This window comes from Ferruginibacter profundus (genome assembly GCF_054783275.1).
Genome location: NZ_BAAGQW010000001.1, coordinates 115343 through 230685, shown reverse-complemented (window position 1 = coordinate 230685; position 115343 = coordinate 115343). Strand labels below are relative to the sequence as shown.

80 protein-coding genes (1 of these 80 cut by a window edge) are annotated in these 115343 nt (G+C 40.5%); 22 read left to right on the top strand and 58 right to left on the bottom strand.

Going from position 1 to position 115343, the window contains the following annotated elements; translation table 11 throughout:
* The first annotated feature begins 1 nt into the window (after position 1).
* Complete coding sequence (locus ACYVM0_RS00870) at positions 2-154, top strand: hypothetical protein (protein WP_460551050.1); 153 nt, start codon at positions 2-4, stop codon at positions 152-154.
* 31 nt (positions 155-185) lie between these two features.
* Here the strand turns inward: ACYVM0_RS00870 and ACYVM0_RS00865 are convergent, their stop codons facing one another.
* Positions 186-1217: an AI-2E family transporter gene (locus tag ACYVM0_RS00865; protein WP_460551047.1), complete on the bottom strand. Its 1032-nt coding sequence runs from the start codon at positions 1215-1217 to the stop codon at positions 186-188.
* A gap of 209 nt (positions 1218-1426) precedes the next feature.
* On the opposite strand from ACYVM0_RS00865, the gene ACYVM0_RS00860 reads away from it, so the two are divergent.
* Complete coding sequence (locus ACYVM0_RS00860) at positions 1427-2266, top strand: universal stress protein (RefSeq protein ID WP_460551044.1); 840 nt, start codon at positions 1427-1429, stop codon at positions 2264-2266.
* Positions 2267-2283: 17 nt separating this feature from the next.
* Positions 2284-3294 carry a metal-dependent hydrolase gene (locus ACYVM0_RS00855; RefSeq protein ID WP_460551041.1) on the top strand — a complete coding sequence of 337 codons (1011 nt, stop codon included), beginning with the start codon at positions 2284-2286 and terminating at the stop codon, positions 3292-3294.
* A gap of 113 nt (positions 3295-3407) precedes the next feature.
* Here the strand turns inward: ACYVM0_RS00855 and ACYVM0_RS00850 are convergent, their stop codons facing one another.
* The 12 genes from ACYVM0_RS00850 to ACYVM0_RS00795 all read right to left on the bottom strand — a co-directional run bounded on the left by ACYVM0_RS00850 (position 3408) and on the right by ACYVM0_RS00795 (position 28038).
* The gene (locus ACYVM0_RS00850) at positions 3408-4082 is read right to left on the bottom strand and encodes a DUF6629 family protein (RefSeq protein ID WP_460551038.1); all 675 of its coding nucleotides are present in this window, start codon (positions 4080-4082) and stop codon (positions 3408-3410) included.
* Positions 4083-4375: 293 nt separating this feature from the next.
* Positions 4376-6529 carry a glycoside hydrolase family protein gene (locus ACYVM0_RS00845; protein ID WP_460551035.1) on the bottom strand — a complete coding sequence of 718 codons (2154 nt, stop codon included), beginning with the start codon at positions 6527-6529 and terminating at the stop codon, positions 4376-4378.
* Positions 6530-6536: 7 nt separating this feature from the next.
* Positions 6537-7397, bottom strand: coding sequence for a glycoside hydrolase family 16 protein (locus ACYVM0_RS00840; protein ID WP_460551032.1), 861 nt, complete (start codon positions 7395-7397; stop codon positions 6537-6539).
* A gap of 2 nt (positions 7398-7399) precedes the next feature.
* On the bottom strand, positions 7400-10537 hold the full coding sequence (lacZ, locus tag ACYVM0_RS00835; RefSeq protein ID WP_460551029.1) for a beta-galactosidase, LacZ type: 3138 nt from the start codon (positions 10535-10537) through the stop codon (positions 7400-7402).
* 22 nt (positions 10538-10559) lie between these two features.
* Positions 10560-11564, bottom strand: a complete 1005-nt coding sequence (locus tag ACYVM0_RS00830; RefSeq protein WP_460551026.1) for a glycoside hydrolase family 43 protein — start codon at positions 11562-11564, stop codon at positions 10560-10562.
* A gap of 116 nt (positions 11565-11680) precedes the next feature.
* Positions 11681-12871, bottom strand: a complete 1191-nt coding sequence (locus ACYVM0_RS00825; RefSeq protein WP_460551023.1) for a galactokinase — start codon at positions 12869-12871, stop codon at positions 11681-11683.
* Between the two features lie 3 nt (positions 12872-12874).
* Positions 12875-14047 carry a glycoside hydrolase family 88/105 protein gene (locus ACYVM0_RS00820; RefSeq protein WP_460551020.1) on the bottom strand — a complete coding sequence of 391 codons (1173 nt, stop codon included), beginning with the start codon at positions 14045-14047 and terminating at the stop codon, positions 12875-12877.
* A gap of 19 nt (positions 14048-14066) precedes the next feature.
* A complete protein-coding gene (locus ACYVM0_RS00815) occupies positions 14067-15854 on the bottom strand; it encodes a RagB/SusD family nutrient uptake outer membrane protein (protein WP_460551017.1) in 1788 nt (595 codons plus the stop codon).
* Positions 15855-15877: 23 nt separating this feature from the next.
* Positions 15878-18997: a SusC/RagA family TonB-linked outer membrane protein gene (locus tag ACYVM0_RS00810; protein WP_460551014.1), complete on the bottom strand. Its 3120-nt coding sequence runs from the start codon at positions 18995-18997 to the stop codon at positions 15878-15880.
* Positions 18998-19028: 31 nt separating this feature from the next.
* Complete coding sequence (locus ACYVM0_RS00805; RefSeq protein WP_460551011.1) at positions 19029-20798, bottom strand: RagB/SusD family nutrient uptake outer membrane protein; 1770 nt, start codon at positions 20796-20798, stop codon at positions 19029-19031.
* A 10-nt stretch (positions 20799-20808) separates the two neighbouring features.
* Positions 20809-23694 carry a SusC/RagA family TonB-linked outer membrane protein gene (locus tag ACYVM0_RS00800; RefSeq protein ID WP_460551008.1) on the bottom strand — a complete coding sequence of 962 codons (2886 nt, stop codon included), beginning with the start codon at positions 23692-23694 and terminating at the stop codon, positions 20809-20811.
* 246 nt (positions 23695-23940) lie between these two features.
* Positions 23941-28038 carry a hybrid sensor histidine kinase/response regulator transcription factor gene (locus tag ACYVM0_RS00795; RefSeq protein ID WP_460551005.1) on the bottom strand — a complete coding sequence of 1366 codons (4098 nt, stop codon included), beginning with the start codon at positions 28036-28038 and terminating at the stop codon, positions 23941-23943.
* A 193-nt stretch (positions 28039-28231) separates the two neighbouring features.
* Between ACYVM0_RS00795 and ACYVM0_RS00790 the strand changes: the two genes are divergently transcribed.
* Positions 28232-28801, top strand: coding sequence for a GNAT family N-acetyltransferase (locus tag ACYVM0_RS00790; protein ID WP_460551002.1), 570 nt, complete (start codon positions 28232-28234; stop codon positions 28799-28801).
* Here ACYVM0_RS00790 and galA read toward each other — a convergent pair.
* From galA to ACYVM0_RS00765, 5 genes are all read right to left on the bottom strand, one after another.
* Positions 28785-32189, bottom strand: a complete 3405-nt coding sequence (galA, locus tag ACYVM0_RS00785; protein ID WP_460550999.1) for a beta-galactosidase GalA — start codon at positions 32187-32189, stop codon at positions 28785-28787. The two genes, ACYVM0_RS00790 and galA, sit on opposite strands and share 17 nt — an antisense overlap.
* Positions 32190-32232: 43 nt before the next feature.
* Positions 32233-33267, bottom strand: coding sequence for a glycoside hydrolase family 53 protein (locus tag ACYVM0_RS00780; protein ID WP_460550996.1), 1035 nt, complete (start codon positions 33265-33267; stop codon positions 32233-32235).
* 3 nt (positions 33268-33270) lie between these two features.
* On the bottom strand, positions 33271-34605 hold the full coding sequence (locus ACYVM0_RS00775) for a glycoside hydrolase family 28 protein (RefSeq protein ID WP_460550993.1): 1335 nt from the start codon (positions 34603-34605) through the stop codon (positions 33271-33273).
* A gap of 164 nt (positions 34606-34769) precedes the next feature.
* Positions 34770-35549 carry an SGNH/GDSL hydrolase family protein gene (locus tag ACYVM0_RS00770; protein WP_460550990.1) on the bottom strand — a complete coding sequence of 260 codons (780 nt, stop codon included), beginning with the start codon at positions 35547-35549 and terminating at the stop codon, positions 34770-34772.
* A gap of 9 nt (positions 35550-35558) precedes the next feature.
* Positions 35559-37334 (bottom strand): glycoside hydrolase family 2 protein, encoded by a 1776-nt coding sequence (locus ACYVM0_RS00765; protein WP_460550987.1) that lies wholly within the window; start codon positions 37332-37334, stop codon positions 35559-35561.
* Between the two features lie 225 nt (positions 37335-37559).
* On the opposite strand from ACYVM0_RS00765, the gene ACYVM0_RS00760 reads away from it, so the two are divergent.
* Positions 37560-37862 carry a hypothetical protein gene (locus ACYVM0_RS00760; RefSeq protein WP_460550984.1) on the top strand — a complete coding sequence of 101 codons (303 nt, stop codon included), beginning with the start codon at positions 37560-37562 and terminating at the stop codon, positions 37860-37862.
* A gap of 113 nt (positions 37863-37975) precedes the next feature.
* Here the strand turns inward: ACYVM0_RS00760 and ACYVM0_RS00755 are convergent, their stop codons facing one another.
* The 9 genes from ACYVM0_RS00755 to ACYVM0_RS00715 form a co-directional block, all read right to left on the bottom strand.
* On the bottom strand, positions 37976-39652 hold the full coding sequence (locus tag ACYVM0_RS00755) for an alpha-amylase family protein (protein ID WP_460550981.1): 1677 nt from the start codon (positions 39650-39652) through the stop codon (positions 37976-37978).
* A 168-nt stretch (positions 39653-39820) separates the two neighbouring features.
* Complete coding sequence (locus ACYVM0_RS00750) at positions 39821-40831, bottom strand: zinc-binding alcohol dehydrogenase family protein (RefSeq protein WP_460550978.1); 1011 nt, start codon at positions 40829-40831, stop codon at positions 39821-39823.
* A gap of 38 nt (positions 40832-40869) precedes the next feature.
* Positions 40870-41697: an amidohydrolase family protein gene (locus tag ACYVM0_RS00745; RefSeq protein ID WP_460550975.1), complete on the bottom strand. Its 828-nt coding sequence runs from the start codon at positions 41695-41697 to the stop codon at positions 40870-40872.
* Complete coding sequence (locus ACYVM0_RS00740) at positions 41684-42541, bottom strand: fumarylacetoacetate hydrolase family protein (RefSeq protein ID WP_460550972.1); 858 nt, start codon at positions 42539-42541, stop codon at positions 41684-41686. Before ACYVM0_RS00740 ends, ACYVM0_RS00745 begins: the two co-directional genes overlap by 14 nt.
* 282 nt (positions 42542-42823) lie before the next feature.
* Positions 42824-43588: an SDR family NAD(P)-dependent oxidoreductase gene (locus ACYVM0_RS00735; RefSeq protein ID WP_460550969.1), complete on the bottom strand. Its 765-nt coding sequence runs from the start codon at positions 43586-43588 to the stop codon at positions 42824-42826.
* 102 nt (positions 43589-43690) lie between these two features.
* The gene (locus ACYVM0_RS00730; RefSeq protein ID WP_460550966.1) at positions 43691-44029 is read right to left on the bottom strand and encodes an L-rhamnose mutarotase; all 339 of its coding nucleotides are present in this window, start codon (positions 44027-44029) and stop codon (positions 43691-43693) included.
* 11 nt (positions 44030-44040) lie between these two features.
* Positions 44041-45327 (bottom strand): sugar MFS transporter, encoded by a 1287-nt coding sequence (gene fucP / locus ACYVM0_RS00725; RefSeq protein ID WP_460550964.1) that lies wholly within the window; start codon positions 45325-45327, stop codon positions 44041-44043.
* A 160-nt stretch (positions 45328-45487) separates the two neighbouring features.
* Positions 45488-46921, bottom strand: coding sequence for a glycoside hydrolase family 28 protein (locus ACYVM0_RS00720; RefSeq protein ID WP_460550961.1), 1434 nt, complete (start codon positions 46919-46921; stop codon positions 45488-45490).
* A gap of 114 nt (positions 46922-47035) precedes the next feature.
* A complete protein-coding gene (locus tag ACYVM0_RS00715) occupies positions 47036-47398 on the bottom strand; it encodes a winged helix-turn-helix transcriptional regulator (protein ID WP_460550958.1) in 363 nt (120 codons plus the stop codon).
* A gap of 126 nt (positions 47399-47524) precedes the next feature.
* Between ACYVM0_RS00715 and ACYVM0_RS00710 the strand changes: the two genes are divergently transcribed.
* The 4 genes from ACYVM0_RS00710 (at position 47525) to ACYVM0_RS00695 (ending at position 50422) form a co-directional block, all read left to right on the top strand.
* A complete protein-coding gene (locus tag ACYVM0_RS00710; protein ID WP_460550955.1) occupies positions 47525-47932 on the top strand; it encodes a DoxX family protein in 408 nt (135 codons plus the stop codon).
* A gap of 18 nt (positions 47933-47950) precedes the next feature.
* A complete protein-coding gene (locus ACYVM0_RS00705; protein WP_460550952.1) occupies positions 47951-48586 on the top strand; it encodes an NAD(P)H-dependent oxidoreductase in 636 nt (211 codons plus the stop codon).
* A 184-nt stretch (positions 48587-48770) separates the two neighbouring features.
* Complete coding sequence (locus ACYVM0_RS00700) at positions 48771-49958, top strand: MFS transporter (RefSeq protein WP_460550949.1); 1188 nt, start codon at positions 48771-48773, stop codon at positions 49956-49958.
* Between the two features lie 41 nt (positions 49959-49999).
* Entirely contained in the window at positions 50000-50422 is a 423-nt protein-coding gene (locus ACYVM0_RS00695; RefSeq protein ID WP_460550946.1) for a DUF1810 domain-containing protein, read from the top strand.
* A 10-nt stretch (positions 50423-50432) separates the two neighbouring features.
* On the opposite strand, the gene ACYVM0_RS00690 is transcribed toward ACYVM0_RS00695, so the two are convergent.
* The 30 genes from ACYVM0_RS00690 to ACYVM0_RS00545 all read right to left on the bottom strand — a co-directional run bounded on the left by ACYVM0_RS00690 (position 50433) and on the right by ACYVM0_RS00545 (position 101982).
* Positions 50433-51371, bottom strand: a complete 939-nt coding sequence (locus tag ACYVM0_RS00690) for a glycoside hydrolase family 43 protein (protein ID WP_460550943.1) — start codon at positions 51369-51371, stop codon at positions 50433-50435.
* Between the two features lie 358 nt (positions 51372-51729).
* On the bottom strand, positions 51730-53577 hold the full coding sequence (locus tag ACYVM0_RS00685) for a glycoside hydrolase family 2 protein (RefSeq protein ID WP_460550940.1): 1848 nt from the start codon (positions 53575-53577) through the stop codon (positions 51730-51732).
* A 62-nt stretch (positions 53578-53639) separates the two neighbouring features.
* Positions 53640-54881 (bottom strand): DUF2264 domain-containing protein, encoded by a 1242-nt coding sequence (locus ACYVM0_RS00680; protein WP_460550937.1) that lies wholly within the window; start codon positions 54879-54881, stop codon positions 53640-53642.
* A gap of 57 nt (positions 54882-54938) precedes the next feature.
* Positions 54939-56774 carry a glycoside hydrolase family 35 protein gene (locus tag ACYVM0_RS00675; protein WP_460550934.1) on the bottom strand — a complete coding sequence of 612 codons (1836 nt, stop codon included), beginning with the start codon at positions 56772-56774 and terminating at the stop codon, positions 54939-54941.
* A 29-nt stretch (positions 56775-56803) separates the two neighbouring features.
* Positions 56804-58009, bottom strand: coding sequence for a glycoside hydrolase family 88 protein (locus tag ACYVM0_RS00670; protein ID WP_460550931.1), 1206 nt, complete (start codon positions 58007-58009; stop codon positions 56804-56806).
* Positions 58010-58949: 940 nt separating this feature from the next.
* Positions 58950-60260, bottom strand: a complete 1311-nt coding sequence (locus ACYVM0_RS00665; protein WP_460550928.1) for a BNR repeat-containing protein — start codon at positions 60258-60260, stop codon at positions 58950-58952.
* A 108-nt stretch (positions 60261-60368) separates the two neighbouring features.
* Entirely contained in the window at positions 60369-61988 is a 1620-nt protein-coding gene (locus ACYVM0_RS00660) for a RagB/SusD family nutrient uptake outer membrane protein (protein WP_460550925.1), read from the bottom strand.
* Positions 61989-62011: 23 nt separating this feature from the next.
* Entirely contained in the window at positions 62012-65332 is a 3321-nt protein-coding gene (locus tag ACYVM0_RS00655) for a TonB-dependent receptor (protein WP_460550922.1), read from the bottom strand.
* Positions 65333-65505: 173 nt separating this feature from the next.
* Positions 65506-66618, bottom strand: coding sequence for a FecR family protein (locus ACYVM0_RS00650; RefSeq protein ID WP_460550919.1), 1113 nt, complete (start codon positions 66616-66618; stop codon positions 65506-65508).
* Between the two features lie 104 nt (positions 66619-66722).
* Positions 66723-67316, bottom strand: coding sequence for a sigma-70 family RNA polymerase sigma factor (locus ACYVM0_RS00645; RefSeq protein ID WP_460550916.1), 594 nt, complete (start codon positions 67314-67316; stop codon positions 66723-66725).
* 49 nt (positions 67317-67365) lie between these two features.
* On the bottom strand, positions 67366-68610 hold the full coding sequence (locus tag ACYVM0_RS00640; protein ID WP_460550913.1) for a glycoside hydrolase family 88/105 protein: 1245 nt from the start codon (positions 68608-68610) through the stop codon (positions 67366-67368).
* 28 nt (positions 68611-68638) lie between these two features.
* Positions 68639-69124, bottom strand: a complete 486-nt coding sequence (locus tag ACYVM0_RS00635; protein WP_460550910.1) for a protein-tyrosine phosphatase family protein — start codon at positions 69122-69124, stop codon at positions 68639-68641.
* 20 nt (positions 69125-69144) lie between these two features.
* Complete coding sequence (locus ACYVM0_RS00630; protein WP_460550907.1) at positions 69145-72000, bottom strand: glycoside hydrolase family 2 protein; 2856 nt, start codon at positions 71998-72000, stop codon at positions 69145-69147.
* Between the two features lie 3 nt (positions 72001-72003).
* Positions 72004-74478, bottom strand: coding sequence for a glycosyl hydrolase 115 family protein (locus ACYVM0_RS00625; RefSeq protein ID WP_460550904.1), 2475 nt, complete (start codon positions 74476-74478; stop codon positions 72004-72006).
* Positions 74479-74574: 96 nt separating this feature from the next.
* On the bottom strand, positions 74575-76101 hold the full coding sequence (locus ACYVM0_RS00620) for a glycosyl hydrolase family 28 protein (protein ID WP_460550901.1): 1527 nt from the start codon (positions 76099-76101) through the stop codon (positions 74575-74577).
* 10 nt (positions 76102-76111) lie between these two features.
* Positions 76112-77572, bottom strand: coding sequence for a glycoside hydrolase family protein (locus tag ACYVM0_RS00615; RefSeq protein WP_460550898.1), 1461 nt, complete (start codon positions 77570-77572; stop codon positions 76112-76114).
* 642 nt (positions 77573-78214) lie between these two features.
* Positions 78215-78364, bottom strand: a complete 150-nt coding sequence (locus tag ACYVM0_RS00610) for a hypothetical protein (RefSeq protein ID WP_460550895.1) — start codon at positions 78362-78364, stop codon at positions 78215-78217.
* A gap of 872 nt (positions 78365-79236) precedes the next feature.
* Complete coding sequence (gene tnpA / locus ACYVM0_RS00605; protein ID WP_460550892.1) at positions 79237-79698, bottom strand: IS200/IS605 family transposase; 462 nt, start codon at positions 79696-79698, stop codon at positions 79237-79239.
* Positions 79699-80584: 886 nt separating this feature from the next.
* A complete protein-coding gene (gene mgrA / locus ACYVM0_RS00600; RefSeq protein WP_460550889.1) occupies positions 80585-81601 on the bottom strand; it encodes an aldo-keto reductase family protein in 1017 nt (338 codons plus the stop codon).
* 53 nt (positions 81602-81654) lie between these two features.
* On the bottom strand, positions 81655-83202 hold the full coding sequence (locus tag ACYVM0_RS00595) for a sialate O-acetylesterase family protein (protein WP_460550886.1): 1548 nt from the start codon (positions 83200-83202) through the stop codon (positions 81655-81657).
* Positions 83203-83375: 173 nt separating this feature from the next.
* On the bottom strand, positions 83376-85337 hold the full coding sequence (locus ACYVM0_RS00590) for a glycoside hydrolase family 97 protein (protein ID WP_460550883.1): 1962 nt from the start codon (positions 85335-85337) through the stop codon (positions 83376-83378).
* Positions 85338-85354: 17 nt separating this feature from the next.
* A complete protein-coding gene (locus ACYVM0_RS00585) occupies positions 85355-86746 on the bottom strand; it encodes a TolB-like translocation protein (RefSeq protein ID WP_460550880.1) in 1392 nt (463 codons plus the stop codon).
* A 52-nt stretch (positions 86747-86798) separates the two neighbouring features.
* Positions 86799-88262 carry a hypothetical protein gene (locus ACYVM0_RS00580; protein ID WP_460550877.1) on the bottom strand — a complete coding sequence of 488 codons (1464 nt, stop codon included), beginning with the start codon at positions 88260-88262 and terminating at the stop codon, positions 86799-86801.
* A 24-nt stretch (positions 88263-88286) separates the two neighbouring features.
* A complete protein-coding gene (locus tag ACYVM0_RS00575) occupies positions 88287-89936 on the bottom strand; it encodes an alpha-L-fucosidase (protein WP_460550874.1) in 1650 nt (549 codons plus the stop codon).
* A gap of 127 nt (positions 89937-90063) precedes the next feature.
* Positions 90064-91077 carry an arabinan endo-1,5-alpha-L-arabinosidase gene (locus ACYVM0_RS00570; RefSeq protein ID WP_460550871.1) on the bottom strand — a complete coding sequence of 338 codons (1014 nt, stop codon included), beginning with the start codon at positions 91075-91077 and terminating at the stop codon, positions 90064-90066.
* Positions 91078-91129: 52 nt separating this feature from the next.
* Positions 91130-93964, bottom strand: a complete 2835-nt coding sequence (locus ACYVM0_RS00565) for a glycosyl hydrolase family 2 protein (protein WP_460550868.1) — start codon at positions 93962-93964, stop codon at positions 91130-91132.
* 156 nt (positions 93965-94120) lie between these two features.
* On the bottom strand, positions 94121-95368 hold the full coding sequence (locus ACYVM0_RS00560) for an oligogalacturonate lyase family protein (protein WP_460550865.1): 1248 nt from the start codon (positions 95366-95368) through the stop codon (positions 94121-94123).
* Between the two features lie 477 nt (positions 95369-95845).
* Positions 95846-97291, bottom strand: a complete 1446-nt coding sequence (locus ACYVM0_RS00555; protein ID WP_460550862.1) for an arylsulfatase — start codon at positions 97289-97291, stop codon at positions 95846-95848.
* A 283-nt stretch (positions 97292-97574) separates the two neighbouring features.
* A complete protein-coding gene (locus tag ACYVM0_RS00550; protein WP_460550859.1) occupies positions 97575-100523 on the bottom strand; it encodes a sugar-binding domain-containing protein in 2949 nt (982 codons plus the stop codon).
* Positions 100524-100839: 316 nt separating this feature from the next.
* Entirely contained in the window at positions 100840-101982 is a 1143-nt protein-coding gene (locus tag ACYVM0_RS00545; protein ID WP_460550856.1) for a glycoside hydrolase family 88/105 protein, read from the bottom strand.
* Between the two features lie 205 nt (positions 101983-102187).
* Here ACYVM0_RS00545 and ACYVM0_RS00540 point away from each other — a divergent pair, with 205 nt between their 5' ends.
* The 11 genes from ACYVM0_RS00540 to ACYVM0_RS00490 all read left to right on the top strand — a co-directional run bounded on the left by ACYVM0_RS00540 (position 102188) and on the right by ACYVM0_RS00490 (position 110335).
* Complete coding sequence (locus tag ACYVM0_RS00540; RefSeq protein WP_460550853.1) at positions 102188-103123, top strand: nucleotidyltransferase domain-containing protein; 936 nt, start codon at positions 102188-102190, stop codon at positions 103121-103123.
* On the top strand, positions 103120-104046 hold the full coding sequence (locus tag ACYVM0_RS00535; RefSeq protein ID WP_460550850.1) for a patatin-like phospholipase family protein: 927 nt from the start codon (positions 103120-103122) through the stop codon (positions 104044-104046). Before ACYVM0_RS00540 ends, ACYVM0_RS00535 begins: the two co-directional genes overlap by 4 nt.
* Positions 104039-105019, top strand: a complete 981-nt coding sequence (locus ACYVM0_RS00530) for a hypothetical protein (RefSeq protein WP_460550848.1) — start codon at positions 104039-104041, stop codon at positions 105017-105019. Before ACYVM0_RS00535 ends, ACYVM0_RS00530 begins: the two co-directional genes overlap by 8 nt.
* A gap of 294 nt (positions 105020-105313) precedes the next feature.
* Entirely contained in the window at positions 105314-105730 is a 417-nt protein-coding gene (locus ACYVM0_RS00525) for an HNH endonuclease (RefSeq protein ID WP_460550845.1), read from the top strand.
* A gap of 52 nt (positions 105731-105782) precedes the next feature.
* On the top strand, positions 105783-106559 hold the full coding sequence (locus tag ACYVM0_RS00520; RefSeq protein ID WP_460550842.1) for a tetratricopeptide repeat protein: 777 nt from the start codon (positions 105783-105785) through the stop codon (positions 106557-106559).
* Between the two features lie 148 nt (positions 106560-106707).
* A complete protein-coding gene (locus ACYVM0_RS00515) occupies positions 106708-107127 on the top strand; it encodes a helix-turn-helix transcriptional regulator (protein ID WP_460550839.1) in 420 nt (139 codons plus the stop codon).
* 134 nt (positions 107128-107261) lie between these two features.
* Positions 107262-107912, top strand: a complete 651-nt coding sequence (locus ACYVM0_RS00510; protein WP_460550836.1) for a DUF4919 domain-containing protein — start codon at positions 107262-107264, stop codon at positions 107910-107912.
* Positions 107913-108049: 137 nt separating this feature from the next.
* The gene (locus tag ACYVM0_RS00505; RefSeq protein ID WP_460550833.1) at positions 108050-108487 is read left to right on the top strand and encodes a GyrI-like domain-containing protein; all 438 of its coding nucleotides are present in this window, start codon (positions 108050-108052) and stop codon (positions 108485-108487) included.
* A 76-nt stretch (positions 108488-108563) separates the two neighbouring features.
* Entirely contained in the window at positions 108564-108980 is a 417-nt protein-coding gene (locus tag ACYVM0_RS00500) for a VOC family protein (protein WP_460550830.1), read from the top strand.
* A gap of 159 nt (positions 108981-109139) precedes the next feature.
* On the top strand, positions 109140-109655 hold the full coding sequence (locus tag ACYVM0_RS00495) for a hypothetical protein (RefSeq protein ID WP_460550827.1): 516 nt from the start codon (positions 109140-109142) through the stop codon (positions 109653-109655).
* Positions 109652-110335, top strand: a complete 684-nt coding sequence (locus ACYVM0_RS00490; RefSeq protein WP_460550824.1) for a hypothetical protein — start codon at positions 109652-109654, stop codon at positions 110333-110335. The genes ACYVM0_RS00495 and ACYVM0_RS00490 overlap by 4 nt, the downstream gene beginning before the upstream one ends.
* Before the next feature lie 28 nt (positions 110336-110363).
* Here ACYVM0_RS00490 and ACYVM0_RS00485 read toward each other — a convergent pair whose 3' ends face one another.
* Entirely contained in the window at positions 110364-111188 is an 825-nt protein-coding gene (locus ACYVM0_RS00485) for an SGNH/GDSL hydrolase family protein (RefSeq protein ID WP_460550821.1), read from the bottom strand.
* Positions 111189-111514: 326 nt separating this feature from the next.
* On the opposite strand from ACYVM0_RS00485, the gene ACYVM0_RS00480 reads away from it, so the two are divergent.
* Both ACYVM0_RS00480 and ACYVM0_RS00475 read left to right on the top strand, forming a co-directional pair.
* Positions 111515-113923 carry a gliding motility-associated C-terminal domain-containing protein gene (locus tag ACYVM0_RS00480; protein ID WP_460550818.1) on the top strand — a complete coding sequence of 803 codons (2409 nt, stop codon included), beginning with the start codon at positions 111515-111517 and terminating at the stop codon, positions 113921-113923.
* Between the two features lie 63 nt (positions 113924-113986).
* Positions 113987-115343, top strand: partial view of an energy transducer TonB gene (locus ACYVM0_RS00475; protein ID WP_460550815.1) — the 5' portion only. Its footprint extends 158 nt past the window's final position; only the first 1357 of its 1515 coding nucleotides appear in the window; its start codon is at positions 113987-113989; the stop codon falls past the right edge of the window.

The following is a 115343-nucleotide window of genomic DNA, read 5'->3' as shown; positions in this document are numbered from 1 at the left end:
TATGACAACAATAGAAAAATCATCTGCAGATATTTTCTTTTACTGGTTAGTAATAGTATTTGCAGGTATCGTGCTGGGCAGGTATGGCAAACAGGCCATGGAATGGTTCCTAATAAAACTATATGAGTTTTTTATAAAGGGGAATACCTGGTAATTGAACAATTGCGGACAATCATTGCCAATTGTTATTTGCGGCTCAGCAGTAAATTAAGTGGTTTCCATTCTTCTATATTATCGCTGATGATTTTAAGAATGGATACAAAGGGAATGAATAACACCATACCGGCAACACCCCAGATAATACCACCGGCAATCATAGCGATAAGCATGGCCATAGTACTTACATGTAATTGTGTACCTACTGCTTTGGGATAAATTACATTGGCTTCAAGATATTGTACAAAACTAAACATTGCAATAAGGCCAAGCGGATACCATATATTGCCGGTCTGCATCCATATCATTGATACCGGCAGCGAAGCACTAACAAAAGTACCGATGTAAGGGAAGATGGTCATAATAGCACAAACCATTCCAAAAAGTACGGGCTGCTTTACCCCAAAAAAAAATAAGCCCAAGCTGTTAAGAGTACCTACAACAAGATATACCGTAATCATACCCTTGATATAATTGAAATAGGTTTTAATTACCTGGTGTAAGATACTATCGAATTTTTGTTTATACTTTTCAGCAATCAGCAATCGCAGGCTTTGAACAAATATTTTGCGGTGATAAAGAAATAGCGCTGTATATACCGGTGTAAGAAAAAGCATAAACACAGTATTCACTGCATTTTGAACCGCAGATTTAATAAAGGGAATTGCAGAGGTGGAAAGATTGTTTTCCAGTATGCTTTGCTCTTTTGTATTGATCCCAAGCCCTTCACTGAGCCATGCCTGCATTTGCAGTACAACAGCATCCAGCTTTTTTAAAATTACCGGGGCATCTTTACTAAACATATTCAGCTGCCATGCCAGTATAAAAAAGAGGCCTGCAAACAATAACCCGACAATTAGTAAGCCGGCTGATATAGAAAATACTTTATGCCATCCATGATCTTCCAGCCATTTACAAACAGGATACATGATCATGGCAATAAGCAATCCTAAAAACAAGGGAACAAGTAATGTTTTTCCAAAGTACAATAGTACCGTTACCAGGATAATCCCCTGCAGGTATTTAAGAACAGGATAAGATGCTGTAGTTTTATCCGTCATATCTTTTACAGGCAAAATGTAAAAATAAAGTCACCTAAAGTATGACGATGATAGCTCCGGCAAATGACAATTATCATTGCAGAAAAAATAATTAATTACAATCAGCATCGCAGCTAATTACAATCATAGTAAAACCACGTTCCGGATCATAGCTTTGAAAACTACCAATACTGCATTTACTGTTTTTTGCAACATTAAAATAAAAAACAATGAAAAAGATAATCGCCGCATTCGACGGCCTTAAATACTCAGAAAGTACTAAAGAATATGCCATACAAATTGCAAAACTTACCGGGGCACACCTGGTAGGTGTATTTATGGATGATTCACTATACACCAGCTATACAATTTACGATCTTATTGTTAAAGACGGCGTGTCTGAAGCCGAATTCAAAAAGGCTGAAATGAAAGATCGCAATACCCGTGCTGCTGCAGCGGCAAATTTTGAAAAAGCCTGTCAGAAAGCAGGTATCGAATACACTGTTCACCATGACAGGAATATTGCCCTGCAGGAATTGAAGCACGAAAGCATATATGCCGACCTGCTGATGATTGATGCCAGCGAAACACTATCGCACTATACAGAAAAATTACCAACACGTTTTATCCGCGACCTTTTAAGCGATGTGCAATGTCCTGTACTGGTTGTTCCCAAAAAATACAAGCCTATTAATAAAGTGGTGATTTTGTATGATGGGGCACCTTCATCTGTGTATGCTGTAAAAATGTTCAGTTATTTATTACCAAGACTACAGGAATTTACTATAGATGTTATTTCAGTTAATCCACCGGATTCTACATTGCATATGCCTGATAATAAATTAATGAAAGAATTCATGAAGAATCATTTCCCCAAAGCGAAATATATAGTAAGAAAAGGCTGGGCCGAAGAAGAAATTGTAAAGTACCTGAAAGAACTGCAAGAGAATGCATTGATCGTACTTGGGGCATACAACAGGGGCGCAATCAGTCGTTGGTTCAGGGAAAGTATGGCCGATACACTACTGAAAAATATTAAGCTGCCTTTATTTATTGCGCACAACAAATAACTACTAAATAAAAGCCCTTGGATTCTCTTACTCATATAGCGCTTGGTGTATGCATGGGAGAAGCCATTTTAGGTAAACCGTTAGGCAAAAAAGCAATGTTGTGGGGTGCGCTGGCACAAAGCATTCCCGATATAGATTTTATAACTTCATTCTGGATGAGTACCTCTTCCGGATTACTGGCACACCGCGGATTTACACATTCTTTTTTGTTTTGTTTTTTAATCACACCTTTGTTTGCATTGCTTGCAGAGCGCCTGCATCGTCCGCATAACATAAAACTATACAAATGGATGTTGTTTTTTGGAGGCGTAATTTTTATTCATATTTTTATTGATGCCTTTAATAACTATGGCGTTGGATGGTTTGAGCCATTCTCTCATTACAGAATATCTTTCAATGCAATTTTTGTTGCCGACCCGTTTTTTTCCCTGTGGCCCGGTATTGCCTGTATTGCGCTGATCTATTTAAGGCGTTGGCATCCTTACCGGAAGCGCTGGTGGCGTACAGGCCTTTGGTTGAGTGGCTTGTATTTAGTGTATTGCCTGGGCAATAAATTTAAAATCGACAACACCGTTCAACACATCTTTCAAAAACAGCAGGTTAATTATTCAAGGTATTTTACCACTCCTGCCCCTTTTCAAAACTGGCTGTGGTACGTAGTAGCCGGTAATGATAGCGGTTACTATGTTGGCTTTATATCTGTTTTTGACAGCAAAAAGCAAATCGACTTTTCCTATTTTCCAAGAAATGATTCTTTACTGAAATCTTTACCACTGCAGGAAGACCTCCAACACCTCATTCGTTTTTCTAAACAGTTTTATACTGTTGAAAAATGGAATGATACACTTGTCTTCAACGATCTCCGTTTCGGACAAATACAAGGCTGGCAATCTCCCCGGGGAAAATTTGTATTCCATTATTTTTTACAGCATCCTGGTGATAATACACTGGTGGTACAACGCGGCCGCTTTGAGGGATGGAATGCAGCGACATTAAAATTTTTATGGCACCGTATCAAAGGTAATTAAGCTACACAATTCATTACAGCAAATAAGCGACTAATTTACAGTTACACAATAATACTGTTTTCTGATATGACTTTGCAGGTCTGACCTGATACAACATAACCCCATACCCGAATTTATGTACTGAGCACAATTTTATTTTTACCCGCAAATGAAACCTGCTGTTTTGTAAGAATATATAAAATTACGATGCTGATAACAGCAGCAAAAAAGCACCATACTGAAATGAGATAACCTGAATAAAATATTTTAGTAAAAAAATATGATATCGTTATCAGCCATCCCAATAAGGGCATTCTTTTAACGCTTGAAATAAAGGCAGGAAAAACGGTAGGTATAAAATAAAAGACCCCGCTGATCCAGCTCAATGCCATTGGAAAACTCAGCGAATAATCAATATGAAAGGAATTGATCTCTGCCTTAACAGTATAGTGCAGCAAACAATAAGCCAGGTAGCCCCCCGTTCCTATTCCCATCCACATGATAGCTGACAATATTTTCTTTCGTGCAGCATTTTTTTCAATTAATATTATCGAAAGCGGAACCCAGACCGGCCAAACCACCTGGGCAAAAATTAAAAACACATGCGAAGAGTAATCAATCCATTGCCGGTAACTACTGTTGGTAAGCGAAAGCCATACAAAACCTTCGGAAAATTGCTGAATAGAAAATAACAGCGGAATAGATGCAAAGGGTATTTGTTTGTAATGTCGTACTTTTTTTAACGAAAGCAAGCCCACAACACAAAGAGCCGTTCCGGCGCCAAAACTGGCAGTTGCAGAAAAACACATACAATACAGTTTAGGTAGTTACAAAAAACTATACTGTAAAGCAAACACTTTTTCCTTCTTAAACCGGTAACGATAATCCTGTCTTTGATGACTATTGTCATCGTTCTTTTATAATTTACTATTGCCGTATAACTTACAAACGGCTAATACAGACTGCTTCCTGTTTGACTATCCCTAAGACTTATATGTACAGGCGCATTATTTTATTTCCGTTTACATTTCTCTTTACCGTCATTTAATTCAGCAGTAATGCATAATAAAATAGCCGCAGTAATTTTTGCAACTATAACAGTTCAATTAACTGTAACCGGCTTTATGCCTTTATGTGTAGGTTGTACCTGTTTAATACTTCCGTCTGCATTAAATTCCAGTTTATCAATACATACTTCACGATTGTAGCCTGCTGCCCTGCCCATATTAATACCATTGGGATAATTGAAACGATGGTACACAATATACCATTCATCAGTGCCGGGAATTTGCAGGATGGAATTATGGCCGGTGGCATAAATACCAGCTGCAGTATCTTTTGCTATCACCAGATTATTGGCAGCAATAGTAATACTGCCATCGGGCGAATCAGCTGTTCCGTAACGAACCTTATAATTTTCACTCCTCGTATCATCTTCTGACCAAAGGAAATAATATTTTCCGTTCCTGTAAAACACCGTGGTGCCTTCCCTGAATGATTTGTCGGGTGTAATTATTTTTAAAGTGCCTGCTTTAATTGAAACCAGGTCTTCATTTAATTCGGCGCAAGCCATATACATGTTACCCCAATACAAATAAGTTTTACCACTCTTAGGGTCAGTGAAAATATCAGGATCAATCTGCTGCCCGCCGGTAATGCCTTCGGGGTATTTATCTACCAACGGTTTTCCTGTATCTGTAAACGGGCCAGCCGGGTCATCAGCTACTGCTACACCAATTTTTTGTGCGGCAGTGAAATAGAAAAAATATTTGTATTTACCATCGGTCTTTTTTTCAAGAATGCAGGGCGCCCATGCATTTTTCTTAGCCCAACTCACTCCTTTATCCAGGTCCAGGATAACGCCTTCATCTTTCCAGTGTACTAAATCAGGAGAAGAAAATGTTTTAAAATAAGTACCCGACCAGTTGGTAAATCCATCGCTGGTAGGATAGATATAGAATTTTTTATTTTTTTCTGAATACATTATATCCGGATCGGCATAATAACCGTCTAATACCGGGTTATGATTTTCTGTTACTGCAACTTTCCATTGTTGCGGTTGCTGTCCTTTTATTGTAACATTATATTGTACAGTTGATGTTGTAAAGTTTTGCGGAGCCGCCGGCTTAACATTGATACCAGGCAAATTTGTAAATGCCGGATCAAATGCATTCAATTTTGTACCTGGTTTTACAGAGAGGTATAATACTTTATTGGCCGTATCAATTTTTGTATTGAGTTTTTTTATTGCAGCCGCATGTGCAGAACTCATCACATCTGTTGCTGTTCCCCATTTACTTTCTAACCGCTCTGCCTCTGCCTGGGTAATTGAAATTATTGTTCCATGCCGTGGATGAAAGTTCATTGATACATCCTGGTCAATCACCGCAAAATGTTGCAGGTCTTTTGTTTTGGTAAACTGGTAGCGGCCGCTGGTATACATATCGTACATCAGTATAAATCCGTTGCCGTCGTTCAGCTTAAATGTACCGGCACCTTCTACCGGGCTTTTTGTTTGCTGTACATAGGCTGCACTTTGCATCACATAACCAGCGGTAAGCTTGTCTGACACAGCAATTTTAATTCCGGGCTGGCGGTCTTCGGTTTTAAAAAACAGGTAGTATTGGCCATCCTTCTCCGCAATATCGCCATCAATGCATGCGGCGTTATCCGGGCTTACAAATAATTGTTTGGGTACGGTTTCCAGATCGGTGAATGATTCATTTGCATAAGCATAATAAATTTTATCCGGATCTTTTCCATGCTTCATAGAAAAGTAGACCATGTATTTTTTTGCTGCCGCATCGTAAATAGTTTGTGGCGCCCACACCCTGAGTAAACTATCATTGCCAGGAAATCTTTTTTGAATATTTACTACCGCAGATGTCCAGTTGATCAGGTCTGTTGATTTGAGCAATACCATTGCCCGGTTAGAACTCCAGCCCAATGCCGAAACCATATCAGTAGCCACCATGTAAAATGTTTTGCCATCTGCACCACGCAAAATATGCGGATCTCTTACCCCGCCGGTAGAACTGATCTGCAAAGAAGAAATAACGGGTTCATTATTATTCAATGCCCGGTAATTATAACCATCAGTACTTATTGCAAAACGAATAGCTTCATCCGCTTTACTGTTCCCGGTAAAATAGGTAAACAGGTAGGCCGAATATTTTTGTGCAGTTGCCGCCGAAAGATTAATAAAAACAAAAACCAATAATAAGCCTGCTTTTTTTAGCATCGATAAATTTTGCATAACCGCTTTATTTTTTCTGGTATACTCTTACGTAATCTACTTCAAATTTCCGGGGAAAAGAAGTTTGTGAAGGATCGCCGCCATTCATGCCGCCCATTGCTAAATTAAGCAACATATAGTGCGGTTGTTTAAACGGATTAAAATTGCTGCCGTCTTTATTTACCAGCAAGTCAAGATTGGTTTTATTCAGCAATTGCTCATCGCAATACAACGCAATGTACTCTTCCGTCCAATCCATTCGCCAGGTGTGAAATTGATTGGCCCATGCGGTGCCACCCAATGAATCGGTTTTAAAAGTATTGCTGTACCATTGGGCTTTATGGTTATTACCCAGGCAGGCAATGTTGGCCAGTAATTTACCACGATAATACTCCATGATATCAATTTCACCATTACCCGGCCAGCCTTTGTCAACACCCAACGTCCACCAGGCAGGCCACATGCCTTTGCTGATGTCTATTTTTGCCCGCATTTCAAAACGGCCATACTGCCATTGCTGTTTGCCTCTTGTTAAAACACAGGAAGAAGTGTACTCAATATTTTGTCTTTTCTTTCTCCAGTCGTTAGTGCCCTCTGTATAACGAGGATTGGGTTTTTGTTCCCTCTTTGCCTCAATCACCAGTGAACCGTTGATACAATTGGCATTTTCAGGCTGGTACCATTGCAATTCTTCGTTGCGTACAAAACCATTTTCATAGTTCCAGTTGCTGGTATCGGGCCTGCCGTCTTTATTAAATTCATCTGCCCAAACTAATGTATAGCCATCTTTGCCGGAAGCCACTTTATTGGTTCCTGCAAGATGATGATTACAGGAACTGGTGATGCAGGCAGCAACAACTGCCGTTACAATTATAAATCGGGATTGCATTTTTATTTATCTAAAAGTTTAATGGTGTAACTATAACTATATTTTTTATCCAGCAAGCGATATTGTTCATGCGGCAATGCGCCCCAGCTATTATCGCCACCCACACCTCTTTGCTTGTAATCAATTTGTACATATACATTTTGATCGGGAGGCAGGTCTGTCGGATGTTGTTGTTTTTTGGTCATGCCCGGGTCAAGGCTTTCTTCAGAATGATTGATGGCACTGAAACATATCGGCTGAATGCCTTCTACCATGATGCCGGTACCTTTATCATTGGTTAAAGAAAACCATCTTACATCAGTTTTATAACCACTTTCCTGGGGGCGAATATAACCATTGCAATATTGATTCTTTACATTATCTGCATACAAACCCATAAATGCCGATTCATTTCTATCGCTGTAATTTTCCCATGGGCCGCGGCCATAGTAGGTAAGGCTGTCAAACATTGGTGGTAATTGCATACGCATACCAAAGCGGGGTAATTCAGGCAGGTCTCTTCCCGTCATGTCCATAGCGGCCGTTACCTTAATGCTACCATCGTTCTGTATAAGATATTCAATAGTGTAGGGAACAGCAATGCCCGTTAATTCATAATCTATCTTCACGCTTACGCCTTCTGCATTTTGTTCTGCAACAGTAATGTTTTTTACTTTCTTATTCTGATGTGCAGAACGCCAGATACCTAAGCTATTTTGCATATTGTTACCAAAATCATTGTCGGTAGGGGCACGCCAGAAATATGGTTCGGGAAATCTATTTAACTGCATACCGTCTTTTACTTTGTAATTTCTTATACTGCCGCTTTTCAGATCAATTTCGCCGCTGGTGTTACCCGATTGAAAACTCAGTTTAGTGTCATCTTTTTTTATTTGCAGCGTACCGGTAAGTGTATTGCTCTTTGCAAAATAATCACCGGCAGATTTAAATTGCTCTGTTGCAATTTCATGCCCTGCAGCAACAAGCTCAGTTGCTTTTTTTGTAGTAGCAATGATGTTTACATAAAACTCTGTTCCTTCCACAGATTTTATCATGGGTATTGCCAATGTGATATCCTTTTGCTGATGCGGCGCCAATTCCACCGTAAAATTTTCTTCCTTCATTTTTTCGCCATTGCGGATCAGTTGCCATTTAAAATTGTATTGATCAAGATTGGTAAAGTCGAATAAATTTTTAACCGTAACCACTCCTTTTGCAATATCAGCAGAAGAGAAATAAATATTCTGGTATACTTTCTTTACTTCATTTAAACCGGGATGAATGGTTCTGTTGGCAGCGATCAATCCATTTGAACAAAAGTTTTCATCATTGTGTAAATTGTAACTTCCCAGGTCGCCGCCATAACCCCAGTACGTGTTACCACTGGCATTGGTTTGCTTATATCCCTGGTCAACCCAATCCCAGATAAAACCACCCTGCATCTTCGGGCTATTCATTATAATATCGTAATACTCCCTGAAATTTCCATTGCTGTTGCCCATGGCATGTGAATATTCGCACATGATGTAAGGCCTTGTTTTTTTATCGTCATCAGCATAACGTTTCATGCTGCGTACATCTGGATACATCGGGCAAACGATATCGGTATTCCAGTCTTCACCGGCCTGTTCAAATTGCACCGGCCTGCTGCTGTCTCTTTGTTTCAACCATTTATATCCGTCATGAAAAACAGGACCATTACCACATTCATTACCCATACTCCAGATTATTACTGATGGATGGTTTTTATCCCTTTCCAGCATTCTTCTTTGCCTGTCTAAATGCGCTGCTGCCCATTCCGGCAAATACGCCACATGTTTGGTTTTATCGAACCAGCCTTGTAGCTCTGCTCCCATACCATGACTTTCGATATTGGCTTCATCCACTAAATACAAACCATACTTATCGCATAGTTTATACCACAACGGATCGTTGGGGTAATGCGAACAACGCACGGCATTAATGTTGTACTGCTTCATCAGCTGAATATCTTTCAGCATTAATGAAGTATTGGGTACATGGCCATTTACATCATCATGCTCATGGCGATTAACACCACGTACATAAGTGGCTACACCATTAACCAGTAGCCGGGAATTTTTAATTTCAATTTTCCTGAAACCTATTTTAGCCCCGGTATAAGTTCCCGTAACAATTCCCTTTCCGTTTGAATGGGTAATGATGCAATCGTACAGGTCAGGAGATTCTGCACTCCATTTTAATGGATTATTTACCGTACCTGAAAAAGAGATGCTTTGCATACTGTCTTTGCCCAGGTTATAATCTTTCTTTTGCGTAAATACCTTGTTACCATTTTTATCCAGCACATCAATAGTTACAAAACCGGTAGCAGAAAAATTACCAGCAAATTTTCTCAGGTCAACTGTTGCGCTGAACAGTCCATCTTTATATTGATTATCCAGGTCGCCCTTCAGGAAAAAGTCCCACACAGTAAGTTTAGGTAAGGCATATAAAAAAACATCTCTTTCAATGCCGCTGATGCGCCAGAAATCCTGGTCTTCTAAATAACTGCCATCACTCCAGCGAAAAACCTGTACCGCTAAAAGATTGGTTCCTTTTTTTAAATATTTTGTCACATCAAACTCTGCAGGTGTTTTTGCAGCTTTGCTCATGCCCACTTTTTGTCCGTTTACATACACAAATGCACAACCCGTGATAGAACCAAAATGTAAAATAACTTCCTGGCCTTCCCAGTTTTTGGGAACAGTAAATTCTTTCCGGTAAGTCCCTACGGGATTATTTTCGCCGATAAATGGCGGATTTTTGGGAAACGGGTAAACGATATTGGTATATATCGGCGTACCAAACCCCTGTAATTCCCAGTTAGATGGAACGGTAATATCATTCCATTTTGCGGTATTCAGGTCGGTGCGATAAAAATCTGTTATCCTGCCGGCATATTTTTCTGCATATACAAATTTCCATTTGCCATTTAAAGACTGATGGAATGGTGAACGGCTGTAATCATCTGCAATAACATCTTTTGCAGATTCAAACAACATGAAGGAAGCATGGGGTGCTTCTTTATTTACTTCATATAACTTTGGATTTTCCCAATCGTTATTTACAGCTTGCGAAAAGGCTGTTGCTGTTAAAAATAATACCCCTGTTAAAAATGCCGGAACTGCTTTGCTGAACATCTTGTTTATTTGTAAGGTTGATTTAATTATTCTTCTTTTTATTTTTTAATTCTTTTATACTCCATTCATCTTTCCATTCGGCCACAGGCTTTTCATTTTTAAAATTGATGGGCAGCCATATATACCGGCTGTCTTTAAGATCGGCAGGATTCCATTTATCTGCAATAAAAATGAATTGTTCCTTTTTATTCTCCACAGGCAATACAAAGGTAGATTGCCCGTCAAATGTAATAGCTGCATTGGGGCCGCTCATCGGGTTGTCATCTGATTCTACCCAGGGGCCAAAAAGATTGGTTGCAGTATGTAAAGATGCTTTATTCGGTTTCCACCCTGTACATCCGCTGGTGATAAGGTAATAAGTGTTATTCTTTTTAAATACCGCCGGCGCTTCCCTGTGTTTACTGAACAACATGGTATCTGCCGCAGTTACAGAAAGAAAATCATCTGTAAGCCTGGCTATCCGCAGATCATAATTTTCTCTTGATGAATAAATGAGATAGGCTGCGCCATTATCATCTTCGTATAATGTCATATCTCTCGACATATTTCCATTGGGCCTGAAGCTGCTGATAAATTTGTAAGGCCCTGTAACCTGGTCACTCACAGCAACTGCTGCCCTTGCTGCGCTGTATCCCTTGCCTCTTAACTCCAGGTGAAACCACAGCACAAACTTTTTTGTCAGGGCATTGTATAAAACTTTAGGACGTTCCATCACGCAGCCCATGGCGATATCACTTGCAGAATCGTTACGGTCCTGTGCCAGTGCCAGCGCTTCAAATTTCCAGTGGTATAAATCTGTTGACGAGTACACATTTACTCCTTCGGATGCAGAGCGGCCACGCTTTTCGCCAAACCAATAATATGTTCCGTTATGAAATATTATAGCGCCGCCATGTGCGTTAATAACTTCGCCTTTATCATCACGCCATACCGTACCCGGCTTTATGGTATCCGCTTGCTGGGCCATTAAAGGCTGCCCGCTGATCAATAAAAATAACAGGTATACGATGGATATCTTTTTTTTCATTTTATTTCTTTTACATAAAAATAAATACCCGCTGTGGAAACAGCAGGCCTTCAATCAACTGCTATCGATTGCTATTATAAGACGTTTGTATTTTTGCTTTGTAGTGCCGTTGTTCCTTAAGGTAAAACATGAGCGTATTTTTTTTGAGTAACCAGTTCTGTGCCGTTTTCTATTGCCACTACATAATGGGTTAGCTCTAATCCGGTTGCTGCCTGGTAAGCCGGTTGTATTGCTGCCACCAGTTTTTCTATTTCTGTTTCTTTTACAAGATTAATGGTACAACCTCCAAATCCGCCCCCCATCATTCTTGCTCCAATTACTGCTGTATTATTTTTTACATAGTCCACTAAAAAATCAAGTTCTTTGCAACTCACTTCATATTGATGACTGAGCCCTTCATGTGTTTCAAACATCTTTTTTCCCAACGCCGTTATATCGCCTTTTTTAAGATCGTTACAGGCCTGCAACAAACGGTTGTTTTCATCCACCACATATTTGCAACGCCGGTATATCAGTTTATCTTTTGGCAACACATATTTATCAAGCATATCCACCGTTACATCACGTAATGCTTTTACCTGGGGCACATACTGCTGCACCCAGCTTACCCCCTGCTCACATTGCTTGCGGCGGGTGTTATATTCCGATGATGATAACTGGTGTTTTACATTAGTGTTCAATAAAAGAATTTTATACCCGTGAAGATCAAGGGGTACATACTCGTACAATAAACTGCGGCAATCCAGGTTGATCACATGGTCTTTCTTTCCAAACAAAGAAGTAAACATATCCATCACGCCACAATTAACGCCTGCAAATTCATGCTCTGCTTTTTGAGCAATATGCGCCATCTCTGCCTTTGTAAGTTGCAAGGCAAATAGTTCGTTTAATGCAAAAGCTGTTGCACATTCCACTGCTGCAGATGACGATAAACCTGCCCCGATAGGAATATCAGCATCTATCAATAAATTGAATCCCTGTAAGGCTGCTCCTGTTTTTTGTAACTGGTCAACAGTTCCTAAAATATAATTGGGCCAATGCTTAGCTGATTTTTCAATTTTATTGATATCCACTTCGTGATGTTCCTTAAACCCTTCGGCATATAAAGAAATGAGCGTATCATTTCTTTTGGCAATGGCCACATAAGCCGATTTATCAATTGCAGCCGGCAATACAAAACCATCATTATAATCAGTGTGTTCTCCGATAATATTAATGCGGCCCGGCGAGCGAACAATTACCGGCTCATCAGTAATATTGAATACACTGCAAAAGCGTTCCGTTATTTTTTGTTCATCCCATTTCATGTTTTACAGTTTTGAATTTTCTAACCTGTACATTTCACATGCAGCCAATAAAAATGCGCCTACGCCAAAATTTGCTGTTGAATTTTTATCAACCACCTGGCCGGCAATGGCTCTTTCGCCGATAGGTTGTACATAACCAATTTTTCCATCAGCCTGCAGTGCAATATTTTTTAAATACTGCCAGCCTTTAATTGCCACAGGCAAAAATTCTTTTTTATCAAGGTATCCGTTATTGATACCCCACAAATAACCATAGGTAAAAAAAGCAGTACCACTGGTTTCATACCCGGGAGCTTGTGCGGCATCCATAATACTCCTTGTCCAATACCCTTCCCGCTGCTGAAATTTCTTTAACGCTGCTGCCATGCCTTTAAACCTGGTAATATAGTCACCGCGGTGTGTATCACCGGCAGGCAGGTCTTTTAAAACTTTTGCCAGGGCAGCAAATACCCACCCATTTCCTCTTGCCCAAAAATCTTTTTTCCCGCTTGTTGTTTTATGAAGGGGATAAACATATTTGGCATCACGGTAATAAATTTTTTCAACGCTATCGTACATAATACTGTTAGCATAAGTATAGTACTCATACAGCTTATCCAAATATTTTTTCTCCCCGGTAAGCTTATACATTTTCACCATCACTGGCATTACCATATACAATCCATCTGCCCACCACCAGTATTTATTTTCATTGGTACTGATCTCATACCCCATCACTTCTTTTGCACGGGCTACTTTTTTTTCTCCCGGTTCCAGGTTATTTAAATCGATATAGGTCTGAAAACAGATCTGCCAGTCGCCAAACAAAACATACTCCGGTTTTTCTCCGTAGCTAAATTTCCATGCGGCTTTATCAGGAGAAGTGGCGCCCATCCAGTTATTCTTTTCGGCCCAGGCGGTTGAATATTTTTTAAAAGCTTCATTTTTTGTAAGTGCATACACTTCCATATTACCGGTATGATAAGCTGCATTATCCCAGAACGCATTGCCATGATTGGGATTTGCAGTTTGCCAGTACGTATTTACAGTATCAATGATCGCCAATATTTCCACGGCAGCTTTTTGTGAAACCGTTTTGTTTTTTTGCGACGAGCTGCAGGCACCTGCCAGTGACAGTATCACCAGCAGGCGGATTACAGTTCCTGACTTATTAATATGGCCAAAGCTCCTCTTCACAATAATTCCTGGTTATTATTTACCATCCGGGATTTTGTTTCATTGCAGGCATTTTTTGTATTTCTGCATCAGGTATCGGCAATAAATACATTTCGGGACGGAAGCTATGCAAACGTATAGATTGCATCCTGTCGTAAATATAAGTGCCGGCTGAAGTTTTTGTAATGCGCATTACTTTATTGTACTGGTTGGCTACTGTCATCGCTATCTTCCAGCGGCGGATATCATGCCAGCGAAGGTCTTCAAATGCCAGTTCAATACGCCTTTCATTGCGGATCACTTCTCTCATTTCTGCCTGTGTCATATTCGCTTTCAATCCATATAAATTATCCGCACCACGGTCAATACCTGCCCTTTGCCTCAGCTGTACCAGTTTAGGATAAGCCAGGGCAGTCTGCCCTGTTTCATTGATAGCTTCTGCATAGTTCAGCAAAATTTCGGCATAACGTATCAATGGCCAAGCCCTGTTCGTGTTAGGGCTACTGTTAGCACTGATATTTTCATCGCACATTTTACGGCTGAAATAACCGGTGGTGGTACCTACATTAAAAGCATCGGCAGTTTGTGTAGGTGCAGGTATGGTTCCTGTACCATTAATGAAAGTATACACCGGCTGTTTGTTATTGGTGGTGGTGGTAAAATAAGTAGCACCGTTGTAGATAATGGAATAATTAAAGCGGGGATCACGGTTCACATAAGGATTGGAAGGGTTATAACCTGAAGCTGCATTAACCGTACCATCAGCATTAAAAGGTTGTAAACCATTTTTCATAGGAAAAGCATCTACCAGGTCCTGTGTAGGCATAGAATATTTTGCCCCGCCTCTTGAAGGTGGATTATAAAATCCCTCAAAGTCTTTATTGGCGGGCCTGTAATAACCAAAAATGTATTCGTCTTTTGTTGCAGGCAATAATGTTCTTTGTAAAAACACATTGTAAAAACCATAACCCGGCGCAGTTGTACTATCTACATACAATGCAAACTGATTGCTGTTGATAACTGCATTGGCAGCATCTGCTGCAGCCTGCCAGTAACTTACATTATAAGTGGGATAACTCACCAGCGGCGTAAGCTCAGCATTTGTTGATATAGAGCCGCCGTTAAACAACGGACTTGCGGCATACAATAATATTCTTGATTTAAGTGCCAGGCAAGCGCCTTTTGTAATGCGGCCAAAATCAAGACTGTTGTTATACGTATCGGGTAACAACGCTGCTGCTGCATCCAGTTCATCACTGATATATTTTACCGTATTCGCAAATGTTGCCCTTGGCAGATTGATGATATCATCTTTACCATATACATTATCGCCTACCAATGGCAAGCCGCCAAAACATACCATCAGTTGTGAGTAATACCAGGCACGTAAAAAACGTGTTTCTCCTTTTACTCTTGTCTGCAGTTCGGCAGATAATGGCGTTACAGGCAGTTTAGACAACAACAGGTTGGCACGCCTGATATTGGCATAAGGCGTATTCCAGAAATCGAGCAGGATGTTTACTGAATTGTAAATGGTTGGTGAAATAGAGCCATTGTATAAAACCACGGCAGCCTGTGCAGTACCGCTGAAATTATATTCCGCATCATCTGTAGCCTGCTCGGTATTACCATGAGAACTCCAGCGGCCTTTATTAAAACTGAAAGCAATATCCGAATAGATGCCGGTTAAGAAAGCCATGGTTCTGACACTATCAGAAAACACCTGTGTTTCGTCGAGTGTTATAGCACTGCCATCTAAAAAGCTGCTTGATTTTTTACAAGCCGTAAAGCCTGCAATGATCAATAGTATGATTAAATATTTTTTCATTACTGTATTATTTAATGATTTAGTTAAAAGGTGATGCTGGTTCCAAAATTTATGATACGTTGCGGCGGATAAATTGTCCTGTCGGTATTAGTACTTATTTCAGGATCAAAATCATACAACTTATCCAGCTTTGTCCATGTAAACAGGTTGTAAGCATTAGCATAGAATTTTACATTCTCCAGTTTTACATGCTTCAGCCATTTTTCCGGTAAGCTATATCCTATCTCTGCAGTTTTTAACCTCAGGTAATTGCCCGAAATAAAATAGAAGGTTGAAGGATAAGAGATCGCATCACTTGCGCCTGCCACCATCGATAATCTCGGGAATTTTGCATTATCCCCCAGTTCCGGTGTCCATGCATATTGATGTATTGCTGTAAGGTTAGAAGAGAAAGGCCTGATGGCTTCCGCTACTGCCCTTACATTAAAGTTCATGGCACCCTGGAAAAATGCACTTAAACTAAATCCTTTATAGCGGAACCCCACCTGGAAACCATAAGTGGTATTAGGAATATTAGAGTAACCGGTAACTTCCTGGTCAAAGCCATCAATTTTTCCATCACCATTTAAATCGGCATATTTTAAATCGCCGGGATAAGGTTTTTGAGAGGGCTGAGGGCTGTTGGCAATATCGGCACTGTCTTTATAATACCCGATAAAGCGATATACCCTTTGCATACCAATGCTGTTACCCGTGAATGCCTGGTATTTATTGGCATAAGTGGGTTCATCTGCAAAGTTGATCTTGTTTTTAGCAACGGAGTAAGTTCCTTTTACATTATAAGATAGTTCTTTGCCGATCTTTCCATTGTAGTTGATCTCAATTTCATAACCCTGGTTATCTACAATACCTAAATTAACAGGAGGCAATGTCTGGCCAAATACGGCAGATACGGTTCCTCTTGTGGTTAAGATATCATAACGTTGGTTCTTGAAATAATCCACAGTACCTGTTAACCGGTTGTTGAACAAACCAAAGTCAATACCGATATCCAATTTCTTTTCTTTTTCCCATGATACCTGGTCGTTACCCAATGTACCCTCACGGATACCCGTAAACGTATTACTGCTGGTACCAAAGTTGATAGAGCCTGAGTTACTCCATGATGGCAAATAATAATAGTTGAAGGAGCTGCCGATTTTATCATTACCTACCAAACCGTAAGAAGCCCTTAATTTTAAATTATCCAGTTGTTTAAAATGATCGGCAATAAAATCTTCCTTAGCAATATTCCATCCTACAGAAGCTGCAGGAAAAAGGCCGAAACGGTTGGCTTTGGCAAAACGATCGGAACCATTGTAAGCCACATCAATTTCTGCCAGGTATTTTTCTTTGAAGTTGTACCCTGCCCTGCCGGTGAATCCACGGAAATTATTAGGAATAAAGTTGTAGGTGGAATTAGAATTAAACCTGAGGTCGGTATTCTGGTTCAGCAATGCCAGGCCATACACACGATGCTTGCCAAAAGTGCGATCGTAATTAAGCATGGCTTGAATGTTAATAGTACGAACAGTACTGCCGGCAGAATATCCACTGAAGAAACGACGGATACGATATACATTCGGATCACGTGGCGTATACACATTGGTAACAGGATTATAAATAAAGGAAGGAAACTGGTCCCTCGTCATACTTTTAGAATAGCCGTAGTTACTGGTATAGGCTGCTGTAGCTTTAAAGGAAAGCCCCCTGGTTATAAAATCCAATTTCTGGTTGGCAGAGGTAATAAAGTTCATATTGTTTTCGTAGTTGCGGTTGTAACCATAGTAGGTTAAACGGCCAACAATATTATTTACATTGTAACTGCTGCTGGTACCGCCACCGCTTATCTGCCAGTTGCTGTAGCCAAAGCTGCCATTGGGATTGTAAATAGGATACGTAAATGGTGCCAGTGATAAGAAGCTGCTGTATTCGTAAAACACATCATTGTAACCAAACGGGCTACCTACATTCGGTGTATTGATCTCACCGATATTGCCATACAGATCCACCCTTACATCGGTGGTTTTTGTAACCTTAATATCAAGGTTAGACCTGTAATTGTAACGCATGTTATAATAGTTACCATTCACATCCTGCGATTTACTGAAGTTCTTCACCATACCATCCTGGTACAAACCGCCTAAAGAAATAAAATATTTTACTTTTTCTGTACCGCCACTGATATCAAAATTGGCCCGGTATTGTTTACTGAATTTTTTAAACAATTCGCTATACCAATCTACATTCGGGTGCCCGTAAGGGTCATCTCCCGATTTAAAATGATCCAGGTCTGCCTGCGAAAACCTCGGTGTAAATCCGGTTACCGGGTTTATCTTGTTATCGTTGATCTGTGCCTGGTTATACAGGGTTGCTGTTTCAAAAGCATCCAGGTATTTAGGTATTTTGGTAGGTTGCTGCAAACTGGTTTCTAAACGGGTGGAAATTTTTGGCGGACCAATTTTACCACGCCTGGTGGTAATGATCACTACCCCATTGGCACCTTTTACACCATATACCGCAGTAGTGGAAGCATCTTTTAAAATACTCAGTGATTCAATTTCATTGGGATCGATACGGGAGAACTGGTCGTAACTGTATTCGATATCATCTACAATAATTAAAGGAGCATTCGATCCTGTGTTGTAAGAACTCTGCCCACGGATAAAAAAAGTAGCCCCATCTGCTCCCGGCCTTCCGGTAGGCTGTACAGAAAAAAAGCCCGGCAACCTGCCTGCCAATGTATTCTGCAGACTGGCCGATGGATTTTCTCTCAGTTGTACACCTGATACTGTACTAACGGCACCGGTTAACGTAACTTTCTTTTGCCTGGCATACCCCACAATCACCACATCTTCCATGCCTTTAGCCTCGGCCCTTACAAGCAGGATCTCAGGATTACTATTATCCGCAATGCTGATCTGCTGTTGTGCAAAACCTACCGCACTGACGATAATAAAATTACTCTTCCCTTTTATAGTAAGGGTAAACCTGCCATCAGCATCGGTGGTAGTACCATTGGTAGGAAGATTTTTTTCCACCACACTTGCCTTTGCCACCGGGCCGCTGCTGTCTGTCACACGGCCTCTTACAATTTTATTTTGTGCCTGCAACTGTGCCAGCGCTACCAGTTGCATGATCAGTATAAAAAATATTTTTTTCATCGTAATTGATTTAATTTTTTTGAATTGAAAATTACCAGCCTTCATTTTGGATTAATGCCCTGTTCTTAACCGTTTCGTCGTAAGGGATGGGCATGTGGTACAATTTATTGTCAAACTGTAAAGTGCCTACCTGTACTTTCTCGTAGGTAAACACAGTGCCCGATTTGGTAATTTTCATTCCATATACGGGGCCGGCTAAATCGGTGGCTGCTGTTTTCCAGCGGCGCACATCCCAGAAGCGGTGCTCTTCAAAACTTAATTCAATACGGCGTTCATTTCTTATCAATGTTCTCATATCATCCTGTGTAATACCCACACTGATACCGCACCTGCCATTGGCTCCGGCTGTAATACCAGCTCTTTTTCTTATCAATACAATCTGTGTTACGGCATCTTCCACACGGCCTACTTCATTTAATGCTTCGGCATAGTTCAGCAATACTTCTGCATAGCGAAAGAGCGGAAAATTGTGGCTTTGATTAGAGTAAGTGGAACCTGTTGGAAAATTGCCCAGGAATTTACGCAGGTAATAACCGGTTTTTGTCTGAATGGCTACAGTAGCATTATTAGGTTTATCCAATCCGCCTTCAAAAGTTTCCACACCGCGGCCTAACCAGGGGTAAGCGTTACGGAAAACTGTTACATCTAACCTTGGATCACGATTGGTATAAGGTGCGGTTGCGCTATAACCTGATGCCACATTAACAGTACCATCGGGGTTAAAAGGCTGCAACCCGTTGAGCATTGGAAATGCATCCACAAAATTTTGTGTAGGACTGGTATATCCCTGGCTTGGTGCAGAACCAGCATAACCAATGGGTGCCTGCGAATTTTCAAGGCTGGTATTATTGGCGGTTTGTTTTGCCAGTATGATCTCTATATTCTTTTTTGTAAGAAAGACCTGGGCAAATGCCGGAGGTGTTCCTGCAGCAAGTAAACCATAATAATTAAGATTTTTCAATTCTTCGGCAGAAGCAATTACTGCCAGCCAACGGTTAGGGTCAGCCGCAGTATATCCTGTTAAAGCTTTTTTAACCGGATCACTTTCTATACCGCCACCATTAAACAAGGGGCTTGCCGCATATAACTGTACCCTGCATTTAAGTGCAATGGCAGCACCACGTGGAATGCGGCCCCAGTCTGCATCGGCAATAGCTTCTTTACGTAAACTGTCCTTAACAATATTGCATTCGCTCACAATATAATCCACGCAATCAGCAAAAGTATTGCGGGGCAGTTGCAGGTTATCATCCAGTGTAAATATTTTATCGCCCACTAACGGTACACCGCCATATCTTTTTAATAATTCAAAATACATGAAGCAGCGTATAAAACGGGCTTCTGCACGCCAGTACTGGCGGTTGAGTTTTGCAGCGGCAATACTTGCACTATCTGTTTGTATGATAGGTACATTGCCGATATTCTGCATAAAGATGTTGCATCTTCTTATACCATAATAACTATTGGCCCAGTAAGCATCAGGATTGTTAACCACACTTACACGGCGGTTGGTATAATACTCTACCAAAGTATTGTTACGGCTGGGTATGGCATCGCCGCTGGCAGCATCCAGGAAATCGCCGCTGATACGGCTAAAGCCATTGGGAATATAATTATACAGGTCGTTTAAATTAAATGCGGCCACTGTTCCCAAACGATCTAAGGTATCAAATACCAGGTCGGCCCCAAACCAGTCTTTGGGTTCTGTTTCCAGCTTCTTGCAACTGGAGGAAGTAGTGGATAAAGATAGTATCAGTAATGCAGACACTATAGTTGTTAAAAATATTTTTATCTTGTTCATATAGCCGGTTTTATAGTTTTATGGTGATACCAAAATTTAATAAACGTTGATTAGGATAACTGAAAGCGCTGATAATTTCAGGGTCACGGTCATCCAGTTCTTTTGACTGGATGGTTAAAAGATTGTACCCTCTTGCAAACACACGGATGTTTTGCAGTTTAATATGCTTAAGTAAACTTTGCGGAATACTGTATCCTGCTTCTACCTGTTTCAACCTGATGTAATCACCGTTTCTCATCCAGTAAGATGATTGCGCCTGGTTATTACTATTGGTACTGATATTAAGGCGTGGATAAGTTGCCGTTGCTGCTGTTGCAGGCGTCCAGCGGTTTAAATTATTTTCATACGCCTGTCCAAAACCACCATTCTGAAATGCCCAGATGCTGTTACCGCCTACATATACATCCCTGTTGGTAACACCCTGTATAAGTGCGCTGATGTCAAATCCTTTAAATGCAGCACCAACGGTTACGCCAAAAAACATAAGTGGTTTGCCGGCCCTGCCAATTGGAGCAATATCAAACTGGTCGATCACACCATCGTTATTGAGGTCTTTGTATTTTATATCACCGGGTTGCGGCGTGTATCCCACAGTGGTAGCACTGCCATTAATTTCTGTTTGATTTTGAAACAAACCGGTTGCCATATATCCAAATGACTGTCCTACCCTTTGCCCTGTTCTTTTCATCCAGTCGTAAGGCCTGTATACTTCATCGCTAAATAACACTTTGGTTTTTAGTATACTTGCATTGGCAGTTGCAAAATATTGCAGGCCGCTGTGGGTACTTTGCTGCCAGCTTAATGTAAACTCCAGCCCGGTATACCTGTTTTGCCCGATGTTTTCACGGGGATAGTCATTACCTATAATGGTGGTGCTAAGGCCTCTTATCTGCAGCAGGTCGTAATATTTGTTATTAAAATATTCTGCGCCCACACTAAGCCTGCCGCCCAGTAAACCTGCATCCACACCGGCGTTAAATTTGTTTGATTTTTCCCAGCTGATATTAGGGTTTGCCAAAGGCTGTTCAGTAATAGCTGTTTGTGCCCCGGCACCGGTGCCAAAATAAACACTGCTGGCATCAAAAAAGCGCTGGATATAAGTAAAGTAACCTGGATCATCCCATCCTGTTTTTCCATATGAACCATATACTTTTAAATGATTGATCCATTTTTGATTGGCTAAAAAATTTTCTTTCTCCATATTCCATGCTAAACCTATGGCAGGAAAAAATCCTCTTTTAAAATCTCCATGCGCAGGATAACGGTTAGAGCCATTGTAACCAAATGCCGCTTCAGCAACATATTTTTCTTTGTAGTTGTAAGCCACACGGCCGGATACACCACTGATGGTATAAGGCAGGTCGCTGTTGCTGACTGCATTATCACGATTGGCTAAAAGCAATGCGTTGATAGCATGATCTTTGTTGATCTTTTTATCGTACCCGACTGATAATTCAACATAATTGGTACGGCCCTGGTAAGCAATACCATTACCATTGGCCTGTGTGCCATCGGTACCATATTTATTATAAGTAACAGGATTGGTACTGGTGATCATTTGATACACTGCAAAAGATTTACTCCTGTTATTATCTTCTGAAAGTGTGGCGTTGAATGATGTTTTTACCTGCGCCCACAATCCCGGCGTGAGGTTATCTAAATTTTGTTTCAGGTAAAAATTGGCCAGCATATCTCTTTTATAATTCAGCCTGTAACCGCTGGAAATGGCCTGTGCCATTATATTATTCTGAAAAAGGCTGGTGCCTCCAAAAGAACCATTATCGTTGTAAACCGGGTAAGCATTGTTGGGGGTATTTACAAGAGAGGATATTATTGAAGCTGCAGTAGCACCGGGCTCACTGCCGTTTAAAATTCTTCCCAATAAATTAATACCACCGGTAAGTTTGCTGTTAACACTTACATCCACATTAGAGCGGATAACATAGGTTTTAAAATCGTTATTGGTGTTATAAGTATTTTTATCAGACTTTACAAAAAAACCGGTTTGGTTCACATGCTCCAGCGATACAAAATACCTGGCGAATTTATTACCGCCGGTTGCATTTAGTGAGTACTTGTCAAAACGGGAAGACGATTTCAAAACCTGGTCTCTCCAGTTTACATTCGGGTGGCCGTAAGGGTCAGTACCGTTTTTGTACGCATCCAAATCGGCCTGGGTGTATTTAGGTGCCAGCCCGTCGTTTACCAGGGCCTCATTATATAAAGCAGCATAATTATAAGCGTCAAGCACTTTAGGTGCACCTATCGGGTTTTGAAAACCGGTTTGTGCAGTAAATGAAATGGATTGCTTTTCTGCCTTTCCTTTTTTTGTGGTTATCAGTAATGCCCCGTTACTGCCTCTTACACCCAGCATGGCGGTGCTTAAAGCATCTTTTTGTAAGGTTACCGATTCCACATCTTCCAGGTTAAAAATGGAGAGGTTGGCCACCACACCATCAATAATTACCACAGGGTCCTGCCCCCTTAGTGAAAGTGATACACCATCGCCACCGGGCTGGCCCGAACCCTGGGTTGCATACAGCCCTGCCAAACGGCCAACCAACGTATTTTTTACGCTGGTAACAGGAGCCTTCAAAATATCTTTTGAATACAAGGCTTCGGTAGAAGTAGCGGTAAGATGTGGCGGTGTTGACGTATAGATCAACTCTGTTGCAGGCCTGGCTTTAACCAAAAGGGTGTCGCCGGCGGGCTTTGCCTTTTGAGCATAAGTGCCGGTACAGGTAATGGCTGTACATAAGAATGCGCAAAGCACCGGTTTAAATAATGCAGTCATGGTAATTGGTTTAATCTTGGTAAATAGAATGTGAATACTACAATCAATATCTCCCGGGTAATGTGGGGAGATGGCACAGGAAGGTGTTTTTTCAAATCTCATAAAGCTAGTTTTTGGCAATTCGTTATTATAATCACTGTAAAACTATACTTACAAGGGGGGTAAAACGGGGGATTGAGTAGTAAAATAAGGGGGTAAATTCGGAAATCTTGTAAAAAAGAGGGGTAAAATGGCCGATTGGGGAAAATAATTGCAGGAGCGTTTAAAAAACAGGGATTAAAAAGAAGCCGGCTTCTGCTGCAGATCCGGACCGTTACCAGGGCAATGTACCTGGCCAAAAGCACCTGTTTATTCCTTATCCTTTACTACTTTTTCGTTCAGCTTATAATTCCTGCCCAGGGTCTTCCGGTATTTTTCAATATACTCTGAAGGCTTTAATCCGAAGGTTTTGGCAAACTGCTCCCTGAAGTATTTGATGTCTTTGATACCCACATAAAAAGCGGTCTCATTAATATTATGATTAGTATTAATAAACATTTCGGCAGCCTTTCGTAATCTTATAAAACGGATAAAGGCATTGGCACTCTGGCCGGATATGGCTTTCACTTTTTTGTACAGGCTGCTATGGCTCATGCCTATTTCTTTAGCCAGCATTTCAATATTAAAGTCGTCATTATCCAGGTGCTTTTCAACAATCAGGATACATTTTTCCAAAAACTCCTTGTATTCGCCGGTAATATTTAAAGTGTTTTTCTGGTGCGTTATGGCATCATAAAAATATTTCTGCAGGCTTTGTTGCTTTCTTATCAGGCTTTGCACCCTTGCCACCAGCATATCTTTTTCAAATGGCTTGGTAATATAATCATCGGCACCATTTTCAATCCCTTTTAATTTTGATTCGGGAGAAAAGCTGCCCGTTATTAAGATGAAGGGAATATGACTTAGCGTAGGTGATTCTTTAATGGCCTTGCAGAAATCAATCCCGTTCATGTCTGCCATCACCACATCGCTGATAATGATATCGGGCTGAACATCCTTTGCAATTTTTAGTGCTTCATTGGCATCGCCGGCCTCATATACAATAAAGCTGTTTTGAAATACCTGGGCCAGGTAACTCCTCATCTGGGGATTATCATCAGTAATCAGTATAGATTGTTTTTCGCTGACAATAGATTCAAGGCCATCACTGCTGCTTTTTTGCGGTTGCTCTTCAGGCTCGTTACCGGCTACAATTTCTTCCAGTAAAATATGGGCATTGGTTTCCTTATCAATAATTTCAATATCACCAAAATGTTGTTTGCCTTTATTGAACACAATACAAAAGCTGGTGCCGGTTCCTGCAGAGCTGGTATAACTGATCTGTGCTTTGTGTTTTTCCACAAATCGTTTTACAAGATAAAGCCCGATACCAAAACCAGGTTTTGCCGGCGTATCTTTTTCGTTTACCTGGTAAAACTTTTCAAATAATTTATCGCCTGTTTGCGGGGGGATGCCATGCCCGTTGTCTGTAACTTTTACCTCGATGGTGTTGATCTTTTCTGCAATACTAAAAACGATCTTGCCATGATCGGGAGTATACTTCATGGCATTGGACAAAAGGTTGTAAAAAATAATTTCCAGCTTTTCCCTGTCGCCATATATTTCCAGTGCGGTGTCTTCGCATTCAAAAACATACTCAATGTGTTTGGACCTGGCCTGCTGCGAAAAGTATAAAAAAGTCTCGTGGCACAGTTGGTAAAAATTAAGCCTGCCTACATGCATCTCGCCTGTTTCACTTTCAGTTTTTCTGAACAGGAGTAATTGATCTACCAGGCTTAATAAACGGCGGGCATTGCGGTATACAAAATTCAGTTCGCTTTTTCCCGATGCATCCTGCTCTTTTTGCAGCATGTCTTTAACCGGGTTAATAATTAACGTTAAAGGCGTACGGAACTCGTGGGTAATATTGGTAAAGAAAGACTGTCGTTTCTCGTTGATCTCTTTTTCCTTGTCTGCTGTTAGCTGGGCTACTTTAATTTCGTATTTCAGTTTAGCCTGCTGCGCCCTGTAGCGGTAAAATGCATAAATGATGGCACCCGCTGCAAGCAGGTAAATCAAATAAGCCCACCAGCTGCGGTACCACGGAGGTAAAATGGTTATTTTTAAAACGGTTTCCGCAGTGCTCCATTCCCCGTTGCTGTTGGTATTTTTAATACGCAATGTATAGTGGCCTTCGCTGATATTGTTGTAATTGATATTACGGATATTGCCGGTGTAGTTCCAGCCTTTATCCCACCCCTGTAAATAATACGCATACACGATCTTTTCGGGAGAGGAATATTCCAAAGCATTAAAACGAAAAGAAAGTACTGCCTGATTGTAGGGTATTTCTAATTGTTTTATTTCAGCATTGTCGCCTTCCTTAATAAATTCATTTACTTCGGCAACGGGCTTGTTATTGATTAGAATATCGGTAATAAAAACCGGCGGCATGTATTTACGAACCGAAATATTACCGGCAGAAAAAATATTAAACCCATTGATACCGCCAAATACTAATTCGCCGCTACTCAATTGCAATGCCGCATTATAAGAGAACTGGTTGCTCTGCAAGCCATCGCTCTGGTAAAAATTTTTAAACACTTTTTTAACCGGATCAAACTTAGATAAGCCATTGAATGTACTTAACCACAGGTTGCCTTCACTATCTTCCTTTATATTCAATACAGCATTATTACACAAACCATCCGCATCTGAAAAGCGTTGTATAATTTTCCCTTTTGCAATATCAAATAATATCAACCCTCCTCCTTCTGCCCCTATCCAGAAATTATGCTTCTTATCTTCGTATAATGCCCTCACCGGCTTACCAATTTCGTAGGTAAGATGATGTTTATTCTGCCTGTCAATTTTTACCAGGTTGCCGGAGTTGCCTGCCCATAAATTTCCCTGGCTGTCTTCTGTAAAAGCCACCAGGTTTTCTAATTGCTGTGTAAATACTTCAAACCTGTTGAGCGCCCTGTTAAAGCGGTATAATTTTCCATAACTAAAAGTGGTAGCCCATAATGTTTTATCCCTGTCTTCGTATAATAACCATACGTTCTCATTTTCATAACCGCTGCTGTCATTTATACATTTGTAATGTTCAAATGTACCGGTGGTTTTATTAAACCTGTTGATGCCTCCGCCAAAAGTTGCTATCCAGGTAGCGCCGGTATAATCTTTTATAATACTGGTTACAGAATTGTGGCTTAAAGAATTCTTGTCATCATTATTATGTTTATAATTGGTAAAAGTATTGGCCTTCCTGTTCCAGATGCTTAAGCCACCGCCATCGGTTCCTATTAAAAGATCCTGGTTACTATCCTCACAAAATGTATAAATAAAATTACTGCTGAGGGTATTTTTTGTAAGCGGATTATCAGATACGGTACGGAACCTGCTCTTTTGTTCATCAATAATATCGCAGCCGCCCTTTAATGTACCGATCCACATCCTCGATTCTTTATCAGCAATGATCGAATACACCGATTCGCTGCTGATCTTGTTCTTGCCTCCTTCGGGTAACAAATATTTAAACCCATGTGTTGTTTTATCAAAAATATTTATGCCGCCGCCATCTGTTCCCACCCACAGGTTCTGGTGAGCATCAAAGCAAAGGCTGATCACCTGTGGCGCATTTAATTTACCCGGCGCTGCAGGATATGCTTCCGTATAACTATTGGATGCAATTGAATATTTATACAAACCTCTGTCGGTGCCTACCCAGATATTACCCTCATCATCCGTTTTCATACAATTGGCAGATGTGATCTTTTCATTTACAGGAATGATCTTTTCAGTTTGCATATCAAACTCACACATGCCTTTGTTAAGTACAAACAACCATATTTTATTAGCACTAAAAGCTATGGCTCTTACATTAAAATCTGTTACATAACCGTTGCCGTTTTGTAAAGCAATTTGCCGCCCCGTTTTATCAGTATTCTTTTTTACAATAAAGCCCCAGCCATTGGTGCCCAGGAAAATATTTCCTTTTTCATCTGAGTTAATAACATTGGCCCCAAAATTCATTTTTTGAGCAACCTGCGAACGGAAGGGTATATAATAAGCAGGTAAAAATTTAGTGGTAATATTATTGTAGATAGCTACGCCCTGCCCTGTGCCCACCCATAAATTATTTCCTTTGTCTTCGTGAATGGTATAAATATAATTATGCGGAATAGAGGTAGAATCACTCAACCTGTTACGGAAAATTTTAAATTCACTGCCATCGTAGCGGTTAAGGCCATCGTAGGTACCAAACCACATAAACCCTTTTTTATCCTGGTACACACAGCGCACAGAATTATTGGAAAGGCCGTTTTGTATAGAAAGATGAGAAACAGGAAGACTATCGTTTGCCTGCACCTTAAAAGCATACAGCAACAAAATAAGCCCCGCAATAATTTTACACCCTGATTTCATCCTGTTTATTTGTACCAACTGATTCATAAAGATAAACAGATAGGTGCATAAAATGAATCTGTTGATTTTATTAAATTCCCGTTTCATTTATCTTTCTGATTTTGAAATTATCAACATTAAAAATAAAATTATACAAATAGAATATTGAAGCCTTAATTTAGCTTGCCGGTAATTACGAATAAAAAACACAGCGATGCAAACATTACACCTCACAACAGAACGTCTATGTATAAGAAATCTTAAACCAACTGATATCAATGATTTTCATATTTACCGCTCCAATCCCGAGGTAACAAAATACCAGGGTTTTGATGTAATGACCATTGAACAGGCAGAACAGTTTATACAGGACCAAAAAGATAAACAGTTTGGAAAGGCGGGAGAATGGGTACAATATGCCATAGAAAACAAGGAAACAAAAAAGATTGTTGGCGATTGTGCTATTAAGCTGGATGCGTACAATCCCGAAATAGCAGAGATAGGAATCACTATTTCGCACCTGAGCCAGAAAAACGGTTACGCTAAAGAAGCGCTGTGCGGCATTTTAAATTTCCTGTTTAATGAGATCAAAATTCACAGGGTTGTAGAAACCGTGGATGCAGAAAATACGGCCTCTGTAAATTTATTAAAAAGCGTTGGCTTCAGGGAAGAAGGCCATTTTATTGAAAACATTTTTTTTAAAGGCAGCTGGGGCAGCGAATTTCAATATGCCATGCTAAAACGGGAATGGGATAGTAAACAGCCCGCTACTTATTCAAAATAAATTCCCGGCTCAGTTCGTCGTACATACCCATGTAGCTATTAGACTTACCATCGGTATCAAATATTTTTTCCCAGGTACTCAGTGGTTCCCATATGCAGGTACCTTTTCCTTTTCCGTTGGGCAATTCAAAAGCTATTTTATTTACTTCTTTTTTTAGTGCAGAATATTCCACCACAATCACATCTTTATTGTACCTGCGTACCAGGTCATTTAAATTATCACGCAAATCATCTAAAGTGCCATGCCATTTGGGATAGTAAGACTCGCCTATTACATCAAACAACACTCCTCTTACCATCATGTTATCCATAAAATTTACAGATTCGTAATTCTGCCCGCCCAATGCCACATGCAGCATGATCACTACATTTACATCAACAGCCTTTACCGCTGCAATACCGGCGCTGATCAGTTGCGCTGTACCGTCGATATTCGCTACATTTCCATCAGGCCACACAATACCGTGATTGATCTCATTACCAACCTGCACCATATCCGGTGTTGTACCCTGCGCTTTTAATTCTTCCATTACTTTTTTAGTATAATCAAAGAGCGCTTTTTTTAACCCGGTAAATGATAAATTTTTCCATGCTGCAGGTTTATATTGTTTACCCGGATCGGCCCAGTAATCGCTGTAATGAAAGTCGAGTAAAAATTTCATGCCGGCTGCCTTTATTCTCTTTGCCATTTGTTTGGTATGTTCCAGGTCGCAAAATCCTTTTCCGGGAGAATAGCCACTGTCGTTGGCAGGATCATTAAAAATGCGAAGGCGCACATAGTTAAAGCCATGTTCCTTTAAAATCTGTATCGCATCTTTTTCAACGCCTTTATCAGAAAATTTTATTCCCCTTGCTTCCAGCTGTGGCAGAAAAGAAATATCTGCGCCTAACATTTTACCGGTTGCCCTTGGTTTTGCAGCTTCACCTTTCAACTCATAGGTTTTATCAATATTTACTATTTCATTTTTTTCAGGGGCCACAGCAATAATATCAGTTGACCCGGTATACAAGCCCGTTGCTTTGGCCTCAAATTTAATATTACCCGGTAGGATACCCGATTGTACAATCACCTGGCATTTGCCATTGAACAATGTTCTTTGCCATGCACCATCCACACATTTATCAGGTTCGTGACTGCTGGGGTCGCCATTACCAACACCAATAATCCTGGCATCTCCTTTTATATAGAATTTAATAAGGTTGTCTGCATCAGGCACTTCACGGCCTTCCTTATCCACAACGCTGATGTTTATAATAGTCGCATCCTTACCATCGGCGAGTACCGTTGTTTTGTAAGGGGTAACCACTACTTCAGCTGGCTGCCCGGTGGTTTCTACTTTTGCAGTAAGTTTTTTCCCTTTTTTATAAGCAATGGCTTCCAACTTTCCGGGTTCATAATTCACCGTCCACATTAAATGACTATTGCGTGGCATATCTTTTTTACCCAGACTTTTTCCATTTAAAAACAATTCCACATTATCGGCATTGCTGTTTACCCACACGTCAATGGGCTGCCCCCGTTTTTCTCTCCAGTTCCAGTGTGGAGAAATGTGTAACACATCCTTATCTGTCCACCAGCTTTGATAGTAGTAATAAATATTTTTTGGAAAGCCGCACATATCCATGATACCAAAGTGAGAATTGATATTGGGCCATTTATAAGGCGTTGGTTCGCCACGGTAATCAAAACCCGTCCATACAAAACCACCCAGCCAGTAATCGTTAGGTGCGGCCAGCTTCCACCATGTTTCTGCAGTGCTTGCCCACCATGGTGCAGTAATATCCTGGTCGGGTAAATAGGCTCTTATACTATCTTTTTCCAGGATGCCCCTTGTGGTAACCGTACTTCCCATCTCTGTGCCCAATAAGGGTTGGCCGGGATGGTCTTTATGATATTCTTCCACGGCAAACTGGCGGTAATTAAAACCACGTACCGGTATAACTTCGTTAACGCCACGAAATACATTGGCTACATCAGCTGCGTATGTACATGTACGTGAGGGGTCTAATGATCTTTGTTTTGCGATCAATGTTTGTGCTATTCTCTTACCGTTGGCCTGCGTATGTATCCAGCCTTCTTCATTCCCTATGCTCCACATAAAAACTGAGGCACGGCTCCGGTCTCTTTTTACCAGTTTTTCAAACTGGCCCATATACTCGGCACCACTGTTAAGCAACCTGTTCTCATCCAGTACCAGCATACCCAAGCTGTCACAGGCATCAAGCAGTTCAGGTGTAGGTGCATTATGACTGGTGCGGTACGCATTAACGCCCATGTTCTTTAATAAATTTATCCTGTAGTAATGCAGGTAATCAGGTTGTGCACTGCCCACGCCGGCATGATCCTGGTGATTGTTGGTACCCTGTATTTTTATATGGTTGCCATTTAAGAAAACACCATTGGGTTTTATCTCAATAGTACGGATACCGAATTTTATTTTCCTGGTATCAATGATATTGCCGTTTTGTTTTACTTCTACTACAACCCTGTACAGGTAAGGATTGTCCAGCGACCATAAAATTGGTGCATTGATGGCAATGGTTTGCTTTACCGGTTTTTCTTCGCCGGCAGTAGCGCTAACAGTTTGCTCTTTTGCTGCACTTACTTTTTTACCACCCCTGTCGGTTAAATAAGTATTGACAGCATATTGAGCTGTTGCGTCCGTTTCATTGGCTACAGTGGTTTCAACTGTTACGGTAGCTTTATTATTGTCAACCGTGGAGTACGCAAAAATGCCATCTGAAACAATATGTGTGTTGGCATATTTATTCAACCATACATGCCTGTAAATACCTGCGCCTTCATAAAACCAGCCTTCATATTGTGTGGCATCTACCCTTACTGCAATTACATTTTCTTTATCGTAGTTAATAAAGTCAGTGATATCGTAATTCACCCCCAGGTAACCGCTTTTATTATTGCCCAGGAAGAAACCGTTGACCCAGATATTGGCATCACGAAAAATACCATCAAACTGTAACTGGAAACGCTGGCCCGAGTCTGCTTTGGACACTGCAAAATGTTTACGATACCAGCCGATACTTGTTGCCGGGAATAAACCTCCCACAGGTTTATAGCCATGCGATTCCAGGTCAAAATTATCGATGTAAGCAAAAGGCAGTTCAACAGCCCAGTCGTGCGGCAGGTCAAGTGTGCGCCATGCACTGTCTTTAAAACGAAGTTCGATAGCAGTACCCGGTGCTGCACCTGATTTTGAAAAAATGGTACGCAGGCCGTAGTTGAAATCTTTTTCGGGATTGGATGCATTACCGAATGCAAATTTCCAATCATTATCAATATTGATGTGCTGCCTTTGCTGTGCTGCAGCTGATATTATACTGCATAAAAATGCAATTGTTATAATAAGATATTGTTTTACTTTTTGCATGATCCTTTGATTATGTCTGTTATCGGCCAGGATTATCCTGTTTTTATTTAAACGCATTTAAAGCAGCAGTTGGTTTCCCGGAATTGTCGAAAGCACCAAGCGTGTACCCCTGCCAGTTATTATACGCTTCCGGCTCCCAGTACAACACCCCTAAGCCCATATTGCCCGGTACCGATGCTGTTTTGGCAATAATATCAGTTAAAAAAGAATTACAGGCGGCGGCATTGTCCCAGCTCATCCCCACTTCCACCACCATTACCGGTTTACCATAACGGGTTACCATATCATTCATATTGGTAACACATTGTGAATTATACGATGCCCAGTTTGATGCAGCCGGGTATAAAGACATACCGATAACATCATATTTAGCACCGTTGGTCTTTAACCCGTCAAACATCCACCGGAATAAACCATTATCGTATCCGTTTGAAATATGAACAATAACCTTAGCTGTTGCAAAAACAGATTTCACTGCATCGTATCCTGCATTCACCAATTGTGTAAAATTGCTCATGTTTGCAGATGCTTTGCCTTCGGGCCACAACATACCATCGTTGGTTTCGTTACCCACCTGCACCCATTCTGGTGTTACGCCATTGTTTTTTAGTTGTGTAAGCACATCAACAGTGTGCGTGGCAACAGAAGTTTTCAGCGCAGCCAGGTCCTGTGTTGCCCAGGCGGCAGGTTTGGTTTGTTTACCGGGATCGGCCCAGGTATCACTGTAATGGAAATCGATCATGATGCGCAACCCGGCATTTTTTGCCCGTACAGCTTTTGCTACCACATCTGCAGCATTATTGTATGCCGGCGAGGGATTTACCCAAACCCTCAGGCGAACAGTATTGATACCAAGTGATTGCATCAAAGCAAAACAGTCCTGTTGTATGCCTGCTGCATTATAAAATTTAATGCCGGCCGCTTCCATTTGTGTAACCCAGCTAATATCTGCTCCTTTTACAAAGCCGGAAGGTAAAGGGGTTGGCGGAGTAATGCCGCCGCCGTTATCATCACTCTTTTTTTTACAGGATAAACCTGCAATTAATATGAGCCCTGAAAGAAATATTTTTTTCAGCATCTTCTACATTTTTACAGGTGCCGGTTTTGCAACAGGTGTTTCCATTGGTGTACCGTTAACGATAACATTTTCAAATTTCAATCCTTTCATGTCACTTAATTCCAGCGTAGCACTTTTAAGCTGTACATCAACGTTCTTTAAAATGATCTCTCCAAATTCTGTATCAGGATTACCCTGTATTTTTCCAAGAGAACTATTGCCGGTTCCTTTTACATTGGTGATGGTTATGTTGCGTACCAGAGATTTGGGAGGCAATTGCCCTTTAAGATCGAAATACTGGCTCCATGGCGCAATATTAAATATAACACCGCCATTTTCCATGGTGATGTCTTTTAAACTGATGTTTTCATATTGCTGTGGTGTATCGGGCCTTAGCTTTAAACGCAGCACGGTTGGCTTACGGGTAGTGCAACGCTCCACATTTACATCACGTACAATGGTAGCTTCGCTGCCGCAGGTAACAATACCCCCACCGGCTTCAAATACACAATCAAGAATATGAATACGCTCTACTGGAGGACTGTCTTTATCCTGCATGGCAAAGGGGCCTTTGGTTCCTTTTAAGGCAATACAATCGTCGCCCACAGAAAAGAAACATTTACTGATGGTAATATCCTGGCAGCAATCCACATCAATACCATCGGAGCTGGGGGCATTGTTTGGTTTGGTACCACTCAATGCTGTAAAGCGGCAATTTTCTACAGTAAGGTTCCGGCACTTATACAGGTGCAGGTTCCAGAAACCGGAGTTCTTATAGTTAATGCCGCTTATTTTTACATCATTGGAATTTTGCAGCAGCGTGAGGCGTGGACGGGGAACACCCAGGTTGGTTGTTTTTTTATCAAGATCACGCTTGTCATAAAATTCCTTCCAGAAAGGCTGGCCACTTCCATCCAGTGTACCCGTTCCTGTTATACGAAGATGATCAACCTTATCGCCATTTAAAAGTGCAGCAGGCCATTCTTCAAAGTGGCCTTCAATACGCGTCATTAACCTGGGGTAGTCATTAATATCGGTGGAACCTTTTAACACGCCGCCATCCTGTATTTCCAGGTTAACACCAGGCTTTAGAAAAATGGAACCGCTTAAAAATTCGCCTTTGGGAATTACAACTGTGCCGCCTTTTTTAGCACATTCGTCAATTACCGCCTGTATGGCTTTGGTGTTAAGTGTTTTGCCATCTGCAACGGCACCATAGGCCGAAATATCATACCGCTTATCTTTTACCACCGGTATTTTTGCGGTTGCCGCTGTACTCGATTTTTCTCCCGTGCAATCAACTGCAGCGGCAATAAATAAAGACAGAAAGCATATTGAAATGGCCAGTTTATTTTTCATATAAAGCATGTAAGGTGAACTGAAATAAAAGTTTTTTAAAGATGAGGTAACACAATCGTAATTTTTAAACCTGCAAACAATAAACAAAACTAAGTCTATTTAAAATACCATATACAAAGGGCAGGACAGTAAATAACTGTTCCATGTTAAGGTTGCCAGCTTTTTTAAAAATGTAGCTTCTTTAAAAAATGCAATTCCCTGCTCACCTGTTTTATCCATTCTCTTGTTATCAGCTCGTGGCCGGAGTAAGTAGGATGAATGCCATCCCATATCCAGTAATCAGCTGCAGCACGGCCGGCCGCCGCAATAAATATTTTTTGTAAGGGTACAAATATCGTGGTGTAATCTTTTGCCAGTTTATTAACTACCGCCTGTCTTTTTTGCATGTCCTCATTCCAAACTGTCCAGTTATCCTTTACCCTGCCCACCGGCATTATAAAAGGTTCGCAGAGCACCAATATACAATGGGGTAATTGTGCACGGGTTTGATCCAGTAATGACCGGTACACTTCTTCGTATTTTTCTACGGTAACAATGTTTTGTTGTTTTACTACCGAATCGGTATCATTTACACCAACCAGTATGCTGAGTACATCCGGCTTAAGATCGAGTGTATCAGTTTGCCAGCGTTGCTGCAGGTCGGTAATTTTATTACCACTGATCCCCCGGTTATAAAACTGGTTGGCTTTTTCCGGAAAACTTGCTCCCACCCTGCCGGCAATACTATAAGCATAACCATGACCGAGAATATGATTGGGGTCTATGCCTCTTCCACGGTTGCCATCTGTTATTGAATCACCCTGGAATAAAAAATTCAGCTGTTCCTTTTTAACGGCTGTTTCAGCATTGATACCTGTGTAAGCCCGGCTGGTAGTAAAACCTGCAGAAGCTATACCAGCCAGTGCAGTTTGCTTAATAAAATCTCTCCTGGAATGATGTTGCATGTTGTTGAATTATTGTATGCTATCGTAATAAGCTTTCATCACATACCAGGATTTTTTCTTTTCGCCTTTATCAGATAATAATCCTTTCCTGTTCCATCCTTTCTGATACACCGTATTCATGCGTTGTGCCGAACGAAAATCATATAATACCCATGGTGCAGTACCTCTTAAAAAGGGAATATTTTTAAACATTGCCACATTGTCTTTATAAACACGTTCCTGGTATTCTTCGCTCCAGCTGCTTGCTGTATCGGCAGACCCATGATGACCATATAAGGCTTCGCCACCAAATTCACTCATGATAAGTGGTTTATTAAAATCAAATTTCCATATATAGTCTTCAGGACCGGCAGCCCATGGCGTGTACCAGCCTAAGTAAGCATTTACACCCACCACATCCAGTACCATGCTTAAACTATCATATACCGTCACCATGTTTTTATCAAATATATTATGAGAGAATGCAGAGGCAATTAAACGGGTGCTGTCTTTTGCCCTGGCTACTTCCGCCAGTTTAATTAATGACTGCGTTCTTACCGGTGATGGTGTGGTTTCGTTACTTAAACTCCAGATGATGATACTGCTGCGGTTTTTATCCCGCTGTATCATTTCCTGCATCATGGTATTCATTTTGGGTTGTAATACCGGGTCGGCAAAAGCAATGCCCTGCCACAACGGAATTTCTTCCCATAACATGATGCCCATTTTATCTGCTGCATGAACCATGTATTCATTATGCGGATAATGCGTAAGGCGCACAAAATTGCAACCCAGCTCTTTTGCAGCAGTCAATAATTGCAGCGCATCTTTTTCATTCACCGATTTTCTTTTTTCAGCACTTATTTCTTCATGAATGTTTACGCCTTTTAAAAAAATACTTTTTCCATTCAATAGTATTTCAGTGCCTTTTACTTCAATAGTGCGAAAGCCGATATCTTCTTTAACCGTATCCGTTTGGCTGCTGATACTGATGATATACAATTTTGGTTTTTCAGGCGACCATAGTTGCGGCTTTGCCAAAAACTCAACCGGTGCATAACCGGAATCATCTGTAGTAAGCGTAGTATTAATTTTCATTTCAGGTATAGCGATGTTTACCTGTTGGGGAGTTTTGCTGCCATTGATTTTTATCCAGCCTTTAATGGTATTGTTGCTGCCTTTTTTTAATTGAATAAAATAATCTTCAATAAAAACAGCCGGCGTTTCAACCAGGTTTACATCCCTGTTGATGCCGCCATAATTAAACCAGTCATATCCCAATGCAGGTATACCATCTTTACGGCGTTGATTATTTACACGTACTACAACGGTATTTTGTTCTTTTACCTTATTGGTTATTTCAAACTGAAAAGGGGTAAAGCCACCTTCGTGGCTACCGATTTTTTCGCCATTCAGATACACATCAGCCGTATAGTTTACGGCACCGAAATGCAGGAACAAACGTTTGCCCGTTTTTTTATACCCAAATGTTTTTTTATACCATACCACACTTTCGTAGTAAGTGAGTTCGGGCATTTGCGAATTAAAATCGCCGGGCACATTTAATGTGGGTGCATCATCAAAAGAATATTCTAAAAAATCGGTGTTAGTTTTTGCTTTGGCATCTTTGCCAACACCCATTCTTTCGCCGGCATCATTAGGGTCGATGATCACTTTCCATTTGCCATTGAGGCTGATGGTCTTTCTGCCCATGATATTGCCCATGCCGGTTTGAGCGGCTGCCCCCGGCGGGGTAAGTAATGCACAAAGGCAAGGCATTAAAATAAAGAAAACTGATTTTTTCATAGCACAGCCGTATTGGTGTTTAAAGTTTACAGCAATATACAATGCAAAATCATTTTATACACCGGTTGTTGTTTTAAAACTCTCCAGCCCCATCACAGGATTCCGTAAGGTACAGCAAGTACCCTCCGGAATGCCGAACAAGGCCGGGCAGGCCTTAAAAGCAGTTGTGTATACATGTGAATAAGTTCATTTTAAATAATATAAAGATTAATTTATTATTGTACAATGAGAGAAGCCCTAAAACATGTTTTCAGCCAGCAAATTACCCTGGAAGATAATAGCCAGTTCTATTATACTGTAAAGCCGTACGAGCTTACTAATGCATTGGGCAGTGTAATTGCTGTTTTACAGGAATACACGTTTACAAAAAAAGAAGAACACGATCCGCTTACCTGCAAATTGTATAAAACCAAAGAAGGTAACTGGTATGATATTGAAGAAGCTAAAATACTTGCTGAAAAAAGTGTATTACGAATGTTGAAATCGGCCATTGATATAAAAGAAGGCAATGTAATTGAGAATCGTTAATATACTGCTACTGCTTTCTATTTGCAAAACACTGATGATATCTTTTGATGAAAGCCTGTTCTGCTGTTAACCGGATAGACTAAACAATTTTTATAATTCTGCAACCGTATTTCTTAATCCCAATTAAAAGTTTCAGTCTTTCCATTCAGCTTCCATTTTTCAGGAAATGCATTTTCCATCCAATCCAATGGTTCTCCTACCGGTAAAGTTTGTGATGCCAGTTTAAAACAATTTTTTATAACTTCTTTTTGTGCTGTACCAATGGCATCAGGCTGTGCAGAAATGAATAATGGTGTGCCGCTCTTAGCTACCAGCTCCATCCATTGTTTATTTTTTTCCCAGGGAACTTTGGTAGTTAATCCTACGCAATCGCCATCAGCAGCATAGAATATACCTTGCTGAATGCCCCTGAACGCCAAAGTATTTACTCCCATCTTTTTTGTTCTTGCCCATTCATTGCCCGATGTATCATCTCCTATCCTGTTCAATTCAAATAAACCGGCGGATAAGTGACTGAATGTATTGCAGCCGATGACGTACATCTTTCCTGCTGCTTCACGAATAGTTGTATACAATTGCAATACAATTTCTGCATTGGTTTTAGAAGTATCATTCATACTCCAGTTAGCTGAAGTAATAGCACCTTTTTTCAACATTTCAAAACCCCACCTGCCAAAAAGATCATATGAAGTGTAATCGAATTTTATTAATTCATAGCCCCATTGATGATATAACTTAAAATCATTTTTTACTCTTTCCAGGTTTTCTGCAATAGAAGGATCTAATACAGGATTGTCTGCTTCTCTTCCTTTTATCAGCGGCAACATTAATGTTTTCGCATCTTTATAACTGCCACACAAAGGCCGCGTCCACAGCCCCGGCCGCATGCCGATCGTTTTTATTTTTTGTGCCAGTTTTCCCATGTCGGGAAAATGATCATCCGGTGTGTTCATATTATCGCCCCAGCAACAATCGTCAGGATTTGATGGCGGCCCCTTGAACCAACCCGAATCAATGACTGAAAAAGGCCGGTTGCTCAATCCGTCTGCCAATGGTGCCATCAGCTCCGTATGCTGAAGAATCAGTTTTTCAGAAGTATTGCCATAAGTGAAATACCAGTCGTTAATACCATACACCGGTTGTGCAGGCATCCTTACTTTTGCACAGAGCAGTTTCATAAAACGCCTGGCCATTTGAAAAGCCGTTTCGCCGCTATTATTTTTAAGTGTAACAATTTCTGCAGCCTGTAATTTCCTGTTGCCTAATTGCACCCCGTTGCCACCGGAACGGGTATCTAATACCAGGTGTAAGGTATCATTGGTAATTTGCCAGGAGCAAAAAGATGCCGCACCGGTTTTAACTCCAAAGCCATGGGTATTATTTTCATTGTGTTCTAAAAAATACCAGGGTAATATTTCTGTTGCCATTGGCGAATGCCATGATGCATCACCATAGGTTCTTTCCCAATGATCATTTAAAATTGCAGCAGAAGGCTTAACCGGAGTTTTCCATTGTAAGGTAACAGCACTTAATTGTATACCGGGTGCTTCAATATCAACGGCGATGCTTTTACCTGTATTTTTTAAACTAACAATAAGGTTTTGATAAGTCCATTGTTGTTTTCCTTTCCCGGTAAGTGTAACGGTGGCTCCATTTACAATTGCCGTTACTGCATCAGGAAAACTGATCAGCTGAACCTGTGCTTCTCCCTGCATTGCAAACAAAGCATCATTGATGAGTATGGCGGCCAATGATAAGCCGGAAGTGTGTAAAAAATGCCGTCGGTTCATAATAGCAGGTAATGGTGTACTGTTATTCGGAAAGATAATTTACATTATTGAAATTACCGTTGGTAATGTTGAAAAGAATCAAAGACAGTTAAAATTGTACCAATACAGTTTTACATCAACACCATATGTTATTACAAACAAAAGCCTCCATACAGGAGGCTGTGTACATTATATTTCCACCATGGCTTTTATTACGCCGGTTGCCGGATTGAGCCAGCTTTCAAAATTATCTTTTACGGCTTCAAATTGTACCCTGTGAGTTATATAAGTGGCAGGATTTACCCAACCATTTTTCATGGACGCAACTACGTGTTCAAAATCGGCACGGGTGGCATTGCGGCTGCTCATTAAGGTACTTTCTCTTTTATGAAATTCAGGATGATTAAAACTGATATCGCCTTTTTGCAAGCCTATCAGTACATACCTGCCTCCATGACCCAAATATTGAAATGCATTGTTAATGGCTTTTAAACTTCCGGTGGCATCCATCACTACGGTGGGCATATCGCCATTGGTGATGGTTTTTAATTTTTCCAAAGCATCTTCTGTTGCCGGGTTAATGGTGAAATCAACTTTCAGTTTTTGGGTACAAAAATTTAAGCGGTTATCATTAATATCCATGGCTATTACTTTGCCTCCCGCAATTTTTGCAAACTCCATGGTTCCCAAACCAATTGGCCCGGCACCAATCACCAGTACAAATTCTCCTGCTGCTACCGCTGCCCTGCGTACACCATGTGCACCAATAGCCAATGGTTCTACCAAAGCCAGTTCATCAAAACTTAATCCTTCGCCATGCACCAATGCATAGGATGGCACGGTTATATATTCTCTCATTCCACCATCAATATGTACGCCGCAAACTTTAATGCTGGCGCAGCAATTGGGTTTACCCATCCTGCAGGCGATACATTCGCCGCAATAAAAGTAAGGAATGAAAGTAACCGCTTCGCCAATTACAAAACCTGCTGCGTCGGTAGTTACAATTTCTGCTGCTAACTCATGCCCCAGTATTCTCGGATAACTGAAGAATGGTTGCGTGCCTTCAAAAGCATGCAGATCGGTACCGCAGATACCAATGCGTTTTATTTTGAGTAATGTTTCACCTGTACCTGCAACAGGTGCTGTAGTATCGGCATAATCCAACTGGTGAGGTGTAGTGCAGAAAAGTGTTTTCATTTTTTATTTTTTTGTTGTTGCATGGCCAGACGAGGACGTCAGACCATGTAAAAAGCAGCAGCATTATTACCAAAGAAATCTTCCTGTTCATTAGCAGAGAAAGCAGCAAAATATTCTGCTGTAATGTTCAGCATTTTTTTGTAGGAAGCTGCTACCAGGCAAACCGGCCAATCGCTGCCATACATAATGCGTTTGGTACCGAAAGCTTCCACCACCACATCAAGATAAGGTGTAAACTGTTCTTTTTTCCAATGCAGGTAATTGGCTTCGGTAACCATACCACTTATTTTACAATGCACATTGGAAAATTGTGCCATTCTTCTCATGGCATGTTTCCATTCACTTATCAAACCGGATTTGATATAAGGTTTGGCAATATGATCGATCACAAATTTTTGCTCCGGAAATTGTTGTACCAATGTTATCGCCGCCGGTAAGTGTTTAGGAAAAATGAGTATATCGTAAGTAAGATCAAATTCTTTTAGTGCGGCAATACCATGTATAAAATTTTGCCGCAGCATAAATTCCGGTGCTTCGCCCTGCAGTACATGACGAAAGCCTTTGATCGCATCAAATTGTTTGTAATACGCTAAACGCTCTTTAATATTTTTGGCCTGCAGGTCTACCCACCCCACAATGCCTTTGATAAAATTATTTTCTTTTTGTAAAGCCAGGAGAAAATCAGTTTCGGATTCTGTTTGATCTGCCTGCACAGCAATACAACCATTAAAATGATGTTGCTTTAAAACAGGTTGTAAATCCGCAGGCAAAAAATCTTTTCGTATAATCGCCATAGCATCATCAATCCAGTCATGCTTTACCGGATCATATTGCCAGAAGTGCTGATGGCTGTCAATTCTTTGCATAGGCCACACAAGTTTGTTTACTTGTTCCCAATCCGTCAATACCCAATTCCACTACATCTCCTTCTTTTAAATACACCGGCGGATTAAAACCTAACCCTACACCTGCCGGTGTGCCTGTGGAAATAATATCGCCGGGTAATAAAGTCATGAACCGGCTGATATAAGCAACCAGGAAAGGAATATTAAAGATCAGATCGTCGGTGTTGCTGTCCTGCATCATGGCGCCGTTCACCTTTAACCACAAACGCAGATTATGCGGATCAGTAATTTCATCTTTGGTAACCAGCCATGGGCCAATAGGTGCAAAGCTGTCGCAACCTTTTCCTTTATCCCAGGTGCCGCCACGTTCCAGTTGAAATGCTCTTTCGCTTACATCGTTGTGCAAGGCATAGCCAGCCACATAATCCATCGCTTCATATTCTTCCACATAGCTGGCTTTTTTTTCTATTACAAAAGCCAGTTCCACTTCCCAATCTGTTTTTACCGAATTCTTTGGAATGGTAATCGTATCGTTGGGGCCATTTAAAGAAGTGGTGGATTTAAAAAAAATGATCGGTTCATTTGGTATGGGGGCATTGGTTTCTTTGGCATGTTTGGCATAGTTCAATCCGATGCAAACAATTTTTGAAGGCCTTGCAACAGGACTTCCCAATCTTTCTCCGTCGGGTACTTTACGCAGCATGTCTTTATGCTGGTGCAGCATCCATGCCAGGTGTGGCAATCCGCCGTTGGCAAAAAACATTTCGTCGTAATCTTTTATAAAACCGCTTACGTCATAATTTACCCCGTCAATATGTACTCCGGGTTTTTCTTTTCCCATTTCTCCAAACCTGATTAATTTCATTATACTTTTTATTTTTTTTGGTGAGTCACCCCTTCAAAGGTGGCTTACCCCGTTTACAATCATTTGGTATTTTGCAGTGCAGATGCGGCTAAAGAAATAGCTCACCCTTTTTGTAACTGCTTTTATTTTGCCAGGTGAGTCACCCCTTCAAGGGTGGCCCACCCCGTTTACAATCATTTGGTATTTTGCAGTGCAGATGCGGCTAAAGAAATAGCTCACCCTTTTAGTAACTGCTTTTATTTTGCCGGGTGAGCCACTCTTTAAGGGTGGCCCACCCTGACATCAATTATTCAATTTTATAAATCCTCCGTCAATAGGATAATCGTTGCCGGTAACAAAGCCGGCTTCATCACTGCACAGGTACAAAGCTAATGCAGCAATTTCTTCCACGGTGCCCATCCTGCCAATGGGTTGGCTTTGGGATAATTTTTCAAACATTTCTGTTTCTTTTCCGGGATAGTTTTTTGCAATGAAGCCATCCACAAATGGTGTGTGTACCCTTGCAGGCGAAATAGAATTGCAGCGGATGTTATCATGCAGATAGTCTTTTGCCACACTTAATGTCATGGCAAACACGGCGCCCTTGCTCATGCTATACGCAAAGCGGTCGGGTATGCCCACCCATGCAGCAATAGAGGCCACATTTAAAATTACACCCCCTTTATTATTGTTAAAGATGGGAATAATTTCGTGCAGGCAGTTATAGGTGCCCTTTACATTTACGTTAAATACCCTGGTAAAATCTTCTTCGCTGGTGGTACCTGCTTTGCCTACATTGGCGATACCGGCACAATTCACCAAAATATTAATGGTACCTATCGCAGTAAAAACGGCATTCACCTGTTGCTGGCTGCTGACATCGCAACTGTGTGCCATTGCTTTGCCGCCTGCCGCTTCAATTTCCTTTGCGGCCTGTGTGGCGCTTTGTTCATTTAATTCAATGATATGTACTACGGCGCCCTGTTTTGCAAATACAGTGGCTATTGCTTTACCAATACCACTGCCACCTCCGGTAACTACTGCGGTTTTATTTTTTAATGAAAACATAATACGGGTATACTATTTATAATGTAACTTTTTCGTGAAGCGTGAGTAGAACTTTACATTTGAAGGCGCTTTACTCACGGCTGACGACTCACCACTCACGCCTTACACTAAATTAAAAATCTCTTTCATCAACACCCATTTCTCGCCTTCTTTTGCCCAGGGCAATGCCAGCTGGTATTTCCACATCAGCTGTTCCCATTCCTGCACTTTTGGGTTGGTTGCATCCATGGCTGCTTTGGTATCAAAATTAAAAGAATCGTAGGTATCCATTATCATGAACAGTCTGTTACCGGTGCGGTAAATTTCCATTTGTGCAATGCCGGCATCAAAAATACTTTTCTTTATTTCGGGCCAGGCATTTTCTGTTTTATGCCAGTGTTCGTATTCGGCAATTAAATCAGGATCATCAACAAGGTCGAGTGCGAGGCAATATCTGTTCATGAACAATTATTTTAAGTTGTTACTTTTTTTACTTTATAACCACTAAAACCAAACAAGCCTACTACTGCAAAGCAAATCAACGGAACGATATAACCATATTGAAAATGCTTCGTAACATCTGCAATATATCCCATTAAAGGAGGAAAAACGGCACCACCTACAATCGACATAATGATAAGGCTTGAGCCTGGTTTAGTATCTGCTCCAAGGTCTTTTATTCCTAATGCAAAAATAGTTGGAAACATGATGGACATAAAAAATGCCACCCCAATAATTGCATATACAGTTATTATGCCGTTACCGAAAATTGTTATGCTCATTAACAGCACACAGATCACAGCATATATCGCCATCAACCTGGGTGGCGATACAATCTGCATTAAAGCTGTTCCTACAAATCTTCCTAACATAAAAGCGAGGCCTGCTGCACCTGAGTAATAAGAAGCCTGTTTATCGGTTATACCAACAGCCTTTGTAGCATACAACACTAAAAGGCTGGTTATACAAACCTGTGCACCAACATAACAGAATTGTGCTACAACTGCCCATGTAAGATGCTTATGTTTGAACGCATGTAAAAAACCTTTTTGTCCCTCCTGCTCATCCTTATCCCGTATATCAGGTAATTTTGTGAAGAAGAACACAGCTGCAATTATTAATATTACACAACCTAAAACAATATAAGGCAGTTTTACAGATGAGGTTTCGCTTAACAAATAAGCAGTTCTTGCATGCTCCGTCATAGCGGCCAGCGCATCATCTTTAAGCGGATCTTTAGAAAGAATAAGATAGTAACCAACAATAGGCGCCAGGAACGCAGCCAATCCATTAAAGGATTGTGCAAAGTTTAAACGTTGCGTAGAAGTGGCAGGATCGCCTAGTATTGTTGCATAAGGATTTGCAGCGGTTTCTAAAATAGTTAAGCCGCAAGCTACAATGAATAGTGCGGCAAGAAAAAATGCATACAACATGGTGTTAGCTGCCGGAACAAACAGAAAGCATCCTATAGCAAATAAACCAAGGCCGATCAATATACCTGTTTTATAACCATACTTTTTTATTATCATACCAGCTGGTATAGCCATTAAAAAATAAGCAATAAATACAGCAGAATCAACAAGGGAAGCCTGTAATGTCGTAAGACTGAAAGCTCTTCTTAAATGAGGAATAAGAATCGGATCGAGATTATGTAAAAAACCCCAGAAAAAGAAAAGACTGGTAACTAAAATAAAAGGAAATAGATAATTGGTTTTTGTATTTGTTGCTGCAAGTGGAGCAGGTTGAACTGGTAATGCCATATTGTTGTTAGTTAGCCTCGTTACTATTAATAATGTGATGGGTAATTATTGTTGCACTAAAGATATTCCTTATTTGAAAAAGTATTGCACGAATTTTACTGGTTACACGAATTGGCCAATACAGGTGAATATATCAATTCGTATAATTCGTGTCATCAATCTACTTCAATCTTTCCTCATTGGCCTGGCCGCTTACTTTTGCAGGTGGCGCTGCTTTATCAATACTCAGGTTAAAATTATTATACTTCCAGCCTTCAATATATTCCATTGTACCTAATACTTCTGCAGCAACAGTGCTATTACTGAATACAAAGTTCTTTAATGCAGATTGCGGATAACCTACGGCTTCAAAGACCAGTTTGGCATGCGTAGCCGTGATATTACTGATGTAGAAATTTTTTGCTACAGGAATACCTTTTTCTGCCGGGGTTACTTTTTGCAACATCGATTTCCAGTGTGCAGGGATAGAATCGTAATTATATCCTTTGGGTAATTCGGAATAGCTGTAGGCCGGGTACCAGTTTAAATTAAACTGAAACACATTGCGTACAGAATCCAACACAGAGTTTTGAAAATAAATATCTTCCACCACTCCGCCTCTTGTAAAAGCAGATTTTACCCGCAGGCCATTATCGGTATGTTTGGCATAAAGATCAGTTGCAAGAATATGATTGATACCGCCGGAAGTTTCGCTGCCCAGGGTTACCAGGCCTGCTCCACGCCTTGCCACACATTTGCGTATCACTACATAGGCAGTAGGTTTGTTTACCCGCAAGCCATCCCAATCTCTTCCCGCTTTTAAACAAAAGTTATCATCGTTACAATCAATATCGCAATTTTGTATCAATACCCAGGTGGAGGAATCTATATCCACACCATCGGTACTGGGGCCGCTGCCATCCTCATTATTTTTTATCACAATACCGTCAACCGTTACCTGTTTGCTGTATAATAATTGTACCGTCCAGAAACCGGCGTTTTTAAAAGTGAGTTCTTTAACGGTAACATTTTCTGAATTTTGTACGAGTACGGTTCTAACTCTTTTTACATCGTAATCCACTATCCAGCGCAGGCCTTTGGCGTCATACTCTTTCCGCATCCTCCAGTATTTATCCCAGCAGAATTTGCCTCTTGCATTTACAATGCCTTTACCTGCAACGGCCGCATTTTTTACATCGATCAGATTGATCAATGCAGCAGGCCAAACCATTTCCAACCCTGCTACCCTTGTATTAATATCGGGATAGTCATCAAAATTCTGCGAACCTAAAATCAATACCCCTTTATCTATCTGCAAAACCACATTGCTTTTTACAAAGATGGCACCGCTTACATAAGTACCGGGCTTAAATGTTACCACGCCGCCACCTTTGGCAGCGCAATCATCAATAGCTTTCTGAATGGCTTTGGTGTTTATGGTGGTGGTATCGCTTACCGCACCATAGTCATTTACACGGAATATTTTTTTTGAGAGGGGAAAAGATACGGAACCAACTTTACTCACCCAATCCATTTTGGGGCTTTGTGCTTTGGCTGTACCGGTAATTAATAAAGACACAACCAGCAATCCTGGTAAAAACCTTTTATATATCATAGCAATCAATGGTTAAGCTTGTAAAGTACATTAATACAGGTGAGCCGGTATCCTGTTGTATCCTGACAAGCCGGGCTGCTACACAGAGCAAAGCCCGGTAGCGTCCCGAACCAGTTACTTCTTCATTATCCTTCTCCTGTGCTGCACGCCCCATGCCCTTAGCTCCACAATCACTTTATCCAGCGAACTGCCATAGTCGGTTAAAGAGTATTCCACCCTTACCGGCACACTGTCGTACACCGTACGTTTTACCAGTTGGTTTTGTTCAAGGTCACGCAGCTCTTTAGAAAGCATTTTATCAGTAATGCCCTGAACATCAGCGGCCAGTTCCTTAAAACGCTTATTACCAAACGATAAGGAAATAATGATGGGCAATTTCCATTTGCCGCTTAAAAAATCCAATGCATCCCGAACGGGCAGCAGCATGCCCATGCATTGTTTATGGTCTCTTGCGGGAGTGGTTTTTTCTGTAATCATAATTTCAATGTTTAAACACTATACCGGGGTATAGCGCTTTACTAAAGTATAGTACTATCAAAAGTATAGCAAATGTAAATAAGTTTGCAGTGTCAAAAAAATAAATCAACCACAAAAATTAAAACAATGAAAAAGAATACAATTATTTACTGGGCCGCAACGGGCTTACTTGCCCTCATGATGATTTTCAGTGCTTACAACTATTTCGCCAGTCCGCAAATTGCAGCTGCCTTTACGCACCTGGGCTTTCCTGGTTATTTCAGGGTAGAACTGGGAGCAGCTAAAATCCTGGGTGCCCTGGTTTTGATCATCCCACAGGTACCGGTTAAAATTAAAGAGTGGGCCTATGCAGGTTTTGGCATCACATTTATTTCTGCAGCCATTGCACATTTTGTAAGTGGCGACCCTGTAAATTTTGTGACCATGCCTGTTATCTTTTTTATTGTACTGGCAGTTTCCAATATATACCTCTACAAAAAAAATAAACCGGCCATAGCAAACATCAACAGCAATATCAAAACATCATTAGCATAATCATATAAAAACATAAAAATGGAATTATTAGAAAATTTAAACTGGCGTTATGCGGTAAAAAGAATGACCGGCGAAAAAGTACCCCAACAAAAAGTGGATGCTATTTTAGAAGCTGCACGTTTATCTGCTTCTTCAGGCGGATTACAACCCTACAAAATTATTGTGGTGGAAGATGAAGCGATAAAAAAACAATTGCAACCTGCTGCATATAACCAGCCACAAATAACAGAGGCATCGCACCTGCTTGTTTTTGCGGCCTATGAAAAAATTACCGCACAGGATATTGATGATTTTATTACCCTGCAGGCAACCGTTAAAAATATACCCGCAGAAAGCCTGGCACCTTTTAAAGAAAGATTAACCGGCACATATTTACCGAGAACAGATGCAGATAATTTTAACTGGGCAGCAAGGCAGTCTTACATTGCATTAGGCACTGCATTAATTGCCGCTGCTAACGAAGCCGTTGATGCCACCCCCATGGAAGGTTTTGATCCTGCTGCATTTGATGACATTTTAGGTTTAAAAGCATTGGGACTTAAAAGTGTTGCGCTATTGGCTTTAGGCTACCGCGATGAAGCCAACGATTTTTTAGCTAAGGCGCCCAAAGTGAGAAAGGATATGAAGGATTTTGTAGTGAACTTTCCGGGATAAAAAACCGCTGTATTATTTACTGCACAGGTTTTTCTGTTTATTGATAACAGGAAAACCTGTTTTGTTTTTTTTACCCACATAAACAGATTTGAAAAAGGAACTGTGCTTAAAATTCTGAGAGTGCCTACATCATAAATCTTAATGGCGCAATGCATTTTGACGGGAACTTTTTTAATTTATCTTTGTGTCATTATTACACAATTTGACAGCAACTACTACTTTAACGCCGGGATATTCCAAATTGCAGATCCGCATTGCAGTATCTGTATTCTTCTTTTGCCAGGGCGTGTGCTTTGCCAGCTGGGCCAGCCGCATACCGGATATTAAAACAGCATTGCATTTAAATGAAGCGGCATTGGGAACTCTTTTATTAGGACTGCCTATCGGGCAGTTTGTTACCATGCCCTTCAGCGGTAGGGCTGTTACCAGGTTTGGCAGTAAAAATGTTTTGCGTATTGCCATATTGTTTTACGCTTTTGCTTTAACCAATATTGGTTTGGTAAATGCACCGTGGCAACTGGCTGTGTGCTTGTTTATGTTTGGCGTTAGCGGCAACCTCTGTAATATTTCTGTTAATACACAAGGTGTAAATGCTGAAGCGATATATGGTAGGCCCATCATGTCTTCTTTTCATGGTGTATGGAGTACAGCAGGTTTTACAGGAGCATTAACCGGTTTGCTGATGATGAAGTTGCATGCCACTCCTTATGTGCATTTCTGGATCATCGCAGCAATAGTGATGACGCTGTCTTTTATCTTTTCAAAATATTTATTGCATACACCAACCAGCAAATCGGCCGCATCATTTAAACGCATGAGCATGCCGCATGGTTTACTGTTGCAATTAGGCATTATTGGTTTTTGTTGCCTGAGTTGCGAAGGTTGTATGTTCGACTGGAGTGGTGTTTATTTTAAACAGGTGGTAAAGGCTGAAGGCTCAATGGTGTCATTGGGTTATGCCTGCTTTATGATCATGATGGCCACCGGAAGATTTGTTGGTGATAAACTGGCGGAAAAATTCAGCAGAAAAAAAATGGTGCAGGTTAGTGGTGTATTAATTTTCAGCGGAATGATGTTTGCAGTGCTGCTCCCCTATTTAATTACTGCAGCCATTGGTTTTCTAGTTGTTGGTTTTGGTGTAAGTACAATCGTTCCTTTATTATACAGTACGGTTGGTAAGGCCGACCTGAAAGTTTCCAAAGGCATTGCTATTGCTACGGTAAGCAGCATAGGCTTCCTCGGTTTTTTAATGGGCCCTCCGTTAATTGGTTACATCGCCCAGTTAGCCGGTTTACAATATTCTTTTATGACGATTGCATTTTTGGGATTAGGCATTAGTTTTTTAATTAGCAGGGTGAAGGAGATTGAATAAAAAGCCGCTGCTGCATGAATGAATTCCTACAAAATCTAATTATGGATAGCTTAGACAGATTTATAAAAGCACAGGAATCAAAATATGATATTGCGTTATCGGAGATTAAGAATGGCGAAAAAGAAACGCATTGGATGTGGTATGTTTTTCCGCAAATAAAAGGATTGGGCATAAGTGACAAAGCCAAATTTTATGCACTGGAAGATATCGCCGAAAGCATATCATTTTTAAACCACCCGATTTTAGGTAACCGGTTGCTGGAAATCTCTACTGCTTTACTTCAACTTACATCAAATGATGCCAACAAAATAATGGGCAGCCCCGATGATGTAAAATTAAGATCTTGTATGACACTTTTCAATGCTTTACCCGATACCCATACTGTATTTAAATTGGTGTTAGATAAATTTTATAACGGGAAAGAAGACGAGGCTACTTTACAAATAATTAATCAGCCTTTATAATACCTGAAAACTATTTATTTAACTGAGTTTTCACGTTCTCCAACTCCTCTTCATTCACCATAAAAATACTTCCATGCCTTATCCCCTTCGGCAAACTGATCTTATCGCTCACATCTATCCAGTTTTTTAAATCTGTTGATTGTACCGCCCCATATTTATGATCCCGGTATTTATCAAAATACAGCACCCAGGTATTACCAATCTTTAATGTTGTGGGGCCTTCTGCCCAATAGTTACCGGTGACAGGTGCAGACGCGGCAGAGAAATGTTTATTTAATTTTTTACTGGTAGCAATTTTAATATTCTTCTGTGGCGGTATCCTGGTTTCGTCTTTTAAAAACATAATGTATTTTTTGCCGTCGGGCACAATGGTGGCATCAATTACATTAAAGCCTTTATCGTATAATAATTTTGTTTTGCTGAAGGTTTTAAAATCTTTGGTGGTTACATAATACAGGCGGTGGTTGTAGCCGCTTTCCACAACCGTATCCATTTTATATTTACCGGCAATGGTAGTAGCCCAGTAGATCATGTAGTGCTTTTTCTTTTTATCATAGGTAATTTCGGGTGCCCAGCAATTTCTTGCACTGTCCTCTCCTTTCATTACCGGGATAAATTGTTGTTCACTCCAATGCACCAGGTCGCTGCTGCTGGCATACCCGATGCCCTTATCATTCCAGCTCACCGTCCAAACCATATGGAATAATCCGTCTTCGCCCCTGATGATGCACGGGTCTCTCATTAATTTATCATTGGCTACCATAGGTTTTACTACCGCACTATCCTGGTTTAATGCAGTCCAGGTATAACCATCTTTGCTGTACGCTAAATGCAAACCATCTTTGCCATTATTGTTGAAATAAGCAAACATGTACACTGCATTGTTTTGTGCAAAGGATTTTAGCTGGCCCGTAAAAAATACCGCAAGAGAAAAAACAATCTTAGTCAATATTTTACAACTGGTAACTTTTATATTTTTATTTAACAAGGGCATTGTGGTATTTATTTTTTTTAATTTCTCAATACATAAAAATAACAGTTACCGGAAATAAACTACAGATAATTTTCCGGATTTTCTGAATTGGGCAAAAGCCCGTTTGGGAGTGCACATTTTATCCCTGCCCTGGAGGGCAGAGCAAGGGATGAAGACAGCGAAAATCATGAAGGACCGGGCAAATGATGGAGAGCAACCCCGGAGAAAAAGTTTGCCGCAAATGACACCAATCAACACTAATAAAAACCATCCGTGAAAATTCGTGTAATTAGTGGCAACCAATAATTACGCAGTAATTTATCCGCAGCGCTGTTTATTTATCATAGAGCTTTTCCATCTCATCATAATAGGCTTTCAGGATATAGAACGATTTTTTCTTCCTGCCTTCATTGTCAATTACACCTTTCCTGTTCCAGCCTTCCTGGTTTATTGGATTATTTCTTTTGGGTGATTTAAAATCGCATAATATCCAGGGAGAAAAACCAATATAGTTATCGGGCATCCTTTTCATCATCGCAATTTGCTCCCTGTAATACCACATTTGGTAATCCTCACTAAAACGGGTTAGCGAATCTGCAAAGAAACTTGTTTGTGCTTCTGCCCCGGTTTCACTAAAAAACAATGGTTTATTAAAAACAGTTTCCCATTGTGCGGTACGGCAGCTACTAGGCAAACCGCTGTACCAGCCTAAGTATTCATTTACCGAAACCAAATCGGCATCGTTGCCTAATACATCATCAATAATATTTTTGCCATTGTTGTAATGCACTTCCAGTGCGGCAGATACTATTCTTGTACTGTCTGTTTGCTTTGCAGTCCTGATCAAATTTTGCATAAACAAATTCCGGGCATCACTAACAGGTGTTTCGTTACCTACTGACCAGATGATGATACTTGCCCTGTTCTTATCTCTCATGATCATTTCTGCCAGTTGCTTTTTGGCTTTTGCCAATACTTCCTCATTGGTAAATTGAATGGTCCAGTACACCGGAATTTCTGACCATACCAATATCCCCAATGAATCTGCCATCCTGGTCATATTTTCATTATGCGGATAATGCGCCAGCCTTACCATATTACAATTCAGTTCTTTTGCCCAGCCCAATAATTTTGCCGCATCAGCATAACTATTCGCTCTTCTTACTTCGGGAGCAATTTCTTCATGAATACAAATGCCTCTTAAAAAAACAGGTTTACCATTTAATAATATTTTTTTGCCTTCTACTTTCACGGTCCTCAACCCGATCTTATCTTTTAATTTTTCTTCGCCCAGTGAAACCAGCACGTCGTATAGCTTTGGTGTTTTGGGCGACCACAGCTGTATATTTTTTACAGGGAATTTAAATGCAGCTTCTCCACCGGTTACAGCAACAGTATTTTTTATTTTCAATTCCGGTATCTCTATCACTACAGTTTGCGAAGAAGCGATATTTAATTTAATAGTACCTTCAACCACTGCATTTTTAGCATCAATGATCTTACCTGCTGCTGCCGGCTGTAACTGAAAGGTATAATCCTGTACAAATACAGGCGGCACTTCCACTAAAGTTACATCACGGGTAATGCCGCCGTAATTCCACCAATCTGTATTCAGTGTAGGCACTTCATCAGCATAACGCTTGTTATCTGCTTTTACCACTAAAAAATTTCCGGTAGGTTTTAATATAGAATCAGCAATTTCAAAATTGAATGGTGTAAACCCACCTTTGTGTGTGCCGAGTTTTTTACCGTTTAAATACACATCGGCTTTGTAATTAACGGCTCCAAAATAAATGTACAGGTGATTGGCTGCATTTTGTTTTTTATAATCAAATGTTCTTTGATACCAGAGCGTGCCTTCGTAATATAAAAATTTAGGGTCCTGCGAATTCCAGTCGCCGGGTACTTTAAGAGAGTACTTTGCATTATAACCATGTTCCTTACGGTCCCAGCGGTTTACCTGCACAGGATTATTCCAGTATGCTTCGCCGTCGTTGGGGGCACGTTCCTTAAACCGGTAATCGTAAAAGCCGGTTTCATATTGATCAACAATATAATTCCAGGTACCGTTTAAACTGGTGGTTTTACGGGCCTGTATGTTGGTGATCAGGTTTTGCTGGGCAAACAAATTATTTCCAGCAATTATCAGCAAATAAAAAACTACAATCTTTTTTCTTTTCATTTTTATTTTTTTATTCAGGGTTCTCAACCTTTGAAAGATTGACAACCCTATATGAAATTCATTTACTCCACTGCATGATCAGCAGGAAAGTTTTGTCCGCTCCATACTTTTACTGATGTCCACGGCATATCGGGTTTACTCCAGAAATCATCTGTAACAGGTAAGCCTAATGGCAGAAATATTTCTGAACACAGGTACACACTTCCGGTATTGATATACCCTTCTGCCAGCCCGGGTTGCGAACCGTATAATCCAATATTCAACCAACCTTTATCGGTAAATGTTTGCGGGGCTTCCAATGTTTTTTTTAATACTGCAGTTAAAGCACAACGGATCTGTTCCGGTGCAAGTTCAGCAGGCAACTGCTTGGTTAAAGCCATATTGGCCAGGTGATGAAAGGCTCCACCACGATAAGTGATCGATCTTCCCGTAACCGGAAAACTGCCATCGGCATTGATCAATCTTTCCTGTATGGCGGCATAGCGTTTGGAAATTTTATCCAGCTTTGGTGCAAACTGTTTGTAACTGCTGTCTTTTTTATTGATCACCGCTACAATCGTTTGCAGGTAAGGCTGAATAACATAACTGTTGTAATAATCATAATGAAATTCCATGCCATCAGAAAATAAACCATCGCCGGTGTACCAGTGATTGGCAAATTCCTTCACGCCAAAATCAATTCTTACCTTATCATAAGGCAGGTTGTATTGACAAAAAAAAGTCTCGATCATAGCAGTAAACAGTAACCAATTGCTGTATACGGGCACTGTATTGCGTGTGGTTATAAAAGCCGCCTGCACATTTCGTTTGGTAAGGGTATCGCAATTCTCCCAAAGCCATGGGCAACGCACCAGTGCCAGGGAAAGAAAAGAGGCATCTACCAATGGTTGCCCGCCTGCCCATTGCAGGTAATCTTTTGCGTTAGGATTAACAGCATTGGCTAAAGCCTTTAACGCCAGTTGCCGGTATTCATCACGTAATTTTTTTTCTTCTTCATCACCTTCACCCGATTGCAGCCAGGGCGCAATACCTGAAAGTGTTCTTGCAAAAGCTTCTAAATATGCCGCCTTGCCTCTTGCAATTTTATTGTCCACCCTGTCGGATAATACCACCGGCATTTTTTCTTTTAAAGTATTGGCAGCAAGATTGGTTAAAACCGGGCGTGCAATTTTATCCAGGTAGCCCAACCATAATTTTCTATCCTTAGTTGTATTACTCTGTGCACACAGACTGAGGACGCAAAAAACACTGCAGGAAAGCAATATTATCCTGATCAGATTTCTATACTGAATAGTACAACTCATGGTTTTCATTTTTTGTGGTGCCACCAACTGGTTTTGCACTGCATTATTTAAGAGCAGTTATTTTATTGCTGCCGGGTTCAGTTCTGCCAATACAGGTTTTTCCACAGTTTGTAATGTTGTTTCACCAGGTTTTAATAATTCCAATATGGTTATTTTGTTTTGCCCTTTCTGCAACCATTCCGCCGGAACGTATAGTGTTTGCTGCGGGCCGATATACCAATACCTGCCTAAATTATGCCCGTTTACCCAAACCACTCCTTTACCCCAGTTGTGCATATCAAAATACGTATCTGCAATTTCTTTTAATTCGATTGTAGCGGTTTTAATAACAGGTGCATCAGCTGCCGGTTTTTTATTTTTTAACCCCACAGCATTTATATTATCAAAAGGCAATGAATACATTTGCCAGTTGCTTATTTCTTTATCCCCCAATAAAACTTTTTCGGTAATCCCTTTTTTGTTTTTTAATAAGTAAGGGCCAAAATTAATACGGCCCAGGTTTTCCACCAGTATCTCTAAAGTTACTTTTCCTGAAGGAACGGTAATCATTACACTATCCTGTTTTAATCTCCTGTCTAGCACAGCTACTCTTTTACCATTGATGAAGATAATACCATAGTCACGGAGGTCTTTTATTTTTAAAAGGCCCGATGTAGCGCCGGTGATATCAGTTCTGTATAAAACAAAACCATACGCCTGGTTAAGGTCTTCAAAAGTTAAAGGCCTGGCATTTGATTTAGCTTTCGGTAATACATCAAACAAACTGGTGGCCTTTGTAAAACTGATTGCAGGCAATTGTATTACCGGTTTTGCAGCAGGCACATCAGGCAGAATGGTACTGGCAGGTAAATTTTTAAGGATCACTTTCCTGAAATCCATAAACTTTGCGGTAGCATTACCGGCTTCATCCAATGGCGCATCATAATCGTAACTGCTGATCTGCGGTTCATAAGGATTCCTGTCGTTGTAATTAGCGCCATTCATAAAACCACGGGTAGTACCTCCATGAAACATGTACATGTTAATGGAAATACCGGCAGCGAGTACACGCTCTAATCCCGGTGTATATTTTTCAGCAGGAACAGTATGGTGTTTTTCTCCCCACCAGTCGAACCAGGCTGGATACCATTCCGCCACATAAAAAGGGCCCTTCCCATTATGATTGGTTCTGACCAAATTTTTTATTTCCTCCGGTTTATCTGTACCGTTTACTGCGGGTAATAATCCATCCAGGTGGCCGTCGTTTACATCACGTACAGGGTCGCAGGTGTACAATAAGCCATCAAAACCTGCTTCAATAAACAACCTGCGGTTAATATCCAGGTACGCTTTATCTTTTCCATAAGAACCATATTCATTTTCCACCTGTACCATGATGATATTGCCGCCATGGTTTACCTGTAAGGGTGCCAGCCGCTTACCAAGTTCCTTAATATATTTTTTATATTCGGCCAGGTACTGCGTTTCTGTACTTCTTACGGTCAGGCCTTTTTCATTTTGTAACCAGTAGGGATAGCCGCCAAATTCCCATTCGGCACACACGTAAGGACTGGGGCGTAATACCACCCACAAGCCTTCTTCCTGCGCTGTTTTTACAAACGTGGCAATATCGTTGTTGCCTGTAAAATCAAATTTATCTTTTTGTGGTTCATGCAAGTTCCAGAATACATAAGTGCCAATGGTATTCAGTCCCATTGCCTTTGCCATTTTCATGCGCTGGCGCCAGGCTTCCTTAGGTACACGGGGGTAATGCATCTCACCAGAGATCATTTGAAAGGGTTTGCCATCCAGCAAAAAAACAGAGTCGCCTAATGCAAAGCTGTGTACTTTTTTTTGTGCCTGTACCGAAAAACAAAGCAGGCAGCAACAAAAAATAAATTGGATCCATCTCATCGTATTACTATTAATTGTCTGTTAGTATTTTATTTTTTTGTGCTGTTTTTATAACGCAGCATCGCTTCCACAAAATAATAATCGCCGTATGTTAACGGCACATCAATTTCAGTTTTGTTAGGCATGTGCCCCACGCCATGTTGTAAAATAAAACCTCCATTAGCCCCTGCAGCTGCTTTGTATTTTTCTGCAGAAAGGTGCTTTAAAATCATTTCTGCCGTAGCAAAATATTTTTTTGCTAATTTTTTATTGACATAGCCACTCAATTCAATAAATGCTGATGCCATTATCGCTGCAGCAGATGCATCCCTTAATGCATTGGGAATATCCGGTGCATTAAAATCCCAGTAGGCAATTTTATCTGCAGGAAAATTCGGGTGGTTTAAAATAAAGCCTGCAATTTTATTGGCCTGGTCCAGGTATGTTACATCTTTTGTTTCCCTGTAGGTTTCTGTATAGCCGTACAAACCCCAGGCCTGCCCACGTGCCCATGCAGACTCATCTGCAAAACCCTGTGCTGTTTTTTTCTGTTGTACTGCACCGGTGGTGGCATTGTAATTTAAAACATGATAAGAACTGTTATCGGCACGAAAATGATTTTTCATGGTGGTGTTGGCGTGCGATACTGCAATTTTATAAAAGGAAGAATCGCCACTGGCCTGGGTTGCCCAAAACAATAATTTTAAATTCATCATGTTGTCGATGATCACCAAATATTCATTCGGTTTGCCATCCCATGATTTGATGCAGCCTACTGCCGGGTTAAAACGGGTGGCCAATGATCTTGCACTGTTCAGTAAAATTTCTTTGTAAGCAGGTGACGGTGCAATAAGGTCGGCATTGCCAAAGCTGCAATACATCATAAAGCCAAGATCGTGTGTGGAAGTATTGAACTGTTCTTTTTTCAGTACACTCAATATCCGCATGGCTTCGGTATATAAAGCGGTATCCTTTGTTTGCTGGTACAGGTATAGTAATGTGCCGGGGTAAAAACCGCTGCACCACCAGCCGGAATTACTGAATTCGTATTTACCGGTGGCAGGAAAATAGGTTTTAGGGAATTTATCTGCCGGCAGATTTTTCGCCAGCACTTTGTATTGTGCCGCTGCATCGGTAAAATTCTGCTCAATGGTTTGCAATAATTTTTTATCCGCTCTGGGATGGTAATTATTTTGTGCAACGGCGTGTATAAAAAACAAACCTAAGGCCAATATTAAAACATATACTTTTTTCACTTGCATATTTTATAATTATAACACTCTTTATATTAATTGATGACAATCTTGCCTGAATTTTCTACCTCTTTGCAAATGCACCTGTCGTTCCTACGGAACGATGCTTTCCGGATCATTTTTTTTCTACCCACCTGGCGTCCCATACGGGACGAAGACATTGCGGCCTGATTATTATTAAACACTTTTCAAGTTCAAACATATTAACCATTGACAGCATGACGGTTTCCGCAAATATTCTTTTGACCAACCTGGCGTCCTATACGGGACGAAAGCATTGCAGCCTGACTAATATTAAACACTTTTCAAGTTCACACATCTTAACCATTGACTGCATAACGGTTTCCTGAATTATTCTTTTAACCCACCTGGCGTCACATGCGGGACGAAAGCATTGCGGCCTGACTATTATTAAACACTTTTCAATTTCACTCATCTTAACCATTTACTGCATAACGGTTTCCTGAATTATTCTTTTAATCCACCTGGCGTCCCATACGGGACGAAGACATTGCGGCCTGACTAATATTAAACACTTTTCAGGTTCACACATCTTAGCCATTTACTGCATAACGGTTTCCTCAATTATTCTTTTAACCCACCTGGCGTCCCATACGGGACGAAGACATTGCGGCCTGATTATTATTAAACACTTTTCAAGTTCACACATCTTAACTATTGACTGCATAACGGTTTCCGCAATTATTCTTTTACCCCTCCTGGCGTCCCATACGGGACGAAGACATTGCGGCCTGACTAATATTAAACACTTTTCAGGTTCACACATCTTAGCCATTTACTGCATAACGGTTTCCTCAATTATTCTTTTAACCCACCTGGCGTCCCATACGGGACGAAAGCATTGCGGCCTGATTATTATTAAACACTTTTCAAGTTCACACATATTAACCATTGACAGCATGACAGGAACAAACTTTAATCACTATTTAATTTTAAGCTCCAGTACCTGTACCGGTTGCGGCAAAATATTGGCTTTGCCTTCGCCGTCTTTCTGATCGGTATATTGAACAAATAAATGCAACTGTTTTTTATGCTTCCATAATTCGGTATCATAAGCAGGCTCCCAGGATCCTACTGTTGCAGTAGTTACATCTTTCAGCAGCCATTTATTTACATTCATATCCCTGTTAATAGCCACGGAAACTTTACTGCCTCTTTCTTCATCCCTGAAAATTACAATGACGGCATTGGTATTACCCTTTTTAAAACTTAAAATCTGCGGACGGCTCACAGGAATTCTTTTTGTACCGGCACCACTTAAACTGAATGCGGTTTTTCTAAAGCCGGTATTCTGAATAACCCATGCAGCACCGGTATTATAAATAACATGGTATTGCGGAATGCTATCGCCCTGGTCTTTCCAGTAAGAAGCGATAAACGGATGCCCTTCTTCGTCGGCATACATACTGGTTTGATTAATGAGTTCGCTTTTTTGCGGAATACGGCAAACATATTCTGCAGTGGTGGCATTAATGGGTAGCGTATATTTTTCTTTTTTGGAATTGGTCCATGTTATACCCCCATCTGTGGATTGTGCATAACACATATCATGATTGCTGGCCACATCAGGACTTTCTCTCCATACCCATGATAAATGTATCGTTCCCTTTGTATCAACACATGCCTGCCAGTAAGCATTACGTTGTTTTTCTCCGTCAATAAGATTGCTTTGTAATTGTTCCCATTTTTTTTGACTGGTATTGTAACGATCTACTACCAGGTTGCCCTGTCCCGATCGTCCGTCCCGGTAAAGAAATAATAAATTGCCATCGGGCAGGCAATGAAATTCAGGATAGGTAACATTGGTTTCTGCAATGCCGGTCATAGGTAATTCTTCCGTCATTTGCAAAGCGCCTGCTGCAATACTTTTGCTGTAGTGCAGTTTATTGCCGTGATGGTTCCACGACATATGCAAATAGCCATCACCATCTGTAATAATGCTGATGGAGCGATGGGCATCGGTAACATCACCTTTAAAATTGGTGGTTTGCAAAAGCCATCTTGTTTTACCAATTGTTCTTTTACCCACTACCACCATTCCATCTTTATTATAAAATGAAATGTATTGGGTGTTTTTGTAAGTACACAGCGAATTTTTTCGAAATACCACGGTATTAACAGAATTATTGGCCCAGCCACTGTCAACAAAAACGGAACGTGCACTTTTAACAGATTGTGCAGACAGCCCTTCTGTAATTACAAAAAGTACTGCTATAGAATAAAGTCGAAACATTGCAACAATTTAGTGCAAAAAGATGAAGTGTAAAAAGAAAAGGCCGGTAAGCCTGGCTTAACCGGCCCTCTATACCAACTGCTATATGAGAATCTTTATTGTTATGTTTTAATAACCGGGATTTTGTTCCAATACGGCATCTTTATTCAGATCAATTTCTGATTTAGGAATTGGCAGTAACAGATTTTTGGAAGTAAGCCCTAAAACAGGATTAATAGTTTGCGTATTCAATGCTGTGGTTCTTGCAACCAAAGTACCGGTACGCATTAATGTCATACGCCTGTTTTCTTCAGCCAGTAATTCCCTGGCCCTTTCATCTAAAATAAAATTCAGCGTAACCTGTGCACCCGTCACAGGAGTAGCGCCAGCCCTTGCCCGTAAAATATTTAATGTAGCAGCAGCTTCAGGTAATTTACCCTGTTTAAATTGCGCTTCTGCCAGCAACAAATAAGTTTCTCCCAAACGCATCAGGATAAAATCCTTGATCATTGCAAAACCAAATACATCATTGGGATCGTATTGATTCCATTTGGTGGTACATGGTGCAATTTTAAAAATAGTATCAGCACCCACATACGGTACCTGTTGCCCGAAGTTTGGAGCGCCGGGTGTGTTGATATAATATTTTCTGCGCAGGTTGTAACTGGAGTTACGCATGTCTGCATTTTCATACAGGTCGTACACTACCCAGTTGGTTAAGCGCATGCGGCCGATACCTCTGCCGCCAAGAGAATCACAGATGGTCATTCCCGATATCTGGTAGTAGGCGGCACCCCAGTTGCGGCGCTGTTGCGGATTGTTGGTAATACCACCGGTAATGGTACTTGGATTTTCCTGTTCCATAACCCAGATGGCTTCTTTATTGCCCTGCGATCTTCTTTCGTTGCCATACAAAAACATATCAGAAAACGGATCACCGGGTTGTGATGCCCTTATACCATACCTTGTATTAACCAGGCTAAATTTACCACTGTTGATGATAGCATTGCATTGTGCTTCAGCTAAATCAGGTTTGCCTGCTCTTAAATATACTTCGGCCAGTAATTGCATGGCCATATATTTATTGGCCCTGCTGATGGGTTTGCCATTGGCATTCAGTTTAGAATTTACAGCACCAATTTCGGTAAGGTTAGCTACAGCAAACGTAAGGTCCTGTATGATCAGGTTATTCACACTGTCCAGTGATGACCTTACAAAATCTGTTTTGGGAGCTGTAAGCGGTGCTGTAATGATGGGCACCCTTCCAAATAAAGTAGCCAAAGTATTGTAAGCATAAGCCCTGAAGAAAAGTGCTTCGGATTTTACACTGTTTTTATTAGCCTGCGACATACCTGCAGACCTGGTATCAATATTACTGATAATGACGTTGCAATTGTTGATCATGCGGTAGGCCCAGCCCCAGGTGTAGGATGCTGCCCCATCAGTTGCTATCAACTGCGTGTAGTCGTAATAGGGAATTTCGATACCCTGCTTTTGAGATGGTGGTACAAAGGCCACATCTGTGCCTGCATGCCAAACACTTGGCCAGCCCTGCGGATCGGAGTAACTGAAGAATGTACTCAGGTGATTATGCAATCCCACAATGGAAGCTTCAAGCCCCAGTGAATCGGCCAATGTTTCCGGGGCATAAGCAGAATATACTTTTTCATCCAGGTATGTTTTTTTACAGGATGAGAAGAACTGCAGCAAGGCAATCATTCCGATACTTATGATGATTTTCTTTTTCATTTATAAAGAGTTTAATGGTTCAATTAACGAAGTGTGATGTTTGCACCGAATACTATAGAACGGGTGAGCGGATAGTTATTCGTCCAGTCGCCGGAGCCCCTGAAAGAATAATTATTTTCAGGGTCCCATCCTATCCAGTTGGTGAACGTATACAGGTTTCTGCCGCTGGCGTATAAGGTAAGGCTACCTAACCTGGCCTTATTCAGTATCTCCTGCGGAAATGTATAGCTCAGTGTTACATCTTTTATCCTGGTATAACTATTATCAGACGGGTAACCATATCCTTTACTATTAGAATAAGATAAGGAAGGACGGCTGTTGTTTTTATTTTCTGCTGTCCAGTATTTGGTATCTATCGGAATATTCATACGGCCGGCTTCGTCGGCATAAGTAAGGGTAACATTATTTTTTAAGGCACCTTGTACCGTTTGAATAAAAATACTCAGGTGAAAGTTTTTGTAATGAAAGGTATTGGTAAAACCACCGATCCATTTGGGCGCAGTTTGTCCAAGTATCATCTTATCATCTGCGGTTATTTTTTTATCGCCATTGATATCTGCAAATTTCAGGTCGCCGTCTTTTGCGCTGGCGTCCACCTGTGAACGGTCTTCACCCGGCTGCCATACGCCATCTAATTTATAATCGTAGATCACACCAATAGGCTGCCCGATGAACCAGCGGTTACCCAGGTCATCTTTTTTATCGCCATACAGGTCAACGATCCTGTTTTTATTGGAAGAGAAAGCAATACCGGTTTGCCATTTAAAATCTCCCGCTACAAGATTGGTGGAATTTAAAGTGATCTCAATACCATTGTTCCTGGTTACGCCTAAATTATCAAGCACATAACTGTAACCGGTAATGATGGGCAGGTTACGCCTCAGCAGCAATCCTTCTGTCTGGGTTTTGTAAATATCAATCGACCCGTTGATCCTGTTATTCAGCACACCAAAATCTATACCTGCATTAAAGGTTTTTGAAGTTTCCCAATGCAGATTGGCATTACCCAGGTTGCTGGCCAATACACCTATAGTACTGGCTCCGCCAAACGGAAAGCGTACTGACCCATCTGTGGTAATGGTACCGTAAACACCAATTGCTTCATTACCTGCCTTACCATAAGAAGTACGTAATTTCAGGTTATCGATAAACGTTAGGTTGTGCATAAATTCTTCTTTGCCTGCATTCCATGCTAAAGCAAAAGAAGGGAATAAACCATATTTATTAGTATTGGCACCCATTACTGAAGAACCATCACGCCTTGCAGTTACTGTTAACAGGTATTTGCTGTTGTAAGAATAGTTAATTCTTCCCATTTGTGATACCAGGCTGTATTTATCCCTGTAAGAACCGGTATAGGGAGAAAAAATGGTAGCTGCACTGAGTGTTGCACCGGCACCAAAATTATTAAACGATAATTCATCGTTGATAAAACCGGTAGCATTAAATGCCGTAGCAAAATAATTTCTTTGCTGCGAACTGTATAATCCTGTGAAATCTATATGATGTACACCGATATTTTTTTCGTAGGTGAGGATATTCTCCACCACATAGTTCCCCGTTTCTGAATTGGCAACGCTGGCACCGCCCAATGTATTGTTGGCATTTCTGCCGGTATAACCTCCCTGGCGGGTGGTAACATAAGTATAGCCTGCATTAAAGCGGTATTTTAAACCATTTAACACGCCTTTAAATTTCAGGTCGGCGTAGGCGTTACCATTCAGGTTACCACTACGGTCTACCCTGTCGGTATTTAATCCTAACAACGGATTAGCATACAACAATTCAGGATTCATCGGATAAATTTCATATCCCCCTGCTGAATTATATTCAGTACCATAAGGACTCATGGCTGCAGCCAGGTAAAAATTGGCACGACCGCCATCATAATTATTATTGGCATAAGATAATGAGGTACCAATAGAAAGATAGTCAGTAATATTGATATCTAAATTAGAACGTACACTTGCCCTGTGGTATTGATATCCTTTTACCGGGCCCTGTTGTTTTAAATATTCGCCGGATAAATAATACCGTACATCTTTTGTGCCACCGGATACATTTACATTATGATCCTGTATCGTTCCCTGTTGTGTGGTTTCTTTTATCCAGTCTACCGTTTTACCGGCATTATAATTGGCAATTTCATATGCATTAGGTAAAATATTGGTTTGTGTTTGTGTAGGATTGGTCTGCTTCCACCAGTCGGCATATTTTTGTACATAATCCTGCGGACTTAATGGTTTTAAAATATGGGCAATATTATCAAAGCCGGTATAGGCATTGTAACGGATAACGGGTTTACCGGTAACGCCTCTTTTAGTAGTGATCAATATTACACCATTAGCACCGTTAACCCCATAGATAGCTGTAGCCGATGCATCTTTTAAAATTTCTATTGAAGCAATATCATTAGGATTGATATCATTGGTAACACTACCGGTTTTACTGAAGGGCACACCATCCACCACAATAAAAGGGCCGGTACCTGCGGTAATTGAATTTTGTCCTCTTATCAATACCGCTGCTGAACTACCCGGCACAGAAGAAGTTTGTGTAATATTAACACCGGCAACAGAACCTTCAATAGCATGTAAGATATTGGTTACAGGTAATTGCGACAATCTTTCTTTAGGCACAGAACTTACGGCACCTGTGATATCACTGCGTTTTTTTGCACCATACCCCACCACCACTACTTCATCAATTGCTTTTCTGTCTTCCTCTAATACGATGGATAAATTATTACGGCCTTTTAAAGCTACTTCCTGCGCTTTAAAGCCCACATAACTGATCACTAAAACAGCATCTTTATCAGACACGTTTAGAGAAAAGCTGCCATCTTCTTTTGTGGTGGTACCATTGGTGGTGCCTTTTTCCACCACACTTACCCTTACCATTGGCTGGCCGGCAGTGTTTACAATTTTACCGGTGATGATGATATCCTTCACTTCTTCCGGCAATAATTTTTTTTCTGTTTCATCTGCAATCACCACAAGATTATCTCCCACTACTTTATACACCAGTGGAGTTTTGGCCAGTACTTTAGTGATCACATTCTCTATTGTTTGGTCCTGTACCCTGATACTTACTTTATCACAGGCAGAAAGATCAATATCCTTATACACAAAACGGAAAGAGGTCTGGCTTTCTATGATCTTAAACACTTTTTTTAAAGAAGCATTTTCGAGATTGAGGGAGATCTTTTCCTGTGAATACAGTTTACCTGCAAAAGACTGGAAGGTGAAGACGCAGGTTAAAACAATAATAAATTTCATAATCAGCAAGGTTTTGGCAACTGGAGAGGTGGCATACCATAGTACGCTACGTCGGTTTTTTTTCATAACTTAGTTTTGAATTTGTTAGTGAATAGCGCTCCTGCAAGAGCGTTTGTTCCGGGCAGTTTAGAAACGGGGCATGCTACAACATACTCCGTTTTCTTTTTTATGTTATTGGTATTTACTCATAAGCATTTCAGGTTGGGTTTACAATCGTTAAAAAATAAGTATCGTATAAATTACCAGATGGTTACATGGGCTCCTTTTACCTGGTAATGCAGGTGCGCTGCAAGGCATAAGGCTTCTAACACATCGGTAAGTGGTTTATTCTCGAACACACTGGTAAAGCGAAAACTTTTTACTTTTTCATTCTTCAATTCAATATCCACATTATACCAGCGTTCTGTTTCTGCCAAAATCTTTTCCAGCAATTCATTGTCAAAGGCCAGTTTATTTTTCACCCACATCGTTTCAGTAATATCATTCTCATTTTTGTCGATGTGTACCTTTTTCATTTTCACCAGTTGCTTATCAGCGCTGTCCTGTTGTGCAGCTGCATTATCAGCAACCGCGGTGATATTGTTATTTAAAACCAGTTTATCATTAGGTTTCAGGTAATATTTTTTTTCGGGGTTATTATGCAGCGATACTTCAACAGCGCCCCTCAGCAATGCCGTTTCAGTAGTGGCTTCCTCGGGGTACGAGCGCACATTAAATGCCGTACCCAATACCTTTACATCCATCTGTGTAGTGTGAATGATAAAAGGTTTTTCTTTATTTTTCACCACATCAAAGAATGCTTCGCCTGTAAGTTTTACCTCTCGCAGTCTTACATTAAAATTTTCGTTGTATTCAATCTTGCTATCGGCATTCAGCCACACCTGTGTGCCATCGGGCAATTGTATTTTTGATTTGGAACCTGCTTTGGTACTCACTGTATTTTCGGCCGGTTTTGCGGCCTTATTTATTTTGTTACCTCCTGGCAAGATGCTGAACAAAATGATGGCTACTGCGGCAGCAACTGCTGCTATCCGGTACCATGTACGGCGGGTATTTTTTAATGGTATTACTTTGTCTTCAGACGGTAGTTCTTCAGCTACCACATTCTCAAATTGCAATGCCGGTGCGGTGAGCTGGTTGCTGAGGCGCTGTAAATGTTTATCAAAAGCAGCCTGTATAGTACCCGGCGCAGGTGTTTCGTTTTTAGATTGCCAGGTATTGCTGATCTGCTTTGCCTTTACATCCAGCTGAGGGTACTGTTGCAAAAGAGTTTCCAGTTCGGTTATTTCTTCGGGAGTAGCTTCATGGGAAAGCTGCAAGCTCAGGAGTAACCATATTCTTTCTTCATTCATATATTACGCTAATATTGTTATAGACAAGAGGCGGGGGAAGAAAGTACCAAAGGAAAAAAAAATATTTTTTCGTCCTCTTCTTTGGCGAGGACTAGGGACGAAGATTATAAATTGGCAGACTTTGTAAATACCCCGGTATTTGATAAGATATAACCCGGTATACTTTCAGCAATTTTACGGGTAGCAATAAATACCTGGTTGCGTACGGTTAACACAGATATGTTGAGATGTGTAGCTACTTCTTTGTAACTAAAACCGTCTTCTTTTACCATTTGAAAAATAAGCCGGCATTGTGGTGGCAGCGAACGGATACATTGACGGATATTATGCAGTATGTCTGAAGAAATGCATAATTCCTCCGGGTTGCCAAAACTGATCACCGGTTCAATATCCATATCCTCCAGCCTTGTTACCGGGTTCTTATAATTTTTAGTGATGTAGTTAAGAGAAAAGTTTTTGGCGATCGTGTATAAATACAATTTCAGGTTTTCAATTTCCGGTAAGCGGTTCCTGATCTGCCATATTTTTATAAACACATCTGATACCAGTTCTTCTGCAGCCTCATCAGATTTTACGTAGGAGAAACAATAATTCTTCAATTTACTGAAAAGCATTTCATATAAAGCCTGGTACGCTTTCATGTCGTCGTACAAAGCTATTTTACTTTGCAGTTCGCTTATTTTTTCCTTTTGCAGCAATTGCTAAACTTGTTTTGGTATAACAATAGTAATATAAAATAATTGATTTTTATTTCTTTTTTATCAACCATTCATATTCAATACAGGCTTGTATGAATGGCCCTATCGCTTTCAGGTCATCGTCACGTTTAGGTTCTTTTACATAATAATCATAACTGCCGTCACGATAAGGCGTACCGCCCAAACCTGCACCTGCAACAGCTTTGGTGTAATGCACACTGCCATCCTTATCTACCACTACAAAATTGCTGATCACTCCGTTATAGGCTTTTGTAATGGCCGGTATAAAACTTTTGCCGATATAATTTTTATTCACTGCTTTTGATAAGGCATATACAAACATGGCTGATGAAGAAGATTCCAGGTAATTCAATTCCTGGTTGGCTTTATTGGTTACCTGCCACCATACACCTTCTTTGGCATCCTGGAATTTTATTATTGCAGTTGATAACCGATTTAAAATAGCTATCAATTCTTTCCTGCGTTTATAATTTGCCGGCAGTTGATCCAGCACATCCACCAATGCCATCATATACCAGCCCATGGCCCGGCTCCAGAATTCCGGCGATACTCCTGTTTTTGGGTTGGACCAGCGTTGCAACTTACTTTCGTCCCAGCCGTGGTACAATAAACCTGTCTTGTTATCCCTGCTGTATTTTTCCATCCATACAAACTGGTTAACGATATCGTCAAATTTTTTAGTGTCGTTAAACATCTCTGCATATTCGGCAGCAAATGGCTCTGCCATATACAATCCATCCAGCCACATTTGTGTGGGGTATTTTAATTTATGCCAGTAGCCGCCAATTGCATTGCGTGGCTGCCACGCCAATTGTTTATATAAAGAAGTGGCTGCTGTTTTATATTTTTCCTCCCTGGTAGTTTGGTAAAGATGCAGCAATTGCCTTCCCGAAGGAATATTATCTAAATTATACTCTTCTATATCATAAGTTCTTATCACACCATCCGCTGTAATAAAATGATCGATTATATTTTTGGTATAGCTGTAGTATTTTTTATCAGATTGCAATACTGCTAATTTTTCAAAGCCGGTCAACACTACCCCCATTTCATAATTCCACACAGCCGGCCTGTTTAGCTGTGCCTGCTCTACAGTTTGCCCCGGGGCAATTTGTTTGTCCTGTTGTAAATGACTGGCATACTTTTTTACTACCATCGAATCTTTGTAGGTATTCATAATGGTTTCGGCAAGTTTGATGGCGTAGTTAGTTTGTGCAAAACTGCATTGGCACAAAAAAATAATAAGACAAGAAACCAAGACTGATTTTTTCATATGCAAGCTTTTAAATGAATAGCAAATTTTATTCCCGGTTCTTTAACCACTGTAATTGTTTTTCTGTATCCGGTACATTCACCCCTCTTACTTTGATCACTGAACTTATGATATCGTTTACTTTTAAGTTATATTTTACAAGGATGGCCCCGGCAATTATTGAAGAACGGCCAATCCCCATCCTGCAATGAACAACAACTGAAAGGCCATCATTTATTTTCTTCGTCAGCAGCGCAATCAATTTATCCGTATCACCCTCATGCCCGGGCACATCTCTGTCCTTAACCGGAAAATTTATATACAGCATATCATTGGCCATGCATAATTCTTCTTCGTGTGCAAGATCAAGTTCATACATTTCATCGCTTTCCAGCAGTGAAACCACAATATCAACGTGATTGTTTCTTAAATTGATAATTTCTCCTTCAAGCCAATCATTTCCCCGGGGCCTTGCCATAATACCAATTTGAGCGCCACTGTTAAACTGATGTAACCAATAGATCTTCGTGTGCATTAAACTAATTTATCAAAAAACTAAAACACATTATCCACAGCAGGCCTGCTATACGTTTCCTTACTATCGCTTGTTTTGGGCATGCCAAAATAAAAATACAAGCTGCGTTTTTTATTACCGCTTAAATGATTCAATTCGCTTTGCGGCCCGTATACTTTTGTATTGGTAGTTAAGCCCGTGGCCAGCTTAGTGCCTATTGGCGGAATGCAATCTAAAAATGAAATATTGCCTGCCGGCAACTCAGGATGAGGTTTGGTGGCACTGCTCAATGCATAAAAATCAAAGAGGCGTACAAACAAACCACTGTCTTTACTGGCAATATAAAACTTGCCCTCCACGGTACTTAATTCCATCCAGTTCACTTCTCCATAATACCCCTTGAATTCGGGATATACATTTGGCGCATAACCGGTTTTGGTATCGTTATAAATATTCTGCCATACATTTATTTCTGTGCCCTGCATACGGTTCTTCCATTGGCGGTACGGGCCTTTACCTAACCATCGGTTGGTTAAAATGTAATTTTCAGGATAACTGAAAGTAATACCCGAAAAAGGCTGATCACCCTCGATATTGTATTCATAATCCAGGGTTACCCAGCCGCTTGCATTGATACTCCATTTGGTATATTTCATGTTGCCACTGTAAGTAAACTCCACCACCTGCTGGTTATTTTCCTTGTAGGCTTTGCTGCTTACCACTGCAGCATTGCCTTTTACCAATACCGGCCCGTTGTTAAAAGACAATACATAATCGTTGCTGGTATTTTTTGAAGTAACCAGGTTGCCTGATTTTTTATCCAGCGTGATGCTTACATCTCCGCCCTTAATGATATACACGGTATCGGTTTCTTTCAGCGAAACGGAATCATTTTTTACCGTTACAAAATCGCTGATGATGGATTGATTGGTTTTTATTTTACTCGTCCATTTATACAATTCTTTACCAAAATTATCTTTGGCTACAATTACCAGCGCATCATAATTTTTATAATCAGCGGGAAGGTTCAGTTGTAATATGCCTTGTTTTGTGGGTGCAATATCCGGTGCTGTTATCGTTCCTTTTTGCTGCACCACATAACCATCAAACCTGTCGAATGGTTTACTGAAATTTACCAGTGCCCAATAAAATGTACATTGATCAGCGTTGGTAAAATGAAAACGATTATCCAGTTCAATTTGTCCGTTAAAGTTGGCGGGCAACTCAACAGGCAGGTTTAATTTAATAGGAGAGAAAATTTCACGCAGCGCATAAAAGCTGCCTTCCTTTTCCCTGTGCGGCCCCATGATACCATCATTGGCATTTAACCCGTTGGCATCAATTGCATTATTAAGATCAGTACGCACAACCGCTTCATCCACCATGGCCCATATAAAACCGCCGGCAGATTTTTGTGAGCGCCAATGCAGGTTCCAGAAATCTTCCATGGCAGCACCACCGCCGCCATCATCCTGCGAATGCAGGAATTCTGTTGGCATGTAGATCAATGAATCATTCAATATCTTTTGGGTGCTGTAATAATCTTCGTAGTGATTACAATCAATGCCATTGAATTGATTGCCGGGGCGATGATGCGGATGTATCACCGGCCGTTTTTGAAAATCCCATTGTACAAAATCATCATCCAGTTCTTTGTTGGTACCACCTTCGTTGCCATTATCCCAGAAAATTATCGAAGGATGATTCATATCTCTTAATACCATCTCTTTTACCAACGGTTCTCCTGCTTTTGTTGAGTAAGCTTTTTGCCATCCCGCCAGTTCATCCAATACATAAATACCCAGGCTGTCGCAAACTTTTAAAAAATATTCGTCAGGCGGATAATGCGAACAACGCACTGCATTCATGTTCATTTCTTTCAGCAATAAAGCATCATTCAATTGCTGATCATCACTTAATGCCCTTGCAGTTTCGGGCCAGAAGCAATGACGGTTAGTGCCTTTAAATTTTACCTGTGTACCATTGATGTACACGCCCATACCATAACGGATCTCAATGGTACGGAAACCAAATTTTTCATTGAGTTCGTATATTTTTTTTCCTGCGGCATTCAGCAATACAACATTTGCGGTGTAGAGATTGGGTGTTTCTGAAGTCCAGGGCTTAATACCATTAAACTGTTCATAAACATTTACCGACGACACGGTATGAATGGGAAGTGAAAAAGATGTATTGACTATTTTTTTATTCGCATCCAGAATAGTGGTTACCACAGTGAGGCCCTGCATGGCATTATTCAGGTTTACCTGCATGGCAAACTTTCCATCAGCCTGTGCATTGATCGCTACATAGTCTATGTATTGTTTAGGCATTGCTTCTAAAAATACCGGTCGGAATATGCCGCCGAACACCCAATAGTCTGCCAGACGTTCTGCATTATTCACACTGGCATCAGCGCTCATTTTACTTACGGTAACTTCCAGTGTATTCGGTTTATCAAAATATACCAATGAAGTGATATCGTATTTAAACCTGTAGAAAGCGCCCTGGTGTATAGTGCCTGCTGGTTTACCGTTGATCTTTACTTCTGTATCCGTCATGCTGGCATCAAAAACAATATTGATGTTTTTCCCTTTCCACGATGGTGAAATTCTGAAAGTATATTTATACATACCCTTCTCATCATAAAAGCGAAAATTTTTGCCGTTGGTTTTATAATCTCTGCCGTAATTATAATTACCAAAGCCCTGCTGTTCCCAGCAGCTGGGTACTTCAATCTTTTTCCATACGCCACTGTTGCGGCCTGCGGTACACATAAAATCCCATTGCACCGTGTGTTTGGTATCGGTACCGGAGAGGTATTGTATTTGTTTGGTTTGAGCAAGAACCCCTATTCCATTTATAATAAGCAGCAGACCAAAAAAAAACTTTCTCATTTCTTAATTTTTATAAATTTCAACCTGGCTGATCACCAGGTTTTTATTTTGCAATTTTATGTAGATAACACCCGGCGTGTCTTTTGCTATGGCATGCACGCTGGCGCCCTGCGAATACCCTCTCAACACATTTTCTTTCCATGTGCCTGTTTCAGCCTCAGCATTTACATTTACGTTTTGAGGAGTTTCATTATTTACAGCAATAGTATAATTCAGCAATCTTTCTTTTTCCATGGCAAATGTGGGCACACATTTTACAACGATGGTATAACTGCCCGATGTCATCGGCATTTTGTAAGTTATTGCACCGGCATTACCCGTAAGCGCTGCGCCGCTGATGCCCAGCCCCTGCAGGAGTGTGCAGTTCACTGTATTTTTATTATCATACAATTCTTTAGCGGTAAGTATTTTTACACGCTGTGCTTCCTGGATTTGTTTTTTAATCAGCACCGAATCGGTTTTACTTTTCAAACTATCAAATACCGGTGGTGCATTAAATACTTTTTGATCACGTGGGTGAAAACTCATCATACCATTCCATTTACCCCCGGCAATAAACCGGTTATAACGCTCGGTAGCAGTTTCAATAGACTGGTACGCTACAACTGCCGTTTGCAGGTTTGATTTTGCTTCTTCTATCCTGTTTTCATTAAAAGCAATTGCAGCCAGCTTTTCGTAAAGAATTTTATAATTCAGCATTCTTGCAGCTTCCGCAGGATAGGTTACCAGTTCGAATAAGGCCGGTTGCAAACCGGTTTTAAGGTTTGCAACAAAAGTATCAACCATAAAACCGAGATCTTCATATTCTTTTAAGCGGTCGTATATTTCTTTTGTTGAAAATCCAAGCATGCCCAAATGTTCCGGCTTTCCGGATGCCGCCAGCTGGTAATAGCGTTTTTTAATTGCAGTAACAGCGGCGGTATTTCTTTCTCCAAAGGTTTCAACAGCCCATTTTTTAATATAGGCATCAGGATCTTTGGCATTGTAAGTTGTAATATCATACCCCATATCCATGGCAAATTGCATTTCCATTTCCGCAGGTTTGATATCACCTACATTAAATACCCATAATTTTTTTGCGCCATAGTCGTAAGATTTTTTCATCTCATAACCGATTAATGCAGGAGAAATGCTACTCAGCCATAAATAATCTGCCGGGCTGCCCCAGTAAGATAAATGATAATACACACCGTTGCCTCCACTTCTTTTTTGTTCATCTTCGTTGGGCAGCTGGCGCATGTAGCCATAATTATCATCGGGCCAGATGATGGTGACATCGTCCGGTAATTTCATGCCTCTTCTGTATAAACTCAATACTTCTTTGTAAGGCACAAATATTTGCGGCAATGCATCAGGAGATTTTTTAAAATTGTTTTGTAAGATTGCTCTCTGGTCTGCAATTATTTGTTCTAGCAGTTTTACTTTTTCATCAGGGTCTTTGGGGCCGGGCATGCTGCCATCATGCACGCCACGCATGCCTACGGTAAAAACAGATTCATAGTTCACTGCTTCCTTAATGCGATCATCCCAATATTTGTATATCTCCTCTTTGTTTACATCGTAACGCCATTCTCCCGGTTTCTTCTTGTATTCTTCTTCGTAGGTTTCTGCCCATTCGCATACATTGTTACGCAGCATGGGTTCGCAATGGCTGCCACCCACAACAATGGCATAATCGTCGGCTACTTTGGGATTTTGCTTGTAATAGTAAAATGCTTTGGTGCAGGGATGCATAGCCGGCCAGATATAGTTGGCTTTTAAGCGCAGTAACAATTCAAAAACACGGGCATAGGTTTTAGGGCCGATGTCTTTGATATCGGTGTCCATATTTTTTGCGGCCCAGGGTTGCATACCCCAGTCTTCATCATTAATAAAAATACCGCGGTATTGTACCGATGGTGCAGGCGAAGTATAATTGCCGGATACAAATAGTTCCTGTTTTTTTTCAGGTGCTACATCTGCCCACCATACAAAAGGCGAAATGCCCATCGTTCTTGATAAATGAAAAATACCGAAAGCAGTGCCCCGGCGATCACTACCGGCAATTACTACAACTTTTTTTGCTTTACCATAAGGTTGATTGATAACCGAGATAGAAAATTGTTCCCATTTATTTTTTATTGCCGTTACATCAATATGTTTTGTCTTTACCAGGTCATCTATCAGGGATGACTCGCCAATTGTTCCTGCAACGATGGCATATTCCTCAGTAACAGTATTGCCGGTATTCAATTTTATTTGTTTACCCGAAATGAGATTGATATCATTGGCAAATGCGGTGGCGGCCAGCTGCACCACTTTAGCATCTTTTGCATCGTAGTAAAAAGAAGGCGTTACCGTATTTGAAAAAAGTGGAAATGAAGCCGGCGAATTTTGCCCGGAAACAACAATGCCATTTTTTGTTTGCGCCTGCAGGCTTTGCCCGTTAAAAAGCAATAGCAATACAAAACTTATGGAGACAGTGAATCTTTGCAACATACAATCGTTTATAGAAGTTGTAAATTATGCCTGCAAGGTAGTTAATCCGTCCTGAAGCATCCTGCGGATAACTACTTGATTCAGCCGTATTTTTCATCAATAAATAATATCAGTACTGCCATCGACCACGTATTCAGGTTTTGCCCCCCCTGCCGATTTCACGGCTGTAAATTTCACTTTCTCTGCATCATTAATAATAACCTTAGCTCCTTCCGGCAATAGAATATTGCTGAAGCTTACATTCCGCAACCGGTGTGCAGGATCTTTAAACCCATTGATATTAATGGCAGCTTCTTTCACCGATGCTTTTGACAGATCGATATTGCTGAACACAAAATTTTCAAAGATGGGTGGTTCGGGAGCTCCTTCGCCATCATTATTGTAATTGAGTTTTGAAAAAACGGTGATCTTCATCAATTGGCAATCAGTAACTGTTACATTTCTTACATACCCGCCGCGTTCTTTGGTGCCTTTTATCTGCATGCCGTTGATCAATGCACCAGCCTTACAATCCTGCACCAGTACCTCACTTACGCCACCACTCATTTCGCTGCCGATAGAAATACCATGGCCTCTTATGAAGTCGCAATCGGTAATGCGCACATTTTTTGTAGGCTTACCCACATAAAAACCTTCAGGATTTTTACCGGATTTAATGGCAATACAATCATCGCCGTTATCAAAATTGCAATTGAAGATATAAGAATCAGTAGAAGAATCCGGATCGATACCATCGCCGTTGCGGATACCGTAAGTGATAATATTTAAATCATGACAAGTGATATTATCACTGTAGATATAATGGATCGTCCAGCAGGGAGGTTCGGTAATGGTAAGGTTTGAGATACATACATCCTGGCAGTTCACCAAACAGATCAGCCTGCCCCGGCTTCTTTCCCCTCCGGTGGTCCACATGGCACCACCCAGTTTTTTTCCGCCGCCTGAAATAGTACCGCCACCGGTTATACGCAGATTTTTTACATTGTACAAACCATTACGGTTTAATGTACCGGCATTTAACAGGCTGGCATAGGTTTTTAACTCCCATCCTTCAAAACGATTTAAATACATGGGCAGGTAATCCTCCACATCAACCGCACCTTTTAATGTGGCACCTTTTTCAATATATAAGGTCATATTACTTTTAAGATACAAAGCACCGGATACAAAAGTGCCTTTAGGTATGTATACTGTGCCTCCCGGAGTACAGGCATTGATCGCCTTTTGTATAGCGGTTGTATTTTTAAATGCCGTATCATCTTTAGCACCGTAATCCAGGATGTTATATATTTTTCCTTTGCCCGCTGTTTTAAATTTAAGTATATATGATTGCCTGGCATCGCTCTTATCGTTTTTTACCCGGAGCGAAACGGTGTATGAAGTATTTGGCAACAGGTTACTGATGGTAAAATTGGTTTGGGTTGCAGTACCGGATAATTTTCCGTTCAGCAAAATTTCATACACCACATTCCCGGCACTGTATTGCTTATCCCATAAAAGGGTAACTCCATTTGCTGTGACTGTGCCGGGCGCAATAAGGAGCTTGTATTTGTTGAGAGGTAATGCTACTACATCAACAGTGATCAGTAATGTAAGAACAAGTAGAAACTGGTATTTTTTCATTTGTAATTATTTATTCATTAACAACAATTTTTTCAACCGAAACAAAATTTCCTTTGCTGCCTGATAGCCTTCCTGACTTTTCTTTCCACCACCATTTTTCGCCTGTAACAGTAACGGTTATACTATAGGTATCTTTTTTAAACACCGGACTTAGAAACTTCAGCAATACAGCTGGATATTTTGAATACATATCTATTGTAGAAGTAAGCATTGTTTTGCCCTTACTGTTGAGTATGGTAACATTAGCATAGCCACCATCTGACCGGGCCAATCCATAAATGCCAACCTGCGTTCCTTTTGCAGTAAAAGTAAATGCATCACCTTTAGTACCGGAGCTTTTTACAGCTAAAGTATCGGACTGCCAGTTACCTGAAAAATCAATTTGCATATCGGTTGCTTTGATTTCTTTTCCTTTTATGATTGCTGCTGATGCCACCCCTGTTATCAGGTCTATTGTCCATGCCTCTTTGTATTCGGGGATAGAAATATCGTACGCTGAAATAGTCAGCGGTTGCCAGATATAGGTTGCCGCACTTGCCTGTTTAGGAAAAGACCATCGGTCGCCCATAAACATAAAGGTTGTTTCTTTTGTTCCTTGTATCGGCAGTACAAATGTTGTTTGTGCGTTCCAGGTTAGTGTACCCGGCGGTGCAAAAAAACCACGCCTGGTCCATGGGCCTTTTAATGAAGTAGCAGTAAAATAATAATTATCGTTGCGCTCCCATCCGGTAAGGTCGGACCCCAAAAAATAATAGAGGCTATCTTTTTTAAAAATCGCCGGTGATTCAAAACCTTTTTCAAAAGCTTTATTTACCTGCTCCCCAATACTTTTATAATCATCATTCAGTTTATAAATATCTCCCCCATGCAGCAATAGGTAACCACTTCCATCCTTGTCCTGGAATGTACCCATATCCCATTTTTTAATCGGTTTACCATTAAACAACAATGGACCTTTAAATGTATAAGGCCCTGTGATTTTTTTAGCAGTAGCATAACCGGTAAACTGGTCTTTATACCCTAGTGTATCTGCATGCATATACATGATATATTCGCCCGTTGCAGGGCAACGCATTACTTTCGCTCTTTCTCCCAAACGGTTTGGCCCCAGCTTGCCGCTTTGCTGAACCGGTAATGCAATGGTTTCAAATGTCCAGTTGTACAGGTCTTTTGATGAATAGCAATTAAAGCCGGCAAAGGCATTGGTTCCATCTTCATGGCGTTCGCCAAAGAGGTAATATGTTCCTTTTTCTTTTACAATATTAGCACCGTGTGCACTCACTGTATTCCCTTTGTTATCAAACCACGGTATACCGGAGTAAATAGCATTTTGTTGTTGTGCCGTTAATGCAAATGCGTTGAATATAAAAAGACATATCCATAATAAGCAGGAAACCGGTTTAATCAATTCATCCGGCCACTTATTTTTAAATTCTGGAAAACGCAAAACAGGTGTGCAGAAATTCGTCATACAGCAATGAATGTTACTGTAAATGTATCTTGTTACAGATGAGGGATTGTCCTGTGCTGTACCGACGAGGAAACACTCTTCTGCTGTGAGGCTACTGCCAGAGCACCTTTCGTTCCTACGGAACGGTTGTTCGCTCTTCAATTCTTTTCTACCCGCCTGGCGTTCCGATGGAACGAATAGCTCCCGGAATCCCCTTCTTAAATAACACTACCTTTTCCCATTATTATTATATGATATTTTATTGTATCCACGATAGTGACGTTGATAAAAATATGCCAATGATTTATTGCAGGCTTTAATCTCCTTATTAATTAAGATTCCATATCACTACAGCAATCAATAATCCTAAAAAGCCAACCATAAAACCATTTCATTATTGTGTTTACACGTTAGATAAAGCAGTCTTTCTGTTCCGTCAGGATCGACAAGTTTGTAACAACAGTATTAAAACTGCTATACCGTTCCGTAGGAAAGACAGGTACTCCTTTCTACCACATCATTCCGGATCTTTAAATGTAAATGCCAGCTTCAGCCTCATAATCACTCCTGCAATTTGTTCCGTTGGAAAAAACAGGTAGATAACAACAGCAATAAAGCTGTTGCACCGTTCCATAGGAACAACAGATGCTCCTTTCTGTCCCATCATTCCGGTTCTTTAAATGTAAATGCCACTTTCAGCCTCATAATCACTCCTGCAATTTGTTCCCTCAGGAACAACAGGTAGGTAACAACAGCAATAAAGCTGCTGCTCCGTTCCATAGGAACGACAGGTACTCCTTTCTGCCCCATCATTCCGGTTCTTTAAATGTAAATGCTACTTTCAGCCTCATAATCACTCTTGCAATTTGTTCCGTCAGGAACAACAGGTAGGTAACAACAGCAATAAAGCTGTTGCACCGTTCCGTAGGAACGACAGGTGCTCCTTTCTACCACATCATTCCGGTTCTTTAAATGTAAACGCCAGCTTCAATCTCACGATCACTCTCGCAATTTGTTCCGTCAGGATCAACAGGTAGGTAACAACAGCAATAAAGCTGTTACATCGTTCCATAGGAACGACAGGTGCTCCTTTCTACCACATCATTCCGGATCTTTAAATGTAAATGCCAGCTTCAATCTCATAATCACTCCTGCAATTTGTTCCGTTGGAAAAAACAGGTAGATAACAACAGCAATAAAGCTGTTACACCGTTCCATAGGAACGACAGGTGCTCCTTTCTGCCACATCATTCCGGTTCTTTAAATGTAAACGCCAGCTTCAATCTCACGATCACTCTCGCAATTTGTTCCGTCAGGAACAACAAGTGGGTAACAACAGCAATAAAGCTGTTACACCGTCCTGTAGGAACGACAGGTGCTCCTTTCTACCACATCATTCCGGTTCTTTAAATGTAAACGCCAGCTTCAATCTCACGATCACTCTCGCAATTTGTTCCGTCAGGAACAACAGGTTGGTAACAACTGCAATAAAGCTGTTGCACCGTTCCGTAGGAACGACAGGTGCTCCTTTCTGCCACATCATTCCGGTTCTTTAAATGTAAACGCCACTTTCAGCCTCATAATCACTCCTGCAATTTGTTCCGTCAGGAACAACAGGTAGGTAACAACAGCAATAAAGCTGTTACACCGTTCCGTAGGAACGACAGGTGCTCCTTTCTGCCATATCATTCCGGTTCTTTAAAAATATAGCGTTCATCCCATTCAATTTCAAACGCCGTTAAAAACTTTTTATACTCTTCTACAAACGTTTCTTTACGGTGGTGTATTTCCTGGTTTTGAATATAACGAATCACATCGTTCACCTGGCTTTTGGCATAAGAAAATGCGCCATAGCCTTCCTGCCATGCAAAATTATGATTGCATAATTTTTCCTCCTTAATCCATTTTGTACTTTCCGATTTTACAATTTGCATCAAGGCAGATACAGATTGATGTGGCCGCATACCGATAAAAATATGGATATGATCGGGCATGCTGTTTATCTGCAACATTTTATGGTTGTGTTGCTGAAAGATACCGGTAATGTATTGATGCAAACGTTCTTTCCATCCGGCATCAATTAATGCAGCACGGTTTTTAACAGCAAATACAAATTGAATGTGGAGTTGGGTATACGTATTGGGCATGGGTATAGAATTTTAGCTTTCTGCTGAGGCACCTGCCGTTCCTACGGAACGGAATACATTAAATCCAATTCCTTTCTGCCTACGCGGCGTTCCGAAGGAACGAATGCATTGCAACAGGTGCTTTTACTAAGATACAATTTTTGTTTACAATGAATGCAGTATTATGACTGATGGAAAATATAGAATGGAGTGAACTTCCGGATACATATTTTGTGGAGGTATTATAACATTGGGGCCGCTGCTGTTCCACCTGTCGTTCTTACGGCACGGTGGAAACGCTTTTCATTTCCTGCCCACCAGGCGTTCCGATGGGATGAATACATTCCAACAGGAGCTTTTACAAGATACAATTTTTGCGTTCAACTTATATAGGCTTGCGGTTTATAGAAAAAAAAGATTGATCTTTTGGATGTATATTTTTGGGTGATAGTATAAAATCGTGCCTGCTGCTGTTACTCCTGTCATTCTCTTACAGAAAGGTGCAAACAAAATAATTTTTACTTCCCACCTGGTGTTCCTAACATAACAGAATACAGCTTAACTTTATTTTTATTCCGTAATTCATCTTTTGGTATCAACATACCCTGTCTTTTTTCAGAAAAATAAACGGGGTATTAAATTTATGTTTTTATATTGAATTGGCGAATTTTACAGCACATCGGTTTCGGGTAAATGATCTTACACAAAACCGAATGCTCATAAGGTAATAAAAGCAAGGTAAATTTACTTTTATCTGCGCTTCTAATATGATTTTTGTTCCGCCAGGAACACCAGGTGGGTAGTACAATTATAAAAATGTACATCGTTCCGTAGGAACGACAGGTGCATCTCGGTCCAAAAGCCTCATGCTAAAAAAAGAACAGCAAGATAATAACCAGTTAAAAAGTCATTTCAATATTGTTTCAATAGCGTCCAATTCTTCTTTTGAAAATGCAATATTTTTTATGCTGTCAATAGAATTCAGTAATTGTGCAGATGAACTTGCACCTACTAATACAGAAGTAATGCGTTGATCTTTCAACAACCAGGCAATGGCCATTTGCGCCATGGTTTGATTACGTTGTTTAGCCAGTTCATTTAATGCCGCTATTTTTTTAAGTACGGTTTCATCCAATCCTTTTTCGGTAAGGGCGCCGTTGGGCAAATGTCTTCCTACTCTTGAATCAGCCGGAATACCTTTTAAATATTTATCGGTTAACAAGCCTTGCGCTAATGGTGAAAATACAATACAGCCCACGCCATCTTCATCCAGCACTTCCAGCAAATTTTTCTGCACCGTTTCATTTTTATTTTCTACCCAGCGATCGAGCATAGAAAAACGTGGCTGATGAATTAAACAAGGTGTGCCCAATGCTTTTAAAATTTTAAAGGCGGCGGCGGCTTTATCAGCAGGGTAATTGGAAATGCCGGCATACAGTGCTTTGCCCTGCCGTACAATGGCATCCAATGCCATCATCGATTCTTCCAATGGCGTGTTGGGATCTGGACGATGATGATAAAAAATATCTACATAATCAAGCCCCATTCTTTTTAAACTCTGATCAAGACTGGACACTAAATATTTTTTGCTGCCCCACTCGCCATAAGGACCGGGCCACATATAATAACCTGCTTTAGTAGAAATAAGCAGTTCATCACGGTAAGCGGTAAAATTTTCTTTAAACACTTTACCAAAATTGGTTTCGGCACTGCCACCCGGAGGACCATAATTGTTGGCCAGGTCAAAATGGGTAATACCGTTATCGAATGCGGTAATTAATGTCTGGCGGTAAACATTGATATCATCCACATCACCAAAATTCTGCCAGAGGCCTAATGAAATAACCGGCAACTGAATACCACTCTTTCCGCTGCGGCGGTATTGCATTTGCTGGTAACGATTATCATTTGCGGTATAAGACATAAAATAATTTTAGTGCTGCAATTTATATAATAATGAGCCTTGTAAAAATAAAATTACCAATCATCGGTTTTAAATGGCGATGCCGGCAGATCGGCTTTGTTGTAAACATTGGCGGGAGGATTATCGCCCCATGCATAACGCACTGCAACGGGCTCGGCAATACCAGGGCTGGATACAACAATGGATGAGCCGTCGATACTTGCAACAGCCCACACAAATTTTTTATCCTTTCCTGCAATAGCAAAACCAATGGGCTTATCACCTTTAACAATTAAACCACCATCGGCATAATTAAAGTTCAGCCGGATAGTATTGCCCTCAATTGTCATATTGCTGAAAAGGGGACCCGAATAAACATTTTGCTCACCATATACTTTTGCTTCGGCAGCTAATGCCAAACGCAAACCAATTTGTTGTTTATTTTTAGGATGAATATTGGAAGGATCGTCGGCATTATCAATCGCCACCACCATCGCCGTATTTTTTACAGCAAGATTTTTTAGTTGCTGGTCCCTTACAACAGTGGTACCGCCTCCTTTACCCGGAATGGTATCCAATGTCTTTCCATAGTTGGCTAATTGCACATAAATAAAAGGGAAATCGCCCTGGGCAAAATCTGTTCTCCAATTATTGATCAAGGCTTCCATTTGTTTGGCATAGATATCTTTTGTAGTGGTATTTGATTCGCCCTGGTACCAGATAGCACCTTTAATAGCATACGGAATCAGCGGAGCCACCATGCCATTGTACAATACATAAGGGCTATGCTGATCAACTTTCGGATCAGGATTTTTCGGTCCACGTGGCGGATCTTTTTTGCCAATTTTTGCAGCTGCAGCATCTGTTTGCCACTTAGCATAAGCGTCGATATATTTTTGTTTGGCAACAATACTGGTGTCATAAACTGCTTTCTTCTTTTCGTAATCACTTAACAGTTTTGCAAACAAGGGATCTGCTTCCAATGCTTTCTTGCTGGTCCATGCTTCTGCTGTGCTGGCACCATAAGCCGTGGTGATTAAACCAACGGGCACTTTATATTTATGGTATAATTCCCTGGCAAAAAAATAGGCCGCCGCAGAAAAATGACCCACGGTTTCCGGAGATGTGATCTCCCATTTACCTCCCACGGCATTTAGTATCACATCACTTGGAGTAAAGTCGGTATCAAAAACTCTTATCAACGGATAATTGGCGGTAGCCAGTTCCTGAGCTTCATGGTGTACACCGCACCAGTAGCGGTCTTCCCTTGCAACAGTCATATCCATATTAGATTGGCCGGAGCATAACCACACTTCTCCCACATACACATCTTTTACTATCAATGTATTTTTTCCTGTTACACTTAATTCAAACGGACCACCACTTTTAAGTTTATCTAATTTTATCATCCATTTACCATCTGCACCTGTAGTGGTTGTTTTCTTTTGTTTACCGAACGCAACAGTAACTTTTTCTCCTGCTGTTGCGGTACCCCAAACCGGCACCAATGCATTTTGCTGCAGCACCATGTGGTCGCCAAACGGACTGGCTAATTTTACCTGCGCAAAAATTATGGGGGAGATAAATAAAAAAGCAATCGTTTGAAAAAAGTATTTCATCATTATTGGTGGTGTTTATTGTAAATGCTTTTATCTATGATGGGCTAAAGCCCGAAAATATTTTGTGATTTTATCCCTGCCCTAAAAGGCAGAGCAAGTCATAACCTGCCGCGGCCTTCGGTCTGGTGATACGAGCTCTCTTTTCGGGCTTTAGCCCATAAACTCATTCGCAACTATTATTCAAACACAATCACAAATCCATCATTGGGTTTTATACTGATGGTTTTACTTTGTTTCGTGTATACGGTTACTTTATTAATATCAATATCATTTTTATCGTTGGTAAAAAACAAGGTGCCGGTTTTAAAAGGGGCAATAAAAGGGAGTTTATCAATATTAATTTGCTGTGTTGCAGTATCTGCATTGATTGCTGCCACATACCATTTGGCTCCTGCCCTTCTTGCTACCGCATAAAATTTTCCGGGATAGCCATCAATAAATTTTACATCATCCCATTTTGCAGGCACGTTCTGCATATAATTTTTCACTGCCTCCGGCATCTTCGCCATGCCATCAGGGCTTTCAGCAAAATGCTGAATGCCCGATAAAAAGAGTACTGATGTGGCCAATTCAAACGCACTGGTGGTCTTCCTGTTGATATGTGGTATCTTATACAAGTTCACCGGCGTAAAATCCATCGGGTCAAATGCATTGCGTGCAAAAGCACACATCACCATGTGTGCAGGCGCTACGTCTGCATCTTTCTGGTTAAAAGTGATCATCTCGTATCCATACACTGCTTCGGTGGTCATTAAGTTAGGATAGGTTCTTTGCCATCCTCTCGGCAATGTGGCACCATGAAAGTTTACGAGTAAATGGTATTGTGCGGCATCCTCTAAAATATCCTGGTAATAATTGATCATCGATTGTCCGTCACCGGCAAAAAAATCTGTCTTAATACCTTTAATGCCCATTTGCTGCAACAGTGCAAACTCTTTCATCCTGCTTTCGTGTGTAAGCATTTTATCTTTTGGGGTATACTTTACCGTATTCCAATCGCCGGCAGAATTGTACCATAATAAAATGCCTACATTCTTTTTTGCAGCGTAGTCCGCCAGTTCTTTTATTTTATCGTAGCCGATCTTTTTATCCCATGCGGCATCTATCAAACAATATTCCCAGTGCATATCTGCAGCATAGTCAATGTATTTTTTCTGTTCATCATACACAATAAAATTATCCTTACTCATGATCCAGCTCCAGGATGCCCGGCCGGGTTTTATAAAACTGCTGTCTACTGCAATGGCAGGCAGCGCCAGATCAGTTCCTAATGTAGATTCTGCAATGGTTTTTAAACTTCCCAATGCAATAATGCGCCAGGGTGTTTGCCAGGGCAAAGTGGATTCAGGAAATAAAACCCCATTGGTTACTCGTTCTGAATCTTCAGGAAAATTAATCTTATAGTCGTTGTTATCCGAGAATTGTTGTAATGATGTGCCGCAATACGTTCTTCCTAATGCCGCTTCTGTTATCAGCATCCAGGTATCAGCATAATGAAAAAGCGCAGGGTACACCCAACCGTTTTTTCCCGGCGCCGGTGTACCGGTTTTAATATCCATCAGGTAATGTGCTTCGTAAGAAGGATTGCTATGCTCCCAGCCGCTCTGTGCTTCCGTTTTGGGCTGCAGCCAGGCTTTGGTACCTTCTAAAAAATGAAAGCTGGTCGTTTCCTGTTTTATTTTTTTTATGGCAGAAGATATTTGCGGAAACACATACCGAAATGCCACCCCATCATTGGATACCTGGAAGATGACCTGCATGGCGTCGCCGTTTTTATTTTGCACTGCAATAGTTCTTTTATTTGCCGCATAGCTGACCGAAGATTTTTTTGCCGTCAGCATATTGTATTTGTCTTTTACAAATGCCATATCCGAACTGCTGAGCCATTGCAGACCTGTTGAAAAATCGGCATCTTCCCTAACGATACCCAAAGCGGAATTTTGTAATACCATTTTTCCTGCATACTGAATATTATATACCAGTTGCTGATCTTTATCCAGTAATACCTGTACGGCAATTTTTTTATCCGGGCTGGTGATGATCGTATTTTTTATCACCACTCTTTTTTGTTGCGCCTGTACTTTAACAGGAATATAAAAAACAACCAGCGCCAATAAAACAACCTGTAATTTTTTCATCTTTTGAATTTTATCTTTTATTTATCGTATTTTCTTTTCAGCCATTCTTCCGGTACAGGAATAATGCAGATATTCATCGACCGGTTATCTGCTGATAACATCGCCGATTCAATTTCAATTTTTGTGCCATCCGGGCTCATCGTTGGGTGCGGATGATCTGCTGCTGTGGTTTTATGCCCTGCGGATAACAGGATCATTTCTCTGGTATGCCGGTCGATCAGGTAAATATTTCTTGCAAAATCATCTCCCACTGCCCACCTGCCATCAGGCGATCCGCTCACATGCCATAAACCACTGCCACTTGTGGTTTGCCCTGCTATCGTCATTTCCCTGGTACGCAAATTTACAATTCCTAAACCAGTTGGTTTTTCTCTCGTACCTGATGGCCCCCATGCAGCCTCCTGCCCCGGATTGGCCCCACTCACCGCGGTACCTGCTTCCACCTGTTTTTCTGTACCCGGAATTTTTCTATGCCCCATAATAGCAATAGCCACTTCATCTTTTGCAATCACAACTTCATGTGTTACCCATTCATATTCTGATTCGGGATACAATGGCCGAAGGCCGGTACCATCACTCATCACCGTCCAGGTGCGTTGTGGTGATTTACCACCCGTTTCCCAGCAAAAAACAATTTCTCCCGGTACCCATGGATTGGTTTGTATATGGCCAATTTGAAAAGGTACTGATACTACATATTTTATTTCGCCGGTGTGAATATTCATACCTGCAATACCGGAAGGGCCTGCACCCATATTACGTGGGCCAAAGTTTTTTTCCAATACGGTGCCCGGTGCCAGGTGCTTCGTGGCTTCCTGCAGGCCTACACGAAAATAAGCCCACGCTTCATCGCCATCCAAAGCCATATCACCGCCGGCGCCCAATGCTGCCGGTGTAGTGCCGCAAACACGTTGATAAGCGGCTGCTTTTTGTAAGGTACCTGCTTTGCTATCGGCAAATAATTTTGCCAGGTCTACTTCTATAATTTGTACCGGCCTTTGCACACGGCGGCGTGCAGTATCGCCGGGCGTTGGCGGAATGGTATCCGTTGTTTCATTCTTCATAAAGTACAGCTTCATCGATTGGCGTGCCACGTTAAGCATACCGGTATAACCGCCTTCTGTTACCTGTACAATATCGCCCGTTTTTTCATTCACCGCCATCGCTTCGCCCTTTACACGGTTACTGCGAAAAATTAACCACTGCCCGTCGGAGGTCCACTGATTATGTGTCTGATAAATTTTTGAATCCCCACTTGGTGTGCTGGTTAAAAACAATAATTTAACTCCTGTAACAGGATCTGTAACTTCTTTTCGTTCAGATGGAAACCGTTTGCCGATCTGTGCATGAACAGGCATTGAATATAAGACCACAATACAAAAAGTCGCAAATATTAAGTAGTGTTTCATCGTTGTTTTATTTTCAGTATAAAATTATCCGTTCAATTAACTTTTGTGCAAACTATTTTATTCCGATTTTAATCAGGCCTGCTTCCCTTTTATACAAATAAGGCATAATGACACCCTGATCAGGAATGACCCTGCACTTTGATAACAAATAACTGTAGCGTTCATTCACCCTGAGGTAATTATATACCAGGCCTTGTGCGTCATTACTATTTACCAAAAGCAATCCCTTTTTTCTATTGAAAAACTGGTGTGCTACCATCAAATATTCTTTACTATCTACTTTAAACCTTGTAAACTGACCTGGAAATATCGTATACCTGTCCTTGTTATTAGGCACGAGGCTATCGCTGACAATTTTAAAATCTTTATTCAGTAAAGAAAAACGTACCCCCATTTCATCTGAAAAAGATGCATTACTTCCCTGTGCCATTCTTGAAAGCTGGTTATCGGTATCATACAGGTCCTGGCTGGCGGTGGCAGACATCGTATAATCTTTATAAACTGTTATTCTATCATCGTTAAAAACAGCAGGAGAACGTTGCTGCCATTTTGCAAAATTCATCCATTTTGTGCCCCCATCTGCAAGTATAAAATTAGTATTGGCCCTTTTTCGAAACTGCGTTTTTAAAATTGTAAAAGGCACCTGCTCTACCAATATCTTATTGAGCCGGCTTATAAATACAAACTGCTTAGACCTGTAATTTAAATCGGGATCGATAAGCAATGCTGAAACTGTAGCAGTTGAATCAGCAGTGTTAAAATCAACATAAGGCTGTGCATATAAATACCCCGGACTATGAAAGTTGTTGCGTATAGTAAAGCCTGTAGCCAGGTTCACTTTCATCAATTCCAGCGATGTGCCACTTTGCAAAGTTTTTAAAACAAACAAATAACGACCAAAGATGAGAATTTCCTGCTGCAACTTTTCTTCATACCTTTTAAAATCGTAGCTGACCTTATGTATAAACGAAACATTCAGCAGGCTGTCTGTTTGTAACATCACCAGGGTACTTTTCTCAACATCATCAATTGCTGTATGATACAACATCCATAACTGCCCCTGGTTAGGAATGAGTTGAAAACCCAATTTAATATTACCTGACTGTGACTGCAATAATTTTTGAAAGGCGTCCGACATATCAATACAACTCCCGTTACCATCAACTTTCCAGAATAAATATTGCTTGGTAAAATGTGGCCTGATAAAAACATAGTAAAAACTGTCAAAGGGTATGATTCTTAATTCCGCATTGTCGGGAAAAGTAAAAGGCATAGTCGTCTTTTGCACAAATTCTAACCTGGCATTATAAATGCACATTTCCGGCTTTTCATTGTGACTAAAACTCAGCAAATGATGATTACCAGCAACGTTAGCCACCAATTGAAAATAATCAGGATTGTTAATATACATATTGCCCCCTTTGTTGTAAGCAATGGTTTGTGCTGCAGCATTGTTGCCATTAACCAATAGCATGCAGCCCCAGATAAAATATATTACAAAGAATCTTACGTGCATATTTACCTTTTGTTCATTCTATGATCAGGATATTTTAAATGCAATGGCGTAATTGGTTTCAGGCATATCTGCAGGCAATATAATTTCAAGGCCTTCACTGCTTCTTTTAAATTGTACGGCAGTGCCATTGCATAATGTAACAGCATTAATAGCCTGTGGGTGTAAGGCATTACCTTCTGATAAACTGCTGATGAGTACCTTTCCATTCTCCGGCCAGCCCAAAGCAACAGCATATAAAATATTTTCCTTTACAGTAAACCTGATATCTTCCGCCGTAAATGGTTTGCCTTTGCCTTCATTAAAACCCTGTGCACTCAGTGCTGCCACTTTTTCCAGGGCAGGGCCCTCGCCAAATATTTTCCATGGCCTGGTATCATAAATACATTCACTGTTAACAGCCATCCATTTTCCGATATCTTCTACTATCTTTCTTTCATCACTATCAATGGTACCATCTCCTTTTACAGGTACACTTAAACAAAGATTACCGTTCTTACTTACCACATCCACTAAAGTATGAATAACCGTTTTGGCCGATTTGTATTTATGATTTGTGAAAATAGATTGCTGGTAATGCCAGCCGCCAATGCAGGTATCTGTTTGCCATGGCAAGGGTTCAATTGTATTGCTCTGCCCACGTTCAATATCCCACACCATGCACTTACGTTGTTGTTCATCCAGTATTTTTCCAAACAACACGGCTTCTAACTTTCCTTTTTCTTTGATGCTTTTATTGTAGAAATGTGCGGCTATCTTCAATCCTGCATCGCTTACCGGCCACAGTGGTAAAGCAGTATCATCAAAGTAGATCAAATCAGGATTGTAGGTATCAATTAAATCTATGGTGCGGTTTAAGAAACTTTTACAATAGGTTTTGGAAGGAACATTTACCCCATTACCCCAGTTCCATTGTTTATGTATGGCTCCATTATCACTGCTGTTCTCACTCAGCGGATGATTTTGTGCATAAAGCTCCTGCGGATCATATCCTTCCCACCATTTTCCTTTGCCATCTTTTTTGGTAAGCTTACCATCGTAAGGCACGCCGGCATAGGCGCCGCTCTTGTCAGCCCGTTGTGCGGTCTCGTACCAGCTCCAGGCATGTGCGGCATGCACACTAACGCCAAAGTGTAACCCGTTTTTACGTGCTGCTTTTTCCCATCCGCCAACCAGGTCTTTTTTAGGGCCGATATTAGTTGAATTCCAACGGTGGTATTTACTATTGTACAAATCAAAATTATCATGATGATTGGCCAGTGCCATAAAAAATTTTGCCCCGGCATTTTTGTATAACGATACCAACGCTTCGGGATTCCAGTTTTCAGCCTTCCATTCGTTGATCACATCTTTAAAACCAAACTGCGACGGATGCCCGTATTTTTCAAGATGGTATTTGTATTTTGCATTGCCTTCCATGTACATTTCCCTTGCATACCAATCGCCAAACTCCGGCTGGCACTGGGGGCCCCAATGTGCCCAGATGCCAAACTTGGCATTGCGGTACCATTCAGGCGTTTGGTATTGCTGCAGAGATTCCCAGGTGGGTTTAAATGTACCTTTTAAAATTGTATCGCCTGCTTCATTAAATAAAAAGGAGGCTGCCTGCATTTTATGATGCAACATGGCCGCAGGTATTGCTGCGGCTAATTGTTTGATGACGGTGCGTCTTTTCATATAGTGTTGTTGTTTTTGCAATCCTGCTAAAGATTGCCGGTTTACACCCGTTTTGTAACTGCCTTATTATTTTAGCTGTTATAAAAACGAAATCGTTTTCAGATAAAGGCCAATCGCTGCCCGTAATTTATTCTTCTCTTTTAAATAAGGTTTGGGTAGCTTCAGTGGTTGGCCAGCCATCTTTATCAATATACAGTGGTTTAATGTTCAGTAAAGAAGCGCCGTTCTGGCTGCGGGTGTAAGCATGGTACACAATAAAAGTGGTATCATGCTCTGTAAAAAATCCATTGTGCCCACGGCCGGGCTCTGTACTATCGCCGGCCAGCAATAAACTGTATTTATTATCCAGGAAACTTTCGCCTTCTTTATTTAAATAAGGGCCATGTACATCCTTAGAACGCCCCATTACAACCTGGTACGTACTGTTGATACCTGCACAACATCTGCCCCTGGAAACAAAAAGATAATAATACTGCGCACTCTTTATAATAAATTCGCCTTCGCCCAGGCTGGTGGTGATAATGGTGATTGCCGGGGGATCTTTCATTAATTTTCCAGTTGCGGCATTAAGTTCCACCAATCTTAATCCTGCTTTGTACGAGCCGTAGACCAGGTATTCTTTTCCGTCTCTATCAATAAAAATATTGGGGTCAATTACATTTACCCCTTCGCCGCCATTTTTATAACTGATCACCTGGCCTTCATCTACCCATTTATAAGCAGGATCGTTTTTATCCAATGTGGTGTTGGTGGCATAGCCAATGCTGGAATTAAAATTCATCCATGCCGATACCGAATAATACAAATGGTATTTGCCATTGTGGTAATGAATATCAGGAGCCCAGAGGCTGCCATCCTGTGCAGGAATATCATTCTTATACCATGCCGGTAAATTGGTGGAATCAAAAACACGTCCGGCATTTTTCCAGTTGATCTTATCAGTTGATGTTTTAACACTAATACCCCTGCCGGTAGAAAAAACATAATAGGTATTGCCCTGCTTTATCATTACAGGATCGTGTACAAAAAGATTACCGTGCAACCCATTGTTATCAATGCTGCGGTTGAATGGCTGTGGTTGCGAAAAAGAATGATGCACAATAAAAATCAACAAAGCAGGCAATTGAAAATATTTTTTCATAATTATAATTTCCTGTTTATAAAATCAATGTTGGCGCATCAATTATAATTAACTACTTTATAGGAGTTAGGGTAACAGGCCCTGCCAGTCCCGAGGTTTTAGGTTCCCATTTTGATGCATCAAACAAACCATCTGCTCCCCTGTTGGGGCCCAGCCTTGCAGGAAAATTAGTGTTGTTGAATTTTTTCCACACTACTTTTCTTTTATCCAGGTCGATGATACGATTGGCCATGCTATTGGCTACTTTTATTTCAATAAAGTTATCTGCTTTTAAATATTTGGTATCAATTACAACACTGTAATCCGGGCCAATTAATGTAGCGATCTGTTTTCCATTGATCAGTATTTCAGCACTTTCATATACTTTGCCTAAATCCAGTAAATACCGGGTAGCATTACCTGCTGGTTTTTTAAAAGTACTGCTGTAAATTGCGGTACCGGAAAATATTTTATAACTATTGTCATCCAATTCTGTCCATGGCTTCAATTGATTTAATGCAACTGTAGCTGGCAAGGCCGGTCCGCCATCAATAAATTTCAATGTCCATGTTCCTTGTATTGTTGTTGCAACAGTTGCAGATCTGCTATATGGATATCTTTTTCCGGTAAGGTATTTCGTATGGATGGTTTGTACAATAAAACTTTCATCGGTATTAAAAGGTATATGTACTTCAATAAACATATCTGTTGTTCTTCTTGTTTCAGCAACACCTGCCTGTCCTGTCATTGGATTGTACAATACCGCAGCATTAGATGTGGTTTGCAGTTTTACCCATTCATCCAGTTTTTTGCCACTGCGGTTAGCAATAAAATAAGTATTCCATCCACCCGACTTTCTCCTGTTAAACTGCAGCCCTTTTGCTACCATCGTTTCCTTCCGCACAGCAGCCGCTTTAAGCAAATCTTCCAGGTTGCCGCCGCTTAAAAATCTTCCTTTGCCAATATTAGCCATTTTTACATCAGGTACCCCATCAATAAATTGAAAATTTAACTGGCTTAATAGCGCTTTAAATGCCGCCAGGTTTTTATCTAACTGACCGTAACCCGGCACGTCAGAAGGTAAATTTTTATAAGCGATTATGGTGGCACCATTTTTCGCCAGCTCCATTAAATGTTGCAGCGTTTCTACTTTCATAAATTTTGCATCAGGCAAAACAATAGTTTGATAAGCTGTTCCCCCGGTAACAATTTTGTTATTTGCTGTTGTAAGATTCAAAATCTGCCGGTCAGAAATATAATCAAACGCATAACCGTTTTCCTGCATCATCGTTGCCGAGGTTTCAAAAGGCGTTCCGTTAAAATCGGGTTTCATACCATCAAAGTGTAATAACAGGTCTCTCCCCGGTTCTGAATATTTATCGTAGATAGGAAAATACAACAACACATCATTATCGGGTTTGCCCTGTTGCAAAAACGATTGCACCCTGGTAACATAACTGTTTAATGCACTAAAATTATTCCAGAAAGGATTGGCCTGTGTAAACTCTACGGCTGCATAAAACAACCTGCCCGGCCATGGTTCTGAAGGCGGCGAGTACGAGATACCGTGATATACGATATGATTTACACCGCCAATGAAATATACATCCAGTGCTTTTTTTACATCGCTTAAAGAAGACACAAAATGTTCATTCAGCCAGGTGGCAGATTCTGATGCGGCTAATGGTTTGCCCGTTACATGCGAAGTAGACGGCGCAAACTTAATGCGCAGTATTTCTGTTCCCTCTGTTTCAGGAATATCCACCACGCCATATAAATCCAACGTATTTGCAGGCGAACCATGCGACTGGTTACGAACGATCTTCCCTTTACTGTGCGCCCATTTTTTCCATTCACCGGTAAAATCTTCTAAGATCAATTCATCTATCGTCATCCTGTAATCACACAATATCCTGTTCGTTCTGTCGGTATGTGTTTTGGTAAATAGTGCAGGCAATGCTGTTCTCAGGTCATACCCTCTTCGCTTTTTAAATTCTTCAAATAATTTTGGGGTGTAATTAGATTGCCCTCTTGCATCATCTACTTCATACGAATCATTAAAAAATCCACGCAGGCTGCTGATATCAACGTTCTTAAATGCATCGTCAAAACGTTGTAAATAATGTTGCAAAGCACTGGCCGAAAAATGATCGATCACATTGCCTTCGCCACCCGGTGCTGCTCTCTCCACTTGTTTACCATGCCAGCCCATAAACAAAGCATACAAATTCCATTTACCATCAGGGGCTGTCCAGTGTAGATTACCATTGGCATCTACTTTATTGGTAAGATCAATATTTTCCCCCGCATCAGAATAGGCCATTAAGGTCTGCAAAGGCAATGGCCTTACAAATCGTACCTGGTCAATAGACAATGCCTGTAAATTTTTATTGGCAGATACCGGCTGCAGTACATCTTCTATCTTAAGTGGTTTATAATTTTCTGTACGCACCAAAGGTTCCTGTATGAACTGAATGGTATCTTTTAAAGTTTCACCGCCATTAAGGCTGTACATTTTTACCTGCATATTCTTACAGGCATCTTCATCACCTATCCACGGACCGCCAAACGGCCAGCCGGTAGCGTTAGCAAGGTCAATTCCAAGATCTAATCTTTTACCTTCTTTTAAAGTATGACTGAATACATCCATCCATGCTTTGGATAAAAAAGGGATGTACTGGTCTTCTTCATGCTGCACGCCATAGATCGGTGTTATTTCCAGGCCACCCAGCCCCACCTGCTGGTATTGCTGCATCACAGTGGTAAGATCATTTTTTTTCACCTGGCTGCCCAGCCACCACCACCTTGTCCAGGGTTTGGTTTGGTTGGTAGTTGCCGGCCATTTCACCTGTGCCATTGCAGAACCAAAAACTATAACAACAAAAAAAGACAACAATACTTTACGCATGATAGATTTTAATTTAACAAGCTCAAAATTTTCGTCATTCGTGAGACGTGAAACGTGAGACGTCAGTCGTGAGACGTGAGTGGTAAATCGTCAGTCGTGAATAGCTAAAAGAAATAACCATTATCAGAGTGCCACTCACGATTCACGCCTCACGTCTCACGACTTCTTCACCTCCACCGCATACACATTCGATTCCCCTTCAAAATTTGCCCTGAAGATGATCCATTTACCATCCGGGCTAAAATGCACATTCGGTTCTAATTTATATTGATGGTGTTTCATATTTACCAGTTTCTCCGTATCAAAATGATCGCCGTTGGGCGTAAACAAATTGATCCATTGTCCATCAGGTGCTTTAGCTACCGCACCAGGGTCGCCGCCATCACCTGCAAATAAAGTTTCATCGGCATTGCTGTTGTAATGCACACTCCAGTCGTTACGGGGCAGGCTGTATTTAATTTCTTTTCCGGTAGCTACATTATAACCGCCTACAAAAAAAGTTTGTCCCTTGGGTTGTTGCAGGTCAAACCACATCGTTTTACCGGTTTGCCCAAACCATTCGTGTCCCCAAATTTCCATATCCATTGTGCGGTGATGCACTTGTGTGATCTGTTTGGTATTTACATTAATATGCCAGATCCTGTTTACTTTATGCCAGGGCCCTTCGTGGCAAAAGGAAAGCAATGCCGGATCGGTGGTGGAAAATTGTAAATGATTCAGCCAGGCACTGTCGGTAAATATCTTATTCAGCACACCTGTTTTTACATCAATGGTAAATAAGGTTTTAGGCAGATGAGCATCATAGATCAGGTTAAAATAACTGCTCTTATTAGGATTGTTTTTTAAAATTTCCTTTTCCGCATCAGTAGCCCTGGAACCTGCCAGCAGCGTACCGTCACAATTTACTGTCATGATGCCCGATTTAAAATCTGCAGGATACACCGATACCAGTCTTTCTTTTTTAGTAACAAAATCCAACGCAAAAATGCTGTCTTTTACCTGGTAAAAAACTGTTTTTGTTTTTTCGCACACCACTTCGCCATTCATGGGTGAGGCATGAAAAGTAAGCTGTGTTAATTTTTTTGTCTTCAGGTCAATACTCCATAGCTGGGTATTGTTGATATTGGTGGCGGGTGTGGCTTCTCTTTTCATATCGGTTACATCAGCAGCTTTTTGTTTGCTGTTATTGTAAAAGATCATGTTATTGCCAATAAAGGGATTGTTGTGAAAATAAAAACTCAGGCTGTTGCCGGGCAAGCCATCCGACAAACGCACTACTTTATGATGGGTATCCTTATCGATCCATTCGGCAGGCATTTTTTGTCCGCCGGTTTCCAATACTTCCTGTGCCTGCAATGCAGTACAGGCAGCTGCTATCAGCAATCCTGTTAAAAAAACTCTCATTAGTGTAAAAGGTTTTAGTGTTGATACAATCGTTAAAATCGTTATTAGTGGATGTGAATAGCAACACAATGTATTTTATCGAAGTATTGTAGCCATCCTGTAGTTACATGATGCCAAAAGATGAGGACAAGCACCTGCGGCGCTGCAAGACGGAACGCTGATTGTTATGATAATTATGATTGAATATGATATATCTCGATGAGGAAGATAGGCGCCTGTGGCGCCGGGGGGCAGAACGCAGATTTTTATGATAATTATGATTGAATATGATATATCCTAAAAAATCTTAACCATCATAAAAATCTGCATCCCCTATTCCCTCACCAAAGCTGGTAAAAAATTAATCTTAAAAAATCTTAATCATCATAACAACCTGCGTTCCGTATTCCCCACCGAAGGTGGTAAAACTCAATCCTGAAAATCTTAACCATCATAACAATCTGCGTTCCGTATTCCCCCACCGAAGGTGGCCAGGCCTCAATCATTCACCATCTTCTTCCCCACCAGCTCTTCCGGCAGCAAGGGCCAGTTGTTATTGGCCAAATGTGCTTTTTTCATCATCGCATTCAGTTTTCTTACAATGCCCGGAAAACGATCTGCCAGATCATTCTTTTCACCGGCATCATATTTCAGGTCATACAATTCAACTACCGTAGTGGCTTTATTATTTACATTCAGCTTCACCAGTTTCCAATCCCGCCAGCGCACCGCCTGCCGCCCATTATTTTCATGAAACTCCCAATACAAATAATCATGCTGCAGTTGTTTGCCCTGGCGCAATAAAGTGGGCAGAACAGAAATGCCATCCACTTTTTTATTCACCGGTAAACCTGCCACCTGCTCAAACGTAGGATACATATCCCACAAGGCCAGCCATTGATTGGTTACAGCCGGTTGTATCTTTCCTTTCCAATAGGCGATAAAAGGTACACGAATGCCGCCTTCATACAAGTCTCTTTTAATGCCGCGGTAAATACCATGGTTCTGAAAAAATTCAGGGTCGCCGCCGTTCTCTTTATGCGGACCGTTATCGCTGCAAAAAATGATCAGTGTATTTTCTGCTAATCCATTTTTGTTAATTGTATTTACAATCTCCCCTACATACTTATCCAGCCTGCTTACCATAGCAGCAAAAGCAGCATGCGGGTAAGGCTCATAAGCCAGGGTATCTTTTTTATTACCAAAAGGAACCGGTGTTTCATTAAATTTTCTGATGTAATAATTATACACGCTGTCGTGTGGCAAAATCACATCGCCATGGGGTAAGGTATAGGGTAAGTACAAAAAGAAAGGTTGCTGGTTGGTTTGTTGCCTGATGAATTGCATGGCTTGTGCATGAATGGTATCAGCCGAGTATACGGCGTTGGCGGTAAGGTTGGCCGTAAAATCAATACGGTCATGGTTATGCCATAAATGATCGGGGTAATAATCATGTGCCAGCGATTGACAATTGTACCCGTAAAATTCATCAAAGCCTTTTTTGGCAGGGTCGCCTGTAGTAGTGATAAAACCTAAACTCCATTTACCAAAAGCGCCGGTGCGGTAACCATTTTTTTGTAACAGGTTGGCAATGGTCACCACATTTTCTTCCAATGGCGTTTGCCCTTCGGGTGCAAATGATTTATTGCCTCGTATGGGGGTGTGGCCTGTGTGCATACCTGTCATCAGGGTGGTACGTGCAGGGGCACATACGGTAGAGCCGGAATAAAACTGCGTGAATTGCATGCCTTCTTTGGCAAGCCGGTCCAGGTTAGGCGTTTCAGTTTTTTGTTGCCCGTAACAACCGAGGTCTGCATAGCCCAGGTCATCGGCAAGTATGAAAATGATATTGGGTGGTGGAGATTTTGTTTTTTGTTGTGCTGTTGCTCTAATAGCAAACAGCAATAAAAATAATGTAGTAACTCTTTTAAAGATTAGTATCATTTAATTATTCGTATTTTCTTTTTACTTCTTTTGCGAATTCTTTTAAACCAGTTGCTTTCACCTCCACAGCCGGTGGGGCTGCGTACCTGCGCCGGCGCTGCTTTTGCCTCTTTCGAAAAATTATCGCCTGCCGGCGAATTTTCCGAATCCCGCCTTCGGCGTTACCGAACCAAAAGAGGCGCCTTACGCAGGTACTGGTGGAGAAATAGAAACAGTTTTTTTATTGAACTCTCATTCTTACTTACCTTTCGCAGCAAAATATTTTTTTCAACTTTCAACTTCCCTAAAGCTTCTCATACACCTCCACCTCTATTATACTCAGCGTTCCTTTCGCAGTCGCATCATTTCTTCCCACACCATCATCCAATTTTTTGCCATTCACTTCCATGCCGGTGGTAGTGGCGGCGCTGGTAGTTTCTTTCACCAGCTCAATCCTTACTTTTTTTCCTTTGGTGGGTTTGCAGCTAAGGGTGCAATAGCCCAGGCTTTTGGGGGTACTGTCTCTATACACTTCTTTACCATCAACCGTAATACGTAAGGGGTAACTGCGGCTGCGGAAATTATTCAGCTTCAAGGTAATTTCACTTACGGTGGCGGCTCTTTCCAAATCGTATTCAATCCAGGCCGTATTCAGTTTACCATCATTCACCCAATCACTCAGTTCATTATCATCATAGCTGGCAAAGGCACTGTCGGCATGTGCGCCGGCAGTGGCTTTTACAATGTTGATGGGTGTACGGGTAATAGTAAAAGATGCTGTGGCAGGCGTTGGCCCTCTTTGTAAATTAGAAGGTAGGCCGGCGGAAGGTAATATTTCAGCTAAGCCGCCTGTAGTTACAAACGGTGTAGTGGTTAACGTTAGGGTGGCCGGTTTTAAGCCTTCTGCAGTGGCAGTAATTTTTATTTCACCGGCGGTGGTGGTAGAACGGATCAGAAAACGGTTTACACCGCCCTCTACCGGAAACTGCTGCGACAAAATATAATTATCCGGCCCAATGGCCATACCGCCACGCCACACTGCCGGGCCATCCAATGTATAACTGATCATATTTAATGCAGTAGGGCAACGGCTGCCTTTGGCATCAATCACTTCTACTTCTACCAATGCCAGGTCATGACCGTCGGCAATAAAATTGGTGGGGCGTTTAATACTTTTTAAACGCAGTGCCACCGGTTCACCAACAGTAGTCAATTGGTCTGAACAAACTACATTATTTTTTTCGTCGTACCCTTTGGCGCTGATGCTGCCCAGTTGCCATTCCACATTTTTAAACGTAAACAAAAAGCCATCGCTCTTTGTACCAAAGCCTAATGAAGTGCCATTCACTTTCAGTTCCACTTTGGCGGCGGTGGAAACAACATAAATATCTTTTTTTACGCCCGGCAAATAATTCCAATGGCCTATAATATGGATATGTTGTTTCTCCGGGTTTACCCAGCCATCCCACATCACCTGGTTGGCATAAAAATTTTCTTTAATGATACGCAATGCATCCACTTCCCCGCTCCTGCGGTAATTATCCACGCCGCGGTGGTGCGTATTGGTTTCGCTGAAAACAATATTCACACCGCCGGCGCTTACACGCTTTCCGGTGCCCGGCCTTTCGTTCCAGAATTCGAACCAGCGTTTTACATTCTCCACAGCATGGCTTTCCATATTGCGGTTGTAGGCCGATGCATCCTGCCCGTTGTGCAATGGCCCCACTCCATCTTTATGATAAGGCGGCGTATAATCATCCCAGTATTTTCTTGAACCCTCATCACGGGAATATTCCATGGCCCACATGGGAATATGAGCGCTTTTATTCGTGTACAACATTTCTCCTCCATACTCTGCTACTTTGCTGTCCAGCATTTCACGGCTGCCAATGGCACGGCCACCTTTGGCATCATACGTATTGCGAATGTCTTTCATCTCCTGCATGTGTGCATCAGAAATACTTTCGTTACCACATTCGTAAAAAATAATGCTGGGGTTATTGCGGTTGTAAATAATAGCATCTCTCATCACGGCTTTACGCTGTTCCCATCTCACGCCTTCCACATCTTTTTCTGCATCGCCTGCCTGCATGGCCTGCATCAGGCCCACACGGTCGCAGCTTTCAATATCCTGTTTCCATGGGGTAATATGCATCCACCGTACTAAATTACCATTGCCCTCTACCATCAGGCCATTGCTGTAATCGCTCAGCCATGCCGGCACACTTAAACCCACTGCCGGCCATTCATTACTCGTTCTTTGTGCATAGCCATGCACCATTATCACGCGGTCGTTTAAATAAATCATCCCGTTTTTAAATTCCGTTTTTCTAAAACCGGTGGTGGTGGTTACGGCATCAATGGTAATATTATTTACCGTTAATTTTGTTTGCACAGTATATAAATAGCCATAGCCCCAGCTCCAGAAATTTAAGCCGCTCACAGCGGCAGCTGCCTTCACCGTTTTTATTTCTCCGGGTGCAATGGTAGTTTTATCGCCGGTAAAAGTTTTTATTACTTTACCGTCTTTATCACTGAGCTGCACTTCGTAAGTAATATTTAATTTAGCAAGGCTTTCATTTTTTACTTCACTCCCGGCATGTACCGTGGCAGTTTTTGCTTTAATGTTGTAATTATCGGCATACACATACACACCAGTTGTTTTTAAATTATTGTATAAGGGCAAGGTCTGGTACACTTTGGGTACAATGTGCAGGTACACATTCTTGCTGATGCCACCATAGTTGGCATTAAAATTTTTATCCTCCCATTGAAATTTGGTATTGGTAGCTTTTTCCCTGTACTCCCAGCTGTTATCAATACGCACGGCAATTACATTTTCTATATCGCCAAATTCGGCCAGGTCGGTAATATCAAAACCAAAAGCCATCACCCCGTTTTCGTGCAGGCCAATAAATTTTCCGTTTACATAAAATTCTCCGGCCTGCCTGATGCCTTCAAATTCTAAAAATATTTTTTGCCCTTTGGCTGTGGCGGGCAGGCGAAAATGTTTGCGGTACCAGGCAATGCCGGTGCTCAGATCAGCAATATCTTTTTTAAAGGCATCATCCTCGTTCCAGGCATAGGGCAGCGTGATATTTTTCCAGTACGAATCGGCAAAAGTTTTTTTGGCGTAGATGGTATCATCCTGCAGACTCAGTTTCCAGTCGCTGTTAAAATTGTATTTGGTGCGTTGCGCCTGCGCCTGCAACAAGGCAATAAAAAGAAGCAGCAATACAAAAGATCGTTTCATTAAAAATATTTTAGAATACTGTAATTCACTACGTGAAAAATATGGCCCGCAGATACCGCAAATGTCGCAGATTTATTGAATTCACTTTGTGAATTGTTTTGCCACGGATGACACGGATTTTCACGGATTAAATACAAAAGAAAATAGCCGGAGAGAAAATAAGACAGAATTACTGAACGTCTTACTGTCTTTCCGGCGAAAACCAATTCACAAAGTGAATTAAAAAATCCGTGTAAATCCGTGTAATCCGTGTAACCTGCCTGCCGGTAGGCAGGTCCGTTCCGTGGCCACCCACGCCCTTGCTGCGTAGCAGCAATTATCTCTTTATCTTATACACTTCACTGCCGGCCAACAGAAAGCAGCCCAATCCAAAATCCTCAAAATCCGGTTCCCTGTCGTATGTTACAGGCTGCGATTCTTTAGGCTCTTTGCCCGTGCCCTGCACCCAACCCAAAAAGCCATTGGCATGTACACTCTCTTTGGCCATCGCATTCCAGGCTTTGGTAACAATGGGTAAGTAAGTGGCACGGTCTAAAATTTTATTGTTGATGCCCCAGGCCATACCATATACAAATAACGAAGTGCCCGTTAACTCCTTGCCACCAAAATTGGTGCTGTCGTGCAGGCTGGCATTCCAGTACCCGTCGTTGCGCTGAATGGGAATTAACGCCGCCATCATCGCTTTATAATCCGATAAGTACTCCGTACGGTGCGCTTCATTTTTGGGAATGGTGCTGAGCACCCTTACCAATGCCGCCACTACCCAGCCATTGCCACGGCTCCAGTAACAATCTTCGCCATTGGGCTCTTTGTAAGGCGGATCAAAATCTTTATCCCGCCACCACAAACCTTCGGCAGCGTTGAACAAACCATTGTCGCCGTGTTTGTATTTGGTAAACGCATACATCTCGTACATGCGGTGAAAATAATTCGTGTCTTTATAAATTACGCCCAGTTTGGCAAACACCGGCATCGCCATTTGTATCGCATCCACCCAATGCCAGTCGTCAATTTTTGAGGATTGCAGCATCAGGTCAACAGAAGCTTTGATGCTGTCGATATGTGTTTTGTTTTTATCAATTTTGTACAGGTCAATATAGGTTTGCCCGCAGGCCTGGTTATCGCCGTTACGGGTTTTAATGCCATCCCGTAAACTCCAGTTGTGTTTGGCGCTCCAATCTACGGCGTAATTGTAATAGGCTTTTTGTTTATCTACGCTGTACAATGCCATCAGGCCTTCGTAATACACGGCCCTCGTCCATATATGGCTGGGCCAGGTGCGGTTGCGGCTGGGCACAAAAATGGGCTTGCCGGCATCGGGCCATTTATCCATAAAATATTTATTGGCCAGGGTAAGGGTTTTTAAAACATCTTTTTTAGCGGCAAGTTGTTGTGCGGTGGTATTTTGAACTACCCACAAACCAGCGCAGATAACCAGGAAGGCTTTAATACATTTCATATATGCAAGTTAAGGTGCTAATTAATATGCAGTTTAAAGCATTGGGCGGGGAAGAGTGTTATGTGGTATCCTGTAGGGGAAGTATTTTTTTGAATTTAGTTATTAAAGATTATTTTTATTTGGAAAATAAAAACATTAAATCGCATTTGCAAAGTTTTTGTGCGTTTTTTAATTAACTATTGGTTAATGAACAAAAATTGCGAAAATGCAGAAGTTAGCAACAATTTTATACCCAATGGCAATACCTGAAGCACAATTGCAAACTTGGTCAAATCAAGGGGCGACAACAACATCAGCCAATACCTACAATTCTATAAAAACTTGTATCGAGGGACACAATTGGAAAGATGATGTCAGTTTTGATATATACTTACAAGGTTCGTATCGTAATTTCACTAATATTCGAGGTGATAGTGATGTGGATGTCGTTGTTGAGTTTAGTTCTGTATTTTACTCTAATAAGCACAAATTAACACCAGAACAATTGCGTGATTTTAATGAATATTATTCCGATGGAAAATATTCACTGGACTCCTTTAAGGAGGCAGTTATCCGCAGATTAAAAAGCTATTATGGAGAAACCTATGTAGAAGTCGGTAATAATTCAATTAAGGTCCTTGCAAATTCAGGAAGATTAGAATGTGATGTTATTTGCTGTGCTGAATATAGAGACTATCGAAGTTTTAGTAAAATTAATACTGCTAATTACGCAAAGGGGATAGTGTTCTGGACAAATAAAACTAATGAAGAAGTCGTCAATTTCCCTAAACTACATTTTGATAATGGTGCTTCAAAAAATCAAAATTGTAATTCTAATTATAAACCTGCAATAAGAATTATTAAAAATATAAAGGCCAGTCTTGTAAATAATGGTATAATTACAAGTTCTCTTGCTCCTTCTTATTTTATTGAAGGATTAATGTTTAATATACCGGATAATGATTTTCAAAATAACACACACTATTCAAGAGTTCTAGCTCTTCTAAATACATTGCATAATTATTCAGATACTCAATTAGAGGCCTTAGTATGCCAAAATAGACAACGTTATTTATTTGGGAATTCCAAGCAACAGTGGAATATAGCTGACTGTAAAAATTTTAGAACTCAATTAATTAAATTCTGGAATGAGTTTCAATGACAAATAAGCATTTGAACATATTAGTTTTAGACGGAGGTGGCTCTAAAGGTGTTTATACTTTAGGTGTCCTCAAGGAGCTTGAGCTTAAGCTTGGCAAGCCACTACACGAGTCCTTTGGTCTAATTTATGGCACGAGCACCGGTTCAATAATTGCTGCGTTAATTGGATTGGGCTATAAAATAAGTGAGATTGAATTACTGTATTTAGAACTCATTCCGAAAATAATGAAAAGCAGAAGTAAATCGGGAAAAAGTAAGGCATTAGAAATAGAGGCAAAAAAAATATTTGGCGAAAGAAAATTTAATGCTTTTAAGACTGACATAGGAATTGTAGCCTTGAATTTTGACACTCAAATGCCCTTAATTTTTAAGACAAATATTCAACAAGCCCATGGAATGCAACAGTCATTCAAGCCAGGTTTTAACTGTACTATTGAAACTGCTGTGCGTTGCTCTAGTGCCGCATATCCATTTTTTAATAAAATGAAAATCAAAACAGAAAATCATGGAGAAATTGAAGTAGTTGATGGAGGTTTTATAGCGAACAACTCCACCTTATATTCAATGATAGATGCTTATAAATCACTTGGAGTGCATGAACAAAATATTCACCTTTTAAATGTTGGCGTTGGTCACTACATAGAAAATACATCAGGAATAATTTCTAGGCTTTTAAAAAAAATAGGAATATTTAACTTTTTTGAAAGGGTTTTGAACGCTAGCACAAATAGCAATACAATTGTTTCTAAATTGTTGTTTCCAAATTTGGACATATTAAGGATTAGTGACTCCTTTCCAGAGCCTAAACATGGGACAAATATGTTTGAGTATGATTTAAAAAAACTTAACAAAATGATTCAACTTGGTAGGGGTTCATACGCAAAGTATGAAAAAGAAATTTTAAGACTCTTAAGTATTGACTAAAAAACTGTTGCTAACATTGCTGCAAGTGGGGCTGGATGTTTTAAAATATCCTATCTACAGCAATACATGCCAATTAGCGGCAGTTCAAAAATCCTCAAAAATGGAAGATTTAAAAAAAATAATTGCAATAATTTTCAAGATATTTCCCCTGACCTACCTTCTGGGGTATTTAGTAATTGGAGGCTATTTAAGTAATTATAGTTTCTTCGAATATAATATTTTGAATCTTACTTTCTTAAAAGCTGGCGTTTTTATAACAATCTTTATTTTTTCTATCATAATAATGGTTTACTTTAGTTTCTCTAAAGAGACTATGACAGATGATTTAATAAAATCATGGCCTAGCTATATACTTGCCTTCTTTTTAGTTAATCTTTTCGTCTTTGCCTTTTCAAACTACATAGCTTTACAAAAAATATTAAAAGTTGGTAAAACGACATCCGCCATTTACTCAATCTTGGCCATATTATTGATTTTTTCCTTGATTTACTCCTCAAACAAAAAACATAAAAGTAAAAGCGGCATTTTTTGGTTACTATTTCCCGCAATTATTATATTGATAACACTATTATCGTTCATGTCGCACTATTCAGATGTTGTACTTACCTTTTGGATTTTTGCAATAATTATCTTTTTACTAACTTTTATTTCGTTTGGCGATATCGGAGATGGTGTATACACAATCAGTGCGCTAAAAGACTTTTTATTTCTGCTTATTATTTGTTTTTTCTTTGGTAAATATTTGTATGGTGAAATTCCAAGAAGTATTGGAGGTGGTAAGCCGTATACAATTGCTATAGATAAAAAATCTGCAAATCTGTTATTCGATAGTTTGCCTCATAAGTTTGACACATTAAAAGTTATTTATGAAAACGAATCCAATTTTTTACTTGAAGACAAGAATGGCCAAATTTATAATACTCAAAAAAGTGAAATAAAATCGTTCATAACACCAAAGGACGACTACCGCTAACAACACGGTGTTCTTCGCCGTCGTTGGTAGTCACTCTTCCCAAGCAAGCGCCTTTGTTGGTATCGAAGCAAAGTCATAAAGCGCTGGCGTACCAACAAAATTGCGCCAACAAATACTGCCGCTGCATTTGGGCCGCTTATCAAAGCTCAAAGACACAGATAATTATTTCTAACAAAGATATTGACTGGCTAAAAACCTTCCTGCTTCGCATACCTGGGTTTGGGCTTCCTGCAACTAACTATTTTTTTATATTTTAACAGGTTTCAGTAACTTTAGTCAGATAAAAAAATTACAATGAAAAATAAAATAGAGACACTTTGGGATAAACTAAGACCAATTGTAAAATCTGATTTGACTAACACTGAAATTAGTTTAGATGAGGCTCACTATCGTTTAGATGATTTAGGAGCGATAATAAAAAAAAGCGAATTTGGTCTTAAAACAGAATTTGGCTGGAATATTGATCACATATTCCCTATCTCAAAAGGTGGCGATAACAACATAGAAAATTTAGAAGCACTGCATTGGAAAAATAATGAAGCAAAAGGAGATAGTTTTCCAACATTTGACTATACAACATCAGCAAAAAAACCAATTACAAAAGCAGAAAATGAATCCAAACCAAGAGTTCGGCTTACATTTTCAACGGACACATTAGGTTCTTTGTCTAAATTGTATCCGCAAATTTTAAGTACAGCCAGCATGGCATAAGAACATAGACTTTTTTCGGCAGTTTCCTTTTTTCACAGCACGTCCCCAATTCATGAAAATTATCCCTCTTATTTTCTCACTTTCTTTACTAACCGCCTGCAATAATAAACAAGCCGCAGAAGAATCCACACGCCTTAGTAAAGAAAGCAAAACATTAATACAGAATAATAAATTAGCGGAAGCTTTACAGGCTGTTGAAAAATCCATTCAATTAGATCCCACCAATTATGCAGCGTACAATAACAGGGCTTATATCAATAGTAAAATGAATAAACCTGCTAAAGAAGTTTTGGCTGATTATTATAAAGCGTTATCCATCAACCCCGGTTACGACATATCCCTCTTTTCATTAACAAACTATTACTTCAGTGCAAAAAACTACGACAGCACTATTGCAAGGGCCAATATTTACCTACTCTATGCCAGCCAATACAACTTTGATAAAAAGCAAACACAGCATATTTATGCTATAAGAGGAGAATCGGAATATATGCTTGGCGGTTATGATGCCGCCATCCCCGACATTAATAAAGCCATTGAGCTTGATTCGGCAGATGCCGGTGCGTACAAATTACTGGGCGATTGTTACTTGTATAAAGATTCTGTTGACAGGGCTATTAAAGCATTCACTACAGCAATTCAGCTTAACAGCAATTATTACCAGGCTTATCTAGGCCGTGCAAAAACCTATGAAAAATTAAATACCGCAAAATATGTTTCCCTGGCAGCACAGGATTATAAAACTGCATTTATAATTAATCCCCTGGCGGAAGATATTTATGCAACCAATTCGCCATTGTTTAAAAAGATTAAACAGGTGAGTAAATAATTAATTCCCCCACCCCAACGGTCACCCATACCCCCTTCCCGCCATCATCACCCGCCCAAAGCCTGATCCTTACCACCCAGCTTCTAATTTATCCCCCACCGTATGCACAAAGTTTTTATATATTTGTATAGCTAACAACATACTCTTTATGGAAAAAACAATACACCAGGGCCGCAACATAAAACGCTTCAGGGAAATGCTGGGCATAAAGCAGGAAGCCATGGCTTACGAGCTGGGCGAAGACTGGAACCAGAAAAAAATATCGATGCTGGAACAAAAAGAAGTGGTAGATACCACAGTACTGCAACAGGTAGCCAAAGTATTAAAAATACCTGCAGAAGCCATTTTGAATTTTGATGAGGAACAGGCGATAAGTATCATATCCAATACAGCTAATTTTGAAAACTGTCAACAGCCTGCTTTTTTTAACCACAATCCTGCTTTCAATCCAATAGAAAAATTAATTGAATCATTTGAAGAAATCAAAAGATTAAATGCCGAACTGCTGAAAGAAAAAGATGATAAGATCGCACTTTTAGAAAGGTTACTGGCAGCGCAAAAAACATAGCCATAGCAAAGCCGTAACAAAGCCGTAGCAAAGCCGGGGTTACTCCGTACCAGGGCCGTGGCAAGGCGGGCAGTAATTATTTTAGCATAAGCAGGGGCTGGTGGTTTTACACGCCGTTGCAAAACAAATACACTATGATAAAAAACAGGTTTTTCTACCTTACAATATTTTTGCTGGCACAAACATCATTTGCATTTGCACAGGATACCAGGATTGAAATCCCTGATTTCAACGACAGCTATTCTGCCTACGTAAAACAACTTGAAAATGGCAGTACCAATATTGACTACGTTGCCTTCAGAAACAGTTTTTTAGATAGCAAACAATACAGCAAAAAAAGCACCAAATACGATAGTTTAAAAAAGCAGGTTTTTGCTGAGGTAAAAAACAAAAATTATACTGAAATTATAAGGCTTACAAAAGCTATGTTAAGTATAGATTACACCAGCATGTTTGCGCATAAATATTTACAGCAAACCTATAAGATACTGGGCGATACTGTAAACAGGAACAAATATCACGATATTGAATTCGGGCTTTTAAATTCAATTATAAAAAACGGCGATGGCAAAACCTGCGCAACAGGCTGGCATGTAACACAAATTGAAGAGGAGTATTTTATTCTCTACGTCCTGGGGGCCGAATTGCAAACCCAGAGTATAAGCAGCGGAGGTAAAAACACCTGTGATAAAATGCTGGTAAAAACAGAAGAAGGCGAAAGTAAAACGTATTATTTTGAAGCCAATAAAATATTTGAGCTGGAGAAAAAACTGTTTGAGCACTAAACCTGCTGTTAGCAAAATGCTACAGCATAAGTAGCAAAAAATTATTTCTTATTATGCTTCACTCAATTATTGTGTAAAGGTTTAAGTAATTGCTGTTGTTGCCGGCAATTAAATGTACTTTTCAAAAAATTATTGTAATGGATATAGCAATCATTACTGCCCCGCTACACCTGCGCCTTTATGGCTTTGCAGGCATTGCCGTAAATAAGGATTATGCCGGTACTACCTTTAAATTAATGGACAGGATGTGGCAAATAGTAAAATCAAAAAACTTACCCAACAAAGGCCTTAACACCTGGGTGTACGAACCGGGCGAAAAAGTTTTTGCCGGTGTGGAACTTAATAACATTCCGGATGAAGATACGGGACTGGAACAAAAAAATATTACCTTAACAAAGTATGCCTATTACAAACATATTGGCCCCTATCATTTAATAAAACAATCAGGACAGAATATGAGCGCTGAATTAAAACGCAAAGGCTACGACACTATCTTACCGTATATCGAAATTTATGGACACTGGACAAATGATGAAACGAAACTGGAAACTGAACTACTGATGTGTTTGAAATAATTTATTGTAAAACTGCATTTATTGGATTTGGCTGTACATTTTAATACATTTACTGATTGCTCTAAAAATTACATTTATGTTAGCGCCTTACATTGCCTTTAACGGTAACACCGAAACAGCTTTTGATTTTTATAAAACTGCCCTTAATGGCACCATTACCAATTTGCAGCGCTTTGGCGATGGCCCTCAAGGTGCACAATTACCCGAAGCAGAAAAGAAAAAGATCATGCATATCGCATTAGAAGCACCTGGTGGCATTACACTGATGGGCAACGATTTTATTGATTTTACCGGCCAGCCTTTTACGGCAGGTAATAATTTTTCCTTATCACTTCACCCGGATAGCGAGGCGCTGGCGGATGCCTTATTCAACAATCTTTCTGCAGGCGGCATGGTAATAGTGCCGATGGCTAAGGCACCCTGGGGCGATTATTTTGGTATGTTCATCGACCGGTTCGGCATTAAATGGATGATCAATCACAGGGGCCAATAAGACTATCTTTTTATTAAAATCTCGCTGGCAGCTTAACAGCTGGCGAAGTATTTACACATCAATATATTGATAATCAATTTGATATATTGTATACTGCATTCAAAAAGCATTTCTCTGTTCGCTGTTTGCAATCAGCGAACAAATGTGTATATTTGATACATGAAATCTCACAATGGTATGCGCCCCCAGGATGTCCTCATCCTGCTCAAGATATTAACTATCAGTAAACCCGACTGGCAATACCGGGATCTGGCCTCTTCTTTATCTATAAGCGTATCTGAAATTTCAGAGTCACTTAATCGTAGTCATATAGCTGGCCTGGTAGATGAAAGCAGGCGCAAAGTTCACCGCAAATCGCTGATGGAATTTATAGAATACGGATTACATTATGTATTTCCGCAAGCACCGGGTAGCATGGTAAATGGAATTGCCACTGCACACTCGCATGCTTTTTATGCGACCAGGTTTGCAAGTGAATTAAACTATGTTTGGCCAGATGCTACCGGCAGCATAAGAGGTTTAGCAATTCAGCCATTGTATAATACTGTAGTAAAGGCAGTGCAACAGGATGAAACATTATACAAATTACTGGCGAGTATTGATATAATAAGAGTTGGGAGAGTAAGAGAAATGAAAGTGGCAATTGAAGAACTGAAAAAAATAATAACTCCATGAGCCATCAGCAAAATATTACCCGCCTCAGCGTAGTAAATAGTGCATTGGAAGAATTATCCAATGAAGTAGTTTTTGTTGGAGGAGCTACAGTTTCATTGTATGCTGATAAGGCCTCAGTTGAAAGCAGGCCAACAGATGATGTAGATATTTTAATTGAGTTGGCAAACTATAATGACTATGCCGAAGTGGAAGAAAAATTAAGGCAAAAAGGTTTTGAAAATGATTTTACGTCGGGTATCATATGCCGGTTTGTAATTAAAGGCGTAACTGTAGATATCATGCCCACTTCTGAAGAGGTGCTTGGCTTTTCAAACAAGTGGTATAAAGATGCGTTTGTAAATGCAATTGAAATAACAATAAACAGCAAACAATCCATCCGCATTTTTACAGCTGTATATTTTATTGCTGCAAAGCTGGAAGCGTATAAAAACCGGGGCAACAATGACGGTAGAACCAGCAGTGATTTTGAAGATATCGTTTTTATTCTTAACTATCGAAGTGCCATTTGGAAAGAACTGGAACTTGCAACGCAAAGTGTAAAACAATACCTGCAGGAAACTTTTAAAGAATTACTGAATGATGTGTATATCTATGAATGGATAAGCGCACATCTTGACTATAGCGAACAACGAAGAGTAAATTTTATTATCGGCGGCTTAGGTAATTTTGTAAATGGTTAAAACACCCCCAATAATTTTACTTTTACACCTAATACTTCTTCATGATCTTCACCAGCAGCTTTGCAATCATTGCATAGCCTTTATCTGAAGGATGCAAACCATCATAGGTAACGTCAATAGCTTCCGCAGGATAGGGATACTCATCAGTTTGCGGATTGAAGGGAACACCGATATAATCAGGATAACGGTAGTTGTTATACGCACCGGTTACAGGGTCTTTTAATCTTTTAAATTTAACCAGGTTGTTAACCGCCATGCCTTTTTTGTGATAAAGGTCCAGCAGTGTTACCTGTTCATAGGCGGCAATACTATCTATGGCAATGGCAAACTGTTCTAGGCTTTGCCCGTCTTTTTTGTTGTACGATCCGTAGGCATTATTTTTAGGGTCGTTAATGTACACAAAATCGGAGCGTTGCATAGGTGTGATCAAAATAATTTTTGCGGCTGCATTAAGGCTGCGGATTTTGTTGATGATGATGCGGAAAGAACCATACAATGTTGCACTGCCGGTATTGTTCCGGTAATCTGTAAACTGCCCTACCCTTCCTGCATGCCACCAGTCGTTAGTACCCAAAAAAACAGAATACACATCAGCCTTTGTCAATCCCAGTTTTTCAATATTATCTGCAATGCGGCTGGCCGTCCACCCGTTATGCCCCTGGTTGGTATACTTAATATGGGGTAATTTTTCTGTTACCCTTGTCATATAACCGCTGCTGATGCGGTTGCCGGTTTCATTGGCATGGTCATTTAAATACGTGATAGAATCGCCAATGGCCACCCAGGAGAGGGGCCTTTTTTTAAAAGAGAATACCAGCACGGCAAGGCATACTAATAAGAGTAATTTTTTCATAACTGCTTTTTAAAACTGTAACGAAAGGTAATGTAATAATAAAAAGCGGATTGGCTGCGATGAATTATATTACTACCATTTGCAAAAAAAAAATTATAATACTAGCCGCTAAAAATATAGGGGTGATAGCAGTTTTTTTATTACAATTATTATGTAAATAAAAATTCGTATAAGGGTAGCATGATATATTATTGCAGTTTATTAAAACTTTATTTAAATTGCAGGCCTAAACCCTAAGAAAGCAATTACTATCCATGTGTACGTTTGAAACTTATACCAGAAAATTATTTTTCGTGCTCACCGGAATATTTTTTTTCACCTCTATTTTGGGTCAGACCCCTTACCAATGGGGATTAAAAAGTAAGTATATCCAAAGTTATCAATACTCCGCCGGCGATCATTTTCTGGCAATAAATTCAAAATACACACAAAACAATTATATCAGTACCCTCAGCAACTGGATGTACTATTCCACCTTACCCAATTTATATAACAACCAACTAGAGCCAGTTGATTATTTATCTCCGTCACGTTTTAGCCCACATGGAAGTGCTACTATTTCAAGAGTAAACGGCACCAGTAGCTCCCCGCTTGTTGTTTATATTAGTGGTTCAACCACTAATTATGCTAAAGATTTTGAAGAGGATGCGAATGGTAATTATGTAGTATTACTGGAGACTAAAGGTAATGGCTGGAATCAATTTCCTGCCCCCATTGTTGTTAGTAACAGAAACGACAGTACGCAGATTGTTATATGTAAAATTGATTTAAATAACGTAGCCATATGGCAAAAGGTTTATGGCGGAACGAGTGCGGAATATGCCATTGCAATAAAAAAAGCATCTGATGGCAATTATATTATATTGGCGCAAACCCAATCTAATGATGGTGATGTAACCGGTTACAACGGAGGCAAAGATATCTGGCTTATAAAAATTGATAATGCCAATGGCAATATTATATGGAAAAAAGCCATCGGCACCAACAAAGATGAGATTCCAACAGATATGGAATTATTGGCAGATGGTTCAATTGTAGTTTCTGGAAGTGCCGACGCCAGTAGCCTCTTTCCCAGCAGTTATAATAATCAAAATGCTTTTTTGTTAAAATTAGATGGTAATGCTAATTTAATATGGACAAAAACATTTAGTGGAAGTGGCGTTGATCAGATCAAATCTTTTGTACCTACTGCTGATGGAGGATATGTTTCTATAGGAACAAGCACTTCTGCTGACGGAGATTATCCGGTTAATAACGGTGGCAGTGATGTATATATTTTAAAGCATAACTCAACAGGAGCTATCACATGGCGTAAGCAATATGGTTTTGCCGACAATGACTTTGCCAGCGATATTGCAGTTATAGCATGTGATACTACTATTTATGCTTCCTGGTTCAGGCAATATGGAGGTCCCGTACAAGCATTTAATATTTACCCCGCTTACAGCCAGAATGCAGGCGTAAGAGTTGTATTGAAAAGTGACGGCACCCAATCAAGTTATTACCAGGAAAACTTTACCTATCATCCTCTAGTGGTATTTGCTTCAACTGAAGAATTATTTAATGATGCATTAACACCTGCTATTATTTCAAATAACAAAGGCGGTATTTTATGCACAAGTATTAACCATGCAAGATGGGTAGGTCCCACCAACCTCGGATCATACAGGGGCAATGTAACCAGAACTTATAGCGTCTTTGAATATGGCGGCACTACACTGAACAAAAAAAATAAAGATACTACAGTTTGTAAAGGACAGCCTGCATACGGACAGCCAATATTTAGTGATACTACTTATAGCGATACACTACGAAACAATTGCTACGTTGACACATTAATTACAAAATATACGATACATGTCATAAACGCTGATTCGGTCATCAACAAAGACACAACTATTTGTTATGGTGAGAAGTACAAGGGAGTTCAGGTTTTTAACCCTTTTGTTGATAATGATACGACAAATGTAAACACCATTTGCGGGGTAAAGCTAGTGATAAAAAAAATAAGCATAACAGTTGCACCTAAAATTACAAACCCGTTTGGAAAAGATTCCACGCTTTGTAAAAATCAATCTATTATTTTAAAAACATTCGCTCCTGCAACCTCCTATTTATGGCAGGACAATTCTACTCAACCTACTTATAACGCATTAAGTGCCGGATTGTATTGGGTTGAGGTTAAAGATAATTTTGGCTGTAAAAAAAGAGACTCAATTAATATCGTTTCATCAGATTTATTTTTAACAATTCCTCCTGAATTAACAGTACATTTTCCTGACCAGGTAATTTTATCACCACAAACCAATGGCAATATAACCTGGGTTTCCAATAACACGTTAAGCTGCACCGTTTGCCAGAGTACTGTTGCCAGTCCTGTTACTACGGTAATTTATGCTTTATCCTCTGCAAAGGGAAATTGTACATTAAATGGTAGTATTAAGGTAAATGTTATCAAAGGTTATTATCTATTTATACCTAATACATTTACACCAAATGGTGATACTAAAAACGATGTATTTAAAGTCACTACAAATTATACTGGCTTCTTTACAATGGAAATTTTTAACCGTTATGGTGAAAGAATATTCTCTGCCAACAATCCTGCAAATGGATGGGATGGCAGATACAAAGGAGCACAACAACCACTTGGAGGCTATACTTATATTATAAAATACCAACCCGAAAATGGGGGAATTGCAAATAAGAAAGGTAATTTTTTGCTCATCAGGTAATTTCCTATGCTTTCCAATGAGACCTGAGGTACCTTTTTAAACCGATTTCCTTATTTTTATAATATGAAACGCATCAACCTTACCCTCCTTTCAGCAATCATCTTTTATAACAGCATTACTGCAGTTCATGCACAGGGAGATACCCTGCAAAAATTTTCCAATGGTAATTTAGTACTTAAGAATAAACCGGGCTTTCGTTTGCAAACTGCCGATGGCACTGTGCTTTGCAGCTGGGATGGGGTTTACAATAGCATCTATAGCAGTAAAAATGTATTACAGACTGTAAGGCAAAGACAGGGCGGTAAAGACAAATTTGGTATTGTTGATCTGAAAGAAGGTGTGGTAATATTGCCTGTATTGTATGATGGTATTGGCAAAAACAACAGAAATATCAACAGCCATATAATGGTTGTAAGACAAGACAAATTAATCGGCCTTTTTTCAGTTGCTAACAATGCGGCCACACCATTGCAGTTTACCAGCGTTGCCGATGCGCCTGCAGGCAACCTTGTTTTATTTAAAGACAGCTCTGCTTATTTATACGACAAGCTGCTGCAATTTAAAGATAGCATTAAAGGTATGTACTGGCATAAAGGTTTCACATCATATACCGGATCTGAATATTTAAACACCTACCTGATTGCCCGGCTGAAAAATGGCGAAGGGCTGCTTGATGAGCGGAATCATTTAATATTTAAAAATGGCTGGTTGGAAGTTATTCAGCTGAAGGGAGCGTATTTACTGGTAAAAACAAAAGACGGTATTGGAGTATACAATATTAAAACTGGCAAACAGGAAGAGCCTTATACTTACGATGCCTGTATTGCCGACGATGGCGGGGCTTTATTTTTTCTGCAAAAAAAGCAACAATGGAAAATGATGGACACACTGGGCAACAAATTAGCCCGTTTTGAAGCATCCTCATTTATACATTCCACAAGCTGGGAAGCCTTCTTTTTTAAGCAGGGAGAGCGATGGGGCATGATGAACCGGAATGGGAAAATAATACAAACCCCATTATGGGCCTCCATCGACCGTTTTGAAGATTATAATTTTTTCAGAGCCACTTTGCCCAACGGCAAGATCAAATATTATGATTACGAGTTTACTGGTAAAAGAGAAAGTCGAATGCTCACTGGTTTTGCAGAAGGTAATCATGATGAAGACCAGGGTAAACCTCAAATAATGTTACAGGAAGCTTCTGTAAACGTAGCGCCGGTGGAAGAATTCCGTGCTGCTGTAGTGGAGATGCCTCATCCTGAGAATGATACCACGATCTTTATAAAAATGGAGATCGATCCTACCTGCAGGCAGGGCAGTAAAATGGACACCACCGTTATACAGGAAAAGATACTTGCGGCTAAAAAAGAAAAACATATTACTGCCCATGGCACCGTAACCATAAGAGTGGTGATAGAAA

Excerpts from the sequence above, each read along its gene's own strand:
- ACYVM0_RS00495 (WP_460550827.1), top strand. The coding sequence starts at position 109,140 with ATGAAATCTCACAATGGTATGCGCCCCCAGGATGTCCTCATCCTGCTC.
- ACYVM0_RS00750 (WP_460550978.1), bottom strand. The coding sequence starts at position 40,831 with ATGAAAACACTTTTCTGCACTACACCTCACCAGTTGGATTATGCCGAT.
- ACYVM0_RS00685 (WP_460550940.1), bottom strand. The coding sequence starts at position 53,577 with ATGAAAAGAAAAAAGATTGTAGTTTTTTATTTGCTGATAATTGCTGGA.
- ACYVM0_RS00830 (WP_460551026.1), bottom strand. The coding sequence starts at position 11,564 with ATGAAAAAAAAGATATCCATCGTATACCTGTTATTTTTATTGATCAGC.
- ACYVM0_RS00680 (WP_460550937.1), bottom strand. The coding sequence starts at position 54,881 with ATGAGTTGTACTATTCAGTATAGAAATCTGATCAGGATAATATTGCTT.
- ACYVM0_RS00505 (WP_460550833.1), top strand. The coding sequence starts at position 108,050 with ATGGATATAGCAATCATTACTGCCCCGCTACACCTGCGCCTTTATGGC.
- ACYVM0_RS00575 (WP_460550874.1), bottom strand. The coding sequence starts at position 89,936 with ATGAAAAGACGCACCGTCATCAAACAATTAGCCGCAGCAATACCTGCG.
- ACYVM0_RS00730 (WP_460550966.1), bottom strand. The coding sequence starts at position 44,029 with ATGAACAGATATTGCCTCGCACTCGACCTTGTTGATGATCCTGATTTA.
- ACYVM0_RS00790 (WP_460551002.1), top strand. The coding sequence starts at position 28,232 with ATGCAAACATTACACCTCACAACAGAACGTCTATGTATAAGAAATCTT.
- galA (WP_460550999.1), bottom strand. The coding sequence starts at position 32,189 with ATGCAAAAAGTAAAACAATATCTTATTATAACAATTGCATTTTTATGC.
- ACYVM0_RS00555 (WP_460550862.1), bottom strand. The coding sequence starts at position 97,291 with ATGATACTAATCTTTAAAAGAGTTACTACATTATTTTTATTGCTGTTT.
- ACYVM0_RS00715 (WP_460550958.1), bottom strand. The coding sequence starts at position 47,398 with ATGATTACAGAAAAAACCACTCCCGCAAGAGACCATAAACAATGCATG.
- ACYVM0_RS00610 (WP_460550895.1), bottom strand. The coding sequence starts at position 78,364 with ATGATGGGGCAGAAAGGAGTACCTGTCGTTCCTATGGAACGGAGCAGC.
- ACYVM0_RS00490 (WP_460550824.1), top strand. The coding sequence starts at position 109,652 with ATGAGCCATCAGCAAAATATTACCCGCCTCAGCGTAGTAAATAGTGCA.
- ACYVM0_RS00585 (WP_460550880.1), bottom strand. The coding sequence starts at position 86,746 with ATGAAACACTACTTAATATTTGCGACTTTTTGTATTGTGGTCTTATAT.
- ACYVM0_RS00625 (WP_460550904.1), bottom strand. The coding sequence starts at position 74,478 with ATGTTGCAAAGATTCACTGTCTCCATAAGTTTTGTATTGCTATTGCTT.
- ACYVM0_RS00650 (WP_460550919.1), bottom strand. The coding sequence starts at position 66,618 with ATGAATGAAGAAAGAATATGGTTACTCCTGAGCTTGCAGCTTTCCCAT.
- ACYVM0_RS00705 (WP_460550952.1), top strand. The coding sequence starts at position 47,951 with ATGGAATTATTAGAAAATTTAAACTGGCGTTATGCGGTAAAAAGAATG.
- ACYVM0_RS00500 (WP_460550830.1), top strand. The coding sequence starts at position 108,564 with ATGTTAGCGCCTTACATTGCCTTTAACGGTAACACCGAAACAGCTTTT.
- ACYVM0_RS00520 (WP_460550842.1), top strand. The coding sequence starts at position 105,783 with ATGAAAATTATCCCTCTTATTTTCTCACTTTCTTTACTAACCGCCTGC.
- ACYVM0_RS00740 (WP_460550972.1), bottom strand. The coding sequence starts at position 42,541 with ATGAAATTAATCAGGTTTGGAGAAATGGGAAAAGAAAAACCCGGAGTA.
- ACYVM0_RS00865 (WP_460551047.1), bottom strand. The coding sequence starts at position 1,217 with ATGACGGATAAAACTACAGCATCTTATCCTGTTCTTAAATACCTGCAG.
- ACYVM0_RS00765 (WP_460550987.1), bottom strand. The coding sequence starts at position 37,334 with ATGAAAAAATCAGTTTTCTTTATTTTAATGCCTTGCCTTTGTGCATTA.
- lacZ (WP_460551029.1), bottom strand. The coding sequence starts at position 10,537 with ATGTTCAGCAAAGCAGTTCCGGCATTTTTAACAGGGGTATTATTTTTA.
- ACYVM0_RS00525 (WP_460550845.1), top strand. The coding sequence starts at position 105,314 with ATGAAAAATAAAATAGAGACACTTTGGGATAAACTAAGACCAATTGTA.
- ACYVM0_RS00535 (WP_460550850.1), top strand. The coding sequence starts at position 103,120 with ATGACAAATAAGCATTTGAACATATTAGTTTTAGACGGAGGTGGCTCT.
- ACYVM0_RS00515 (WP_460550839.1), top strand. The coding sequence starts at position 106,708 with ATGGAAAAAACAATACACCAGGGCCGCAACATAAAACGCTTCAGGGAA.
- ACYVM0_RS00775 (WP_460550993.1), bottom strand. The coding sequence starts at position 34,605 with ATGAAAAATAAACTGGCCATTTCAATATGCTTTCTGTCTTTATTTATT.
- ACYVM0_RS00620 (WP_460550901.1), bottom strand. The coding sequence starts at position 76,101 with ATGAAAAAATACCAGTTTCTACTTGTTCTTACATTACTGATCACTGTT.
- fucP (WP_460550964.1), bottom strand. The coding sequence starts at position 45,327 with ATGGCATTACCAGTTCAACCTGCTCCACTTGCAGCAACAAATACAAAA.
- ACYVM0_RS00860 (WP_460551044.1), top strand. The coding sequence starts at position 1,427 with ATGAAAAAGATAATCGCCGCATTCGACGGCCTTAAATACTCAGAAAGT.
- tnpA (WP_460550892.1), bottom strand. The coding sequence starts at position 79,698 with ATGCCCAATACGTATACCCAACTCCACATTCAATTTGTATTTGCTGTT.
- ACYVM0_RS00640 (WP_460550913.1), bottom strand. The coding sequence starts at position 68,610 with ATGAAAAAATCAGTCTTGGTTTCTTGTCTTATTATTTTTTTGTGCCAA.
- ACYVM0_RS00675 (WP_460550934.1), bottom strand. The coding sequence starts at position 56,774 with ATGAGATGGATCCAATTTATTTTTTGTTGCTGCCTGCTTTGTTTTTCG.
- ACYVM0_RS00870 (WP_460551050.1), top strand. The coding sequence starts at position 2 with ATGACAACAATAGAAAAATCATCTGCAGATATTTTCTTTTACTGGTTA.
- ACYVM0_RS00845 (WP_460551035.1), bottom strand. The coding sequence starts at position 6,529 with ATGCAAAATTTATCGATGCTAAAAAAAGCAGGCTTATTATTGGTTTTT.
- ACYVM0_RS00695 (WP_460550946.1), top strand. The coding sequence starts at position 50,000 with ATGGATAGCTTAGACAGATTTATAAAAGCACAGGAATCAAAATATGAT.
- ACYVM0_RS00770 (WP_460550990.1), bottom strand. The coding sequence starts at position 35,549 with ATGCAACATCATTCCAGGAGAGATTTTATTAAGCAAACTGCACTGGCT.
- ACYVM0_RS00635 (WP_460550910.1), bottom strand. The coding sequence starts at position 69,124 with ATGCACACGAAGATCTATTGGTTACATCAGTTTAACAGTGGCGCTCAA.
- ACYVM0_RS00570 (WP_460550871.1), bottom strand. The coding sequence starts at position 91,077 with ATGAAAAAATATTTTCAATTGCCTGCTTTGTTGATTTTTATTGTGCAT.
- ACYVM0_RS00745 (WP_460550975.1), bottom strand. The coding sequence starts at position 41,697 with ATGCAAAGAATTGACAGCCATCAGCACTTCTGGCAATATGATCCGGTA.
- mgrA (WP_460550889.1), bottom strand. The coding sequence starts at position 81,601 with ATGTCTTATACCGCAAATGATAATCGTTACCAGCAAATGCAATACCGC.
- ACYVM0_RS00565 (WP_460550868.1), bottom strand. The coding sequence starts at position 93,964 with ATGCGTAAAGTATTGTTGTCTTTTTTTGTTGTTATAGTTTTTGGTTCT.
- ACYVM0_RS00580 (WP_460550877.1), bottom strand. The coding sequence starts at position 88,262 with ATGCACGTAAGATTCTTTGTAATATATTTTATCTGGGGCTGCATGCTA.
- ACYVM0_RS00550 (WP_460550859.1), bottom strand. The coding sequence starts at position 100,523 with ATGAAACGATCTTTTGTATTGCTGCTTCTTTTTATTGCCTTGTTGCAG.
- ACYVM0_RS00595 (WP_460550886.1), bottom strand. The coding sequence starts at position 83,202 with ATGATGAAATACTTTTTTCAAACGATTGCTTTTTTATTTATCTCCCCC.
- ACYVM0_RS00720 (WP_460550961.1), bottom strand. The coding sequence starts at position 46,921 with ATGATATATAAAAGGTTTTTACCAGGATTGCTGGTTGTGTCTTTATTA.
- ACYVM0_RS00840 (WP_460551032.1), bottom strand. The coding sequence starts at position 7,397 with ATGCAATCCCGATTTATAATTGTAACGGCAGTTGTTGCTGCCTGCATC.
- ACYVM0_RS00590 (WP_460550883.1), bottom strand. The coding sequence starts at position 85,337 with ATGAAAAAATTACAGGTTGTTTTATTGGCGCTGGTTGTTTTTTATATT.
- ACYVM0_RS00805 (WP_460551011.1), bottom strand. The coding sequence starts at position 20,798 with ATGAACAAGATAAAAATATTTTTAACAACTATAGTGTCTGCATTACTG.
- ACYVM0_RS00660 (WP_460550925.1), bottom strand. The coding sequence starts at position 61,988 with ATGAAAAAGAAAATCATCATAAGTATCGGAATGATTGCCTTGCTGCAG.
- ACYVM0_RS00665 (WP_460550928.1), bottom strand. The coding sequence starts at position 60,260 with ATGTTTCGACTTTATTCTATAGCAGTACTTTTTGTAATTACAGAAGGG.
- ACYVM0_RS00735 (WP_460550969.1), bottom strand. The coding sequence starts at position 43,588 with ATGTTTTCATTAAAAAATAAAACCGCAGTAGTTACCGGAGGTGGCAGT.
- ACYVM0_RS00655 (WP_460550922.1), bottom strand. The coding sequence starts at position 65,332 with ATGAAAAAAAACCGACGTAGCGTACTATGGTATGCCACCTCTCCAGTT.
- ACYVM0_RS00545 (WP_460550856.1), bottom strand. The coding sequence starts at position 101,982 with ATGAAATGTATTAAAGCCTTCCTGGTTATCTGCGCTGGTTTGTGGGTA.
- ACYVM0_RS00755 (WP_460550981.1), bottom strand. The coding sequence starts at position 39,652 with ATGAACCGACGGCATTTTTTACACACTTCCGGCTTATCATTGGCCGCC.
- ACYVM0_RS00825 (WP_460551023.1), bottom strand. The coding sequence starts at position 12,871 with ATGAAATGGGATGAACAAAAAATAACGGAACGCTTTTGCAGTGTATTC.
- ACYVM0_RS00815 (WP_460551017.1), bottom strand. The coding sequence starts at position 15,854 with ATGAAAAAATATTTAATCATACTATTGATCATTGCAGGCTTTACGGCT.
- ACYVM0_RS00510 (WP_460550836.1), top strand. The coding sequence starts at position 107,262 with ATGATAAAAAACAGGTTTTTCTACCTTACAATATTTTTGCTGGCACAA.
- ACYVM0_RS00780 (WP_460550996.1), bottom strand. The coding sequence starts at position 33,267 with ATGCTGAAAAAAATATTTCTTTCAGGGCTCATATTAATTGCAGGTTTA.
- ACYVM0_RS00795 (WP_460551005.1), bottom strand. The coding sequence starts at position 28,038 with ATGAAATCAGGGTGTAAAATTATTGCGGGGCTTATTTTGTTGCTGTAT.
- ACYVM0_RS00560 (WP_460550865.1), bottom strand. The coding sequence starts at position 95,368 with ATGAGAGTTTTTTTAACAGGATTGCTGATAGCAGCTGCCTGTACTGCA.
- ACYVM0_RS00760 (WP_460550984.1), top strand. The coding sequence starts at position 37,560 with ATGAGAGAAGCCCTAAAACATGTTTTCAGCCAGCAAATTACCCTGGAA.
- ACYVM0_RS00710 (WP_460550955.1), top strand. The coding sequence starts at position 47,525 with ATGAAAAAGAATACAATTATTTACTGGGCCGCAACGGGCTTACTTGCC.
- ACYVM0_RS00615 (WP_460550898.1), bottom strand. The coding sequence starts at position 77,572 with ATGACGAATTTCTGCACACCTGTTTTGCGTTTTCCAGAATTTAAAAAT.
- ACYVM0_RS00850 (WP_460551038.1), bottom strand. The coding sequence starts at position 4,082 with ATGTGTTTTTCTGCAACTGCCAGTTTTGGCGCCGGAACGGCTCTTTGT.
- ACYVM0_RS00630 (WP_460550907.1), bottom strand. The coding sequence starts at position 72,000 with ATGAGAAAGTTTTTTTTTGGTCTGCTGCTTATTATAAATGGAATAGGG.
- ACYVM0_RS00540 (WP_460550853.1), top strand. The coding sequence starts at position 102,188 with ATGCAGAAGTTAGCAACAATTTTATACCCAATGGCAATACCTGAAGCA.
- ACYVM0_RS00810 (WP_460551014.1), bottom strand. The coding sequence starts at position 18,997 with ATGAAAAAAATATTTTTTATACTGATCATGCAACTGGTAGCGCTGGCA.
- ACYVM0_RS00485 (WP_460550821.1), bottom strand. The coding sequence starts at position 111,188 with ATGAAAAAATTACTCTTATTAGTATGCCTTGCCGTGCTGGTATTCTCT.
- ACYVM0_RS00800 (WP_460551008.1), bottom strand. The coding sequence starts at position 23,694 with ATGAGATTTGAAAAAACACCTTCCTGTGCCATCTCCCCACATTACCCG.